Below are 110,757 nucleotides of genomic sequence, written 5' to 3' on the forward strand. Positions count from 1 at the left end.
CCCACGGCGAGGGTGGCACCCGCGGGCACCACGACCGGCTCGTGCATCGGCACCTCCTCCCCGTCGACGGTCACCGCGGCCGGCGCACCGGTGACGCAGACGACGGTCTCGTGGCTGACCACCAGCTCGGGACCGGTGGCGGTGCACTCCAGCCCGGCCGCGTTCGGCTCGTTGCCCACCGCGAGGTTGGCGAGCCGGAGCGAGCGGTCGTCCATCGCCCCGCTCGGCGGGATGCCGACCTGCCAGTAGCCCACACGCCCGTCGGTGTCCTGCACGGTGGTCATCAGGCCGGCTCGGCCGACGGTGATCCGCGGTCCGGGATCACGGACCCCGGCCAGGGTGGAGGTGGTGTGCGTGGCGGCCAGCACGTCGGGATCGCGGACCACCCCGCGCAGGAGTCCCAGGTTGACCTCCACCCCGTCGACCCGGGCCTCGTCGAGCGCCCGGGCGAGGGTGCGGAACGCGTCCTCGCGGGTCGGCCCGGTCGCCACCACCTTGGCCAGCAACGGGTCGTAGGCGGTCGACACCTCGGTGCCGGTCTCGGCCCAGCCGTCGACCCGCACCCCGTCGCCGGTCGGCAGCTCGACCCGGGTGAGGGTGCCGGCGCTGGGGCGGTAGTCGGCGGCCGGGTCCTCCGCGCAGAGCCGCGCCTCGACCGCGTGGCCGGTCACCGGGACCGCGGCGGTGCCCAGGTGCGGCGCCAGGAAGCTCGCGTCGCCGCCGGCCAGGCGGAGCATCCAGGCGACCAGGTCGACGCCGGTGACCTGCTCGGTGACCGGGTGCTCGACCTGGAGGCGGGCGTTGACCTCCAGGAACGAAGCCTCCTCACGCACCGGGTCGTAGACGAACTCCACGGTCCCCGCCGAGCGGTAGTCCAATGAGGTGACCAGCCGGCGCGCCGAGGCGTGCAGCCGCTCGCGCACGGCGGGCGGCAGGGCGGGCGCCGGCGCCTCCTCCACCACCTTCTGGTGGCGGCGCTGCAGCGAGCAGTCGCGGTCGCCGAGCGAGACCACGCTCCCGGCGCCGTCGCCGAAGACCTGGACCTCCACGTGCCGGGCGTGCTCGACGTACCGCTCGGCGAAGACACCGGAGGAGCCGAAGCTGCGCTCCGCGAGGCCGCGGACCCGGCCGTACGCCGTCCGCACCTCCTCCGCGGTCCGGCACACGCTCATCCCGATCCCCCCGCCGCCGCCGGACGCCTTGAGCATCACCGGGTAGCCGATCCGGTCCGCCTCGGCGACCGCCTCGTCGGCGTCCGCGAGCAGCCCGGTGCCGTCGAAGACCGGCACGCCGCAGGCCAGCGCCGCCGACCTCGCCGTGTGCTTGTCGCCGAAGGCGCGCAGCTGCGCCGGTGTGGGCCCGACGAACGCGATCCCCGCCCCCTCCACGGCCTCGGCGAAGTCGGCGTCCTCGGCAAGGAAGCCGTAGCCGGGGTGGACGGCGTCGGCGCCGGTCTCCTTGCAGGCGCGCAGCACCGCCTCCACGTCGAGGTAGGAGCGCTCCGGCGCGGCGGGTCCGAGCAGCACCGCCCGGTCCGCCAGCCGCACGTGGGCGGCGGCCCGGTCGGCCTCGGAGAAGACCGCGACGGTGCGCAGGCCCAGGGCCCGGGCCGAGCGGACCACCCGGCAGGCGACCTCGCCGCGGTTCGCGACCAGGACCGTGGTGAGGGGGCGCACCGTCCGTCCGCCCTGCTCAGGCACGGTCGTGCACGATCATCTCGGCCCGGCTCGGGTCGAACCCGTTGCACGGGTTGTTGACCTGCGGGCAGTTGGAGACGACGACCAGGACGTCCTTCTCGGCCCGCAGCGCCAGCCCGAGCCCCGGGGCCGAGATGCCGTCGACGATGCCCAGGGCGCCGTCGGGGTCGACCGGCACGTTCATGAACCAGTTGACGTTGGAGACCTGGTCGCGCTTGCCCAGGCCGTGCCGGGAGAGCTCGTGCAGGAAGTTGTCGGCGCAGGCGTGCTGGGCGTAGGTGTGGTGCCCGTAGCGCAGCGTGTTGGACTCCTTGGAGCAGGCACCGCCCAGGGTGTCGTGGCGACCGACCTCGTCGGCGACCACGGTGAGCAGCGGCGCGGACTCGTTGTCGCGCAGGACGCTCCCGGTCGTGAGGAAGATCGACCCCTGCTCCTGCAGGGTCGCCTGGGCGCTGTAGGCGCGCTCGGTGTCGTGGGCGTCGTAGGCGAGGAAGTCGACGGCCTGGTTGCCGTCGAGGTCGACGATCCGCAGCACCTGGCCGGCGGTGAGCACCCGGGACCAGGGCGCGCGGGGGGCGACGGTCTCGCGGGAGGCCTCCGGCCCCAGGACAAACGTCGTGCTGTCTGCTGTGGTCACGGCGCTCATCGGCTGGCCCGTCCCTTCCGGTGGTCGGCGGTGTTCTCGTAGGCGCGGCGACCCTCCGGGGTCGCGGTCCACAGCGGGTCCAGCGGCGCGGTGACCGCGTCCCGCCAGGCGAGGATCTCCAGCGGCCCGCAGGTCCACTCCGGACGCGGATCGAGGGGGTGGGCGGTGTTGGCGACCAGCAGCACGACCGGCAGCTCGGTGCGCAGGGTGAGGCTCTGCCCGGGACCGGCGCTGCCGGTCCACTCGGGCCGCCCCTCGTCGTCGACCCGCACGCCCTGGAAGAAGGAGACGCTGGGGGCGACGTCCCGGCGCGAGAGCCCGTTCTTGGCCGCGCCGAGCACGAGCAGCTCACGCCCGGCGGGGGTCGGCCCCTCGGGTGCGCCGTCGCCGTAGCGGCGCTCGTTGCGGTCCCGGGTGGAGGTGCCGAAGAGGGTGTCGTGGTGCCCCGAGGTGTCGTCGAGCACGGTCGCCAGGACCCGTCCCTGGTCGCTGAGGAGCAGGTAGCCGCCGCCCGGGTAGACCTGCCACTGGATCTTCACCGTGTCGGCCACGTTGAGCCGCTCCCACGGCATGTCCGCGTGGTGGAGCAGGACCGAGGCGCAGGCCTCGCCGCTCGGGTCGGTGAGCCGGACCCGGGTGCCGGCGGCGAGCACCCGGTGCCCGTAGCCGCCGGGAGGCAACCGGTCGGACCAGACCACGTCGTCGCCGCGCACCCCCGCAGGCAGGTCGGAGGTGGTGCCGGCAGGCACGGTCGGACCGTGGTCCACGACGGTGCCCTCCTGGGCCCGGGCGTGGGCACGGGCGCCCTGGGTGGTGCCCGTCTGGCTCGCCGAGACGCGGTCTGGCTGGCCTTCTGGCCGGCTGGTGCCCGGCTCGGCGGGGGCGGTGTTGTCGGCGGTCTGCACGGCGTCCTCCTGCTGCTTTTCTGTCGACTGACAGATATTCCAGGCGGCCCGTTCGCACTTCCCGTCTCGACGAGGTGAACGCCGTGTAAAGAACGGCCCGGCGGCGCGTGCTGGGTAGGGTCCGGGCATGGCAACCCGTGGCCGCCCTCGGAGCAACGGCCCGTCCACCTCCGGACTGAGCACCGAGGAGGAGATCCTGTCCGCGGCTGCCCGGCTCTTCTGCAGCGAGGGGTACGGCGGTACCAGCACCTACCGGATCGCCGAGGCGGCGGGCCTCTCCCAGGCCACGATGTACCACTACTTCCGGGGCAAGCACGAGATCCTCCTCGTCCTCCTGCTGCGCACGGTCCGACCCTCCCGGGAGCTCGCCGCCACGCTCGCCACCGGCGACGCGGACCCGGCCGAGCGCCTGCGCAGGCTGTGCGCGTACGACGCCGGTCTGCTGGCGACCAGCCCGGAGAACCTCGGCGTCCTCTACCTGCTTCCCGAGCTCGGGGACGAGCGGTTCGCCCCCTTCCACGCCGAGCGCCAGGCCCTCTTCGACAGCTACGTCGACCTGGTCGCCGGCTGCCGGGGAGTCGGCCGCGAGGAGGCGCTGCCCACCGCCGAGCTGGTCTTCGCCCTCGTGGAGAGCGTCGTCATGCAGCGCCGGCGGACCGACGCCGCGGGACTTCCGGGCGACCTCCCCGACCGGATCGCGGAGGCCGCCCTGATGCTGGTCGCCGCCGGCTGACCCCGCTCAGACCGCGTCGGGTTCAGGGACCCGGGTCCGGTCGAGGGTGCGCAGGTCGTGCTCCTCCGCGTGGTGACCCGTGGTGAACAGGGAGGCGACCACGAAGGCACCGATCCCGACCGCCGCCGCCAGCAGGGTCGCCCAGCCGTCGAAGGCCGCGGTGAAGGTGTCGTTGGGCAGGTGGAGGAGGTCGTTGTCGAAGCCGTAGAGGGTCGGCGTCATCACCAGGAAGAAGAGCCGGACCACCAGGCCCGCCCCGGCGCCCACGAGCGCCCCCGTGACGGTGGCGCCCCGCCAGAAGAGGCCCAGCACGAAGGGGGCGATCAGACAGGCGAGCATCAGGTCGAAGGCGAGGGTCAGCAGGATCCCGGTCTGGCTCACCCGCAGGGCCAGCAGCGCCCCGACGACCACGACCGGCACCATCGCCGCACGGGTCCAGCGCAGCAGCGGGTCGGCGTGGCCCGGCGCCACCTCCCGGCGCACCCCGAAGAGGTTGCGCACGGCGACCGCGCTGGTGGCGAGGATCGCCCCCGACGCGGTGGAGAAGGATGCCGCGACCACGCCGGAGAGCACCAGGACCGCCAGCAGGGCCGGGGCGTGGCCGTCGAGCAGCTGGTAGATCACCGGCCCCTCGTCGGCGGTGATGCCGAGCTTGTCCACCCCGCTCAGGGCGATCAACGACCACACGGTGCCGATCACCGCGGTCGTGCCGGCACCGATGAAGCAGGCCTTCTGGGCCACCTCCGGGGTGCGGGCGGCGAAGATCCGCTGCATGAAGTCGATGGCGACCAGGTCGCCGATGCCCAGCGAGACCAGGGTGGCCCAGTTGATCGCGGCGCCCTGCCCCGGGTCGGTGAGCTGACCGAGGTCGAACGGTCCCATGCCCTCGGGCACGGAGAGGCCGAACGTGGAGGTGAACCAGACCAGCAGGACCACGGTCGCGGTCAGGGTCAGCGCCGCCTGGATGACCGAGGTGTAGACGTCGGAGAAGAGCCCGCCGCCGACCGTGTAGCCGAGGATCAGGAGCACCGCCAGCACCACCCCGACGGCGTACGAGAGCCCGGTGAAGTACTCGACCAGGAACCCCATCGCCACCAGGTTGCCGGCGAGGAGGATGGTGAACGAGCCGATCATCAGCACCGAGGCGCAGACCTCGACCCGGCGGTCGTACCGGCGGGCGAAGAAGTCACCCAGGGTGAGCAGGCCCATCCGGTTCATCGGCTTGGCCAGGAAGAGCCCGGCGAGCAGCAGGCAGATCGCCAGGCCCAGGGCGAGCGAGGCGCCGGCCCAGAACCCCGCGGTGGCGGAGGTGTCGGTGTTGCCGATGGTGGCGTTGCTGTCCACCGCCGCGGTGGTCAGGGCGACCGCGACCAGCGGCAGCCCGAGCTGGCGCCCGGCCACGAGGTAGTTGGCGCTGTCGCCGTCGACCTTCCGCGCCACGGCGATGCCGACGGCGAGGACCAGGAGGACGGTCAGGCCGATTCCGGTGATGATCATGGCTGCTCCTGGGACGTCGGCTTTCTGTCGATCGACAGAAAGTGCCTCCCATTTGGCTCCCGGAGGATTTCGGCGATCGGCCCCGCGTCGAACAGCCCGGTAAATTCCTGCTCACTCCCCCGGTCCGGCGGAGAGGAAACACGGACGACACATCAGCGACCCACCACCGCGCCTATCCGCTGATAGGAATGGGACATGTACGGATACGACACCGGGTTCCACGAGGTCGCCGACCGGGTCTGGCTGGCGCGCTACGAGTGGTACGACGTCAACATCACCGTGGTCGGCGGCGACGAGGGCCTGCTGATGATCGACACGCACTCCTCCGACCGGGCCGCCCGCGGCGTGGTGCAGGACCTGCGGCGCGCCGGCCTGGGCGAGGTCGTGGCCGTGGTCAACACCCACGAGCACTTCGACCACACCTTCGGCAACACCGCGCTGCGCGACCTCTACGGCCCGGTGCCGATCTACGCGACCGCCGTGGCCGCTGCCAACACGCTCCCCTCCGCGGCCCGGTTCAAGAAGAGCCTCGAGCTCTCGCCGGTCTCGGGGGCGTCGGGGACCACCGGCGCCGACCCCAGGACCCCCGAGGTGCTGGCCACCGAGGTGACCGTCGCCGACCACGCGTTCGAGGGGCGCACCGAGGTCGACCTGGGCGGCCGCACGGTGACGCTGCGCCACCCCGGACGAGGACACACCGCGGGCGACCTGGTGGTCACCGTGCCTGACGCCGACCTGGTCCAGGTCGGCGACCTGCTCGAGCAGACCGCGCCGCCCGTCTACTCCGAGGACAGCTACCCGCTGGACTGGCCCGGGACCATCGACCGGGTGCTGGCCGGGGTCGGGCCCGGCACCTGCGTGCTCCCCGGCCACGGGCTCCCCGTCGGGCGGGAGTGGGTCCAGGCACAGCGCGACGACCTGCGGCAGGTGGCCGACACCCTCCGCGGCCTGGTCGCCGACGGGGTGCCCCAGGAGCGGGCCGCGACGGCGGGACGCTGGCCGTGGCCGGTGGACGACTGGCGGTTCGCCGGGGCGATCGCGCGCGGCTACGCCCAGGCTCGCGGCGAGCTCCCGTGACCGACCAGACCCCGGCCCGCGGCGGCCGGCAGCGGATCATCGACGTGGCGACCGAGCTCTTCGTCCTCCAGGGATACGCCCGGACGACCACGCGGGACATCGCCCGGGCCGCCGGGATCAAGCAGCCCTCCCTCTACGCCCACTTCTCGGTCAAGTCCGACATCCTGGTCGAGGTGCTCCAACAGACCCTGCGCCCGACCGTCGAGAGCGCCCGGGCGCTGCTGGACGACGACGCCCTCACCGCCCACGAGCGGCTCGCCGTCCTGGTCGACTTCGACGTCCGCGGGCTCTGCGGACCGGCGTTCAACATCGGGCTGCTCGGCTACATGCCGGACGTGCGCGACGAGGTCGGCGACACCCTGCTGGGTGCCGGCAGCGACTTCCGGCGTACCTACGGACGGCTCGTCGGGGACGCCCTGGCGGAGTCAGGGCGGTCTCGCGACGACGCCTCCGCGGTGACCGACGTCGTGCTGACCCTGATCGAGGGCGTGCTCCTGCGCCGGGTCAACGAGCCCGACCTCGACGGGGCGACGGTGGCCGCGCAGACCTGTGACGCCGTGCTGCGCATCGTCGGCTGAGCAGTCGGGACGGTCACGCGGTGACGGTGTACGCCGCCCGTGCGGCGGTCCGGCCGGCGCTCTCCCGCTCGGTCCGGGCCTGGCGGCTGAGCACCAGGGTCAGCCCGGTCAGGAAGAGCACGACCAGGCAGGAGAGCCACAGTCCTTGCGGTCCGAGCGCGGCGAGCGCGAGCCCGCCGAGCAGCGCGGCGAACGTGCGGCCGACGGTCCAGGTCATGCCGTAGAAGCCCTGGTAGGTGGCCAGCAGCCGGGCCGGCGCCAGGTCGGCCACCACGGTGGCGGCGACGGGGAAGACCCCCAGCTCGCCCAGGCTCCACAGGACGACGGCGACCGCGTAGTGCCACCACTCGGTCGCCACCACCTGGACGGCGTACCCCGCCATCGTGAGCGCGACCGCCCAGCTCAGCGCCGTCGTCTTGGTGACCCGTTCCAGCACCCGCACCAGCGGCATCTGGAAGGCGCAGAGCAGCACGCCGTTGAGGCTGAGCAGCACCCCGTACTGGGAGATCGAGTAGCCCTCCTGGCTCATCACGATCGGCAGCGTGACCGTGCCCTGGATGTAGACCACCATGTAGGCGGTCATGGTGGCGGTGAAGAGCAGGAAGACCCGGTCACGCAGGACCACCGCGTAGGCGCCGCGCAGGCTGATCCGCTGCGCTGCGGCGGGCCGGGCGTCCCCCCGGAGCGCCCACACGAGCACCCCGAGCACCACCAGCAGCAGCACCGCCTCCAGGTAGAAGACGACCACGAACGAGTACCCCGCGAGCCAGCTCGCGAGCAGCGGGCCGGCGGCGAACCCGGCGTTCATCGCCCAGACGTAGAGGCTGTAGGCGCGCTCGCGCTGGTGCGGCGCGACCCGCTCGGTGACCAGCGAGCTCAGCGCCGGGCTGCCGAGGTGCGAGGCGAACCCGTAGGCGAGCAGGACCACGGAGAGCATCCCGACGTCCAGCGCCTGCGCCAGCACGACCAGCAGCGCCGCGGAGGAGAGCTGCCCGACGGCGATGACGCCGAGCCGGCCGAAGCGGTCGGCGAGGTAGCCCCCGCCCAGGCTGGCCGCCACCCCGCCGAGCCCGTAGGTCGCGGTGACGAGCCCGATGGTCATCGCGTCGAGGTGGCGCTCGCCGCTCAGCCAGGTCGCCAGCAGCGGTGCGACGAACCGGCCCATCGAGAGGACCAGGACGCCGGACCACACCGCCCAGAAGGCCCGGGGCAGCGGCTCACGGAGCGGCCGGCCCGGGCCTTCGGCGGTCGACAGGGTCACGCGGGCACGGGCACCGAGGCGACCCACTCCATGACCTCGTCGGAGGTCACCAGCGCCTTGCGCTGGAGGTAGTCCATCATCTTGAGCGCGTCGTCGTGGGCCGGCTTGCTCGACCCGGCGACCACGTCGGTGACGACGTTGATGAAGAAGTCGCGCTGGTGGGCGTCCACGGCGGTGTAGAGCACGCAGACGTCGGTGAAGCCGCCGATCAGGATGAGGCTGTCGACCCCGTAGGACTTGAGCACGAGGTCGAGCTCGGTGGCGAAGAACGCCGAGTAGCGGCGCTTCTGGATGTGGAACTCCTCCGGCCTCGGCTCGAGCCCGTGGGCGATCACGTTGTTGGGGTCGTTCTCCAGGCAGTGCGGCCCCTCGGAGCCGTCGAGCTCGCGGCCGATGTCGGCCAGGTGCGGCTTGTGCACCTCCTGGATCCAGACCACGGGGACGTCGGCGGCGCGGCAGGCGTCGACCATCGCGATCGCCTTGTCGAGCTGCTCCTTGTCGTAGGTGCAGAAGTCGCCGCTCAGGTCACCGCCCTGGAAGTCGACGACGACGAGTGCGGTGCGGCCCTGGATGTTCATGCGATCTCCTTGGCGATCTCAGCGGTGCTGGCGGGGGTGCTGGCGGGGGTGCTGGCGGGGGTGCTGGCGGGGGTGCTGGGGGCGACGGTCTCGAGCCAGTCGTAGACGGCCTGGCTGGTGACCAGGGAGTCGCGCTGGAGGTACTTCATGGAGCGCAGCGCCGCCTCGTGCAGCTCCTCGCCGGAGCCGACGACGAGGTCGGTGATGGTGCGGAAGTGGTAGTCGTACTGGTGCGCGTCGACGGCGGTGTAGTGCACGCAGACGTCGGTCATCCCCCCGATCAGGACCACGGTCTGCGCCTGGTAGCCGCGCAGCACCAGGTCGAGCTCGCTGCCGAAGAAGGCGCTGTAGCGGCGCTTGCGGATCAGGTACTCCTCGGGCCGCGGGTCCAGGCCGGGGTGCAGCTCGGTGCGCGGGTCGCCCTCGACGCAGTGCACGCCCTCGGCGCCGTCCAGCTCGCGGCCGATGTCGACCAGGGAGGGCTTGTGCACCTCCTGGATGAAGACGACGGGCACGTCCTTGGCGCGGAACGCGTCGACCAGCTCGACGGCTCGCCGGTTGCGGTCCTCGCGGTCGGGCATGAACCCCTGTCCGGGCTCGGCGGGGACGAACGGGTTCTCCCCGCCGCCCTGGATGTCGACGACGACGAGCACCACGTTGCCGACGGGCTTGAGGTCCTCCGCCGGTGTCCAGTCGGTCACGGGTCGGATCACGGGTTGGGTCGTCATGGCAGGTCTCCTTGGTGTGCGAGGCGGAAAGGGTGAGAGGAGTGCGTGGGAGCAGGCGCGGCGGACCGGTCAGCGGAGCCGGACCCGGGGGTCGATCGCTCCCTGGGCGAGGTCGACCAGGGTGTTGATGACCACGTAGAAGGCGCCGAGCACCAGGGCGATCGTGGCGACCGAGTTGGTGTCGGAGGCGTTGATGGCGCGGACCAGGTACTGGCCCAGCCCGTTCCAGGAGAAGATCTGCTCGACCACGACCAGGCTGGAGAGCATCATCCCGATCTGCACGCCCAGCAGGCTCATGGCCGGGCTCACCGAGTTGCGAAGCGCGTGCCGACGCAGGAGCTGGCCCTCGGTCTCCCCCAGGGCGCGGGCGGTCCGGGCGTAGCCGGACCCCATCGCGGTGCCGAGGCCGTCGGCGAGCACCCTGGCCAGGGCCACGCCCGGGCCGAGCGCCGCTGCGACCGCCGGGATGAGCAGGTGGGCCACCGCGTCCAGCGCGTACGCCGGGTTCCCGGTGAGCAGCCCGTCCAGCACGTAGAGGCCGGTCAGGCCCTCGCTGGGCCCGTACGACGTCCGCCCCGAGACGGGAAGCCAGTCCAGCTGGGCGAAGAAGAGCAGCACCCCGCAGGTGGCGACCAGGAACGAGGGCGCGCTGGCCGCGCTGTAGAGGACGAACCGGAGGACGCCCGCCAGCCGGCCGCCCAGCGTGTAGACCCTGGCCAGCAGGACGCCGATGACCACCGAGAGCAGGATCGCCCACACGGCGAGCTCCAGGGTCGCCGGGACTCGGGACGCCAGCTCGTCGGCCACGCTGCGCCGGGTGCTGAGGCTGAGCCCGAAGTCGCCGGTGAGCAACCGGGTCAGGTAGTCCCAGTACTGCACCAGGATCGACCGGTCCAGCCCGAGCTCGGCGCGCATCTCGGCGACCGCGTCGGCCGACGCGTTGGCGCCCAGGTAGGCCCGCACCGGGTCGCCGCCGCCGAAGCGGCTGACCACGAAGACCAGGACGGAGAGGGAGAGCAGCACGGCGACCAGCGAGCCGAGCCGGGAGAGGGTGAACCGGAGCATGGCCTCAGGCCCCCTTCGAGCGCAGGACGCCGCGCAGGCCGTCGCCCACGTAGTTGAAGACCAGGGCCAGCACGCCGACGGCGAGGCCGGGCATGATCGGGATCCACCAGGCGTTCAGGATGTAGTCGAGACCGGCGGAGGCCATCAGCCCCAGCTCGGGCGTGGGTGCCGGCGAGCCGAGCCCGACGAAGGCCAGCGAGGCCAGGACCATGATCACCGCGCCGATGTCCAGGCTCGCGGTGATCAGGACCGTCGGCAGGACCGTGGGCACCACGTGCCGGCGCAGCAGCCGCCAGCCGGAGGTGCCGTTGATCCGGGCGGCCTCCACGTGCAGGCTGGTGGCGACCCGGCGGACCTCGCCGCGCACCACCCGGGCGTAGAGCGGCCACCAGACGAGGGTGATGCCGATCATCGAGGAGGAGAGCGAGGGTCCGAGCCCGGCCACGATCGCCATCGCCACGATGGTCGCGGGGAAGGCGAGGAAGAGGTCGGTGACCCGCATCAGCAGTCCGTCGATCCAGCCGCCGTGGTAGCCGGCGACCGTGCCGACCACCAGGCCGACGAGGGCGGCGACGGCGGTCACCACCACGGCGGCGTACAGGCTGGTCCGTGCGCCCTCGAGGACGCGGGTGAGGATGTCGAACCCGAGGTTGTCGGTGCCCAGCAGGTGACCCGAGGTCAGGGGCGCCAGGTAGGGCGCGCCCGCCGGGACGGTCGACCCGTACGGCGAGAGCCACGGCCCCAGGACCGCGGAGAGGACGACCAGGCCCAGCACCGCGAACGAGACCCGTTCGGCGGTGACCCGCCGGGTGCCTGCGGCGCGGGGTGCCCCGCCGAGCCGTCCGGGGAGGAGCAGGGCACGGCGGGGGGTCGCCGGGACCGCGTCGGGCGCGGGAAGGGTGTCAGGCGAGGACCGCATCGAGGAGCCTCCTGCCGTAGTCGCTGGTCATGGTGTCGGTGAGCTGCTCGGCGGGCACCCGCTCGACGATCCGGCCCGCCGAGATGACGTCGACGCGGTCGGCGATCACCCGGGCGGCGGCCAGGTCGTGGGTGACGAAGAGCATCGGCAGCCCGAGGTCGTGCCGGAGCAGGTTGAGCAGGTTGAGCACGCCGGCCGCGACCGAGACGTCCAGGGCGCTGGTCGGCTCGTCGCAGAGCAGCAGCGCCGGAGGGACGACCACGGCCCGCGCGATCGCGACCCGCTGCCGCTGGCCTCCGGACAGCTGGCCCGGCCGGCGGTCGAGCACCTCGGCCGGGAGCGCGACCCGCTCCAGGGCCAGGCGGACCCGGTCCTCCTTCGCCCCACGGTCGAGCCGGCTGTGCGAGGGCGAGTTGCCGAGGCGCTCCAGGAGCAGGGCCCGTACCGTCATCCAGGGCGTGAGCGACGACCCGGCGTCCTGGAAGACGACCTGGACGCCCTCGCCGCGGTTGCGGTCGACGACCACGTCGCCGTCGTCGGCCGTGTCCAGCCCCGCGGCGATCCGCAGGATGGTGGACTTGCCCGAGCCGGACTCCCCCACCAGGGCGACGCTCTCGCGGGTGCCGATGCTCAGGTCGACCCCGTGCAGCACCTCCTTGCGCCGCCGCCGGCCGACGCCGCCGGTAGCGAAGGACTTCGTCACCTGCACCATCTCCAGTGCGGGCCGGCGCGGCCGGTCGGCCGGCGCCGCGAAGTCGGCCCAGGTGAGCCGTCCAGCCTGCCAGTGCTGCTCGACCTCGGCGACCGGAAGCCGGCCGGTCTCGGCCATCGCAGCCACCACCGTCGGCTCCGGCACCCCGATGGGACGGCTCCGGTCCGTGGTCAGGGTGAGCCGGGAGGAGACCAGCCGCCGGGTGTAGTCGGCGCGCGGGGCGTCGAAGACCTGGTCGGCCGTCCCGTGCTCCACCACACGGCCGCGCCGGAGCACCGTGACCTCCTGGCACATCGCCCGGGCGACGCCGAGGTCGTGGGTGACGAAGAGGACCCCGCAGCCCAGGTCGGCCCGCTCCCGGGTGAGCAGCTTGAGGATCTCCGCCTGGACGCTCACGTCGAGGGCCGTGGTCGGCTCGTCGGCCACCAGGAGCGCCGGCCGGCGGGCCAGGGCCAGCGCGATCATCACCCGCTGCCGCATCCCCCCGGAGAGCTGGTGCGGATAGCTCCCCAGCACCGCCGCGGGGTCCCGGATCTCGACCTCCTCGAGCCACCGCAGGCTCTCCGCGCGGTCCCCGGTGACCAGTCCGAGCATCCGCCCGATGGTCATCATCGGGTCCAGCGAGGACATCGGGTCCTGGAAGACCGTGGTCACCTGCTGCCCGCGCACCGCGCCCCAGCCCGCCTCCGCGGACGGGTCCAGCGTCTGCCCGAGCACCGTGACGGTGCCGGTCGTGCTCACGCCGGGCTCGCGGGTCAGCAGTCCCTGGACCGCCGCGGCGATCGTGCTCTTGCCCGAGCCGCTCTCGCCGACCAGGCCCAGGCACTGCCCCGGCTCGATCGCGAGCGACACGTCGTCGACCGCGACGGTGGAGGTAGCGGTGCCGCGCCCCCGGTAGCGGACGGTGAGACCGTCCACCGAGAGCACGGCCGTGCCGGCCGGTAGGCCTGTCGACGTCGCCGCGGGTGCCGCGACGGGTGAGGTGGCGGGCATGGCGTCACTCCTCCGGGTGGAGCAGGTTCAGCTCGAGGACGCCGGTCACCACCGGGTGGGTGGCGTCGGCGACCCCCTGCACCTCGGGCTGGGCGACGACCGTGCCGAGCATCGTGCCGACCGAGTACCAGTAGCCCGATCGGCTGACCATCGAGGCCGCCTCGGCGTAGGCGTCCATGTCGTAGGTCTCCACCGCGCTCGCCAGCGTGTCCGCCAGGCCCGGCACGTCCGCGCCGAAGAGGTCCAGGCCGCCCGACGGGGTGTAGAAGACGAAGCCCCAGGCGTCCGGGTGGGCGGTGTCGGGGTAGCCGGTGAAGAAGGTCATGTCGGGCGCCTCGGCGCCCTTCTCCAGCACGGAGTAGTAGGTGCCGGCCGCGAAGCCGACGCTCTCCGCGCGGATCCCGGCGGTGTTGAGGACGGCGGCCAGGTTGTCGCTCAGCGCCTTCGCCGCCGGGGTCGACTCGGGGTAGGCGATCCGGATCGTCCGGCCCTCCAGGGCCCCCTCGGCCAGCCGCTCCAGGGCACCCGGGTCCTCCGGGATCTGCTGCTGGTTGAGCTCGCTGGGCACCAGGCCCTGCGGGAACACCTCGGTGGTCGGCTCGCCGGTCTCGCCGAGCGCGGCGTCGGTGACCGCCGGGAAGTCGATCCCGCCGAGGAACGCGGTCCGGGTCTTCTGGTCGCTGAGGGCGGGGCTCTTCGGGTTCACGAAGAGCGTCGGGGTCTGCATGGTGCGGTAGGTGTAGGTCTCCAGGGCGTCGTCCTCGCTCATCGCGCCGAAGGTCGGGGCGTCGGTGTAGCCGATCAGCCCGTCGAGCTCGTCGTTCTCCAGCTTGAGCTGGATGGTGGACATGCTGGAGATGACGTCGAAGCGGACCTTCTCGTAGCCGGGCTTCTCGCCCCAGTAGTCCTCGTAGGCGTCGAGCTCGTAGGAGACGCCCTGCTCGAACGTGCCGTAGGTGTAGGGGCCGGTGCCCGCCTCGTTGGTGTCGAACCAGTCCTCGCCCTTGGCGGTGACCGGGTGCTCGGCCAGCGCCTCCGGGCTGATCATCTTGGGACCGAAGGGCGAGGCGAGCAGGTCGAGGAACGAGGAGTTGGGGGCCTCCAGCGTGATCACCACCTCGTGCTCGGAGGGGGTCTCGACCTCCGTGACCCCGGCGACCATGTACGACGGTCCCTCCCCGACCTCGGTCCGTCGCTCGAACGAGGCCTGCACGGCCGAGGAGTCGAACGGGGTGCCGTCGTGGAAGGTGACTCCCTCGCGGAGCTTGAGGGTGAAGACCGTGTTCTCCTCGTTGGCCGACCACTCGGTGGCGAGCTTGCCGGCGAGCTCCGGCTCGGCCTTGCCGGGCACGTAGGCCAGCAGGCCCTCGTAGGCGTTGTTCACCAGGTTGAGCTCGGTGCCGTCGTACGCGGTGTCCGGGTCGGGCGTGGGGATGTCGCCCAGCAGGGCGAGGTTGAGCACGGTGTCGGCCGAGCCCGAGGTCGAGCCCGGGGTGGACCCGCTGCCGCAGGCGGTGAGGGAGGCAGTGGCGAGGGCGGAGACGGCGAGGAGCGAGAAGCGCGTGCTGAGAGTCATGGCGGGGACTTTCTCGACGAAGGGGTGGGGCCGGACCGACCGGTCGCGAAGAGCCGGTCGAGGGGAGGCAGAGGGCGCCCGCGTCGTTGCGGGCGCGTGCCGGGGACTGGTCAGCCGAGAGTTCCGAGCCAGTCGTGGACCGCCTGGCGAGGCACCAGGGCGTCGCGTTGCAGGTACGTGATCGCCCGCAGGGCCGCGTCGTGACGCTCCTGGGAGGAGCCGAGGACCAGGTCGGTCACGGTGCGGACGTGGTAGTCGCGCTGGTGCGCGTCGACCGCGGTGTAGTGGATGCAGACGTCGGTCATCCCGCCGACCAGGACCACGGTCTGCGCCTGGTAGCCGCGCAGCACGAGGTCGAGCTCGGTGCCGAAGAAGGCGCTGTAGCGCCGCTTGCGGATCAGGTACTCCTCCGGCCGGGGGTCCAGGCCGGGGTGCAGCTCGGTGCCGGGGGCGCCCTCGACGCAGTGCACGCCCTCCGCGCCGTCCAGCTCCCGGCCGATGTCGACCAGGGAGGGCTTGTGCACCTCCTGGATGAAGACGACGGGCACGTCCTTGGCGCGGAACGCGGCCACCAGCTCCACGATGCCGGCGTTGCGGTCCAGCCGGCCGGCCATGTAGCCCATCCCGGTGGAGAGGGCGTCGGGGTCGCCCCCACCCTGGACGTCGACCACCACGAGCACGACGCGGCCCACCGGCCGCAGCTCGGCGGCGGGGGTGATGTCGGTGACCTGGCTCGGCATGGCGACTCCTCAGAAGGGGGACAGCCAGGAACCTATCGACCGATAGTTACGCTCCCGTCGCTCCCGCGTTACGTCTGGAAGTCGCCGTGTTTCGGCGGGCTTCATCCCGCCGTCCCCCCGGCTGCAGGAACCACTGCATCTTCCGGGTCGCCCACGGCATGAAGACGTAGGTCATCAGCGGGGTCATCACGCTGATGATCACCAGCACCCGCGGCACCAGCGGCCAGTCGGGGATCAGGTGGGAGGCGGCCCAGTTGGTGCCGAGGCTGAGCGGGAAGAAGACCAGGAAGATCACGATCATCTGCTTCCACCGGGGCGGGGCCGGCGGCGGAGGCGCCTGGCCGACGACCTCGGTGGTGGTGGGCTCGTCGAACCAGCCCTCGATCCCGGTACGTCGCTCCATCCGGCTCTGCTCGACCTTGCCGGCCGCCGCGTCGAGCCACCACCGGCGCTGCGGCGACGACTCCCACGCCTCGAGCGAGGCGGCGTCGGCGAAGCGGTAGAGCATGTGCCACTCGGTGGAGTCCTCCGCGGGCCGGACCCAGCCGGTGCCGAGGAAGCCGGGGAACCGCTGCGCCAGGGTGTCGCCCGCCTGGAGCCAGGCGTGCATCTCGGCCTCGTGGTCGGGGGCGACGTGCCGGGTCACCGCGACGGTGACGGCGTCGGTGGCGCTGCGGTGGGCGGGGGCTGACATGACGCCATTGTCGACCGCGGGGACGCCCCGGAGAAAACCGGCGGCGCAGGCGGTGACGGGGCGCGTTCGGCTCAGCGGGCGCGGCCGCCGACCCCGGCCCGGTCGCGCGCCAGCCTGGCACCCAGCAGGCGGCCCAGCGTCAGGGCGGGGGTGAGCAGCATCCCGGAGCAGAAGCTGTTGCCGCAGGTGGCGCCCGCGCCGATCACCTCGCCGACGGCGTAGAGATCCCCGATCACCTCCCCGGCGTCGTCGCGCACCGCGCAGTCGGAGTCGATGTCGAGGCCCTGGAAGGTGACCAGGGTGATGGCGTGGTTGCGCAGCGCGTAGAACGGGCCGCGGGCGATCGGCGCCGGCAGGTGGGTCCGGCCGTGCTCGGGGTCGGTCCCGGCGGCCACGGCCTCGTTGTAGGCGCGCACCGTGGCGCAGAGACCCTCGGGGTCGATGCCGGCGAGCGAGGCCAGCTCGCGCAGGTCGGCGGCGGCGTGCACCCCGGGCCGGGTGTTGGCCATCGCACGCACCTCGTCCGGCTCCTTGCCCACCACGATCTGGAGCTCGCCGGTGGCGGCGTCGAGGGCCGCGTCGTCGAAGACCGTCCAGAAGGTCTGGTCGGGCACCCCGGTCAGCGCCCGCTCCTTCTCGTCGATGGACGGCTCGTCCTCGGCGACCCAGCGCCGGCCCGTGCGGTCGACGTAGATCTCCCACGGCGGCCGCTCGCTGGTCAGCCGCTGCCGGTCGTGCCAGTTGGCCCGGCCCGGGGTGACCGGGTCCGGCAGGCCGCCGAAGGTGGGCAGGTAGGTGCCCGCTCCCTGCAGCGCCGCCCCCACCGCGAGACCGAGGTGCAGCCCGTCCCCGGTCGAGGTCCGCGCCGCCGCGGAGACGAGGGGGGCGCCCTCGAGCTCGGCGAAGAGCTCCGGGTCCGCGCCGTACCCGCCGGTGGCCAGCACCACGGCCCCGGCGCGCACCTCGGTCTCCTCGCCGCCGCGCTGCACGCGCGCCCCGGTGACGGCGTCCCGCCCGTCACCGTCACCGTCACCGTCGCCGACGAGCAGCTCGGTCACCATCGCCCCGGTCCAGACCTCGAGGTCCGCGTCGGCCCGTACCCGCTCGAGCTCCTCCTGGAGGACGGTCAGGATCGAGAGGCCCTCGTCGACCCCGTAGACGGTCCGTGGGATGCGGTAGGGCTCGTGCCCGTAGACGATCCGCGGGGTCTCGGCGGCGAAGGCGAAGCCGCGCCCGGCCAGCCACTCCAGGGTCTGCGGGGCGTGCTCGGTGACGATCCCCACCAGGTCCGCCCGCGCGGTGCCGCCGCTGATCCGCATCACGTCGGCGCGGTGCGACGCCGGCGAGTCCTCGATGCCGCGCTCGGCCTGCCGGGCCGTCCCGCCGGCCGCGAGGTGACCCCCGCTGAGGTGGAGGGTGCCGCCGAGCCGGGTGTCCTTCTCCACCAGCAGCACGCGCGCACCACCGCGCGCGGCCTCGATGCCGCAGGCGAGCCCGGCGGCCCCTGCTCCGACGACGAGCACGTCAACCCTCATGGTCGTAGATGATATATGATCCTTCGCCATGGGACCCCTCGCCGGAGTGCGCGTGCTCGACGCCTCCACCATCCTCGCCGGCCCGCTGGCCTGCCAGGTCCTGGGTGACTTCGGGGCAGACGTCATCAAGATCGAGCACCCCGTCGCCGGTGACGGGATGCGCGGGCACGGGCCGGCCAAGGACGGCGTCCCGATCTGGTGGAAGGAGGTCTCGCGCAACAAGCGCACGATCGGCCTGAGCCTCAAGGAGCCGGACGGTGCCGACATCTTCCGCGCCCTGGCCGCCCAGGCCGACGTGGTCGTGGAGAACTTCCGTCCGGGCACCCTGGAACGGTGGGGACTGGGACCCGACGTCCTGCACGCGGTCAACCCCGGGCTCGTCCTCCTCCGGATCACCGGCTTCGGCCAGGTCGGCCCCTATGCCTCGCGCGCCGGCTTCGGCACCCTCGCCGAGGCGATGAGCGGCTTCGCCCACCTCACCGGCCCGGCGGACGGACCCCCGACCCTGCCGGCGTTCGGCCTCGCCGACTCGATCGCCGGCATCGCCGCCTCCTCCGCCGTCTCGATGGCGCTCTACGCCCGCGAGCGCAACGGCGGCCAGGGCCAGGTCATCGACCTCAACCTGCTCGACCCGATCATGGCGGCTGTCGGCCCGGGTCCCTCGATCTACCAGCAGACCGGCGAGGTCGGGATGCGGCACGGCAACCGCTCCACCAACAACGCCCCCCGCAACGCCTACCGCACCGGGGACGACCACTGGGTGGCGATCTCCACCAGCGCCCAGGCCATCGCCGAGCGGGTGATGCGCCTGGTCGGACACCCCGAGGTGATCGCCGAGCCGTGGTTCGCCACCGGCCACTCGCGCGCCGCGCACGCCGACGAGCTCGACGAGATGGTGGGCTCCTGGATCGCCGCCCGGAGCCGGGACGAGGTCGTCGCGGCGTTCACCGAGGCGGGTGCGGCGATCGCGCCCATCTACTCCGCCCGCGACCTCGTCGAGGACCCGCACGTCCGCGAGACCCGGATGCTCGTCGAGGTCGAGGACGACGACCTCGGGCCGGTGCTGCAGCACAACGTCATGTGGCGGATGTCCCGGACGCCGGGAGAGATCCAGTTCACCGGCCGGGCGCTCGGCCAGGACACCGATGAGGTGCTCGGTGCCCTGGGGCTCGAGGAGCAGGAGCTGAAGCACCTCCGCGACCGCCACGTGATCGCCTGACCCATCCACCCAGACGAGGACGCAGCACGATGACATCCAGGACCCCCAGGACGACCAGGACCCCCAGGACCCCCGGGACCTCGGGCCCCGGCACTCGACCCGGTCCGGCCGGCCACCCCACCACCGAGCTGCTCCTCGACGCCGTGCGCGCCGGGCTGGAGGTGCACGACCTCGGCCGCACCCTCACCGTCGGGATGCCCCAGTCCCCCAACCACCCGGCGTACTGGCACGCGATGCCGCGCCGCCACGGCGACATGGTGCGGGCCGACGGCGGGTCCGCCGCCAACGACATGATCTCCATGGGGACCCACGTGGGGACCCACGTCGACGCGCTGGCGCACGTCTCGCAGGACGGCCGGCTCTACGGGGACGTGGACGCCGCCACGGCCCAGGTGGGCGGCCGGTTCGTGGAGCACGGCGCCCACACCATCGCCCCGATGGTGCGGCGCGGCCTCCTGCTCGACGTGCCCGCCGCGCTCGGCGTCGAGCGGCTGGACCCCGGCCGGGAGATCACCGTCGAGGACCTCGAGCTGACCCTGGAGCGACAGCGCACCGAGATCCGCACGGGCGACGTCGTGCTGGTGCGCTCGGGGTGGGGCCAGCACTTCGACAGCGGCGACGGCGACGCCTACCGCGGCCTGTCGACCGGCGTCCCGGGCGTCTCGGAGGCGGGAGCCACCTTCCTGGCCGAGTTCGGCATCCACGCCACCGGCGCGGACACCATCGCCTACGAGCAGCTCGCGCCCGGCGCCGGCCACGGCCTGCTCCCCGCCCACCGGGTGCTGCTGGTGGAGAGCGGGATCTACATCATCGAGGCCCTCGACCTCGAGGGCCTCGCGGCGGCGGCCGCCCACGAGTTCCTCTTCGTGATGTCGCCGCTGAAGTTCTTCGGCGCCACCGGCTCCCCCGTCCGCCCCCTCGCCGTGGTGGGCGGATGAGCGCCTACACGCCCGTCCCCGGGGCGCGCCCGGCGGGCAACCCGACGGGCGAGGCGCAGGGGGGGCCCACGCTCGCCCAGCAGCTCGCCTCGTTCGCGGCGCACACCGCACGCCACGGCGTCCCCGAGGCGGTGGCCGCCTCGGTCGGCCAGCGCACGCTCGACGTGCTGGGGCTCTGCGTGGCAGCCCACCGGCTGCCCACGTCGGCCGCCGCCCTCGACCACGTGCTCGACCAGGGCGGCCGCCCGGTCGCCACCGTGGTGGGCGAGCCGACACGGGTCCCGGCCGCGCTGGCGGCGTTCGCCAACGGCGTGCTCGCCCACTCCCTGGACTACGACGACACCCACCTGCCCTCGGTGCTGCACCCCAGCGCCTCGGTGGTCCCCGCCGCACTCGCCGCCGCCGAGCACGCCGGCGTCCCGGGCGAGGTGGCGGTCCGCGCGATCGCGGCCGGCATCGAGGTGGCGGTCCGGCTCGGGATGGCCGGCTACGACGCCGCGCTGGGCAACTCCGTCTACTTCGAGCACGGCCAGCACGCCACCTCGATCACCGGCGCGATGGGCTCCGCGGTCGCGGCCGCGATCGCCTACGGCCTGGACGAGCGAGGGATCGCCGACGCCCTCGGGCTGACCGCCTCGATGGCGTCGGGCGTGATCGAGGCGAACCGCACCGGCGGCACCGTCAAGCGCCTCCACTGCGGGCTCGCGGCGCAGGCCGGGGTCACCGCCGCCCAGCTGGTCAGCCGGGGGTTCACCGGTCCGCCGACCGTGCTGGAGGGCCGGTTCGGCTTCTTCGAGGCCTGGCTGCACGGACAGTTCTTCCCGGAGGCGGTGACCGAGGGGCTGGGCACCGACTGGTCGGTGCCGGGCATCTTCTTCAAGCCCTACCCGGCCAACCACTTCACCCACACCACCGTCGACGCCGGCCGGGCCTTCCGCGAGCGGGGGGTCACCGCGGAGCGCGTGGCGACGGTGGTCGTCGGCGTGGCCGGGGCGACCGTGCGCACCATCGGTGAGCCGATCGAGGTCAAGCGGGCCCCCGAGACCGGCTACCAGGCGCAGTTCTCCGGCCCGTACGCCTTCGCGGCAGGGCTGCTCGGCGGCGGCGGCCTCGGCACCAGCCTCGACGACTACTCCGACGCCCTCGCCCAGGACCCGGTCCGCCGCGCCCTGATGGCGAAGGTCGACGTGGTGCCCGACGAGCGGTGCGACGCGATCTACCCGTTCCAGTTCCCCGCCGTGGTCACCCTGACCACCACCGACGGCGACGTCCTCGTCGAGGAGGTGCTCACCAACCGAGGCGGGCCCGCCCGTCCGCTCACCGACGACGAGCTCGCCACCAAGTTCCGCGACAACATCGCGGGACGCCTGTCCCCCGAGGCCGCCGACTCCGTGCGCGACGACGTCCTCTCCCTGCACACCGCGACCGACCTGGCCGCCGTGCTGAAGCCCCTGTCCACCTTCACCCCAGGAGAGTCCCCGTGACCGAGTTCGACGTCCTCCTCACCCACGTGGCCGCGGTGCTGCCCGGCCACGACGAGCCGCAGCAGGTCGACCTCGCCGTCAAGGACGGCAGGTTCGTCCGGATCGAGGCCGGGATCGACCCGTCGCTCGCCGCGACCGTGGTCGACTGCGGCGGCAAGGTCGCCTTCCCGGGCGTCGTCGACGCCCACCAGCACTGGGGCATCTACAACCCGTTGCCCGACGACGTGACCAGCGAGTCGCGCGCCTGCGCCCAGGGTGGCGTCACCACGTCGCTCTCCTACATGCGCACCGGGCAGTACTACCTCAACAAGGGCGGCTCGTACGCCGACTTCTTCCCCGAGGTGCTCGCCCTGACCGAGGGCCGGGCGCTGGTCGACTACGCCTACCACCTGGCACCGATGAGCCGGGAGCACATCGACGAGATCGGGTCGCTGGTCACCGACCACGGGGTGACGTCGTTCAAGGTCTTCATGTTCTACGGCAGCCACGGGCTGCACGGGCGCAGCACCGACCAGTCGCAGTTCCTGATGACCCCCGAGGGCGAGCGGTACGACTACGCCCACTTCGAGTTCGTGATGCGCGGGATCCAGAAGGCGCGCGAGGAGAACCCGGAGATCGCGGACCAGATCTCGCTCTCGCTGCACTGCGAGACGGCCGAGATCATGTCCGCCTACACCAAGATGGTCGAGGAGGACGGGACCCTGACCGGGCTCCCCGCCTACAGCGCCTCGCGGCCGCCGCACTCGGAGGGACTGGCGGTCACCATCGCGTCGTACCTCGCGCACGAGACCGAGCTGCCCACGATCAACCTGCTCCACCTGACCTCGCGCAAGGCCGTCGAGGCCGCCCTGACCATGGCCGCGGCGTTCCCGCACATCGACTTCCGCCGCGAAGTGACCGTCGGCCACCTCCTCGCCGACTGCGACACCGCACACGGTGTGGGCGGCAAGGTCAACCCGCCGCTGCGCCCCCGGGAGGACGTGGAGGCGCTGTGGGGCTACCTCCTCGACGGGAAGATCGACTGGGTGGTCTCCGACCACGCCTGCTGCAAGGAGGAGCTCAAGTTCGGCGAGCCCAAGGACGACGTCTTCCTGGCCAAGTCCGGCTTCGGCGGCGCCGAGTACCTGCTGGCCGGCATGGTCAGCGAGGGCGGCCGGCGCGGGCTCTCCTACGGCCGCATCGCCGAGCTCACGGCCACCAACCCGGCCCAGCGCTACGGCCTGGGCTCGCGCAAGGGCGCGATCCGGGTCGGGCTGGACGCCGACATCGCCCTGGTCGACCCCGACTCGGCCTGGACGGTGCGCGCCGAGGAGTCGCTCTCCACCCAGGAGTACACGCCGTTCGAGGGCGCCAAGCTCACCGCCCGGGTGACCGACACCTTCCTGCGCGGCACCGCGATCATGACCGACGGCACGGTCACCGACGCCGCCCCGACCGGCAGGTTCCTGTCGCGCCCGACGGCGGGGTGAGCCTCAGCCGCGCTCGACGACCAGGTGCGGCGCCGAGAAGGGCGGCGTCAGCACGCCGGCCCGGACGACGCCGAACGGGGCCAGGTCGAGGGTGACGACCTGGGCCTCGTCCCCGGCGCGGGCGAACAGCTCGTCCAGGTCGTCGGTGAGGACCACGAGGCCGAGCAGCCCGCGCCGCGGTGCCACCGAGCAGCCGAGCAGCGAGCCGCCCTGGCCGGCGTGCCCGTAGTCGACGATGTTGACGTAGGTCTGCTGCCGGCTCGGGCCCACGGTGCTGGACCTGACCCGGAGCTCGGCGTCCACCCCCACGAGCGCGGAGAAGGACGCGTCCACGAAGTCGTACTCGTAGACCACCGTCCACCCGAAGACCCGCTCGTACCAGGCCAGGGCGGGGCCGGCGTCGCTGAGCGGCAGCGAGATGCTGACCGGCTCGCTGGAGACCCGGTCGCGGACCTCGGCGAAGTCGGTGAAGAACTCCGCGGGACCGTGCAGGAACGCGGTCACCAGGTGGTCGGCGCCCAGGTGGTGCGCCTCGCGGAAGCCGCCGTCACCGGTCTCGTACGACGCCTCCTTGCCGATCATCGGGAAGCCCGCGTCCCGGGCGTGGACCAGCGCGCCCTCGAAGTCCCGGGCGTAGAAGTCGATCACCCGGAAGGCGTCGCGGTGGAGCCGGGTCCGCTCGTCGCGGATCGTCTGCGCCGCCTCCGGCAGCTCGGAGTCGAAGCGGCAGAGCACGGCGCCGGCCGCCACGCCGGGTGTGCGCAGCACCACGAGCTCGGTCGCGCACGCCGTGCCGAAGAGCGCCCTGGTGGAGTCGGCCGGGAGCTGGGCGCCCGCTTCGACACGCATCCCGAAGACGTCGGTCAGCAGCGGCACGTGGTCGTCCAGGGAGCCCGCGGAGATCAGCGGACCGTAGATCCGGGAGGAGGCCATCCGTATATTATATCTACATGACTGCACCGGCCCCGGCCACCACCCGTGTCGTCGTCGTCGCGTCGTCGCCGCGGGGGCTCCCGGTCGCCGGGGACTTCGCGGTCCGCGAGGAGCCGCTCCCCCTCCGCACCGCGGACCAGGTCCTGGTGCGGGTCGACGTGCTGTCGCTCGACCCCTACCTGCGCTCGCTGCTGGGCCAGGGACACCTGGACGACCCGGCACTCGGGCCGGGGGAGGCGATGCCCGGACGCGCCGTCGCCACCGTGGTGGAGTCCGACGACCCGGCGCTGCCGGTGGGCTCGCTCGTGCTGGGTGAGACCGGCTGGCGCGAGCACGCCGTGCTCCCGGTCGCCCTGGCCGCGCGGCTGCGCGTCCCGGAGGGCGTGCCCACCTCCGCGGCCCTCGGGATCCTCGGCATGCCGGGACTGACCGCCTATGCCGCCCACGTGCGCCACCTGGCGCCACGCCCCGGCGAGACGGTGGTCGTCTCGTCCGCCACCGGCGGCGTGGGCTCGCTGGCCGGCCAGCTGGCCGGCCGCAGCGGGGCCCGCACCGTCGGCATCGTCGGGAGCCGCGAGAAGGTCGCCCTGGCGCACGACCTGGGCTACGACGAGGTCGTGGTCCGCACCGCGGCGGACTGGACCGACCAGCTGCACGCCGCCTGTCCCGACAAGGTCGACGCCTACCTGCACATGGGTGACCAGGCCACCTTGGACGGCGTCGTGGAGCACCTCGCCCTCGGCGCCCGGGTCTCGCTGTGCGGCCTGATCGACCAGTCCAACGGAGCGCCGCCCACCCGGATCCGGGCGGGCGCACTGATGCTCGCCCGGGCGACCGTGCGCGGTCTCGTGGTCCACGACCACGCCGACCTCGCCGGGGAGCACGTCGAGCACGTGGGCGCCCTGCTCGCCGCCGGCACCCTCCGGCTGGTCGAGGAGACCTGGAACGGGCTCGAGCAGGCCGGCGCCGCGTTCGAGGCACTGATGTCCGGCCGCAACCGCGGCAAGGTCGTGGTCCAACTGCACCGGGAGGGTGAATGACGAAGAACGTCGTAGTCACAGGGAGCACCAAGGGGATCGGACGGGCGATGGCCCGGGAGCTGCACCGCCGCGGGCATCACGTGGTGGTCAGCGGACGCGACGAGGAGGCGCTGCGCTCCGTGGTCGCCGAGCTCGAGGCGGCCGAGGGGGGCACGGTCGTCGGGCAGCTCGTCGACGTCAGCGACCCGGACTCCGTCGAGCAGCTGTGGGGCTGCGCCGTCGACAAGCTCGGCAGCGTGGACCTGTGGGTCAACAACGCGGGGGTCGCCCACACCACGCAGACCATCGTGGAGACGGCCCCGGCGGCCGTGCGCAGCATGGTGGAGACCAACATGCTGGGCACCATCTTCGGCTCCCAGACCGCGGTGCGGGGCATGACCGCGCAGGGGGGCGGCCAGCTCTTCAACGTGCTGGGTGGGGGCAGCGACGGCAGGATCCGCCCCGGCATGGGTGTCTACGGTGCGACCAAGCGCGGGCTCGACATGTTCACCCGGGCCCTGGTCAAGGAGGTCGACGGGACCGGCGTGCTGGTGGGACAGGTGCGCCCGGGCATCCTGATCACGGACGGCTGGCTGCGTGAGGCGGCCGCCGCACCCGAGCAGGTGGCCCAGCAGCGGCGGATGCTCAACATCCTCGTCGACCACGTGGACGAGGTGGCCCCGGAGCTGGTCGCCCGGATGCTGGCCAGCACCCGGAACGGCGACGAGATCGCGTGGCTCACCTCCACCCGGCTGGCCAGGCGGTTCATGAGCCCGGGCTACGCCAAGAAGAACGACAAGCTCGCCCGCTACGGACTCTGAGCACCGCCCCACGAGCACCGGCACACAGCACCGGCACACAGCACTGGCCCCGACGGAGATCCGTCGGGGCCAGTGTCCTGGAGGGGTGCGGGGGTCAGATCTTGAAGGAGCCCTTGGCCTTCGAGGCCAGGTGAGCGGCGTCGCCGCCGTAGCTCACGTTGACCTTGTAGGCGCCCTTCTTGAGCTTCTTGAGGGTGACCTTGCCCTTGCCGTTCTTGATCGTCACCGTGACGGTCTTGAACTTCTTCTTGCCCAGCTTGATCACGACCTTGGCCTTGCCGGTCGCCTTCGCGTCAGCGCCCTTGACCGACACCGTGAGGACGGCCTGCTTCTTCTTCTTGTTGGCCTTGATCTTGACCGTCGTCTTGGACGACTGGGCCGCCGGGACGGTCGGGGTCGGCGTCGGCTTCGGCGTCGGGGTCGGCGTCACGGTCGGCGTCACGGTCGGCGTCGGGGTCGGCGTCGGCGTGGGGGTCGGCGTCGGCGTGGGGGTCGGCGTCGGCGTCGGCGTGGGGGTCGGCGTCGGGGTCGGCGTCGGGTCCACAGCCTTGGCGCAGTCGACCGGGTACTCCACGCCACCCGAGGTCACCACGATGCCCAGCGAGTCGACCGTCACCGTGGACGGGTCGGCGGTGCCGGTGCGGGTGCCGCTGACAGTCGGCAGGTCGAAGGCGCCGTTGCCGTCACGCACGGGGTCGTAGGCGACCTCGCCTGCCAGATCCACCTCTTCGCCACCGAGGGTCACACCCAGGTCGACGGCGATCTTCTGGACCTTCACGAAGGACGGCATCCCGGGGCTGAACTTGTCGGCCAGGGTCGCCGTCACGCCGGTGCCCGTCGAGGTCACGCTGGAGTTGACCGTGTAGACCATGCCGTAGCCCATGGCCGAGCAGTCGAACGCCTGGCTGGCGGTGAGGACGACGGGAGGCGGAGGAAGGATCGTGCAGTCCACCGTGGCGGTCTGGCCCAGCACGGTCATGTTGACCGAGAAGCCCTCCACCGAGACGGCGTCGCCGGCAGTCGCGGCGTCGAGGGTGCCCGCCACCTGCGGCAGGTCGAAGTTCGAGTTGCCGGGTACGGCCGGGTCGTAGGTCGACGCGCCGGTGAGGACCGCCTCCTGGCCGTCGACATCCAGCGTCACGGTCGGGGCGATCCTGGAGATGGTCGGGAACGCACCCGGCATGCCGGTCTTGAACGGCGCCTCGAAGTCCAGGGTGACATCCGTGCCGGTCACCTCGACGGAGACGTCGCTCGTGTAGGTCGTCGGGGCAAAGGTGCCGTACGCACAAGAGGCGGAGAACGACGTCGCGACCGGGGCTGCGGACGCGGTGGTGGACAGGGCTGGCACGCCCAACGCCCCCAGCACCAGGGCTCCGGATGCCACTCCGGCGATTCTTCGAAAACGCATGGGTTCCTCCTTGGTGGCCGCACCCTCGGGTGGTGTGGCCTGGGTCTCAATCGGATAAGATATATGATTGTGACCTCAGAGGACAGGCCTGTGCGGAGATTTGTGTGATCTGAAACACTCCCGAAACATGGGCCGCCCCGGCGGCCCCGGTCGGGTCACCGCCTCCGGGCGAGCACCAGCCGCGCCTGCCGGGCCACGGCCTCGTCGATCATCCGGCCGCGCGCGTCCAGCGCCACGCCGGAGCCGGCGGCGGCCAGTGCCGCCAGCAGCTCCTCGGCCTCCGCCACCGCCTCCGCGGTGGGGGTGAAGACCTGGTTGACCGTGGCCACCTGCGCCGGGTGGATGCAGGCCCGCCCCATGAAGCCCAGCCGCGCCAGCGCCTCGGTCGAGGCGCGGAGGGCGTCGAGGTCGCGGAAGTCGGTGGAGACGGGGGCGATCGGCGGGGCGATGCCGGCGGCCGCGGAGACGAGCACGACCTGGGAGCGCACCCAGAGCAGCTCGCGCTCGTCGGGTCCGAGCGTGACCCCGAGGTCGGCGCGCAGGTCGGCCTCCCCCACCTGGAGCCGGTGCACCCGGGGCGCGGCCGCGATCTCCGCGGCCCGCAGCACGCCTGCGGCGCTCTCCAGGAGCGGCACGATCCGGGCGGTGGAGCCGAGCTCGTCGAGCAGCGCGGCCGCCGCCACCACCTGCTCGGGCGACTCGACCTTGGCCAGGGTCACCCCGGCCAGCCCGGGGGCGGCTGCGACGGCACGGATGTCGTCGAGCGCGGCCGCGCCGGAGTTGACCCGCACCCAGACCTCGACGTCGGTGGGCGGGAGCCCGTCGAGCCAGGTGGCCACCAGGTCACGGGCCAAGGCCTTGCGGTCCGGGGCCACCGCGTCCTCCAGGTCGACGATCAGCTCGTCGGCACCGCGGCCCAGGGCGCGGCGGAGCTTCTCCGGCGCGTCCCCGGGGACGTAGAGCGCGGAGCGCGACAGCCTGGCTCCGGACACAGGAGCCGGCCCGGCAGCCTCAGCCGACACGGGTCTCCCCCTTGATCAGCGACTTCGCCACCACCGTGCGCAGGATGTCGTTGGTGCCCTCGCCGATGCTCATCAGGATCGAGTCGCGGTAGAGCCGCTCCACCTCGAACTCGGTGGAGTAGCCGTAGCCCCCGTGCACCTTCATCGAGTCGATCGCCGCCTGCAGCGCCACCTCCGAGCAGAAGATCTTCGCCATCCCGGTGGCCCCGTCCGCGCGCCCGCTGCGCACCGCGTCGGCCGCCCAGTAGGCCATCAACCGGGCCGCCTGCACCTGGGTGCCGAGCTCGCCGAGCTTGAGCTGGATCGCCTGGAACTCCGCGATCGGCTGCCCGAACGCCTTGCGCTGCTGGGCGTAGGAGAGCGCCTCGTCGTGAGCGCGCTGGGCGATGCCCACCGAGCGGGCCGCGATGTTGACCCGTCCCCACTCCAGGGCGGAGAGCACCTGCTGCATGCCGCGCCCCTCGACGCCCCCGACCAGCTGGGACGTCGGCACGCGCACGTCGTCGAGGACGACCTCGCACGACTCGGTGCCCTTGTAGCCGAGCTTGCCGATGTCCTTGGTGACCTCGAAGCCGGGGGTCCCGGCCTCGATCAGGAGCACGCTCATCCCCCGGTGCGCCGGTGAGGCGCCGGGGTCCGTCTTGACCAGGACGGGCAGCGGGTCGGCGTACCGGGCGTTGGTGATCCAGGTCTTGGAGCCGTTGACCACGTAGTGGTCGCCGTCGAGCCGCGCGGTGGTGCGGATCCCCTGGAGGTCGGTGCCCGCGTCGGGCTCGGTGAGACCGATGGCCGAGCGACGCTTGCCGGTGGCGAGGTCGGGGAGGTACTTCTCCCGCTGCTCGGGCGTCCCGTGCATGTGGATCAGCCGGCAGGCCAGCGAGTGGCTGCCCAGGATGCCGGCGATGCCCATCCAGCCGCGGGCCAGCTCCTCGAAGACCAGGGCGAAGGAGACCGGGTCCAGGTCGAGGCCGCCGTACTCCTCGGGGACGGTGATGCCGAAGAGGCCCATGTCGGCCATCCCGGCGACGATCTCCGTGGGGTAGCGACCGGCCTGCTCCCACTCCCGGGCAACCGGCACGATCTCCCGGTCCACGAAGTGCCGGAGCAACGCCTTGAACTCCGCCTGGTCCTCGTTGAGCGTGAAGTCCATCTCTGCCTCTCAGATCTCGGTGCGGGGGATGAAGTAGGGGACGGCCCGGCCGTCGTCGAGATCGGCCCAGGCCACGACGACGGGGTCGTCGATCCGCCAGCCGCCGCCTTGCGGCTCCGCGGGCTCCAGGCGGGTGAGCACGACCGGGCCCTCGGCCAGGCGGACCCGCGCCACGGTGTAGGGCACCTCGACCTCGGGCCGGGGCGCCCGGTGGACCACGGTGAAGGTGTCCACGACCCCGGTGCCGGCGACCTCGGCCTGCGCCAGGTGGTCCATCGAGCCGCAGCCGGTGCAGAGCGCCCGCGGGGGGTGCTGCACGTGCCGGCAGGCCGAGCACCGCTGCACCGTGAGCCGGTGCCGGGCGGTCGCCGCCCAGTAGCCGTCGGTGTTCTCGTCGGCGGGAGGGACGGGGCCGGGGACCCATGCCCTGGGGAGCTCGCCGGGGAGGCTCATCGGTCCACCCCCAGGACGACCGTGGCGTGCGTGGAGAGGATCCCGCCGGTGCCGTGCGCCACGGCCACCTCGGCACCCTCGACCTGACGGGCGCCGCACTCGCCGCGCAGCTGGCGCACCGCCTCGACGAGCAGCAGGACCCCGAACTGGCCCGGGTGGCAGTAGGAGAGCCCTCCCCCGGAGGTGTTGAGCGGGAGGTCACCGCCGGGGCGGATCCGGCCCCCCTGGATGAGCTCCAGCGCCTCCCCCTCGCCGCACAGGCCGAGCGCCTCGACGCTGAGCACGGTGGTGAGGGTGAACGAGTCGTAGACCTGGACGACGTCGACGTCGGCGGCGGTGACGCCGGCGCGTGCGTAGGCGTCCTGGGCAGCGCCCCGCGCGCCCGGCACCGCCAGGTCGGCGACCGCGGTGAACGAGGTGTTGGTGGTCCGCTCGCCGTAGCCGAGCACCTCGACCGGCCGGCGGGCCAGGTCGCGGGCCCGCTCGAGGGAGGTCACCACGACCGCTCCCCCGCCGTCGGTGACCAGGCAGCAGTCCGCCGCCGTCAAGGGCGAGGAGATCATCGGGGAGTCGACCACGTCGGAGACGCTCAGCGAGCCCTTCCCGTACCGGAAGGCTCGCGGGTTGAGCAGCGCCCACTCGCGGGCGGCGACCGCGACCTCGGCCAGCTGCTCACGGGTGCCGCCGTAGCGGTGCAGGTAGGCCTGCGCCGCCATGGCGTAGTACGACAACGGGAACAGCGGGTCGTAGGGCTCCTCGAAGGCCGCCTCCGGCACCCACGGCTCGTGGACGCCGCCGAGCCGGCGGGAGCGGGCCGAGCGCTGGTTGGAGGCGAAGGAGATCACCACCACGCTCGCCTGGCCGGCCTGGATCGCCTGGGTGGCGCGGGCCAGGTACATCTCGAAGGCGCTGCCGCCAGCGAAGGTCGAATCCGTCCAGGTGGGAACCACGCCGAGGTAGTCGGCGAGCTGGGTCGCGGAGAAGCGGGAGATGCCGTTGGTGGCGAGGCCGTCGACGTCGGCCAGGGTCAGCCCGGCGTCGGCCAGCGCGCGGGTGACCGCCTGGCTCTGCAAGGTCAGGATCGACTTCCCGGTGACGCCCAGGTCGCACTCGGCCGCCCCGGCGATCGCGACGCCGGTGCTCACGATGCCCCCGGTCCGTCGGGGGTGCCGAGCAGCACCACCGCGCGTGCCGGCGCCACGGCCGCCCGGCCGGCGGTGCCGTCCTCGGCCACCACGACGACCCCCAGCTCCACGGTGAGGCGGCCGTCGGCCACCTCGGTGACCGTGCCGGTGCAGCGCAGCCGCTCACCGGCGAAGACCAGGTTGCGGAAGGTGAACTCGAGCCGGTGCACGAACGACTGCGGGCCGAGCCAGTCCTGCAGCATCTCCACCAGGAGCGCACCGAAGACCTGCCCGTCCACGATCGGGCCGGGCAGGCCCTTCTCCGCGACGTACGCCGTGTCGTAGTGCAGCCGGTGCCAGTCCCAGGTGGCGCCCGCGTAGGCGACCATGTCGGTGAGCCCGATCGTGCGCTCCAGCGGCGGGACGGGGTCGCCGACGGCGATGCTCGCGTGGTCGGCGAAGCCGGCCGGAAGGGTCTGGCTCATGCCTGCTCCGTCCCGCTGCGGGCGAGCTCGACGAAGATGATGGTCTCCGCGTTCTCCGCGAGCAGCTCGTCGTCCTGGTTGGTGTAGGTCGCGGTCGAGGCGATGATCAGCATCGCGCTGCCCGAGCCGGTGACCTTCTCGCCCACCGAGGTGATCCGCCAGGTCGCGGTGACCACGTCCTCGGGGCGGATGCGGCGGTGGAAGGTGTAGGAGTTGCCACCGCGGACCTGGCGGGTGTGCGGGATGTCGAGGTCCCAGGTGTGCCCGGCGTAGCCCTCGTGGTCCATCGGGAGGCCGGCGTACTGATTGGTCTCGCAGACCAGCGTCGGGGGTGCGGTGACCCCCGCCAGGCCCTGGGCGCGGGCGTAGTCGGGGTCGGAGTACAGCGGGTTGGCGTCGCCGATCGCGAGCCCGAAGTAGCGGCCCGCGGCGGCGCCGAACGGCTCCGGCGCGGTGTAGACCTTGGTGCGGCCCTCGAGGGCCCGCACCTCGTCGGTGAGCAGGCTCATGGGCGGGCCTCCGCCGTGACGGTCCCGGGGAGGGAGGGGTAGAGCGCGGTCGGGAAGACCTCGAGCAGGAACTCGGGGCGCAGCAGGCTGTGGCACAGGGCCCCGGTCGACGCCGGCCACGGGGGCCCGAGGAGTCGCTCGCGCACCTCGGCGACCGCCTTGTAGTCGCCGACGGCCGACTCCACGCAGTACTCCGTGGTCTCGCGCAGGTCCGCGGGTCCGAGGCCCGCGTGCTCGAGCAGGTGCAGGATCGCGCCGTACGTCGCCTCCGCCTGCCGGCCCAGGTCGCCGGCGTGCAGCGCCTGCTGGGACTCCATGTCGAGGGCCGCGAAGCCGGACATGAACAGCGTGCGCCCGGCCCTCACCCCAGGGGCGTAGGTCAGCGTGTCGTAGCGGGACCACCCGGGGTTGACCAGCTCGAGCGGGTGCCGGGAGGCGGTCACGTCGATCGCCACCAGCGCGCCGGGGGCGTGCAGCCGGCTCATCAGGATGCCGCCGGCCCCCGGGTAGACCCCGCCCTCGTTGTCGCCCAGCAGCTCCTTGCGGACCCGGTGGGTGCCGCGGTAGACCGCGCGGGTCTCCGGGGTGGAGTAGTCGTAGGTGGTGACCGCGTGGCCGAGGGTGAGACCGACCGACTCGAGCAGGTCGCCCGCCCGCTCCAGCACGTAGCGGTACTGGGAGACGAAGTCACCCTCGAAGACCACGTCGCCGTGCTCGTCGATCGGGGTCACGGTCGGCAGGTAGACCACGCCGTCCTCCCCCTCGGTGATCGAGGAGGCCTGCCAGGTCCCCGCGTCGCGGGCCTCGGAGGCCACCCGGAGCTGCGCCCCACCGCCCCGCACCGCGTGCAGCTCGACCTCGAGCCAGGCGGCGCGCCGCACCAGGCGCTCGACCACCACGGTGCGCACGGTCGGGCGCTCCCCGAGCAGCTCGCGGCGCACCCCGGCCGCGTCCTCGTAGGCGGGCAGCCCGGCGACCGTGACGTTCTCGCTGACCCGGGTGACGTCCTCGGGCCCGAAGCCGGCCCCCTCGAGGATCGCCAGGCACTTGGCATAGGCGATCCGGGCCTGCTGCTCCATGGTGCCCTCGACCGTCATCCTGCCGAGGGCGGGATCGTGGCGCGCGGAGGTGTGCCCCGAGGTCCAGGCGGAGTCGCCCTCGGTGAGACCGAGGCAGAAGGTGAAGCCCTGGTAGGGGAACCAGTCGAACTCGTCGGGCTCGATGGCGGCGAGGGTCATGCGGGGACCTCCAGGGGTGCGTCGGCCGCGGCGGCGGCACGGGTGAGGAGCAGGGTCAGGTCGGGGGCGGCGGGCAGCGCGAGGACCGCGTCGGCCAGCGCGTCGGCCAGCGGCCCGGCGTTGCCGGCGAGCTTGGCGCGCAGGTCGGCGTCGGCCAGCGGGGCCGACCCGCCACCGGGGCTGCGGTCGACGTGGCCGGCGACGACGCTCCCGTCGGCCAGCGTCAGGACGACGTCGCCGGCCGCGTCGGCGGCGACCCCGTGGCCGGCGGTCTCCTCCCAGGTGATCCGCGCGGCCAGCGCGCTGATCTCCGGGCGGGCGAGCTGGGTGGGTGCGTACGTCTCCACCCCGACGTGGCCGTCGACGAGCAGCGCGGCGACGCTCCACGGCAGGCTGAACTTGGCGGCGTACGGGCTGGCGGGGTGGACCAGGTCGCGGTCGGCGACGCAGACCACCGAGGCGGAGTCCGGGTGCACCCGCGCGTGCACCGCGACGACCCTCTCCGCGTCGGCACCGGCGCTCGCCAGGCCCTGCGCGGCCGCGGCCATGGTGGCGTGCGCCAGCTGGCAGGCCGGCCACGGCTTGATCCCGATGCGGGTGGTCTCCCACACCGAGCCCAGGTCGCGCAGGATCACCGAGACGTCGACCGGTCCGGTGGCGAGGGCGTCGTAGACCCCGTGCGGGCCGTCGAAGACGGTCTCGGGACCCGTCGCCCCGGCCGCCGCGAGACGCGCCGCCAGGATGCCGGCCTGGGAGGCGAACCCGGGGTGCAGCTGCTTGGTGCTGGCGCCGGTGGCCAGGAAGGCCAGCAGTCCGCCGGCCTGGCTGCCCGCGATCCCGAGGGCGTGGGTGGTGGTGGCCGCGTCCAGCCCGAGCAGCCTGGCCGCGACCGCGGCGGAGGAGAAGACCCCGGCCACCATGGTCGCGTGCAGACCGGCGGCGTGGAAGCCGTGCGGCGCGGCGGAGGCGACCCGGCAGGCGACCTCGTAGCCCACGACCGCGGCGTCGAGGACCGCGCGACCCCCGGCTCCGACCTGCTCCCCCACCGCGAGCGCGGCGGGGAGCACCACGGCGGTGGCGTGCACCAGGCCGCCGGCGTGCGTGTCGTCGAAGTCGAGCGCGTGCACGAGCGTGCCGTTGGCCAGCGCGGCCGCGGGCGCCGAGATCCTGGTCGACGTGCCGAGGACGGTGGCCTCCGCCGGGCCGCCGAGCCCGAGGGCCACGGTGAGCGCCGGCACGGCGGCGTCGGCCCGCACGGCGGCGACCGCGGTGCCCAGGCCGTCGAGCAGGTGGCGCAGCGCGGCGGCGTCGACCGCGGCGGGGACCGCCAGGTCACCGGTGACCCAGCGAGCCAGCGCGGCGGCGGTGCTCGGGGAGTGTTCCGCGGGCATCCTCAGGCCTCCGCGGCCCCGGACGCCTGGGCCACGTCCACCTGCTCCTCGGCCTGGGGCGCGGCGCCGAAGGCGCCGGCGGCCGCGAGCTCGGCGATCCGGTCCGCGTCGTATCCGGCGACCTCGGTGAGCACCTCGAGGAAGTGCTCGTTGCGCTGCGGGGCGCGGCGGTAGTCGGGGAGCTCGGCGCCCACCCGCACCGGCGAGGCCACCTGGGTGACGGTGCCGTAGCGGGGGTGCTCGGTGGTGACTAGCATGTTGCGGGCGACCAGGTGCTCGTCCTTGAGGGCGGCCTCGACGTCGTTGATCGGGCCGCAGGGGATCGCGGCCGGGTAGCAGAGCGAGAGCCAGTGGTCCACGGTCTCGGTCGCGAAGATCGCCTCGAGGGCGGCGGTCAGCTCGGCCTGGTGCTGCTGGCGCAGCGAGAAGGTCGCGTACGGCGAACCCTCCTGCGCCCACTCCGGGTGGCCGATGACCTCGGCCAGGCGGACCCAGAACTTCTCCTTGGCGCAGCCCACCACGAACCACCCGTCGGCCGCCTCGAAGGCCTGGAAGGGGACGAGCGAGGGGTGCGCGGAGTGGCTGATCCGCCTCGGCGTGTAGCCGGCGTTCAGGTGCCAGGTGGCCGGGTAGGTGAGCATCGCCATCGCGGTGTCGTAGAGGCTGACGTCGCAGTCCATCCCGACGCCGTCGCGCTTCGCCGCGTGCAGCCCCGCCATCAGCGACAGCGCGGCGACGTAGCCGCCGGAGAAGTCGACCAGCGAGAGGCCCGACTTCGTGGGCGGGCCGTCCGGCTCCCCCGTGAGCTCCATCCAGCCGGCCAGGCCCTGCAGCACGTAGTCGTAGCCCGGCTCCTGCTGCCGCGGCCCGGTCATCCCGAAGCCGGACAGCGAGCAGCAGACGATCGCGGGGTTGAGGTGCTTGAGCTGGTCGTAGGTGATCCCGATCTTCTCCGGCACGTCGCCGCGCAGGTTGGAGTAGACCGCGTCGGCGTGCCGGACCAGGTCCTCGAAGACCGCGCGCCCCTCGGGGGTCTTGATGTCCAGCGAGATCGACCGCTTGTTGCGGTTGAAGGTCTCGAAGAAGAGCGAGTCCTCGCCCTCGAAGTACGGCGGCACGTAGCGGCCGACGTCGCCGCCCACCCGCGGGTCCTCGATCTTGATCACGTCGGCCCCCAGGTCGGCGAGGTGCACGCTGCCGAAGGGTCCCGCTCCGTACTGCTCGAGCGCGATGATCCTGACGTCCTGGAGCGGCTTCATGCGCTGGTCCGGCTGCTGGCTCATGTGCGTCATCCTTTGGTGAGGGTCTCGATGAGGCCGATGACCTCGTCCTGGCCGGCCCGGACCTGCGCCGGGCTCAGGCCGTGGGTGGGGGCGGAGAGCTTCACCGCATCGGCGAGGCCCCGGTAGCCGTCGATCTGCTCGATGACGCGGTCCCGGTCGCCGTTGAGGGTGATCGCGTCCACCATCTCGGGGGTGACCGCGGCCGACAGGTGCTCGGCGCCCCGGCCGGAGCCGAAGACCTCGATCACCTCCTGCTGGGCCTCGCCCAGGCCGTGGAACTCGAAGAAGTCCGCGTAGGAGCGGACGCTGGCGTAGAAGCCCACGTGGCCGCGCACCCGGTCGACGGCGGCGCGCGGGTCCGGGTCCACCGAGCAGCAGGCCGAGACGACCAGCTCGATGTCGGAGCGCGTGCGCCCCTCGACCGCGGCGAGGCCCGCCTCGATCTCGGGGAGCGTGCGCTCGGCGAGGTACTTCGGGGAGCAGAGCTCGTGGCTGATCCAGCCGTCGCCGATGCGCCCGGCCAGCCGGGTCATCGCCGGGCCCATCGCGGCCAGGTAGACCGGGATCCGGGTCCTGCGGACCGGGTAGGGACGCTCGTAGCCGCGGATCCGCATCGGCTCGTGCTCGCCCTCCAGCCGCATCTCCTCGCCGGCCGTCGCGTGGGAGACGAAGTGCCGGATGTTGCGGACCACCTCGTCCAGGTGACCCACCGGCTTGCCCCAGCGGGCGTTGTGCCACTCCTCGTTGAGGCGCTTCACCCCGGAGCCCAGACCCAGGATGAACCTGCCCTCGGCCAGCTCGTCCAGGTCCAGCGCCTCCAGGGCGGTCACCATGGGGCTGCGTGCGAAGGCGAGCTGGATGGCCGTGCCGACCTGGGCGGTGCTGGTGGCCTGGGCGATCGCGGCCGCGCTCACGCTGGCGCTGCGGTGCAGCTCGGGCACCCAGATCACCTGGGCGCCGGCCTCCTCCGCACGGCGCGCCGCGTCCGCCAGCTCCGCCAGGGTCTCGCCCCACGGGGCGAAGGTGATCCGCATCCCGGTCAGTCCTCGGCGAGGTCGGTGCCGGCGAGCAGGGAGCGCTTGCCCTCGGGGAAGATCCCCTCGAGCTGCTCGGCCCCCTGCTTGTAGACGTAGAACATGCGCTTGAACGAGCACACCTCGTCGCCGTGCTGGTTCAGGGTGCGGGTCTTGACCGTGACGATGCCGGCGTGCGGACGCGAGGCCGACTCGCGCTTCTCCAGGACCACCGACTCGCTGAAGAGGGTGTCCCCGGCGAAGACCGGGTGGGTCATCCGGATGTCGTCCCAGCCCAGGTTGGCGAAGGCGTTCTGGGTGAGGTCGGTGACCGACTGGCCCACCGCGATGGCCACCGTCAGCGTCGAGACGACCAGCGGCTTCCCGAACTCCGACCGCTTGGCGTACTCGCTGTTGAAGTGCATCTGGTTGGTGTTCATCGTGAGCAGCGAGAACGAGATGTTGTCGTGCTCGGTGAGGGTCCGGCCGAGCGGGTGCTGGTAGACGTCGCCCACCTCGAAGTCCTCGAAGAACCTGCCCTGCCACCCGGGCTTGAGGTTGGCGGCGGCGGATCCCTGCTCGGAGGTGGTCATCGGAGACCTTTCATGATCGGGCGCGTCGTACTGGTCGCGTCGGAGGTGTGCGCGTGCGGGTTGAACGGGCGGGGCACCTGCTCCAGGAGCAGGGCGGCGACGAGCGAGGGCGCGGTCAGGGGCGCGTCGTGCCCGGCGTCCAGGACGGTGAACTGGCGTCCCTGCGCCTCGAGCCGGGCCCGGGTGTGGGTCGAGGGGTAGCCGGAGGGGGTGCGCGCGCAGAACGCGAAGACCTCGCGGACCTCGGCCGGCACGGCGGGCACCGGGTCCAGCGCCGGACCCACCGGGCTGGCGCTGAGGCGCTCGTTGAGCCAGCGGGCCGTCTCCTCGTCGTACTCCCCGGAGTCGGGGGGGACCGGGCTCGCCTGGACGACGGTGCCCCGCTCGGGAAGCCGGGACGGCGCCGGGCCCAGATCGACGGCGCGCTCACCGGCGGCGGGCACGGCAGCGTCGAGATGGACCACGCAGGCGATCCGGTCCGGGATCCGGGACGCCACCGACGACGTGACGAGACCGCCCTGGCTGTGCCCGACGAGGATCACCTCGCGCAGGTCCTCCAGCAGGATCAGTCGACTGACCTGGTCCGACCACACCTTGAGGCCGGCGACGTCCCGGACCCGCTCGTGGTGCTCACCGGCGCCGATCAGGCTGGGGGCGTGCACGTCGTGGCCGGCGGCGACGAGGTGCGGCCGGACCTCGCGCCAGGCCCAGCCGCCACGGAACGCTCCGTGCACCAGGACGAACGTCGTCATGCCCCCACCTGCGGATCGGCCTCGTCGAGGACGACCTCGAGGTACTCGCGCGGGTAGGAGTCGTAGGGCTCGAGGTGCTCGTACATGAGCACGGTGTGCTCGACGTAGCCCTCGGCTCCGGTGCACGCCTCGTAGCTCTCGACGGAGTCGAACCAACGCAGGTGGGTGAAGTGCTGGCGGTCCTCCACGCCGCGCACCAGGCGCCTGCCGCGGAAGCCGGGCTGCCCGGCGAAGAACCGGCCGAACTCACCGCTCAGCGCGATGTAGGCGCTCGCATGCTCCTCACCCGGCTTGGTGCGGGCCTGACTCACCACCACGATCATCGCTTCCACCTCCTGACAGAATAGATCATATATCTATACTCTGTCCGCATGAGCAGCAGCGCCCAGACCAAGACCATCCACGAGTTCTTGGCGGAGAACCCCGACGTCGACAACTCCGAGCTGTGGGCGGAGTTCTGGAAGATCCTCAGCGAGGCCAAGGAACGCATCGTGGCCGAGCTCCCGGTGCAGCCGCACCCGGCGAGCGAGGGGCTGGACTACTGGGCCACCGAGGACGGCAGCTACGAGGGGGCGATGCACACCTTCTCCGGCGACCAGTCGGTCGAGGGGCCGGCCGCGGAGTGGCTGGTCCACTCCTGGATCGGCAACCGCAAGAGCTCGATCCTGGACATGAACCTCCAGGTCTGGCTCGGCCCCCAGATCGACGTGCCGCACCTGATCCTGGTCTTCGGCACCATCCCGCAGGTGTTCTTCTACTCCGAGTGCGTGGCGCGGCGAGACCTGATGGTCGACGCCGACTACCTCGCCCGCTACTACGAGCCGGAGAACGAGAAGTTCCTGGCCCTGCGCGGCGACGACCGGTTCACCTGGTCGGTCAGCCACGGCACCTACATGCGCGCCTTCCTCTCCCCGATCGCCCACTCCTACGTGGCCGACCGCACCGAGGACGTCGTGGAGACGCTGCGCCAGGTGGTCCGGGACCGCGTCGACACGTGGCTGGGCTGGGTGCGCGACGCCGTGGCGACGCCGGTGGAGGAGCGCGCCGCGCTCCGCGCCCGGGACCACCGCGTCCGCACCCTCGGATACACCCTCGACCCGATGAACGAGCTCTCCAAGAGGTTCCTGGGGGCCGAGCGGGTCGACGAGCTGGTCGCAGTGCGCGCCGGCTTCACACAGATGGAGGAGAACGCATGAAGGTCCTTGTCATCGGAGCCGGGTTCGTCGGCTCCGCGGCCGCCCGGCAGCTGGCCGGCCTCGGCCACGAGGTGACCGTCACCGCCACCAGCGAGGAGAAGGTGGCCACGCTCCGGGAGAGCTTCCACCGCGCCGTCGTGCTGCGGGGCTCCGAGGAGGCGACGGTCCGCGAGGCCGTGGCCGGCCAGGACGTGGTGGTGGTCACCGCAGGACCCTCCGCCCAGGGCTCCATGACCCCGGAGGGCCGGGCGAAGACCTACCACGACGTGCTGGTCCGCACCGCGGAGAACGTCGTGGCCGCCTCGGGGCCGCAGACCCGCCTGGTGGCGCTCTCCTCGCTCTCGGTCTACGGCGACGCCGCCGACCACCTCGAGGTGATCGACGAGGCATCGCCCGTGACCGCCTCCACCGATCCGAGCCCCAGCAACTTCCTGGCCATGGAACGGGTCTACGCCGCGACGGGCGACCGGGCGACGATCTTCCGATGCGGCGACATCTTCGGTCCCGGCGACCCGCCGATCGCCGAGAAGGTCGCGATGGCCCACCGGTTCCTCGGCGGGTCCGTGCCCTTCTCCGGCGACGCCCTGCTCTACCGCCTGCACGTCGACGACGCGGCCGAGGCGGTGGTGCACGCGGTGCACCACGACACGAGCGGCCTCTTCAACCTGACCCACGCGCAGGTGCCCCCGACCAACGCCAAGCTCTTCGACCGGCTCTCGGCCGAGCAGGGGCTGCCGGCCCTGCAGTACCGCGGCGAGATCGCGTCGCCGTCCTCCCCCATCTCGGTGGAGAAGCTCACCGCCAGCGGGTTCGAGGCCTCCCGGTCGTTCGACCCGGCCCTGGCCGAGCTGGCCTGAGGCACGCCGGCCCACGCCGGCCCACGCCGGGCCGCGCAGACGCACACACCACCGGGGTGGGCCCTAGCCCGCCCCGGTGGTGCTGTGTGTCGGTGGTGCTGTGTGCCGGTCAGGTCCCCTGGCGACGCCGCGGGAGGTGGAGGAACAACGCCACGCCCGCCAGCACGAGCGCGCTGGACCACAGCCCCAGCATCGCCAGCGGCGCACCCGACCCGGTCTGCGGCAGGGTGCTGGTGCTGGGAGTGCCGCCGGCCGGCGTGCCACCCCCCGGCGTGCCACCGACCGGCGCCGTGCCCGGGTCGGACTCCGGCATCTCGCCCACGCCGAAGGTGGCCGCGCCCAGGGCACCGCCGCCCTTCACGTCGCACTCAGCGCTGATGGTCACCCCGGACATCTCGCCGAAGGCGAACGAGAAGCCGGTCACCTCGACGTCGGCCTCCTCGGCCGAGCTGCTCATCTGGGCGGTCAGCGTCGGCACCGGCACGGTGCCGTACGACGCGGCGTTGACCGTCGACCTTCCCTTCAGCGCCACGGACTCGCCGCCCATCTTGGCGTTCATCGTCACGTCCATGGTGCCGTTCTCGATCGGCACCGGAGCCAGGCCCGGGATCTCGCTCATGCTCGCCGCGAGGGAGACCTTCTGGTCACCCGCCTTCGCGCGCGAGCCGGCCAGCCGGACGCTGGGGGTGTAGTCGAAGTCGCTCCCGAAGGGCTGCAGCACGCAGGCGTAGGTCACCTTCCCGGTGGCGGGGCTCCCCTTGCTGCTCGAGCTCTTCGGCTCCTTGCCCTTGCCGGGGGTCTTGGTGGGCTCCGGCTTCTTGCTGGGCTTCTCCGTGGGCGACGGCGACGGCGACGGGGACGGCGTCGGGGCCGCGGTCAGCGTCGGGACCGGAGTGGGTGTCGGCAGCGGGCCGGCCGCGCCGTCCACGCCGACGTCACCGATCGCCCAGCTGAGCGCGGTGCCCTCGATCGGGCAGTAGGTGGGCAGGACGTAGCCCATCGCCGCCGCGTCGATCTGGATGTTCGTGACCACCACGGAGATCGGGGTCGTCGCGCCCGGGATCGTCGCAGACACCTTCGGCACCGGCACCGGCGCGTTGGCAGCGACGTCGACGGGTCCACCCGCACCCTCCAGCGTGACCGGCGTGCCGTTGACCGTCGCGGTGATCTTGGCGACGGTCTTGGCGTCCTTGAGCGCGATCGGCACGATCCCGACCCCCCCGGGCTTCGCCAGGTCGTTGGCCTGGATCTCGAGGTGGGTGTTGGTCCCGTCGGTCTGCGCGGTCACCGTGAGGGAGGCCGCCCAGTCGAACGTCGGGAAGTAGGGCTTCTCCGGCGTCGGCGCCAAGTGCGCGGTCTGGCACGCGACCGTCTGGGAGGAGGTCACGGGTGCGGCCGAGGCAGGCGTGGCGAAGCCCAGGGTGACGGCGGCCAGCGAGGCGGCTGCTGCGCCGGCCAGCAGGCGACGCGCCCTCACGCGACACCCCCCAGGCGACGGGCGCCGAGGCCCAGCCCGGCCCCGGCCAGGAGCAGCACGACCGCACCCAGCACGGAGAGCGCCACGACCTCACCGGCGCCCGTCTGGGGCAGGGTGTCGTCGCCCCCGCCCGGGGCCGCCTCGTTCCCGCCCGCGGTCTCCTCCTCGGCCTCCTCGCCTCCCGCGTCCTCGGTGACCGGCTCGGTGGCCCCGGCACCGAAGGTGATCGGGATGACCACCTGGTTGGCCGCGACCGTCGCCGCGTCCTCGGCGGTCGGCAGCGGAGCGGCGGCGATCACGCACTGCACCTTGGTGCAGTCGTAGGAGCCGAACTTCTCCTTGACCACGATGGTGAAGGTCCCGATCGAGCCGGCGCCGTCGGCGTTGCGGAACGTGGCACCGCCCTGGAGGTTGCAGTGGCTGGGGCCGGTGTAGCCCTCGATGCACTGCCCGGCCGCGATCTGCCCCATCCCGGGCGCGAAGCCCTTGCCGGTGAGCGTCACCTGCTGGCCGTCGGTGAGACCGTCCTTCGCGCTCACCTCGAGCGAGGGGCCCGCGGCGAAGCCCGGCGGCGCTCCGACGAGCGCGACCACGAACAGCGCGATCGTGGCCGCCAGGGCCTTGGCGAGTCTGGCTGTGCTTCGCATGGTGGTTCTCCTCGGATCGACCTTGGCTCAGGGGTGGTATTGCGGGGCAGCTGCGGACAGGGGGTCGAGCGGCTTCGTGGCGACGGGAGGCAGGGCGCCTCCGGCGCGGACGGCGGAACGGGAGATCGCGCTCTCGTCGGTGCCGAGGTAGGACCTGACCACCTCGGGATGCTCACGCACCTCGTCCGGGGTGCCGACCGCGACGACCCGGCCGAGGTTCATCGCGACCATCCGGTCGCACAGGTGGGAGAGCAGCGGGAGGTCGTGCTCGATCACGATCATCGTGGTGCCGAGCTCGCGGCGGATCCCGTGCAGCAGCTCGCCGAGCGACTCGCTCTCGCTCTGCGCGATGCCGGCCGACGGCTCGTCGAGGAGCAGCACCCGGGGCTCCAGGGCGAGCAGGCTGGCCAGCTCGACCACCCTGCGCGTGCCCGTCGACAGCTCGGAGATCTGCCGGCGGGCGAAGGGGGTGAGGGCCATCCGCTCGAGCAGCTCAGCGGCCTTCTCCTCCTTGCGCCGCTCGGCCTCCCGGGCACCCATCATCGCGGTCCAGAGCCGGGACGGCTCGAGCCGCTCCTGGGCCAGCATCAGGGTCTCCTGCACGGTCAGCGTGCCGAAGAGGGCCGCGTCCTGGAACGACCTGACCAGCCCGACGCGGGCCCGCTGCTCGGGCGTGCGGCCGGTCACGTCGCGACCGCCGTAGCCGACCCGGCCCGCGTCGGGGGCGGTGAAGCCGGCGATGATCTCGAAGAGCGTCGTCTTGCCCGCGCCGTTGGGCCCGATGATGCCGACGATCTCGCCCTGGACGGCCTCCAGGCTGACGCCGTCGACCGCCACCACGCCGCCGAAGCGGCGGGAGACGCCGTCCACCGAGAGCACCGGGAGACCGTCGGGCTGGGGCTCGTGACGACCCTCGCGGCGCAGCCCCTCCAGACGGAGACTGGAGGAGAGCGGCGACGGCGGCTTGTGGTCCGCGCCGTGCCGGGCCTGCCGCACGTCGATGCCGGCCCGGCGGGCGACGCCGTCCGCCCACCAGTCGCGGGCCCGGGCGATCAGGCCGCCCAGTCCGTCGGGCAGCATCACGACCACCAGGAGCCAGCCGATCGACAGCGCGGCGCTCCCGGCCAGCCCCAGGCTGAACATGCTGGGGATGCCGACGAGGATGATCGCCCCGAGGATCGGCCCGCCGGTCAGCACCAGGCCGCCCACGACCGCGATCGCCACCACGTCGATGCTCGCCGAGGCCGGGAACGAGTTGACCGTGAGCTGCGTCTGGCCGTGCCCGATCACGGCCCCGCCCAGCCCGGCGACGGCGCCCGAGATCGCGAAGACCTGCATCTTCCGCATCCGCGCGCCGACGGTGAAGGCCCGCGCCGCGTCCTCGTTGTCACGGATCGCCTGCAGGGTGCGGCCGAAGCCGCTGTGCCGCAGGTTGCCCACCACCCACGTGGCCACGACCAGCATCAGCAGGGCGAAGAGGTAGTAGTCCACGGCCAGCGTCAGCGGGTAGCCGAAGACCGTGGGCTTGGCCGGCTGGACGCCGAAGCCCAGGAAGCTGTCGAGCCGCAGCAGCCAGCTCGTGGTGGCCAGCGCCAGGGCCAGCGTGGAGACGGCGAGCGCGAGACCCTGCAGCCGCATGGCCGGGATCCCGACCAGCGCCGAGGAGGCCGCTGCGGCCGCGATGCCGGCGGCCAGGCCCAGGACGAAGCTGCCGGTGTTGTGCACGGCGTGCACCGAGACGGCGGCGCCGATGCCGGCGTAGGCGAACTGGCCCAGCGAGAGCTGGCCGGAGACACCGGTGAGCAGCCCGACGGAGAGGCCGACGAGCGCGAAGCCGACGACGTTGGTCATCGCCGAGGCCGTGGAGTTGGAGACCACGTAGGCGAGGCCCACCGCCGCCCCGACCAGGGTGGCGCCCATGACCCGGGGGAACCAGCGGACCGCCCACAGCCTCCGGTACTCCGCCGGCAGCGGTCTCATCACGATCCGCTGCCAGCCGACCCGCTCGCGGGCGGCGCGGCCCAGGGCGGGCTGCCGGAGCAGCGCGACCACGATCACCAGACCGAGCGCCAGCGGCACGGCGTTCCGGGTGTCGGGGTTGGAGAGCAGCAGCTGCTCGAGCACGCCCACACCCAGCGAGGCGACCACCGCGATCGGGATCGAGGACATCCGCGCGATGACGGCGCCGGCCAGTCCCTTGAGCAGGATGTCCGGGCCGAGGGTGTCGATCGACTGGCCGGCGGTGGTCGGGGTGACCAGCATCGCGGAGAAGGCGGCGACGGCGCCGGCGATCGCCCAGGCCAGCGTGGCCATCCGACGAGCCGGGATGCCCTCCAGCAGCGCGCCGTCCTCGTCGTCGGCGGCCGCGCGGATGGCGACCCCGACCCGGTGCTCGCGCAGGAACCAGGCCAGCGCGACGAGCAGGACCGGACCGAGGACGACCATCGCGACGTACGGCGTGCTGATCGTGGTCGCACCGAGCTCGAACTGCGGCAGCCCCGGCGGCCGGGGGAAGGTGAAGCCGCTGACCCCGTCGGCGTTGATGATCAGGGCGGCGATCAGGATGAACTGGGAGAGCCCCAGCGTCGCGATCATCCCGATCATCGTGGGGCGCCCGGTCAGGCGCCGGACCACCAGCCACTCGATGCCGGCCGCCAGCCCCGCGGCCACCGCCATGGCCAGCACGAAGGAGAGCCAGTACGGCACCCCCCAGTCGGCGGCGAGGAGCCCCAGGACGGAGGCGCCGAAGACGCCGATCGAGCCGTGGGCGAAGTTGACGAACCGGCTCGACCGGTAGACCAGCACCAGGCCGATCGCCAGCAGGCCGTAGGTCAGCCCGGCGAAGAGGCCCAGCAGCAGCCGGTCGACGCCGAAGTCGAAGCCGGCCAGCGAGAACCGCAGGTCGGTCAGGGCCATGACGTCGGGTGCGTCCAGCACGATGCTCATACCGCCTCCGCCACGTGGCCGCCGAGCATCAGGGCCCGGATCCGGTCGGGGTCGGCCGCGAGGGCGGCCGCGGTGTCCTCCGCGATGACCTCGCCCTTCTCCATCACGTAGGCCCGGTGGACCAGGGAGAGGGCGACGTTGACCGACTGCTCGACGACGAGGACCGAGGTGCCCCGCTCGTTGAGCCGGCGGACCAGCTCGCACAGGCCGCCGACCACGACGGGTGCCAGGCCCAGCGAGAACTCGTCGATCACCAGCAGCTCGGGGTCGTTCACGATCGCCTTGGCCAGCGCGAGCATCTGCCGCTCACCGCCCGACAGGGTGGCGGCGGGCTGGTTGCGACGGGCGTCGAGCCGCGGGAAGATCACCAGCGCGGCCTCGACGGCCTCCTTGACCCACTTCTTGTCCTTGGCCGCGTAGCCGTGCATCGTCAGGTTGTCGACCACGCTGAGCGAGCCGAAGGTGGACTGCCCGATCACCTGGCTCAGCCCCGCCTGCACCCGCTTGCGCGGCGACCAGGAGGTGGCGTCGAGGCCGCCGAGGTGGACCGATCCCGAGCTGGGGGCGAGGAGCCCGCCGATCACCCGGAGGGTGGTGGACTTGCCCACCCCGTTGGGGCCGAGCAGGGCCACCATCTCGCCGCGCTCCACCCGGAGCGAGGCACCGAAGAGGACCTGCACCGGACCGTAAGACGCGTCGAGCCCCTCGCACCTCAGCGCGGGGGCCGCGTCACTTCGTGTCGAAAGGGACATCGTCGCCCTCGTAGCGGAAGCAGTCGCAGTCTTCGGAGAACCTCATCACCCGGTAGGCCCCGGCCGCGGCACGGGTGCCGTCGCCCATCGCGTTGCCGAAGCCCGAGGCGGTCTGGAAGTCGCCCCCGTCCCTGTCGACGACCTCGCCCCAGGCGGCCGCGTTGAGGGGACCGTCGACGCCGTCCGCACCCAGCTTGAGGAGCCGGGCCGCGTCGCAGTAGGGCAGTGCCACGCGCGCGGCCTCGCGGGTCTCGAAGGTCTCCCCGGCCTCGGCGTAGATGTCGAGGCACTCCTGCTCGGCGCCCTCGGCCGGGAACGGCATCACGTCGTCGGCGACGTCCTGGGGCGGGTGGAAGCCGATGCCGACCATCCCCTTCATCGTGTCGCTGGGGACGGTGCCCGGGTTGTTGACGAAGAACGAGGGGTTGTCGTAGCTGGAGATGGCGTAGGTGGCGTCGAACTCCTTCGAGCCGGCGATGGTCGCGAACATCGAAGCCAGCCGCGAGCCGCCCAGGAACATCACCCGGTCGATGCCCGCGGTGGCGAAGGTGATCGCGCCCTGCTCCAGGCCCATGTACAAGGTGCCGATGTCGGTGGTGTCGACCCACGCGACCTCGGCGTCGATCCCGAGCTTCTTCAGCTGCGGCACGCCGAGGTTCTTCACGGTCCGGTCGTTGACCGGGGAGTCGGCGGCCACGATCGCGACCTTGTCGCGGCCCTCGAAGAAGCCCTCCTTGGCGAGCGCCTCGATGTAGGAGGAGACGAAGGCGTCGTACTCGGGGAAGCTCGGCGCCCACAGGTAGGGGGACAGCTCCTCGTAGAGCACGCGGTCGTTGGCCACCAGCGAGATGTCGAGCATCAGCGTCTTCCGCTGGGCGTAGCAGGGGCGGGCGTTCGACTGGTACTGGCCGGTGAGCACCACCGCGAACGCCTTCTCGTCCTGGGTGACCTCGTTGCAGAGCTGCTCCTCGGTGGCCGGGGAGTCGGTCTCTGCGTTGTACCACCGGAAGACCGCGTCGAGCGTGCGTCCACCGAGGCCGCCGTTGTCGTTGACCCAGTCCTCCAGGGCCTGCACCTGCTTCTCGGGGTCACCGATGGAGGCGGTCGTGAAGCCGGTCGTCTCCTTGACCTTGTCGAGGTCGACCGCGACGAAGACGACCTTGACCGACTCGTCGGTGGTGCCGGGTCCTGCCGTGGCGGTGTCCACCTCGTCCCCACCGCCGGGCAGCAGGGCGCCGCAGCCCACCAGGGCCAGGCAGAGGGCGGCGCAGGTCAGCCCGGAGCGCATCAGCAGCGAGCGGTCTGTGCGGCGTGAACGGCGTTCCCTTGCGTGAGCCATGGCTCCCTCTCGATCGGGCGTGGCCGGAACTATATACGATATCTGTTTCCGCGCCAGGTCAGTCGTCAGGGTTTGTCGGCGGGCGTGAGCTCCCGGGTCGCCATCCAGCGGTCCAGGGCGACGAGATCGATCACCGCGTCGTCCGCGACCGGGGCCTGGTCCGCGGCGGCGCCGACACCCCCGCCGGCGGCCCGCGCCGCCTGCAGCTCCCACCAGCGCGCGAGGGTGGCCAGGTCGATGACCGCCTCCCCGTCCCGGGCGGGCGGCGCCCCGGCCGCGACAGGGGCCGCGAGGGCCGTGACCAGGTCGGGTCGGGTGCGTCGACTGCGCCGACGCACCGCCCACGCGATCAGCACCACCCCGAGCAGGTTGGCTGCGAGCAGCCCCCAGGGGTAGGTCTGCCAGCTCAGGGCGAAGCCGCCGATCTCGCCGTCGCCGACCCGCCCCGAGACCAGGTAGGTCCCGATGGCGCCCGTGGGCAGCGAGATCGGGACCTCGATGACCCGGGTCTCCCCCGGCGCCAGGGTGCCGAGGCCGTCGCTGACGTAGACCGGGTCGGCCTTCTCGTCCTTGCCCACGGCGATGGTCAGGCCCGGGGCCCGCGCCTCGTCCGGGCCGACGTTCTCCAGCGACAGCCTGAGCACCCGCGAGGGCGCTCCCCCGAAGAGGTCGCCCAGGTCTGCCGAGCCCACGAGCACCGCCTCGGTGACCGCGACCTCCCCGCTGCGGGCCACCGGCTCGGGGGCGCCCCCGGCCTCCTCGTCGACCTCCTCGTCGACCTCTCCGTCGACCACGTCGACGTCGAGGTCGAGCGGCGCGGGGATCTCGACCGGCGTCACGACCGACGGGGTCACGGAGCGCGGCACCGTGCTGGGGGGCGTGGCCTGCTGCTCGGGCGGCCCTCCGCCCCCACCCTTGCGGGGTCCGGTCTCGCGCCCGGGCCCGGAGGCGGTCAGCCCCGCCTCCGAGAGGTCCAGGGTGGCCGAGAGGGCGCCGCCCGCGCGCTGCACGGCCCGGACCTCGACGACCTCGCGACGCGACGGCACCGGGAACCTGGCGCGGATCCGTCCGCGCGGGCCGGCCTTGACGACCACCCGGGGACCCACCTGCTTGCCGTCCGCGTCACGCAGGCTCAGCCGGACCGGCTTGCCCGGGTCCCACTGGTCCCCCACCAGCCGCCACTTCCGGGGGCCGGCCTTCTCGTGCGCCGAGACGGTCGGCTCACCGAGGAGCTGGACGGCGGTCTCGACCACCAGCGGCACGTCCCCGAGGACCGTGGCGCGCACGAGGCCGTCGCCGGGGACGACGTCCTCGGGCACGGGGATCCAGGCGACGGACGAGCCGTCGGCCGCCGTGGGGACGGTGACCGGGAGACCGCAGGTGGCGGGCACCTCCGGCTCCTCGGCCCCACCACAGAGGGTGAGGTCGACGGGACGCTCGGAGGGGAAGCCGCTGAGGGTCACCTCGACCGTATCGCCCGCCCGGGCCGCGCCGGTGAGCCGCTGGCCGGCGACCTGGGAGACCAGCAGGGCGGTGCCGGGCGAGACGACGTAGGGGGTGGCCACCGCGGGGTCCAGCGGCGCGGTGGCCGGGTTGACGCCGCCGGGCACCCCCTCGGCCTGCCCGTTGCAGACGATCCGCTGCCCGAGTGCGGGCAGGTCGTAGACCACTCCGCGCAGGACCAGGGAGTAGGAGCCCGCCAGGGTCAGGGGCAGGGCCCCGGTGGCACTGGTCGCCGGGATCGCCGTCGCCCCCGGGGCGAGGGTGAAGGCGACGGCCGCCGACGGCAGGCTGGTGCGGACCCCTGCGGAGTCCAGCGTGTCGAGGAGGTACGTCGCCGTCCCCGTCGTCTCCACGGGCTGCGCGGCGACGGCCGGACCACCCGAGGCGCCCACCGTCAGGCCACGGGCACCGCCCACCGCGGTCGCTCCGCTGGTGGCGAGTCGGAGCTCCGGAGGCACGGGCGCGACCGTCCAGGGCTCCAGCGCCGTGCTCACGTCGACGTGACCCTCGAGGTCCTCGACCGCGGCCAGCGGGGCCGGGACGTAGGTCCAGCATCCGCCCGAGGGCACGATCGCGGGCACCTCGGCCGCCGCGCTGCCGGAGGCGAGCCCGGGCAGCACCGAGCCGACGACGACCGCGAGCGCGAGGAAGCCGCGGAGACGTCTGTTCGGCATGCACACTCCTGAGCGACTGGACAGCGCGCGAGGGGACTGGATCACCTGGGACAGCAGACTCTAGATGATATATTGATGCGGTGTCGAGCAGGTGGAGGACCGCAAGCGCCACGACCGTCCGCCTCCTCGCCGAGCTGATGCTGACCGCCGGGGCGCTCCTCGCGGCCCTCGCGTTCTACCTCCTGGTCTGGACCAACGTGCAGACCAGCTACGCCCAGGCCGACCACCTGGAGGAGTTCCGCGCCGAGCAGCGCGCGCACCCCCAGGGGCGCACGGTGGAGCCCCGCACCGGCGACGGCCTCAACGTGCTGCACATCCCCCGACTCGGCTCCGACTGGGAGTGGGTGGTGGTCGAGGGCGTCGACCTCGAGACGCTCAACGACGGCCCCGGCCACTTCCCCGGCACCGCGCTGCCCGGCAAGGTCGGCAACTACGCCGTCGCCGGTCACCGCGCCACCCACGGCGAGCCGTTCGCCGCCCTCGACCAGCTGGTCGAGGGCGACAAGGTCCACGTGGAGGCGGCGGACGGCTGGTACACCTACCAGGTGACCTGGTCCCGGATCATCGCCCCCACGCAGGTCGACGTCGTCGCCCCGGTGCCGGGCCAGCCCGGCCGCAAGCCCACCGCCCGGACCATGACGCTGGTGACCTGCCACCCGCGGTGGGGCTCGACGGAGCGCCTGGTGGTCGGCGCCCAGCTGGTCGAGCGGAGATCCCCCGCGGCCGGCCCCCCGGACGAGCTGGAGGCCTGAGATGTACGCGTGGATCTGGCGGATGCTGCCGGGCCCGATCCCGGCCAAGGTCGTCCAGTGCCTGCTGCTGGTGGTGCTCGTGCTGGTGGTCCTCTTCTCGTGGGCCTTCCCCGCCCTGGAGCCGCACCTGCCGATCGACCAGGTCGTCGTGGGCTGATCGCCGGGTCGAGCGGGCGGGGGTCAGAAGTCCCGCAGCAGCGCCCCGTAGCCGTGCAGACGGTCCTTGATGCCGTTCTCACGCAGCGCCATCCACCAGGTGGCGGCGTTGATCGCGATCACCGGCTTGCCCAGCCAGCGCTCCGCCTCGTCGGCGAGCTCGGTCATGCAGAGGTTGGTGCCGCACTGGACGATCGCGTCCACGTCGTCGTCGTCGACCGCCCACAACGCTTGGCGCAGGGTCCGCTCGCTCACCTGGGCGATCGACACCGCGCTGCGACAGCTCAGCCCCTTGATGCGGCCCACCTCGAAGCCGAGCTCGGTGAAGAAGCGGCGCACGTTCGCGTCCCCGAGCGGGGTGTAGGGGGTGACGACGGCGATCTTCCGCGCACCGAACAGGCGCAGGGCGCGCTCGCACGCCTCCGCGCCGGTGGCCACGCCCAGACCGCCCGAGAGCTCCTGGATCTGCTGGACGAACTGACGGTTGCCCTCCACGCCGTCCCAGAAGGTCTCGGCGCTCATGCCCATCACCAGGTAGTCGGGCTCCATGGTCATGATGCCCTCGACGCAGTCGGCCATCGAGGCCCGGATCTGCTCGAGCAGGGCCTCCATCCCCTCGTCGTCGCCGATCCGTCCGTCCCGGATCAGGATCCGCCCGTAGTGGGAGGTCACGCCCGGCACCCGCATCATGTCGAACTCCGGCTGGACGATGGTGTTGGTGCTCGGCGCGATGACGCCGAACTTGCGGCGCCAGCCCAACCGGTCGATCCCGCTCATGCCGTGATCTCCTGCTGCTCGTCGGTGGCCGCCCGTTCGGGACGCGCGGTCAGCTGCTGGTGCAGCCACAGCGCACCCAGCAGGAAGCAGAGCTGCACCGCCGAGTTGGTCAGCTGCTCGGCCCACTGCAGCTCGGCGGACTGGTTCGGTTGCGCGGCCAGGGGCGGGAGCACGTTGGTGCCCAGCACGTAGACGACGAAGAGCACACCCACCGACCTCTTGCCCTGCCGGAACGCGTGGACCGCCGCCGTCAGCCCCAGGAAGGTGGCGCCCACCGCCGCCGCGATCAGCAGCGGCCAGGTGTCCCCCATCCAGAGGGCGCCCACGGCCGCGGCGACGGGGAAGGCGGCGAACGGCCACGGCGTCACCGTGCTGCCGCGGACCGCGCTGAGCAGTGCCCAGGACAGGGCCGCGAACCCGAAGGAGAGGCAGGGGAAGAGGAGGTTCTCCAGGATCGGGTACTCCCAGCACCCGGCGGCCACCAGGAGCTTCCAGACGGCCTTGCCCAGCCCGCCCAGGGTGACCACCAGGGCGCCGGCGAGGGCGACCGGGAAGGCGCTGGGCACCCGCCCGCGCACCGCCCGGGCCACGAAGACCAGGGCCGCGCCGGCCAGCACGACCGGGACGAAGTCCTCGAGGGCGAGCGCGAGGCCGTACTCGGCGCAGACGTCCACCCCGCCGGCGGCCGCCATCAGCGGGCCTCGGCGAAGATGTCGCGCTTGGTGAAGGAGGCCGTCATGAAGCGGCGCGCCGCCTTGCCCCGCGTCAGCCAGGCGACCCGGGCGCCGTGCGTGCTGGCAGCCAGGACCCGGTCGGCCAACCAGGGGGTCACCGTCTCCACCCGGTCGCCCAGGATGTTGAAGACCTTCTTGACCTTCTCGAACCCGGCGGGGTCGTCGGCGTAGTCGCCCACCAGCAGGTCGGTGGCCACGATGCCGGGCGAGAGGAACCCGACCTTGACCGGCGTGCCCTTGGTCTGACGCACCAGCGCCTCGGTGAGGTACTGCACGGCGCGCTTGGAAGCGCCGTAGACGGCCATGCCGTCCTGGTGCTCGCCACGGGAGCCGAATCCCTCCATGTTCCAGATCCAGCCGCCCCCGGGCTGCGCGGCCATCCCCTCGGACGCCACGGCACAGCCGTTGAGCACCCCCACGACGTTGACCGCCAGGACGGCCTCGACCTCGACCGGGTCGCTGCTGTGCAGCGCGCCCCGGCCGGTGGAGAGCCCGGCGTTGTTGATCCACACGTCGACCCGGCCGAAGGTCGCCGTGGCGTGGCCCCACAGCAGCTGCACGGCCTCCCGGTCGGAGACGTCGGCGGCCAGGCCGGTGGCCCGCTCCCCCGCGCCGAGCTCGGCCAGCGCCTTGGCGACCGCCTCGGGGGTCCGGCCGCAGATGACCACCCGGCACCCGCGGGCCAGCAGCTCACGGGCCAGGCCGAGGCCGATGCCCCGGGTGCCGCCGGTGACGACGACCACCCGCTCCCCGACGCTCATCGCGGCTCCCAGGCGAGCGACCCGTGCACGAAGTGCGTGCTGGTGTCCCCCCGGAGCAGCTGCCAGACGACGGCCAGCTCCCGGGTGTCGGGGTCGATGAGGAACTCACGCCCCTTGACCTTCTCCACCCCCGCAGCATCCGGGCCGACCAGGTGCTGGCTGGTGAAGAGCGCCCGGCCGTAGGCGGTCGCGTTGCCGTAGACCTCGGGGCCCTCGAACATCGTGCGCGCCCCGTCGCGGTAGCGGTCGAAGGTGTACTGCCGGTCCAGGTCACCGACCCAGGTGACCCGCTGGCGCGCGGAGCGCAACGACGTCGGGTCGTGCTCGATCGTCACCTCGACCTTGCCCTCGCTCACCTGGTCGGCGCCGTTGACGAAGAGCGTCCCGACCCAGGCGCCTGCCTGCTTGGTGGGCAGCACCTGGGGCCGGGAGCCGCGCTGCTGCTCCAGCTCACGCCACTGGTCGACGAACCGCTGCGTCGCGGGGTTGGTCTCCCGGTCCAGGGTCCGCTTGTAGACGCCGTTGAAGACCGCGCACACCGACCAGCCGTCGTGCAGGACCGAGGAGTAGACCTGGGTCTCCCCGTCGGCCAGCACCTGGTTCCAGGTGCGCAGGTCGGCCTGCCATCCCGGGGAGTAGTAGTGCGCGTCGACGAAGAGGCCGTAGGGCTGCCCGGTCCCGTAGAAGTCGGGTCCGGTGTAGACCCGGTTCTCGTCGGAGTCCACCACGCCGAAGTCGAACTGGGCGCCCAGCTCGAAGCGGCTGCGCAGCGGGCCGGAGCCCGACAGCTTGGAGTCCATCCAGTAGCGGGTCCCCTGCTCGGTCACCTCGCTGGCACGGGCGATGGACTCGAAGCCGACGTGGTTGCCCTGCGCGTCGAAGAGGCCGGGGATCCCGTGCCACTCCCCCTCGATCCGCTTCTGCCACTCACTGGCCTCGGCCTTGGTCATGCCGGCAGCTCGTTGCTCACCAGCTGGGCCCGGATGCCCTCCGCCACCGGCTCGGTGATGAGACGGGAGATCTGCGCCCACACCTTGTCCACCTCGGGGCTGAAGAGCAGGCCCCGGTTGCGGGCGTCGCGCGCGGCCAGGTCGGTGTCGGCCAGGTCGGCCAGCACCTCGGCCGGCACGTCGCCCTCGACCAGGGAGAACCAGTGCTCCAGGTAGGCGGCGACCGGCTTGTCGAGCTGGCCGAAGGCCTCCGGGGTGGCGCGGCTCGCCAGCATCCAGGCGGACATCACGGTGAGCTGACGGTTGTCCAGCTCCGCGCGGGAGAGGCCCTCCAGGGCGACGACCTCCTTGTAGCTGTCGGTCAGCGGGGTGTGGGCCCAGTCGTTGTAGACCATGTGGGTCCCCGCGTCGGCGCGCTGGATCAGGTCGAGGTGGAAGGCCAGGTGGCCCCCGGCCGCCACCGAGTCCAGGGTGAAGTGCGGGACCGGGCTGTCCTCGGGCATGAAGGCGAAGACCATGTGGCTGTCGAGCCCGATCTGCGGCACCACGATCCCCACGTAGACCGCCTTGGCGATCCGCTCGCCGGAGAAGATGCGCACCGACCCGACCGGGTCGGGGCCCATCGCGGAGTGCAGGACCTGGTAGGCCCCGCCGTCCGCCCCGGTGATCTCGGTGAGCCCGCCTCGGGCGACCAGGTTCTCGAGGGTGCTGGTGCAGAGGTCTGCGGGGAGGCTCATGCCTTCACTTCCTTGTCCTGGGTGGGGTCCTGGGTGAGGTCCTGGGTGAGGTCCTGGGTGGGCTCCTGGGTGAGCTCCTGGGTGGCGGGTGCCGCCGGCTCGGGGTCGTCCATCACGAGCCGGCGCTCCTTGCGCACCGGCACCTCGGACTCGCCCCGGCCCATCCGAAGCTCGCGGCTGCGGACCTCCTTGTAGTTCCAGGCGCTGGCGAGCTCGGGGACCTCCTTGCGCACCGGGGACGGGATGACCCGCGCCTCGACCCGGGCCGGGCCCTCACCCACGATGGTGTTGTCCTCCACCCCCCAGCCGGCCTCGATCAGCTCCTGGCGACGACGGCGGTACTTGATCGCGTTGTAGTCGCTCTTGACGTGCAGCTCGGCCGAGAGGTCGAAGGGCAGCAGCTCGGGCCGGACGGCGTCGACGATCGCCTGGTCCTCGTAGAGGACCTTGAAGATGCGACGACGGGCGTCACGGTCGGCCCAGGCCCCCTTGAAGAAGGACCGGAGCGCGACGAACTTGACGAGCGTGGTCTCCTCGTCGATCGGGATGTTGACGTCGAAGATCTTCAGCGCCCCCATGGGGGTGCCGATCTCCAGCAGGATCATGTTGGGCAGCCACCAGGTGGTGGAGACCGGCACGGGGGGCCGGTCGGCCAGGGCCTGCCGGTTCGGGTTGATCATCCCCCACAGGCCCTTGGAGCGCGGCGGGTTGAGCTCGATCGAGACCTTGCAGTGCCACTCGGACTCCTCGATCTGGAACTCGGGGACCTCGGGCTTCTCCTTGTTGCCGAAGACGCCGCCGTGCACGAACGGCGTGTGCGCGACGTCGACGCCGTTCTCGAGGATCCGCTCGTAGTTCGAGTTCCACAGGAACTGCCCGGTCACGGCGCGGTAGTTGACGTCGTCGTCGATGACCGACCAGTCGGGGAGCGGCGGCCGCTCCTCCTCGGGCAGGTCGCCCATGTAGACCCAGACGAACTTGTACTTCTCCTGCGTCGGGTAGGAGTCGACCCGCGCCTTGCGCGGGATCCCCTTCTCGGGGTGTGCCGGGATCCGCTCCACGACGCCCGCCGGGTTGTACTCCCAGCCGTGGTAGGGGCAGACGACGCAGTCGCCCTTGAGCTCACCGTCGGAGAGCGCTGCGCCACGGTGCACGCACAGGTCCGAGAGCGCCACGACGGAGTTGTCGCTGTGCTTGCGGTACAGCACCAGCTGCTGACCCAGGAGCTTGACCTTCATCGGCTTCCCGGGCTTCACGTCGGAGCTGAACTCCACCGCGTACCAGAAGTTCTTGAACATTGCGGTTCCTCCTAGCGACGACTCACGTCGGCGATCTCGGGTCTGCGATGGTCGTCCCATCGATCCAGCGCGGCCTTGGACTCGGTGTCACCGATGAGCCCGGCCGCGAAGAAGGTGGTCACGAGGTCGGCGAGCACGCCGCGCAGGTGATCCTGGTCGGCGCCGCTCGGCTCCTCCAGGAAGCCGCGCGCGGACGTCGCGTCCTCGGGTGCCGCCGGCAGCATGTGGCCGGCTCCGGCGAGCCTCACCAGCCACGCCTCGGCGGCCAGGGGCAGCGCCTCGCGCCAGGTCCGCTCCACCGGGTCGTGTCCCGGCGCGCCGGCCTTCTCGCCGTAGCGGACGGCACTGGCGGCGACCACGCCGTCGGCCGTGCCGGCGACCAGCATCACGGCCGCCTCGGCGGGGGAGGTCAGCAGCGTGCCCGCCTCGAAGCCGAGCTGTTGGGAGGCCATGGTGTGGGCACCGTAGGTGGCCACGGCACGGACCTGGGGGAACCAGGCCGCACGAGCCGACTGGAGCGCCACCGTGCCGCCCGCGGAGTGCCCGAAGACACCGACCCGGTCCAGGTCCAGGAGGCCGGCCAGGGGACCCGCCCCCTGCGCCTCGGACAACGCGGCGAGCAGGGCACCGAGCGCGGGCGTGGTCGGGCGCGACCCGTAGCTCTGCGGCGAGACCGCGTCGAGGTCGACGCCGGGGGTGAGCCCGTGCTGGCCGGGGAAGAGCTCGCCGACCCAGTCGAAGGTCACGCAGACCATGCCGGCCCGGGCCAGCGAGACGGCCAGCCCCAGGTAGCCGGCGGAGGCCACGTTGATCCCGGGCAGCACGACCACCACCGGGTAGGGGGCGCCGGCCGGATCGGCAGGCAGCACGCCGCTCATCCGCTCCAGCTCGGTGCGCGCCGCGAGCGCCGGGTAGCGCACCGTGACGTGCATCGTGTCGAAGGGCGCCACCGCGCCCGGTACGCGCACGGCTGTGCGGTGGCTGCGCACCGGTCCGGGGTCGGCGATCTCCATGGGGAACCCCTCAGCGCTGGTGCGGCCGGGGAAGCTGACGGTCTCCACCCCAGAGGGCGCGCACCAGCTGCTGGGTCATCTCGGGCCCGAAGAACCGGTCCCCCATCTCGTTGGCGGGGTCGCGCTCCGCGATGTTGCGGCGCACCAGCTCGTCCTGGGCGGCGAGGGCGGCCTGCTCCTCGACCGGGACCGGCTGCGCCTCGTCCACCCAGCCCAGCCAGCGGTCGAGGTGGCGCTCGGCCAGGTCGGTGACGAGGTCGGTGGTCCGGCTGTCGCCCGGGCCCATCATGCAGTAGGCCGTGGGCGAGAGGCTGGCGCGCACGAAGGCGCTGCGGCTCACGAAGGGCTCCAGCCAGTCGTTCTCCGCCTGGACCCGCTCCCACTCGGCGTTGAGGGGTGCGTAGTAGGCGTCGAACGACTCGGTGTCGGTCAGCAGGTTGGAGCGCGGCACGGAGTCGAGGAAGAGCCAGCCCTGCGGGAAGGCACCGAGGGCCATGCCGAAGTGCGGCACCCGCACCTGCGGGCCGAGCCAGATGGTCAGGTGCACGTTGACGAAGCCGGCGGCGGCGTTCTCCATGTGCGAGTGGACCATCCAGTCGATCTCGGGTCCGGCGTAGCCGCGCACGCTGCCCGAGGGCCCGTTCTCGCTGGTGAACGCCTCCAGCTCCAGGGTCGAGGGGTCGCGCTCGAGGGCGAACCGCTCCTGCACCTTGGCGCTGAGCCGGTCGACGAGCGCCTTCCAGTCGGCGAAGAGCGCCGTCACGTCGGTGGGGCCTGCGTCGTCGAAGTACTCCTGCACCGACTTGAGGTTCTGAGTCATGCGTCTCCCTCTCGTGAACGGCCTGCTCAAAATAATATATTCTATCATCGTTGCCCGTCAGGCAACGGCCCAGAAGAAGTGGTCCTCAATCTCCCGGGCTCGGGTACGCCGAGGCGGAGAGTCCCGCAGCACCTGCCCGGAAGGCGCCTGGCAGGTGGGTCACGCACGGCTGGACGTACTCCAGCAGCCCGTCGTCGCCGTACTCCCGGCCCCAGCCCGAGCGCTTGACCCCGCCGAACGGCGCGTGCAGCGCCATCCCGGTGCGGTTGTGGGTGTTGACGAAGGTGAACCCCGCCTCCAGCCGCTCGGCCACCTCGAAGGCCCGCTCCTCGTCGGCCGACCAGACCGACGCCCCCAGGCCGAGCTCCCCGGAGTTGGCGCGGGCCACGGCCTCCTCGACCGAGTCGTAGCCCAGCACCGGCAGGGTCGGACCGAACTGCTCAGCGGCCACCACGGGGCTGTCGTCGCTGGCTCCGAGGACCAGCGTGGGCCGCACGTAGTGACCACGCGACAGGTCGCCGACCACGGTGCCGATCTCGACCACCTCGGCACCCTCCCCCGCGGCCCGGGCGACCAGCTCGCGCACCCGTGCCGCCGAGCCGGCGCTGACCACGGGGCCCATGGTCACCCCGGCGGTCAGCGGATCGCCGACGTGCAGCACCCGGCCGGCCGCCCGCACCAGTCCGGCGACGACCTCCTCGAGCCGCTCCGCCGGGACGTAGAGGCGCTTCAGCGCCATGCAGACCTGTCCACTGGTGGCGAACGCCGCCATCACCAGGCGCTCGTACGCCGCGTCGTCCAGGTCGGCGTCCGGCAGCAGCAGCGCGGGGTCGTTGCCGCCGAGCTCGAGCACGCTCGGGGTCAGGCTGCGCCCGGCCAGCGACGCGATCGCCCGCCCCGCGACGTCGCCCCCGGTGAAGGCGACCCGGGAGACCAGCTCGTGCCCGACCAGCGCCGTGGCCGTCTCGACCTCACCGTGCACCACGCTCAGCAGGTGCTCGGGCACCGCCGCGGCCACCGTCTCCAGGAACCGGCCGGCGGCGAACGGTGCCAGCGGCGACGGCTTCACCACGACGGCGTTGCCGGCCGCCAGGGCGGGTGCCACCTTGAGCGCGGCGAGCACCAGGGGCGCGTTCCACGGGGTGATCGCCGCGACCACCCCGAACGGACGGTGCCTGGTCCGCAGCCGGCCGCGTCCGTCGTCCTGGTGCCGGTCGGCCAGCACCTCGACCGCCCGGCCGGCGTACCAGCGCAGCACCGCCGCCGCGAACCCCGCCTCGCCGCGGGCGTCGGCCAGCACCTTGCCGGTCTCCCGGGCCGCCAGCTCGGCGAGCTCGTCCAGCAGGGGGTCGAGCGCGTCCGCGGCCCGCAGCAGCAGGGCCGCGCGCTCGGCCACCGGGGTCCGGGCCCACGCCACCTGCGCGAGGGCGGCCGCCCGGACCTGGGCGTCCACCTGCGCAGGGGTGGTGGTCCCGACCGTCCCGACCACCTCGTCGGGACGGGCCGGGTTGTGGCGGGTGATCACTGCGGCGTCCCGCCGACCATCGCCACCGGACGCCCGCCCCGCAGCGAGTTGATCATCGAGGTGTTGAGCAGGTGCGCGCGCATCCGCACCGGGTCGGCGGCCAGCGCGCGCAGCTCGTCGTGGTAGGCCCGCTGCGCCTCCGGGTCCGTCTGGCGCAGCCGCTCCCAGTTGTCGTGCGTGATGGTCTTGACGTAGGAGAGCGCCACCTGTCGCCGTGCCTCGCACGCCTCATCCAGCTCGGCCAGCGTGCCGGTGCCGGTCAGCAGCCGCACCAGGGCGGTGGCCTCGAGGACCGCGTCGTGCAGCCCGCTGTTCATGCCCATGCCGCCGAGGGGGTTGTTGATGTGCGCCGCGTCGCCGACCAGGACCAGGCGTCCCTTGCGGAAGGTGTCGGCCACCCGCTGGTGCACCCGGTAGAGCGTCGTGTGCAGGACGTCCCAGTCGCGGCCGAGGTCGGCGACGCCGGTCAGGCGCGCCTGGATCCGCGCGGGGTCGATCTCCACCTCGTCGGCCGTCTCGGGGTCCGTCGGGAAGAGGATCCGCCAGTGCTCGGGGGTGCGGAGCAGCACCAGCCACTCGTCCGGGTCGAAGACGTAGTTGACCGCTGCGACGCCCGGCAGGATCGAGGCCAGGTCCTCGGTGGTCGAGGCCACCAGGAAGCGCTCGGGGTAGGTCATCCCCTCGAACTCGAAGCCGGCGCTCTGCCGCACCTGGGAGCTGGCGCCGTCCGCGCCCACCACCCAGTCGGCGGTGAGCACGTCACCGGCCGCCGTGGTGACCCGCGCGCGCTCCCCGACGGTCTCGGCCCGCACCACCCGCTGGGAGAACTCCACCTGCACGTGGTCCAGCTCGCCCAGGGCCGCCAGGAGGATCGGGGTCAGCTTGCTCTGCTCGCACTGGACCCGGAACGGGAACCGGGTGTCCTCGGCCAGGACCCCCAGGTCGAGGTCGGCGATCGGCCCGGTGCGGCGGTCGCGGTACTGGAAGCCGGTGGAGACGAGCCCGCGCTCCATCAGCGGCTCGAGCACCCCGAGCTCGTCCAGCATCTCCAGGCTCGGCGGGTGGTAGGTCGAGGCGCGCGACTCGGCCGCCAGGCCCTCGCCCGCCTCCAGGACCCGCACGCCGATCCCGGCCCGTGCCAGGACGAGCGCGGCGGTCAGGCCGACCGGTCCCGCGCCGACCACGATCACCGTCTGCTGGTCGTCACTCATCTGCTTGGCTCCTCACCCCTGCCGCCACGGGGGCGGCGTAGCGCTGTTCGTCGTCGAGCAGCCCGGGCAGTCCGACGAGGTCGTTCAGCTCGGGCCAGGTCAGGCGGTCCACGCGCCCGGAGTGGCCGGTGGTCACGATCTGCTCCATCGTGCGGCGGACGGCGTGCGCCGCGGCCAGCAGCGCGGAGACCGGGTGGATCACCAGCCGCACCCCGACCTGGTAGAGCTCGTCGTCGCCGGGACCGGCGTCGATCGCGCCCCCCGCCTCGGACCGGTTGTAGACCTGCGGGGTCCGGTGACCGCGGGCGGCCAGGGCGGCGGCGACCTCACCCAGCTCGGCGAGCCCCGCGCCCTCCACGAAGACCGCATCGGCGCCGGCGTCGGCGAAGGCCAGGCAGCGCTCCACCACCGAGTCCAGCCCTCGCACCGACAGCGCGTCGGTGCGGGCCACGACCACCAGGCCGGTGCCCGCCTCGACCGCGGCCCGGACCCGGCCGGCGGCCTCGGCCACGTCGACCACCGACTTGCCCGCCAGGTGCCCGCACCGCTTGGGCGACACCTGGTCCTCCAGGTGGAGCCCGGCGATCCCGGCGGCGGCGTAGGCCCTGGTGGTCTGCCGGGCCTGGAGGGCATGGCCGTAGCCGGTGTCGGCGTCCGCGAGCAGCGGCACCCCGCCCAGGGACGGCATCAGCGAGGCGGCCCGGCGGGCAAGGTCGGTGCCGTGCACGAAGCCGAGGTCGGGCACGCCCAGGTCGACCGCGGAGACCGTGGCCCCCGAGAGGCACACCGCGGAGGCACCGGCCTGCGCGGCGAGGGCCGCGGTGACGGCGTCGAAGACGCCGGGCAGCCGGACCACCTCCGGACCGTCGAGCAGGTCCCTCAGCCGCCGGCTGGAGGGAGTCGCGCTCGTCATCTTCCGTGCAGCGCGAAGCCGCCCTCGACGCCGACCACCCGGGCACAGGTGAAGACCCGGATCGTCTCGGTGGTGCCCTCCTCGCCCATGCCCGAGAGCCCCCAGGCCGGGCGAGGCGTCATCAGGTGGAGACTCATGATCGTCGAGCCGTTCACCTTGACCTCTCCCGCGTGCACCTGGCGGGCCACCGCGAGCGCCGCCTCGGTGTCGGCGCCGACGACGTAGCCCTCGAGACCGAACGGCGTGCCGTTGGCCAGGGCCACCGCCTCGGCCAGGTCGGCATAGGGGTGGACCGTGGCGACGGGTCCGAACATCTCGTCCTCGGCCGCCTCGGACGGCACGCCGGTGAGCAGCGTGGGAGCCAGGAAGCTGCCCCCCGAGTCGGGGAGCGGCGTGAAGGAGTGCTCGGTGCCGCCCGCGGCGACCCGGGTCCCGATCTCGGCACGCAGGCGGGCGAGGTGGCTCGGGTGCACGATCGGCCCCAGCTCGGTGGCCGGATCCAGTGGGTCGCCGACCCGCAGGTCCGCCAGCCGGTCGCCGATCCGCTTGACCAGGTCGTCGGCCATCTCCTCCGGCACCACCAGGCGGCCCAGCGCCCGGCACCACTGGCCGTTGAGGGTGGTCAGCAGGTCGGCCGCGGCACGGGCCGCGTCCTCGACGTCGGCGTCCGGCATGACCACGAGCGGGTTGTTGCCGCCGAGCTCGAGCTGGAGGGCGGTGAAGTTCTCCGCACAGGCGGCGGCGATCGCGCGGCCCGCGGCCAGGCCGCCGGTGAAGGAGACCGCGCGCACCCGCCGGTCGCTGACCAGCCGGCCGCCGACCGACGCGCCACCCTGCAGCAGCTGGAACGTCCCGGGGTCCACCTCGTGCTCGGTCAGCACCCGGTCGACCACGCGGGCCAGCTCGGTGGTCCCCCACGGCGCGTACTCGCTGGGCTTGAGCAGCGTCGGCGCGCCGGCCGCGAGCGCGGAGGCGATCTTGTGGGCCGCCATCGGGGCGGGGGCGTTCCACGGCACCAAGCAGAGCGCGGGGCCCAGCGGCAGCCGGTGCACCTCGACCTGGTGACCGGAGTCGCCGACCCGGGTCTCGAGCAGCACCCCCGCGCGCAGCATCTCGGCGGCGAGGTGGAAGGCGCCGGGGACGATGACGCCGACGATGCTGGTCTGGGCGACCGGTACGCCGGTGGCGAGCGACTCGAGGGCGGAGAGCCGCGGGAGCTCGGCCGCGAGGGCCTCGCCGACGGCATCGAGGAGGTGGGCCCGCCGTTCGACCGGGACGCCGCTCCACGCCGAGGTGACGTGCGCCCGGTGCGCGGCCGCCAGCGCGGCGTCGACGTCGTCCGTGCCGCTGGCCACGGCGTCGCCCAGAGCCTCGCCGGTGAACGGGTCGACCAGGGCGAGTCCCAGGAGGTCGCCCGGTGCCGACCAGACGCCGTCGACGAGCTGCTCCACGGCCGGGATCACCAGGTCGGCGCGGCGCACCGCCTCCACCGGGACCTCGCTCATGCGCGCTCCCCGACCGGCTTCTGGAAGCTGTCGGTCGTGGTGAGGCCCTCCCAGCCCTCGTGCTCCACGATCATCTTGGCCAGGTCCAGCTTGCCGCGCTCCGCAGGGAACGCCTGCACCAGCCCCATGGCGGTGTCGCGGACGGCCCGGCCGGTGACGTTGCCCATCAGGGCGCCGGAGGTGCCGCACATCTTCAGGGCCGCGAGGGCGACCTCGTGGGCGTGCTCGCAGATGGCGCCCTTCGCGAGCTTCCAGGACTGCACGACCTCGTTCTTGGGCAGGAGCGGCGGGTCGCTGGCCTCGAGGTCGACCTGACGACGCAGCCACAGGTGGGCCTCGGCGAGGTGCCGCTCGCCGTCCCCGATGATCACCTGGTGCATCGGGCTGGAGGCGATCGGCTTGCCCGTGTCGGCGAAGGTGGCACGCATGGTGCGGTCGAGCGCGAAGCTCCACGCGCCCTGCGCGATCCCGGCATAGATGGAGGCGATGGCGATCTGGTTGCCGACCCACGAGCCCCGTGACATCTGGGTGGCCCGGGTGAAGGCACCCGGCACGGCGAGCGCCAGCTCGTCGGGGACGAAGCAGTCCTCGAGGACCAGGCCGTTGTTGTCCGAGGCGCGCATCCCCAGCCCGGTCCACGGCGCCCGCGGGCGGGCGCCCGCGGTGGCCCGCGGCACCAGGAACAGCGTCAGGGCGTCCAGCCCCTCGACGTCGTCGCGGCGAGCCGTCACCAGGTAGTAGTCGGCGGACCCGGAGAGGCAGCCGAAGGACTTCTCGCCGTTGAGCAGCCACCCGCCGTCGGTGCGGGTCGCGGTGGTGCGGATCAGCACGTTGGCGTTCGAGGCCTTGACCGCCTCGCTGGCGAAGTTTCCGATGGCCTTCTTCTCCGTCCCCATCAGGTGCAGCACCTTGTGCGCGAAGGCCCGGACCTCCGGCGCCTCCTCGTCGCTGTAGAGGCCGGCGTCCAGCGCCGCCAGGGGAAGCATGCCCCGTGAGGAGGACGAGCAGTGGAAGAAGAAGGCAAGTGCCGTGGAGCCGCACACCGTGCCGAGCGCGTAGGTGGTGGCGGCGAGGTCACGCAGCCCGCCCCCCAGACCGCCGAACTCCTCGGGCACCACCAGGCCCAGCAGCCCGGCGTCGCCGAGCAGCTTGAGGTGCCCCTCGGGCAGTGCACCCACCTCGTCGGCGGCCTCGGCGGCCGCGGCGATCGTCGGCAGCACGGACTCGACGCGCCGGGCGCGCTCCCGCTCCGCCTCGGTGAGGTCGGGGAACACGAGCTCTGCGGTGGTCTTCGGGGTCATCCTGCTGCTCCTACGATCTGGGGTCCGCTGGGCTCGGCCAGCGACGAGGTGGTCTGGGGGGTGGGGGCGCCGGCACGGAGGTCCCGGGCCAGGACCGCCAGGGCGGCGGAGTCGACGGGGGTGTGCACGTCGACCTCCTCGAGAAGTCGGATCAGGTCCTCGGTCGCCACCGCCCCGTCGATGCCGGCGAGGGTGGTGTCGAAGTGGCGCACCCCGCTCTTGAGGGCGATGATCGCCTTGACCAGGCCGAGACGGTCGCGGTCGTGGAGGCCCATCCGCAGCGGCACCGGACGCGCCAGCGCCACCGCCTCCTGGAGGAAGGCGCGCACCCGCAGCGGGGTCGCGGAGCCCGCCGTGTCGGGGACGCCGATCTCGAGCACGCGGAGCGCCGCGAGCCGCTCGACGGCGTCGAGGACGGCGTCGAGGCGCTCGGGGGCGAACGGGTCCTGGATCCGCACGGCGGTGCGGGGGGCGATGCCGTCCAGGGTCGCGAGGAGCTCCTCGGTCCGGCCTGGCTCCGTGGGGTCCAAGGAGATCTCCACGGTGCTGACACCCGCGGCGAGGACGAGGTCGGCCTGGGCCCGATCGGCGACCAGCACGCTGGCGGTCTCCAGCGGCAGGGTGCGGGGCACCATGGCGGCGGCCTCCTCGAGGCTCACGGCGCTCGTCAGGTCGGCCACCCGCACCCGGGCACCGGCGGCTGCCACGCCGGCGGCGACGTGGGCGACCTCCTGGTCCCGCGCGGCGGCTGCCAACCCTGCGACCACGCCGGGGTCGGAGAGCGCGGCCACGTCGGGCAGCACGTCGGCGAACTGGCCCCAGCCGCGGGCGTGGAAGAGCAACGGGGCCGAACGACGGGCCGCGCGGGCCCCCACGACCTCGCCGACGAAGATCGTGTGGTCCCCGCCGGGGTAGGCGTGCACCACCCGGCAGTCGAACCAGCCCAGCGCCGAGTCGAGCAGCGGCACCCCGGTCTGGTCGGTCGACCAGCTCTCGCCGGCGAACCGGTCGACACTGTCGTCCATCCCCGCGAACCGCCGGCCGACGTCGGTCTGGTCCTTCGCGAGGACGTTGACCCCGAAGATCCCGCTCGCCGCGATCAGCTGGTGGGAGTAGAGCGTCTTGGTGAGGCAGATCGAGACCAGCGGCGGCTCCAGGCTCACGCTGGAGAACGAGCTGGCCGTCATCCCGTGCCACGCACCGTCGCCCGACAGCGTCGTCACCACGGTGACCCCGCTGGGCCACTGGCTCATGACGTCTCGGAACGTCGTCGTGTCGACCATCTCGGCACCTCCTTCCAACAGAATATACGATATCTGTTTTGGGAGCGAGGGGCTGGCGGGGGATGATGAGGGGAGATCCGGGGCCGCGGAATATATGATCGTCGTCGGTGGCTGCAGGAGCACCACACCTACGTCCTTGGGAGCACCAGATGAGTCGTCGCGCCAGCGCTGCCAAGGGAGTTCGGCCGATCGAGCACCACTCGCTGGTCGACCGCGTCACCGACGAGCTGCACCGCGCGATCCTCAACGGCGACCTCGCCCCCGGCTCCACCGTGTCGATCGTCGACCTCTGCCAGCGCTTCGACATCAGCCACATCCCGGTGCGCGAGGCCCTGCGCCGACTGGAGAGCGAGGGCGTGATCAGCCTGCGCCCCGGGCGCTCGGCCCTGGTGGCGACGCTGACCAGCGAGGAGCTGGCCAACATCTACGCGCTGCGCAAGCTGATCGAGGGCGACCTGATCTCCCGCGCCGGCAAGGAGTTCTCCGACGAGCGCCTGGCCGAGGCCGAGGAGGCGCTGGACGAGTACATCGGCATCGAGCGCGAGCCCGCCGCCCTGGCCGCGAAGCACCACGCCTTCCACGAGGCCGTGCTGCACGACGCGATCGGTCCTGCCGACGCCAACGTGCTGAGCCTGCTCTGGAAGGCCTCCGACCGCTACCTGCACCTGCTGATGCAGGACCTCGACCATCACCCCGAGACCCAGCAGCGGCGCATCGACGAGCACCGCCAGCTGCTCGACCTCGCCCGGGCGGGCAAGGCCGAGCAGCTGCGGGAGGCCTGGATCGCCCACCTCGAGAGCACCGAGACCGCGCTGCTCGAGGCCCTGGCCGTCCGCGAGGCCGCGTCCGCCGCCGGCTGAGCCGCGAGCGCCGGCCGGCCGCTACCGGACCAGCGCGTCGAGCAGCCGCCAGGGGCGGCCGTCGACCACGTCGGTGCCCCTGCTGACGAACCGGTTCGTCGCACAGGCGGGACGCAGTGCGCCGGCGAGCAGCGGGCCCTCCGTGGTCACCAGCTCGGGACGGCTGATCACCCCGGCGAACGGGTTGCGCCAGGCGCCCCACAGGGTGAAGTCGGCCGAGAGCGGGATCAGGGCTGCTCCGCCCCACTGCGCGGCACGCGCGGAGACGGCGAGGTTCAGCCGGTTCTCCGCGGCCCGCTCCAGCAGCAGCAGGTCGAGGTCGTGCGGCTCCGCCACGGTGAACGGGACGGCGACCACATCGGCGTCGGCCAGCGCGGCGAGCCGGAAGGTCTCGGGGTAGAGCGCGTCGTCCCCGACCACCACGGCGAGCCGGCCCCAGGGGGCCTGGTGCACCACGACCGCCGGGTCGGGGAGCGCCGGCGCCGGCAGCTCACCGTGGCGGCGGCTGCGGTGCAGCACCGGCTGCACCAGCTCGACGCCGGCCGCCGAGACCACCACCCCCACATGGGCGCCGCCGGCGTCCAGCACGCTGGTGACGACCAGGGTGCCGGTGCCCGCCAGGGCCTGGCACAGGGCCTCGGGCAGGAGGGCCGGGTCGGCGGGAGCCCCGGCGAGGCCGTCGGCGTGCGCGGCCAGCTCGGGCAGCACCACCAGGTCGGCACCGTCGGCGATCGCGGCGGCGACCAGCGCCGGGACGTCGTCGTGCGGGGACGGCGAGAGGGCGCACGCCCGGATCTCGTCGGCTCCCGCGGGCGCACGCCGTCCGTGCGGCTCCGCGGCCAGGGGCGCGTACGCCGCCGGGCGCCGTTCCGCCATCACGTCCGTGCCGTCCGGGCGGGTCTTGTCGTCGGCCAGGGACAGGTCGATCTCCGCCAGGATGACCGCCTCCCCGGTGCGCGGCCCGATCGCCACCACGGTGCCGTCCGGGGCCACCACCTGGCTCTCCCCCGCGCCGTGCAGCCGGTCGACCGGCACGCCGACCTGGGCCGCCACCTTCTCGATGCTGTGCTCGGGGACCAGCGGCCCGACCTTGTTGGCTGCGACCACCCACACCTTGTTCTCCGCGGCGCGCACCGGCACGTGCAGGGACGCCTCGTCGAGCGCGAAGGAGTTGAGGCTGTTGAGCAGCAGCTGCGCGCCCTCGACGGCCAACGTCCGCGGCGTCTCGAAGATCACGCCGTCCATGCAGGAGTAGAGCCCGATCCGGCCGATCGAGGTCTCGACCACGCCGGCCCGGTCGACCGCGCCGTCGAGGTGGTCGCGCTCGGAGCCCATCAGCACCTGCTTGTCGCTCACCGCCAGGACCGTGCCGTCGGGTCCGAGCAGGATGTTGCTGCCGGCGACGCGCCCGTCCTCACGGGCCAGGGTCACGTTGGCCATCAGGTGGATCGCGTGCTTCTCCGCGCGGCCGGCCAGGGCGGCGACGAACTCGCCGTCGAGGCTCTGGGCGTGCCGACGGGCGTGCTCACGATCGGCGTACCAGGAGACGTGGTTGCCGAACTCCGGCAGCACCACCAGCTCGGCGCCCTGGGCGACCGCACTGTCGATCATCCGCAGGGCGGTCTCGAGGTTGGCCCCGGCGTCCTCCCCCACGGCGTACTGCACGGCGGCCACACGCACCATCCTCGAGCACCTCATTCCATATATCTTGTACGATTCGCTCATCCTAGCGCCGCACGAGGCGCTGAGCAGAGGAGATCGCCGTGACGGACATCCAGCCAGACGAGCCCCTGCTCCACGAGGGAGGATCGGTACGGCTCCAGGTGCACGCCCGCGGGGACGAGCAGGTGGTCGACCTCGACCGGGACGCGCCGTTCGGCTGGTGGCCGGCGATCGCCATCGCCCTGGTCGCCTTCATCGACCGGGTCGAGATCAACCTGATCGCCGGCGCCCTGCCCGTCATCCAGGACCACTTCGGGTTCAGCGACACGGTGGGCGGCCTGATCCCGACCGCGGCCAGCATCGCCGCCGCCGTGCTCCTCCTCCCCGCCGGCCGCCTCGCCGACCGCGCACCCCGGGTGGGGACGATCGTGATCGTCGTCCTGGTCTGGTCGCTCTGCTCGGTGCTCAGCGGCCTGGCGACCACGTTCCTGATGTTCTTCATGGTCCGCATCGCGATCGGCGCCGCGGGCCAGCTCTACAACCCGCCGGCCTCCAGCCTGCTGGCCGACTACTACCCCAACCGCAGCCGGGGGAAGGCGTACGGCTTCGAGCGGGCCGGCTACTACATGGGGCTCCCGGCGGGCGTGATCATCGGCGGCGCCGTGGCGGAGGCCCTGGACTGGCGTGCGGTCTTCTTCATCGCCGCCGTCCCCGGCCTGTTCATCGCCGCCCTGATGCTGACGGTGAAGGAGCCCGTCCGCGGGCTCGGCGACACCATCGACCGGCTGCGCGCCCAGCGCACCGGCGTCGCCCCACCGGAGTCCGAGGCACACGTGGACCTCTCGGTCTCCAGCGCCAGCCTCTTCGCGGACGCCAAGGAGCTGCTCCGGATCCGCACCCTGCGCGGCGTGATCCTGGCCCAGGCGATGCTCGCCCTGGGCGTGGCCGGGCTCTTCTACTGGCTACCGACCTTCCTCGAGCGCCTCGAGGACCTCGACACCGACACCGCCTCCGGCCTGGCGGGCGGGGTGGGTGGCACCGGCATCGTGATCGGCATCATCATCGGTTCCCGGCTCGGGGACCGGCACGACTCCGACGGGTGGCGCATCAAGCTCTCCACCGTCTGCCTGCTGGTGGGCGCGATCGGGCTCAGCCTGGCGGTGCTGCTCCCCGGGGTCGGGCTGCGGATGACGATGGTCGCCCTCGCCTGCGCCGGGTTCGCCGGGGCCATGCCCAACCTCACCGCGGCCGCCGCCAACGTCGTCCCGGCAGCCAGCCGCGGCATGGGGTTCGCCCTGCTCCAGTTCCTGACCACCCTGGGCGGCGCCTTCGGCCCGCTGCTGGTCGGTGCGATGTCGGACGTCACGGGCTGGATCGGCTACGGGATGCTCTTCCTGATCCCGCCGCTCTTCCTCTCCGTGATCTTCCTCTGGCGGGTGCGCGGCTCCTACGACGCCGACGCGGCCCGCGCCTCGGCGTCGATCACCGGGTGAGTCGCACCCGCTGAGCAGCCCTGCCGGGCCGTGGCGCGCGGGCGGTCAGCGGGTGTGCACGACCGCCGGCCCCGCGACGTCGGGCACCGGGGTGCCGGCGGGGACGTCCGCCCAGCGCCCGGCCTGCGGCCACAGCACGTCCACGTCGGTGTCGAAGACCAGGCCGGCGGCCGAGGCGAGCCCGCGCAGGGTGCCGACCAGGCCGTCGCGCGGCCCGCGGTCCAGGGTCTCGTCGGCCGCGAGCACCTCGGCGGTGCCCGCCTGCTCGGCCTCACCGTCGGCCCAGCCGCCACCGGCGCCGGAGAACCAGACCACGGCGCGCGTGCCGTCGACGGTGGAGGTGGCCGACCGGGTGGCGTGCGGCTCGACCACGAGCGCCTGACCGACGCCGCACGTCAGCCCGCTGATCGTCAGCGCGCCGGAGAGCACCACCATCTCCTCGCCGGCCGGCTGGTGGCCGGTGACGTCGCGGCTCCAGCCGTCGGGGAACTCCACCAGGACGGTGCGGGTCCCCGCCTCGGGGTCGGCGCCGAGCATCACGATGCCGGCCGGCTGGGCCGCGCCCGCGATCGCGTGCTGACCGCGCACCAGCTCCTCGGAGTCGAGGTCGACGACGGTGACGGGCTGGCTCATGCGGGCTCCTGGAAGGTCGAGAGGTAGTCGAGGACGTCGGACTCGGAGACCACGTCGGCGTACTTGGCGTCGAGGTCGAAGAGGTTCTGCTCGTGCGCCGCCGCGTCGCGGTCGCCGCAGGCCTCACGGACCACCAGCGGGCGGAAGCCGTGCTGCAGCGCATCCAGGGCCGTGGCGCGCACGCAGCCGCTGGCGGAGAAGCCGAGCACGATCGCGGTGTCGACGCCCAGGGCCCGCAGGGTGCTGCCCAGGCTGGTGCCGAAGAACGCGGAGGCGTACTGCTTGGTCACCATCACCTCGCCGGGCAGCGGTGCCGGGTCGGCCGGAGGCGCGATCCACTCCGACCCCTCCTCGAAGGCGGCCAGGCCCGGGACCTTGACCGCGAACCAGCCGGCGTCGCGCATGCCGGGCGCGAGCACCACCCGGGTGAAGACGACCGGTCGCCCGGCGGAGCGGGCCGCCGCGACGACGCGGGCGGCGCTGGCCCGGGCCGCCTCGAAGCGCCCCGCACCGTCGCTGAACGGCCCGCCGGACAGGTAGGCGCGGCAGACGTCGACGACCAGCACCGCGGGGGCCGACCCCGGTCCGATCCTGCTCGCGAAGCCGACCGAGGCGTAGTCCTCGGCGCGGCCGACACCTGCACCTGCACCGGTCCGGTCCATCGCGCTCAGATCACTCCGCGCTCGGCGAGACCGGCCCGCTGCTCGGCGCTGAGGCCGAGCAGGCCGCCGTAGACCTCGTCGTTGTGGGCCCCGAGCGCCGGCCCGGTCCAGCGGATCGAGCCCGGGGTCGCCGACATCTTGGGCACCACGTTCTGCATCCGCAGCTGCCCGAAGGTCTCGTCGGGGACCTGGACGATGGCCTCCCGCGCCTGGAAGTGCGGGTCGCTGATCATGTCCTCGGCCTTGTAGATCCGCCCGGCGGGCACCCCGCCCTCGTGCAGCAGCTTGAGCAGCGTGTCGGCGTCGTACCTGCCGGTCCACCGCGAGATGTGGTCGTCCAGCTCCTGCTGGCGGTCCCCCCGCCCGACGTGGTCGGCGTAGACGCTGCCGGGGGCCGAGAGCTCGGGCTCGCCCATGAGCGCGGCGAGCCGGCTGAAGACGGAGTCCTGGTTGGCCGCGATCAGGATCAGCTGTCCGTCGGAGGTCGGGTAGACGTTGGACGGCGCGACGTTGGGCAGGATCGCGCCGGTGCGCTCGCGCTGGTACTTCTGCACGTCCCACTCGGTGATGGTCGACTCCATCATCGCCAGCACCGCCTCGTAGATGGCGCTGTCGACCACCTGGCCCTCGCCGGTGACGTCGCGGTGCCGCAGCGCCGCGAGGGCCCCGATGCAGGCGTGCATGGCCGCGAGCGAGTCGCCGATGGAGATGCCGGTGCGGGAGGGCTGCCGGTCGGGCTCGCCGGTGATGTAGCGCAGGCCGCCCATGGCCTCGCCGATCGAGCCGTAGCCGGCCCGCCGCGAGTAGGGACCGGTCTGGCCGTAGCCCGAGACGCGGACCAGGATGATGCGCGGGTTGACCTCACGCAGCCGCTCGTAGTCCAGGTTCCACTTCTCCATGGTGCCCGCGCGGAAGTTCTCCACGACGATGTCGGCCGTCGCGACCAGCTGGAGGAAGAGCTCCTGCCCCTCCTGCTCGCGCAGGTTGAGGGTGACCGAGCGCTTGTTGCGTCCGACCACCGGCCACCAGAGGTAGGCCCCGTCCACGCTCTCCCGGCCCCACTTCCGCATCGGGTCGCCCGTGCCGGGCGACTCGACCTTGATCACGTCGGCTCCCTGGTCGCCCATGAGCGTGGCGGCGAACGGCCCCGCCAGCAGCTGACCTGCCTCGATCACCCGAACGCCGGACAGGGACCCCGTTGCTTGCACCGCACTCTCCATGGGTGGATCATATATCCGATATCTTGTCAGTCGACAGCAGTCTCTTCGAGGAGTGGGCAACGTGCCGGCAGAGCAGAGCGAGGCACCGCAGAACCAGGCACCTCAGGTGGAGGTCGTCGAGGTGTCGCCGCGCGACGGCCTGCAGAACGAACGGCGGGTGCTGCCGACGAGCACCAAGGCCGAGCTCGTCCGGCGCAGCATCGCCGCGGGGCTGCGGCGGATCGAGGTCACCGCCTTCGCCCGGCCCGACCGGGTCCCCCAGATGGCGGACGCCGAGGCGCTGCTGGCCGAGCTGCGCGACGAGCCGGAGCTCAGCCGGATCGGCCTGGTGCTGAACCGCCGCGGCCTCGACCGGGCGGTCGCGGCGGGCTGTGACGAGATCACCGCCGTGGTGGTCGCCTCCGACGGGCTCGCGCTGCGCAACCAGGGCGTCGACACCGCGGCCCAGGTGGACGCCTGGCGGACGGTCGCGGCCGACGCGCGGTCGGCCGGCCTGCGCACCAGCGTCATCATCGCCGCCGCGTTCGGCTGCCCCTTCGACGGGGAGGTCGCCACCGAGCGCGTCCTGGAGGTGGCGCGCGGCTGCCTGGAGGCCGGTCCGGACGAGCTCGCGATCGCGGACACCATCGGCGTCGGGGTCCCGGCGCAGGTGACCGAGATCGTCACCGGGCTGCGCGCCCTGGACGCCGAGGTGCCGCTGCGCGCGCACTTCCACAACACCCGCAACACCGGCTACGCCAACGCCATCGCCGCGGTCGCCGCCGGCGTCACGGTGCTCGACGCCTCGACGGGAGGGATCGGCGGCTGCCCCTTCGCCCCGGGCGCCACCGGCAACATCGCCACCGAGGACCTGCTCTACCTGCTGGCCCGCAGCGGCATCGGCGTCCGCTCCGAGCGTCCCGGCGGCCCCGACCCGGCGCAGGTCGCCGCGACCGGCACCTGGATCGCCGAGGAGCTCGGCCTCCCGCAGGCGCCGGCGATGCTCGGCCGCGCCGGCTGGTTCCCCTCCGCCTGACCCCCACGAACCCCAGGAGCTGCAGATGGTCATCAAGTCCGGCGGATCCCCCTTGTCGATCGTGAGCGGCCTGCGCGAGTACGCCGCGGCCACCCCGCGCGCCACCGCCGTGATCGACGGCGACCGGCGGCTGACGTACGCCGAGGTGCACGAGCGCTCCAGCAGGCTGGCCCAGCACCTGCTCTCACTGGGCCTCACCACCGGCGACCGGGTGGCGGTCCTGCTCGGCAACCGGCTGGAGTATCCCGAGGTCGCCGCGGGGATCGCCAAGGCCGGACTGGTGGCGGTGCCCCTCAACCCCCGGCTCACCCCGGCCGAGGCGAGCTACATCCTCGAGCACAGCGACAGCCGGACGGTGGTGCTCGACGCCGCCCTCGGCCCGATCGTCGCCCAGCACGCCGACCGGCACGGACTCACCCTCCTGACCCTGGCCGCTCCGGGCGAGGCCGCGGCCGGCACGCCCTACGAGTCCGCCCTGGCGGCAGCCTCGCCGACCGACCCCGCCGTCGAGGTCGGCGAGGGCGACCCGTTCTGCGTCACCTACACCTCCGGCACCACCGGCCGGCCCAAGGGCGTGCTGATCTCCCACCGCAGCCGCGCCCTGACCTTCCTGATGAGCGCCCTCGAGTGGGGGCTGGCCAACGGCCGCGTCTCCGCGGCCGTCGCCCCGATGTACCACGGCGCCGGCTTCGCGTTCGGCTACGCGCCGGTGCACACCGGCGGCACGGTGAGCATGCTGAGCCGCTGGGACCCCGAGGCCTTCCTCGACCTCGTCGAGCGGGACCGGGTGCAGTCGGCGTTCCTCGTCCCGACCCACGCCCAGGGCCTGCGCGCACTCGGCGAGGAGGCGTTCGCCGGCCGCGACCTCTCCAGCCTGGACACGCTCTACTTCAACGCGGCGGCACTCCCGTGGGAGCTCAAGCGGTGGGTGATGGAGCGGTTCCCCGCGTGCGGGGTGCACGAGCTCTACGGCTCGACCGAGTCGGGGATCATCACCAACCTGCGCCCGGTCCACATGCGCGAGCGCCCCGGATCGGTCGGCCACCCGTGGTACCTCACCCAGGTGCGGATCGTCGACGACGCCGGGCAGGAGGTCGGCCCCGGGGAGCCCGGCGAGCTGTTCAGCCGGTCGCCGTTCCTGATGAACGGCTACCTCGGCGACGACGAGGCCACGGCCGCCTGCACCACCGACGACGGCTTCGTGACCTGCGGCGACATCGCGGTGCGGGACGAGGACGGCTTCATCTCGATCGTCGACCGCAAGAAGGACCTGATCATCTCCGGCGGCACCAACGTCTACCCGCGCGAGGTCGAGGAGGTGCTCGCCTCCCACCCCAGCGTGCTGGAGAGCGCGGTCGTCGGGGAGGCGGACGAGCAGTGGGGCGAGACGGTGGTGGCCCACGTCGTGCTGCGGCCGGGTGCCGCGCTCGACGCGGCGGCACTCGAGCGGCACTGCCGCGAGCAGCTCGCGGGCTACAAGATCCCGCGCCGCTGGTACCCGATCGACGTCCTGCCCCGCAACGCCGGCGGCAAGGTGCTCAAGCGGGAGCTCGCCGCACCGGTCCTGACCTGATCCCCCGCCGGGCGGTTCCCGCGGCCCGGTGCCCCATGGTTAGATATCATATATTCTCACTCTCGAGCGACGGAGGCGTACGTGCGACCCCACGTGGAACTGATCCAGGAAGACGACTACGTCTGGCATGCCGCTGAGCTGCCCGGCGGCGAGGGGCGCGCCAGCGAGCGCCGCCTCTCCGTCGACGAGGAGGACGGCTCCTCCTCGTTGCGCGTCGACTTCCACACCGACTGGGGCCGAGGCCCGGGCATCCACCACGCCAACACCGAGTACTACGTGCTCGAGGGCGAGATCGACTACGGCGGCCGCAAGATCGGCAAGGGCGGCTACGTCTACGCCCCGAAGGGCGTGCCCAACGACTACCTGCGGATCGCCGAGGGCACCAAGCTCCTGCACTACCGCGAGTACGGCGACGCCGGCTTCGACGCGGTCGACTCGCTCGCCGGCGCCACCCCCTGGGCGGATGCGCGGGAGGAGGTCATCGTCATCGACTCCGAGGCGATGAATTGGGACGCCGTGCCCAACCCCGGACCGATGCCGGGGCTCTTCATCAAGTACCTCCACGTCGACCCCACCACCGGCTTCTACACCCGGCTGGTGCACGCGCAGGAGGGCTGGGCCGACCACCGCCTGGCCCACCACCCCTGCTACGAGGAGGCCTACACGACCCAGGGCCACATGGAGTACAACTTCGGCACCCTCGACCTGGGCACCTACTTCTTCCGCCCCGCGCGGGTCAAGCACGGCCACTTCACCACGATGGAGGGCGGCGCCACCTGGCTGCTGCGCTCGGACGGCGAGCTGGCCAACTGGTACACCCAGAACGAGTGGGTGCGCTGGGGCGGCGAGGGCGTCAACTACGGCCCGAACGGCCTGGACGACAGCCCGCACCCCGCCCTCCCGTGGTCGAGCTCCACCCACGACCTGGCGCAGCCCTGGCGCACCGACGAGGACATGCGCCAGCTGACCGCCTCGTGGCAGTTCCAGAAGGACCAGGGCCGCTACGACACCCCCGTCAGGCACCACGGCTCCGGCGCCGACCGCTCCGCGATCGCGATCGCCAAGGCGCTCGACGCCTTCAACCTCCAGGGCGGGCACGGCGGGCACGAGGGTCACTCGCACGACCACGACCACGACCACGACCACGACCACTCGCACGACCATGACCACGCGCACGACCACGCGGACGAGGGGCACACCCACGAGCCGCAGGCGCGCGAGGTGATCGACCTCGGCTGGGGCTGGAGCGGCCGGGAGACCGAGCACGCCGACGAGCGCACCGACGCCGGCGCCCACAACTGGGGCCAGGGCCGGCCCTGGAAGAAGGGCGACCCGATCCCCGCGCCCATCATCTCCAGCCTCCCGGTGCGCAGCCGTTCCCGCGGGCGCTGGGACGGCGACGGGATGTGAGGTGGAGGTAGCCCACGGCCTCAACGGACACACCCTGGCGATCCTGCTGCACATCCTGCTCTTCGTGTACTGGCTCGGGGGCGACCTCGGCGTCTACTACGCGAGCCGGTTCATCATCAAGCCGGAGCTGCAGCCGGAGAGCCGGGCGATCGCCGCGAAGATCATGGTCGGCTGCGACATGGCGCCACGCGTGTCGCTGATCCTGTTCGGCGCCAGCGGCCTGACCCTGATGTTCTACGGGCCGCTCGGCGACGAGTTCTTCCTGACCGGCTGGATGCTGGCCCTGGCGTGGGTCGGCACGCTCATCTGGCTGACCGTCTCGCTGCTCGAGGCCCGCGGCGGTGAGAGCCGGCGCGGGCACGTCTACCACCAGGCGGACCTCTACGTGCGCTGGGCACTCTCCTTCGCGCTGGTCGCCGCGGGCGGCTACGCCATGGTCGTGGCGGAGCCGTTCGGGGTCGACACCAACCCGAAGTGGCTGGCCGCGAAGGTGCTGGCCTACGGCCTGTGCATCCTGTGCGGCGTGATGATCCGTCGGGCGCTCCGCCCGTTCGGCCCCGCGTTCGGGGCGCTGATGACGACCGGCTCGACTCCCGAGGTCGAGCAGGGCATCGTCGGCTCCATCCGCCGCAGCGAGCCCTGGGTGTACGGCATCTGGGCCATGGTGGTGCTGGCGGCGGTGCTCGGCGTGATCAAGCCGGGCTCCACCGCCTTCTGAAGCGGCGCCTCCTGAGCGCACCGCCTGCTGGCAGGCGGTGCGCTCAGTGGCGTCCGGGGCGCGTGGCGACCCAGTCAGACGTCGGTGGGCATCAGGTTGGTGCCGCTCTTCATCCGCTCGCGGAAGCTGCCGGTGGGGAACTCCCGGTCCTTGAGCTTCTCCATGAACCCGCGCAGCGTCCGCTCGCCGTACGCCGGGGCGACGTGGTCGACCACCGACCAGTACTTGGCCGCCTCGAGGTAGTAGGCCACCGGCTCCAGCTTCTTGACCACCTTGCCCATCCGGGTGAGCCGAGCGATCTTCTTGTCCCAGGTGGCCATCGGGACGACGTCCCAGGCGGGCTCGCGGCCGGTCACGTCGAACATCATCTGGCCCGCTGCCTTGAGGGTGACCACGTTGTCCGGCTCCCAGGGGCCGCCGACGGGGAGCACCCGGCCCAGCGCGTCGGGGTCGAGAACCTGGTTGACGATGAACTCGGCCAGGTCCTCGCGGGCGATCGGGTTGACCACGTTGTACTCGCCGTGGTCGAAGATCCGGTACTTCTCGCCGTTCTTGACGTCGCCGAACGTCATCGAGAGGTACGGGTAGTAGGCGGTCGGCCGGATGATCGTCCAGGGCAGCGGGCCGTGGTGCTGGCCGATCAGCTCGCCCTCGACCTGCAGCTTGTAGACCTGCGGGATGAGCTCGGGCCGGTAGGCGCCGAAGTCGCTGATGTGGATGAACTGCTCGACCCGGTGCTCGACCGCGGCCTTGATCCCGTTGACCACGGCCTCGTGGTCGACCAGGCGGCACTCCTCGGCGTCGTTGGGGCGACGGCCGCTGAGCAGCGAGATGACCACCGACGTCGGGGCGGAGGCCACCGCGTCCAGCACGTCCTGCGCGCGGGTGGGGTCACCCACCACGACCTCGACGTCGGCGAACTCGGGCTCCTCCTTCACGCTGCCGGAGCGGGCCAGCACGGCCGGCGCGTAGCCCCGGCGAGCGAGCTCCGGCAGCAGCGCGCGGCCGATGTAGCCGGTGCCGCCGAGGACGAGGACCCGCTGCCCCGTCCCGGAGCCGCGCGGCCCCGTCGCGTAGGTCTGGGAGTCGGTGGTGAGCAGGCGGTCGATCAGGGCGCGACTGCGCTCCTGGGCGGATGCCACGTCAAGGTCGGTGATCGTTGAGAAGGCCATCCATAGATCATATATTGTCGTGCTCCCGGCGCCAGGGCCTCAGCTCACCGAGGTCGTCCGCACCGCGGAGTCGTCGTACTGCACGAAGGCCTTGGCGGCCAGCACGGGGGCGATGTGCTCCTTGACCACCGCGACGTGCTCCGGGTGGGTCCGGTAGCCCTCCCAGTCGGAGCGGCTGTCGAACCGCAGGTGGAACCGCAGGTGGGCGTTGCCCTCGATGAGCCCGGCGTCGCGGACGGCCTCGGCGCCCACCAGCCCCGGGATCCGGCCGGGCAGGGCGAGCAGCCCGGCGACGATCCCGTCGACCTGGTCGTCGGTGACGTCGGCGGCGAGGGTCAGGTGACCTACGTGGTTGAACATGGCGCGTCCTCTTCTGTGGGTGGAGCGGGTCAGTGCAGCTCGAGCAGCGAGCCGTGGCCGTGGATCCTGTCCTCGATCCCGTTGACCCGGAACGCGTGCCAGGCGGTGGCGACGTTGATCGCGATCACCGGCTTGCCGAGCTCGCGCTCGAGCTCGGCGGCCACCGCGACGCACTCCAGGTTGGTGCCGCACTGGATCAGCGCGTCGACGTCCGGGCCGTCCACCGCGAGGAAGGCCTCGCGCAGCGTCTCCGGGGTCTCGTCGGCGATCGAGGTGGCCGACTCCGAGCAGAGGCCGGTGATCGCGGCGACGTCGTAGCCGAGCTCGGTGAAGTAGGCGACGACCTGCTCGTCCCCCACGGGCTGGTAGGGCGTCACCACCCCGATCCGCCGGGCGCCGAAGGCCTTGAGCGCCTCCCCGGCGGCCGTGGCGCCCGTCGTCACCTCGAGGCCGGTCATCTCCCGGACGCCCTGCTCGAACGCCGCGTTGCCGGCCACCCCGCCCCAGAAGGTCTCCGCCGACATCCCCATCACCACGTAGTCGGGCTTGCAGGTCATCACCACCGACAGCGCGTCGGGCAGCGCCTCGTTGAGGCACTCGCGGAAGGCGCCGAACGCGTCGGCGGAGTCGAGCGCCGGCGCCTTGATCATGATCCGGCCGGTGTGCCAGGAGCAGTCCTGCGGGCGCAGGTGGTGGAGCTCGCGCTCCACCGAGGTGTTGGTCGAGGGCAGGACCAGCGCGAACCGGGTCCCCTTGGTCTCGGGGGTACGCAGCACGGCGCCCTGGGCTTCAGCGACGGTCATCACGAGCTCCTCACCTCGAGCAGCCCGAGGGATCGGCGCCGCAGGTGAATAGATCATATATGCATCACCGCGCGGACGCCGGCGACAGCATGGCGCCGGGCACGTCCCGATGCCGCAGAGCGCGGTGGGCTCAGGCGTCGCGGCTGCGGCGACCGGCGGCCCACGCAGCCGCGGCGACGGCCAGCAGGCCCGGGCCCGACCAGAAGGGGAGCAAGTCCCCGAAGCCGAACTCCCCGAAGCCCAGCGACTCCAGGTAGTCGGCGCTAGCCGCGCCCCACAGGAGGAGCAGCCCCGTCACCAGCACCACGACGGCGGCCGCCGGCCGGGCCGCCCTCGCGGAGAGACCCCCGGGCACCAGGAGGGTGAGAGGCACACCGAGGACCAGGCCCAGCACGGCCCCGATGAGCCCGCCGACAACTCCGAAGACCACCATCCCGGCGAGGGTGGAGGCACGCTGTGGGTCCACCACCAGCAGGGGCACCAGCCCGACGATCGGATACAGGGCGCCAAGGACGAACCCGAGGGACAGACCGGTCGGGAGCCACCACGTGTCGGGTCGCCAGGTTGAGGTCATCGCGGGCACGACGTCCACTCTTGAGCATCTGCTCAAATTCGTCAACCACCGGGGCGTACGCCGCGGCCTCGGGGTGCCGCTGCGCCAGCGCGAGCCTCCGCCGACTCCTGGGTCAGGCGTCCTCGGCCGGGCCCTGGTCGCGGCCCTGCTCGAGCTCCTTGGCGGCGCGCTTCCTCGCCTTGCGCTCCAGGCGACGCACCTCCTCGGCCACCAGGTCCTGGCGGTCGAAGACCGTGCGCCCGTAGTTCAGCCCGGTGCCCAGCAGCACGAACAACGGCCACGGGAAGGCCGGGTCGAAGCTCCAGCCGGACTCGATGCCCGCGACCGCCCAGATCACCGTGCAGATCAGGGTGGCGGAGAGCATCGACCACAAGGCGTTGCGCCGCTCGTGCTCGTAGGTCTCCACTGCCTTGGCGCGGATCGTCTCGGGCGAGCCCGCGCCGGCCCGCGCGAGCCCGGTGCCGGCGCGAGGAGGCGGGGGGACCAGGTCGGCGACCAGGCCCGGCAGCTCACCCAGGGTGCGGGCGCCGGCGAGCGCCTCCGACCGCTGGTCCAGCTCGTCGCGGTCCATCCGGCCCTCGGCGTAGGCCTGGGCCAGCACCTGCGCGACGGCGTCGCGGTCACGGTCGCCGGCGCGGAGGTGGGCGTGCGCGGGCACGGTCGGGTCCAGGGGCAGCTCCGCCCACGGATCAAGACTCATCGCGGCGCCCCATGCGCCCCATCCTAGGTGGCGCCGATCACGTGCCGGGGTCGCGCTAGAGAATCGCGCCGGGGGCGTACGCCGCGGCCTCCGGGTGCCGCTGCGCCAGCTCGGCGACCCGCCGGCAGACCTCCTGGGTCTGCGCGACGGCGGCGCCGGTGAACTCGATCGGGTCGGCGACCAGACCGTCGATCTGCTCGCGCGTCAGGCCCAGGCGGGTGTCGGCGGCGAGCCGGTCGAAGACGTCGTTCTCGACCTGGCCCTTGCGCATGTCGAGGGCGACGCCGACGGCGGCCTCCTTGATCGCCTCGTGGGCGACCTCGCGGCCGACGCCGTTGCGGACCGCGGCCATCAGGACCTTGGTGGTGGCGAGGAAGGGCAGGTAGCGGTCCAGCTCGCGCTGGATCACCGCGGGGAACGCACCGAACTCGTCGAGCACGGTGAGGAAGGTCTGGAAGAGCCCGTCGGCGGCGAAGAAGGCGTCGGGCAGCGCGACCCGGCGGACCACGGAGTCGGAGACGTCGCCCTCGTTCCACTGGTCGCCGGCGAGCTCGCCGATCATCGACAGGTAGCCGCGGGTGACCACGGCCAGGCCGTTGACCCGCTCGCAGGAGCGGGTGTTCATCTTGTGCGGCATCGCCGAGGAGCCGACCTGGCCCTCCTTGAACCCCTCGGTGACCAGCTCGATGCCGGCCATCAGCCGGATCGTGGTGGCCAGGTTGGAGGGTCCGGCGACCAGCTGCACGACGGCGGAGAGGACGTCGAAGTCCAGGGAGCGCGGGTAGACCTGGCCGACGCTGGTGAGCACCTGGTCGAAGCCGAGGTGCTCCGCCACCCGGCCCTCGAGGTCGGCCAGCTTGGCGGCGTCACCGTCGAGCAGGTCGAGCATGTCCTGGGCGGTGCCCATCGGGCCCTTGATCCCGCGCAGCGGGTAGCGGGCGAGCAGCTCCTCGACCCGCTGGACGCCGATGAGCATCTCGTCGGCCACGGTGGCGAACCGCTTGCCCAGGGTGGTGGCCTGCGCGGCCACGTTGTGCGAGCGGCCGGCCATCACGGTGGCCTCGTGCTCCGCGGCCAGCCGGGCGAGGCGAGCGAGCGCGGCCACCGCGCGGTCGCGGAGCACGGCCAGGCTCTGCTTGACCTGGAGCTGCTCGACGTTCTCGGTGAGGTCGCGCGAGGTCATCCCCTTGTGGATGTGCTCGTGGCCGGCGAGCGCGCAGAACTCCTCGATCCGGGCCTTCACGTCGTGCCGGGTCACCCGCTCGCGCGCGGCGATGGAGCCGAGGTCGACCTGGTCGACGACGGCCTCGTAGGCCTCGATGACGCCCTCGGGCACCTCGATGCCGAGGTCGCGCTGGGCGCGGAGCACGGCGATCCAGAGCCGGCGCTCCAGCACGATCTTGTGCTCGGGCGACCAGATGGCGGCCAGGTCGGCCCCGGCGTAGCGGGTGGCCAGGACGTTGGGGACGGTCATCGGTTCTCCTGATCGGTGGGGGCGAGGGCGGCGGCGCCCTCGACGACGCCGAGCGGCTCGGCGGCGATGTCGCGGCGCCACTGGGCACCCGGGAACGAGACGGTGGCGATGCCCTCGAAGGCCTTGGCCCGGGCGTCGGCGACGTCGGTGCCGACGGCGCGCACGGCCAGCACCCGGCCGCCGGCGGTGACCAGCTCGGCGGCTCCGCCGGCGGAGGGGCGCAGCGCGGTGCCGGCGTGGATCACGTCGACCGCGGGGTCGGCGTCGAGGGTCTCGGTGCCGACGATGACGTCACCGGCCGACGAGGACTCCGGGTAGCCGGCCGAGGCCATCACCACGCTGACCGCGGCGCCGTCGCGGAAGCGGGGCGGCGCGACCTGGGAGAGCTCGCCGCGCGCGGCCGCCAGCAGCAGCTCGCCGAGCCCGGAGTCGAGGAGGGCGAGCACCGGCTGGACGTCGGGGTCGCCGAAGCGGCAGTTGAACTCGATCACCCGCGGTCCGGCGGCGGTCAGCGCGAGACCGACGTAGAGGCAGCCGCGGAACGGCGTCCCGCGCCGGGCCATCTCGCCCAGCGTCGGGCGGACGACGGTCTCCATCACGGTCTCGGCCAGGTCGGCGGGCGCCCACGGGAGCGGCGAGTAGGCGCCCATCCCGCCGGTGTTGGGCCCCAGGCCGCCGTCGAAGATCCGCTTGAAGTCCTGCGCGGGCTGGAGCGGGTGGGCGGTGGTGCCGTCGCAGACCGCGAAGAGCGAGACCTCCGGACCGTCGAGGAACTCCTCGACCACCACCCGGCCGCAGGCCGCGGCGTGGGCCAGCGCCTCGACCCGGTCGCTGGTGACCACGACGCCCTTGCCGGCCGCGAGCGCGTCGTCCTTGACGACGTACGGCGCCCCGAAGGCGTCCAGGGCGGCGGCGGCCTCCTCGGGGGTCTCGCAGACCCGGGAGCCCGCGGTCGGCACCCCGGCGGCGGCCATCACCTCCTTGGAGAACGCCTTGGACCCCTCCAGCCGGGCGGCCTCGCGGCTCGGCCCGAAGCAGGCGATCCCCCGCGCGGTGACCGCGTCGGCGACCCCCGCGACCAGCGGCGCCTCGGGTCCGACCACGACCAGGTCGACGCCCAGCCGCTCGGCGAGGTCGGCGACCGCGGCGCCGTTCATCGCGTCGACGGCGTGCAGGGTCGCCACCGCGCCGATCCCCGGGTTGCCCGGCGCGGCGTGCACCTCGGTCACGGCCGGATCCCGGGAGAGGGCGAGTGCCAGGGCGTGCTCGCGGCCGCCGGTGCCGATGACGAGGGTCTTCACGTGGCGCAAGACTACGTGTCCGAGGACCGGCCTGCGCGCGCTGCTCGCGTCGGCGGGCACCGACGGCCGCTACCCTCCCCGACGAGGGGAGAGACGATGAGGCACAGACGGAGGACGGTCGGCGCCGTTCTGGTGGTCGTCGCGGCGCTGCTGGGCGGATGCCGCTCCACGGGGGGCGCCGAGGAGGCCCTCGCCGGGGTCGCCGGCGTGGCCGAGGTCGACGAGACCTGCCTCAAGGGCCACTGCCTGGTCACCGTCGCCCTCGAGGCCACGGCCGACGCCGACGAGGTCGTCTCGGTGCTGCGCGCCGCTCGCGACCTCGACGCCGACCAGGTCGACGTGACGGCCCAGGCCGTCGGCGGCAGGCCCGCGCAGGCGAGCCTCGTCGAGGGGTCGGCCGACACCTGGGACGCGGCGGTCGCCGAGCTGCTGCTCACCTACCGGCGGGCCTCGACGCTGGAGCGCGCCGAGCTCCTGGTCAGCGGCACCGGGGTGGAGGTGGACCTGCGCACCGACGCTGGCGCCGAGGCCTGGGAGGTGGCCGAGGACCTGTGGCCCGCCGCCGACCTCGGGGCGGGGACGGTGCGCTTCTTCGGGTCCTTCACGCGGGTCGACCGGTCGGTCGCGGCGGGCGGGGAGTTCCCGGCCGAGCAGGTCGCGCTCGCCCGGGGCCTGGAGCGGGAGCTGGGCGAGGCGCTGACGGGCGTCGCGGTCCGCCCCGGGACGACGTACGTCGGGGTGCTCGACGCCCGGCTGCCCGGCCGGGTCCGGGAGCTGGCCACGCGCGCCCCGGGGGCCGAGGACGCCGGCCCGCCGGAGGTCTTCGTCACCGACTCCATCCTCGACTTCGCCGAGCTGGCCGACGACCCGGACGGTGGCCTGCCGGCCAGCGACCACACCGCGGTCCTGGCCGAGCTGCAGACCCGCCCGGAGGTGGCGCTCGCCCTCCAGGGCCCCTACTCGGTCTACGTGCGGCTGGCCGAGGCGTCGCTGGCCGGCGCCGCGGCCCTCGTCGGCACGATCCCCGAGCGGGCCGACGGCCAGCAGGACACCGTGGTGCTCTCGGCCGCGGGGCGGGTGCGGGTGGAGGTGACGCTGACCGCGGGCGGCGGGCCCGCGCTGCTGGAGCTGGCCCAGCGGGTGCTGCGCTCCGGTGCCCGGGTCGAGGAGCTGGAGCTCAGCGCCCAGCGGGGTGAGGAGCCGTTCCTCGGCGTGACCGTCCGGGCGCCGGCGCTCGCCCCCGAGCTGGTCCGGTACGCCCGGATCGTCGGGGCGTGGCACGCGGACGCCGGTGGGGTCGTCCCGGAGCTGACCACGAGCGTGAGCGCGGTCGACCGCACGCGCCTGGCCCGCACGACCGCGTGGAGCATCGACCTGTCGGCCTCTCCGCCGGCCCTCCTGCTGGGGCCGGGCTCCGAGGAGGCGGCGGACGAGGAGCTGCGCCGGGCGTGGCAGGAAGGGGTCGGTGCCGCTCAGCCCTGACGGGCCTCCGCCTCGTAGGCCGCCCGGACGCCCGCGTCGGCATGGGTGAGGACCTCGTCGGCCCCCATCAGCCGGCGGGCCACGTTCTGGAAGCGCCGGGGCAGCGCCTGGGAGACCTTGGTGACCGGCTGGCCCCACCGCGGCGCCCAGGCCTCGGGGACGGGGCGGCGGATCACGTCGACGACGACGTCGGCGACCTGCTCGGGGTCGAGCGTCGGCACGCCCCGGGTGCGCGCCACCCCGGCGCCCAGGGCGGTGTTGACGATCACCGGCAGGACCATCGAGACCTCCACCCCCGCGGGGCCGAGCTCGGCGCGCATCGCCTCGGTGAAGCCGACGACGGCGTGCTTGGAGGCGGAGTACGACGCCCCGTTGGGCAGGGCCACCCGCCCGACGGCCGAGGCGATGTTGACGACGTGGCCGCGTCCCCGCGCGACCATCCCCGGGGCCACCGCCCGGGTCCCGTGGATCACCCCGAAGGTGTTGACCGCGAAGATCTGCCGGGTGACCGCCGGGTCCTCGCGCAGGAACTCCCCGACCGGCATGATCCCGGCGTTGTTGACCAGCACGTCGATCGGCCCGGCCGCCTCGACGAACCGCTCCCACTCCTCGGGGGAGGTGACGTCGAGGGGGTGCCAGCGCACCCCGAGCTCCTGGGCCGCCTGCTGGAGGTGGGCGACGTCGCGGTCGCCGATGACCACCTCCGCGCCCGCGTCGCGGGCCAGCCGGGCGGTGGCGGCGCCGATCCCGCGGGCCCCTCCCGTGATCGCGACGACGCGTCCCTCCAGGAAGCGGGCCCCGCGGCGGGGGGTGCTCGACGAACGGCTCATGCGGGTCTCCTCGGTAATCTGACAGACAGCCCTGTCAGTTTTCCGGTGACCCAGGTCACTGTCAACGGGTGTCCACCGGTCGGCGGCCGAGTCGGGCAGGATGGGCACGTGGTCGCATCCCAGCGCAGCTATCGAGGCAGGTCGGCGAGCGAGCGCGTGGCGACCCGGCGCGCCCAGCTGGTCGAGGCGACCATCGAGGTGCTCGCCCGGGAGGGCGAGTCGGGCACCACGATGACGGCCATCTGCGTGGCGGCCGGCCTCACCGAGCGCTACTTCTACGAGTCGTTCAGCAACCGCGACGACGCGATGGTCACCGCGCTCGAGACCGTGGCCGCCGAGATCGCCGAGACCGGCCTGGCCGCCATGGCCGCGCACACCCCGGAGCCGACGGCGCAGGTCCGTGCCGCGATCTCGGCGGTGGTCGACCTCCTCGCCGCCTCCCCGGCGAAGGGTCGCGTGGCGGTGGTGGAGTCGACCGGGAACGCCGCGCTGCGGGCCCGCCGGCACCGGGTGCTGGCCGGCTTCGCCGACCTGATCGGCGAGCAGGGCCAGCGGATCTTCGGCGACTCCGCCTGGCCGCCGGAGCGCGCCCGGCTCCACGGGCTCCTCTTCGCCGCCGGCTTCGCCGAGGTGCTCGCCTGCTGGCTCACCGACGAGCTGACCTTGAGCCGCGACGAGCTCGTCGAGCTGGGCAGCGACCTGATCCACGCGGTGCAGCGCCGGTAGCGGCTCGACGCCCCGGTCGACATACTTCGCCGCATGGCCCTTCTCGGACGCCTCTTCGGCGCGAAGCCCCAGCCCGCCCCCGCCGAGCCGACGCCGGAGGCGCCGGCTCTGGACGAGGAGGAGAAGGACGGCCTGCTGGAGCACCTGCGCGAGCTCGCGGCCGTCGAGTTCCTGACCACGACCGAGCCACTCGAGGAGCACCTCGACGAGCTGACCTACGACGCGGTGGCCGAGGGCGTGCCGCGCCCCGAGGCCGAGGCCGCGGTCCGCGAGGAGTGGGACCGCCGGGTCGCGCTGGCCGCCGAGCGCGGTGACCAGGACATGTCGGCGGCCCTGCTGCGGGCCTTCGCCGCACTGGAGCGCGACGGCGTCCTCGCCCGGGCCCCCCTGGGCTGGGACAACTCCGAGGGACACCAGCTCGGCGCCGAAGCCGCCCAGGAGGCGGGAGCACAGGGCTATGTCTTCTTCCACCACCAGGACGCCACCCGACTCCTCGAGGGCCCCTTCACGCTCTTCCTGCGCTACGGCGCCGCCGGCTACTCCTCTGCCGACCCCGCGGCCCGGCTCGAGGAGGACGCGGCGGTGGGCCGCCTGGTCGCCGCAGCCCTGGCGGCCGAGGGACTGCCGGTCGACTGGGACAGGCGCGCCGAGGGAGCCATCGAGATCCCCGAGATGGCCTGGTACGCCGCCCCCGGCCCCAGGTGACCGGCCTGACCGGGCGCCCGTTCGCGGCCCTCCTGCTCACCGCCGCACTGCTGGGGGGCTGCGGGATCGACGCCGACGACGCCGACGACGCGTTCGCCGACAACGACGGCGTGGCCGGCTCGCGCGTGAGCTGCGAGCTGAGCAGCTGCTTCCTCTCGGTCGACCTCGCGCCCGACGCGACGAGCCAGGAGGTCGCCCGCGCGCTCGGGGCCGCGCGGGAGCTCGACCCCCGGGAGATGACGCTGACCTTCGCCGACCCGGACGGCGCCGACGAGGAGGACGAGCGCTGGGTGCGGGCCGAGCTGACGCCCCGGAGCCCCGGGACGGACGCGGCACTGGCCCGGGCCCTCGTCTGGGGCCGGGACCAGCCCACGCTGGACAGTTTCGTCGTCAGGATGCGCGACGGCGGTGCAACGGTGGAGGCGACGGTGGGGGCGACGCCGACGCGCGACGCCGACGTGTGGACGCTGGCCGAGAGCGCCTGGGAGGCCCTCGAGGGCCTGCCCTCCCCGACCTTCCACGCCAGCCAGCTCGGCGCGACGCGCCGGAGCACCCACGACCGGTCGATCAGGATCTCCGGCGAGCTGCCCACCGCGGGCCTCGCGCTCGCGCGCGACCTCGAGCGCGCGCACCCTGCGGAGTTCCCGCAGGAGCTGTCCGGCCTCGTGGTCTCGGCAGAGGTGGTCATGGTCGGGGTCACCGGGCAGGAGGCGGCCGACGCGGTCCGCAGGACGCTCCGGGCGCGCCCGGAGCAGGCGGGTCAGCCGCCGGTCGAGGTCGCGGTGACCGAGCACGTCCTGGCGCTCTCCCAGCGGTCCCCCGAGGAGCGCGACGCCACGGCACGGCTCGTCGAGCTGCTCTCCAGCGACCCGCGCGTGGTCCTCGCCCAGGCCGACGAGCGCGGTGTCGAGGCGCGGCTGGCGGGGCCGCTGGACCTGGCGGTGCCGCTGCTCACCCGGGTGCGTCGCGACGCCGACGACGAGGTCGCGGCCACCCGGCTCACCTTCCGGGCCGCGGACGGCTCCTGGGCCGAGGCCGTCCATGACGGCAGCGACGACCTCCTGCTGCTCGCGGCGGAGGCCGTGGCGGACGCGCGCCCCGGGAGCCGGGTGGAGCTCAGCCAGGAGTCCGCCCGACCTCCGCACCTGCGCCTCCTGGTGCCGGCGCCGGGCCGCGGGGGGCTCGACCTGGCGCCGCACGTCTCCCGGCTGGCCTCGGCGACCGGCAGCCGCGCCGTGCCCGTGCCCCTGCTCAGGATGACCGTCGAGGTCGAGGACCAGGACGGCCGCAGTGCCAGCACCGGGTGGGACGTGGCACCGGGACCCGACGGCGCGGTGGTCGTCGAGGTGCGCGGCACCGACGAGGCACAGGCCGCGGTACGGGACGCCTGGACGGACGGTCTCGGGCGGCGCTGAGGTCGCCCAGTCCGGGCCAGTCCGGGCTCAGTCCGGGTGGATGACCACGGTCTCCTCGCGGCCCGGGCCCACGCCGACGGCCCAGATCCGGGTGCCGCTCATCTCCTCCAGCGCGGTCACGTAGCGCTGGGCGTTGACCGGCAGGTCGGCCAGGGTGCGGCAGCCGGAGATGTCCTCGCTCCACCCGTCGAGGTACTCGTAGACCGGCTTGGCGTGGTGGAACTCGGTCTGGGTCATCGGCATCTCGTCGTGCCGGACGCCGTCGATCTCGTAGGCCACGCAGACCGGCACCTTCTCCCAGCCCGAGAGCACGTCGAGCTTGGTGAGGAAGAGGTCGGTGAGGCCGTTGACCCGGGTGGCGTAGCGGGCGATCACCGCGTCGTACCAGCCGCAGCGGCGGTCGCGCCCGGTGGAGACCCCGACCTCGCCGCCGACCCGCCACAGCTTCTCGCCGTCCTCGTCGAAGAGCTCGGTCGGGAACGGGCCGGAGCCGACCCGGGTGGTGTAGGCCTTGATGACGCCGATGATCCGGTCGATCCGGGTGGGTCCGACCCCGGCTCCCACGCAGACGCCGCCGGCGACCGGGTTGGAGGAGGTCACGAAGGGATAGGTGCCGTGGTCGACGTCGAGCATCGTCGCCTGCGCACCCTCGAAGAGGACGGTCTTGTCGTCGTCGAGCGCCCGGTTGATGAGCAGGGAGGTGTCGGCCACCATCGGCCGCAGCCGCTCGGCGTACGACGTCAGCTCCTCCACCACCGCCTCGACCTCGATCGCCCGGCGGTTGTAGACCTTGGTCAGCAGCTGGTTGCGCACGTCGAGGGCGCCCTCGACCTTCTCGGTGAGGATCTTCTCATCGAAGAGGTCGGCGATCCGGATGCCGAGGCGGTTGACCTTGTCGGCGTACGCCGGGCCGATGCCGCGGCCGGTGGTGCCGATCTTGTTCTTGCCCAGGAACCGCTCGGTCACCTTGTCGATGGTCGAGTGGTAGGAGGCGATCACGTGGGCGTTGGCGCTGATCACCAGCCGCGCCGGCTCGACGCCGCGCGCGAGCAGCGCGTCGAGCTCCCGGAAGAGCGCCTCCGGCGAGACGACCACGCCGTTGCCGATCACGCAGGTGGCACCCGGGGTGAGGATGCCGCTGGGCAGCAGGTGCGTGGCGAACTTCTCGCCGTTGACCACGATGGTGTGGCCGGCGTTGTGGCCGCCGCTGGTGCGGACCACGTAGTCGATGTTGTCGGTGGTGGCAGCGAGCAGGTCCGTCGCCTTGCCCTTGCCCTCGTCGCCCCACTGGGCGCCCAGGATGATGATCGCGGGCATCGCAGCCCCCCTGACTCGGAGTGCGGGACGGTCACCGCCCAGCACAAAAGAAACAGCTCCGGCGCAAGTGCACCGGAGCTCTTGCGGCAGGACTCTACCAAACTGGGTCGCTCCGCTACTGTCCGGCGCATGGACTCGTTCCTCGTGATCACCAACTCCGGCGCCGGCACGGCCGATCAGGAGGCGCTCGACGCCGCCCTCACCGTGCTCCGGGGCAAGGCGTCGGTGGAGGTGACGGCGACCAGCAACCCGGGCGAGCTGGACGGGGTCCTCCACCGGGCGGGCTCCCGGCACATCGTGGTGGCCGGGGGCGACGGCAGCCTGCATGCGGTGGTCTCGGTGCTGCACCGGCGCAACGAGCTCAAGGACAAGGTGCTGGGGCTGCTCCCGCTGGGCACCGGCAACGACTTCGCCCGCGCCATGGAGATCCCCCTGGACCCGACCGAGGCGGCCGAGGTGCTGGTCACGGGGCGCCCCCGCCCGGTGGACCTGATCGTCGACGAGGTGGGGGGCGTGGTCGTCAACCAGGTGCACGTCGGGGCCGGCGCCCAGGCCAGCCGCCGCGGCGCCCGGTGGAAGGAGCGGCTCGGCTCGATCGGGGCCGGCAAGGTCAACCTGGGCAAGCTCGGCTACCCGGTCGGCGCCCTCCAGGCGGCGTTCCTGCCCCCGTCGCTGCGGATGCGGGTGGAGGTGGACGGCCGGGTGGTCAACGACTTCGACCGGCCGGTGCTGATGGTGGCCGTCGGCAACGGCACCTCGGTGGGCGGCGGGACCGAGCTCACCCCCGACGCCGACGCCGAGGACGGGCTCATCGACGTGATGATCTCCGGCGCCGTCGGGCCGGCCGAGAAGATCAGCTACGTCGCCCAGCTGCTCCGCGGCCGCCACCGGCAGCACGACGAGGTCACCTACGTGCGTGGACGCGCCGTGACCATCTCGGGTGAGGAGTTCTACGCCTCGGCCGACGGCGAGATCTACGGGCCCGAGCGGAGCCGCACCTGGCGCCTCGAGCAGGCGGCGTACTCGATGATCCTGCCCTGACGACTCAGAGCCAGCCGCGGCGGGCGGCCTCCACCCCCGCCTGGAACCGGGTGTCGACGCCCAGCTCGATCATCACCTCGGCGATCCGGCGGCGCACCGTCCGCAGGCTGATGCCGAGGGTCCGGGCGATCTGCTCGTCCCGCGCGCCGGAGGCCAGCTCGATGAGCAGCAGCCTGCGCCCCGGGCGCCTGGCGTCGCCGTGGGTGAGAGCGGGAAGCGGCACCGCCTGGTCCCAGAGCCGGTCGAAGTAGGCGACCAGCAGCTCGACCACCGCCGGGTGGCGCATCACGATGCGCTTGTCGTTGGAGACCCCGGGCGGGTCGGGGAAGAGCGCCCGGTCCTGGCCGACGATCGCCAGGCGGGTCGGCACGTCGGGGAGGATCCGGACCTGCTCGCCCGCCGCCACCCGTGCGAGCAGCACCTGGGGGACCTCCTTCACGGCGCGGACCGGGTAGATCGTCCGCACCGCCCGGCCCTGGTGGAGCGCCTTGGCCACCGCGGCGAACATCACGGGCTCGCTCGGCAGCTGCCACTGGTCGGGGCGCAGGATCAGCACGTCGCCGGTGCCCTGCTCGATCCAGGGCACCAGGATCGACGACGCCGAGGCGCCCACGAGGACCTCGCCGTCCACCCACTCGTGCCCGGCGCGCACCACGCGGCGCGACCGCTCGGTCAGGGTGGTCGGGATCGCCTGGACCAGCTGCTCGAGCCGGGCGGCCGCCTCCGAGAGCGTGCGGCTCTCGTCGAGCAGCAGGCCGGCCAGGGCCTCGCCCGGCGGGGCGATCCGCAGCACCCCCTCGTCGACGTGGACCATGCCCTGGTCGACGAGGGGCTGGATCTCTGCCAGCAGCCCCTCCGGCTCGCGCAGCAGGCTGCGCGCCGCCTCCTCGACGGGGGCGCCGTCGGCCGCCCGCAGGCGCTGGTAGAGGCGCAGCGAGGTGGGGGTCAGCTGGAGCGCGCCTGCCAGCACCTTCTCTCTCATGAATGGCACTTTAGTGTCAGTGGCAACAAGTGCCCCGAGGTGGCGCGCGGCCATCCCCAACAATGGGACGCACGCGGCTCATGGGGAGCAGTTCCGCGTAGGTCCGGCATCCGGGGGGAGCCGGACCGTCATACGTCTCGGGAACACGCAAGAGTGCCGGAATCGAGCAGGGGACGATTCCGGCCTCGTGCTGCGTGGCGGGTAGCGTGAGCGACCCAGCCGCCCACAGCAGGAGTAGGTCGCGTGTCTCGTCGCACCCCACAGGCAGAGCCCAGGCCCGGGCAGAGCACCGGCCCGGTCGACTGGGTGACCCGCGCCGCCGACGAGGCCGTCCGCCACGCGGGTCCGGAGACGATCAGCGAGGACAACCCGGTGACCTGCGCCTCGGGCGCCTCGCCGTCGGGCCCGGTGCACCTGGGCAACCTGCGCGAGTTCCTCACCGTCCACTTCGTCGCCGACGAGCTGCGCCGCCGCGGCGTCCCGGTGCGCCACCTCCACTCCTGGGACGACTACGACCGTCTCCGCAAGGTGCCGGCCGGCGTCCCGGCCTCGTGGGCCGAGCACATCGGCCGTCCCCTCTCCGCCGTCCCGGACCCGTGGGAGTGCCACGACTCCTGGGCCGAGCACTTCAAGGCGCCCCTGCGCGACGCCCTCGCCGAGATGGGCGTCGAGATGGAGGAGGTCTCCCAGACGCAGATGTACAAGTCGGGGGCCTACCGCGAGCAGATCCTCATCGCCGTCCGCCACCGCGACCGCATCGACGAGGTCCTCGCCCGCTACCGGACGAAGGCCAAGGCCCCGGAGCCCGCCTCCGACCAGGAGGCCGCGGCGCTGGAGGAGTCGGTGGCCGAGGCCGACGAGGCGGCCGCCGAGGAGGCCGCCACCCCGGGCAGCGGTCCCGACCTCGCCCGGTTCCCCTTCAAGCCCTACTGCCGCGAGTGCGGCCGGGACACCACCACCGCCACGTCGTACGACGACGACAGCACCGACCTCGCCTACACCTGCTCGTCCTGCGGCTTCACCGGCGTCACCAACCTGGCCACCCAGGACGAGGGCAAGCTCGTCTGGAAGGTCGACTGGCCGATGCGCTGGACCTTCGAGGGCGTCAACTTCGAGCCCGGCGGAGCCGACCACGCCACCCCCGGCTCTTCCTACACCGTCGGCAAGGACGTGGTGAAGGTCTTCGGGGGCCGGGCGCCGTCGTTCGTCGCCTACGGGTTCGTCGGCTTCGCCGGCATGCAGAAGATGTCCTCCTCGGCCGGCGGGGTGCCGACCGCCACCGACGCCCTGCGCGTGCTGGAGGCGCCGATCCTGCGCTGGCTCTACGTCCGCCGCGCCCCCAAGCAGACCTTCAACATCGACTTCGGCCCCGAGGTGGTCCGGCTCTACGACGAGTGGGACGCCCTCGGGCGCAAGGCGGCCGACCCTGCCAAGCGCGACGCCGCGGTGCTCGCCCACGAGCGGGCCGTCGGCCCGGCGAGCGGCCCGCTGCCCACCTCCGCGGTCAACGTGCCCTTCCGCACCCTCTCCTCCGTCGCGGACGTGACCGCCGGGTCGGCCGACCTGATCAGCGCGGTGATCGGGCGCGTCGGGTTCGCCCACGACTCGGTCGCCGACCTCGAGCCGCGGCTCACCAAGGCCATGCAGTGGACGAGCGAGTTCGTCCCGGCCGAGGACCGCACCATCGTCCGGGAGACCCCCGACACCGAGCGGCTCGCCGCCCTCGAGCCGCGGGAGCGGCAGTGGCTCGACCTGCTGCTCGAGCACCTGCCCGCCCAGCTCGAGCTGGAGCCGGTCACCACCGTGGTCTACGGCGTGCCCAAGCTGGCCCACGGGCTGGCGGTCGACGCCGCCCCGACCGACGAGGTCAAGGCCGACCAGAAGGAGTTCTTCCGGCTCCTCTACAACCTGCTGGTCGGCAAGGACCGCGGACCGCGGCTGCCCACGCTGATCGTCGCGCTGGGTGCGGAGAAGGTGCGCGCGCTGCTCTCCATGCCATCCTGAGGGCCGAGCCAGGCCGAGCCAGGCCGAGCGAGGCAAGGAGCACAGCATGGGCGGGGACCCCCTTCACCCCCTCGACATCCCCGAGGAGACCAGCAACGCCGGCGTCTTCGGCTGGATGGCGGAGTCGCTCGGGCGCTCCTACGCCCTCCGGCTGGCCGCACCCAGCTCGGCAGCTGGCGGCGCAGCTACCAGTGGTTCCTGATCCTGGCCGTCCTGCTGACGACCGGGGCGCTCTTCGCCTCCGTCGTCCGCCTGGGCTGAGCGACGGTCCTCGCTCCTTCCGCCGCCGTCGCCCGGTCGGAGGAGCGGTTCCGCGACGAGGTCGCGGAGGCCCTGGTCCGCTCCGAGCCACCGCCGTGGATCGCCGACCCCCGCCCGGCGACGTGGCCACCCGACACCGGTCGACCCGGGGATCGGTGAGGCGTCGGCGACGGGTGACATGCTGGGGGCATGAATCACCTCGACCTGATGGCAGGTCCCCCGCCCACCCTCCTCCCCGAGGACCCCGCCGCCGCCGAGCTCGCGGCCGGCGGCTCCCCCACCGAGGCGGTGCGGAGCCACCCGGCGTCCCCCTTCGCCTGGGCCGCGATGGCCGAGCAGGCCCGTGACACCGGCGCCGACGACGTCACCGTCTACGCCTTCTCCCGCGTCGGCTACCACCGCTCCCTCGACATGCTCCGCCGCAACGGGTGGAAGGGTCACGGCCCGGTGCCGTGGGACCACGCACCCAACCGCGGCTTCCTGCGCTCCCTGGCCCTGCTCGCCCTCTCGGCCCGCGCGATCGGCGAGACCGAGGAGTGGGAGCGCTGCTCGGAGTTCCTCCGCGACTCCAGTCCCGCGGCGTACGACGCGCTGCTGGGCTGAGGAACCTGGAGCGGGGGCGGGGGACGGACGTGGTCACGATCACGCGCAGGAATCGCGCCGGACTCGTCGTCGGTCTCGTGACCCTGCTGCTGGGCGCATCGACCGCGCTGCCGGCGGCCGCGACCCGGGCCGAGCCCGGCGACCCGACGTGGCGGAGCACCCCCCGGATCCAGGGCCAGTTCACGCCCGCGCCCCTGTTCGAGGGCTCCTCCGCCCCCGCCCTCGACCCACGCTCCGGGGACCTGTTCGTCCCCACCGTCGAGGGCTCCGGACGTGGCCGACCGACGATCTCTCGGATCGACGGACGCACCGGTCGGGTGGAGTGGACTCGCCGCCACGGCCCCGACGGAGCTCACATCCACCACTTCGTGCTCGACCCCACGCAGCAGCGGCTGGTGGCCGGCGGCACCGAGCCCGACGCAGAGGGCTATGCCCACGGCGCGGTGACGGTGCGCGACCTCGAGGGCCGGCGGCTGTGGCGGGCCGTCGACCCCACGGGCCTCCGCCCGGTCGAGACCCACCAGGTGGCAACCGACCCGGTCAACGGCCAGGTCTGCATGCTCTCCCGGGACTTCTCCCTGATCGCTGACTCGGACCCCACCTGGAGCCTGGCGTGCTTCACCGGCACCGGGTCCCTGGTCTTCGCCCGCACGGGGTTCTCCCCCGACCCCCCGGACCACCTGGTGATCGACCCCGTGACCCACCGGGTCGTGGTCGTGGGAGGCCCGCGGGGACACCGCCCCGGCGTCATGGTCCTCAGCGCGGACGGCGAGCTGCTGTGGGAGCACGAGCTCGAGCGAGGTTTCTTCGTCCGGGACGTCCGGCTCGACCCCGAGCGCGGCCTGCTGCACGTCGCGGGGTCCCGCGGGCGCGTCGCCCGACTCGTGACGAGCGACCTGGACGGCACGGCCGTCCGCCGCGTGGGGCTGCGAGCGGCGGCCTCGCTCGACTCGAGCGTGATCACCGCGTCGGTGCGACCCCGTGACGGTCGCGTCGTCGTGGCCGGCGCCGCCGCGGGGTCGCTGCACCTGCTGACCGTCCGCCCCGGCGGGGGCGTGCGGCGGACTTCGACGCCCGGCTTCACCTGGCAAGCGCGGGTCAATGCCGACCCGGTCAGCGGACGGCTCTACGCAGTCGACCGACGGCGCCGCGAGCTCGTCGTCACCGCGCTCAGCCGCTCCGGGCGACGCCTCTGGGAGCACCGGATGCCCGAGGGCAAGAGCTACGGCGGAGCCTCCGGAGGGGTCCTGGACCTGCGACGCGACCGCTTCACCTTCGCCCGCTACCGGACCTACGTCACCGAGCTCGTCCAGCTGCGGAGCTGACCTTCGGGCCCCTCCTCACCGGGGACGAGGCATGATCTGTCGGTGACCCAGACCGTTCGCCCGGCTGCAGCGCCGTCGCTCCCCGAGAACCCCTGGCCCGCCCTGTGGGCGCTCTGCCTCGGCTTCTTCATGATCCTGGTCGACACCACGATCGTCACGGTCGCGACCCCGTCGATCATGGAGGACCTGGACGCCGACGTGAACTCGGTGGTGTGGGTGAGCAGCGCCTACCTGCTCGCGTACGCCGTCCCGGTGCTGATCACCGGACGGCTGGGCGACCGCTACGGCCCCAAGCGGCTCTACCTGGTGGGACTCGTCGTCTTCACCCTCGCCTCGCTGTGGTGCGGGCTGACCGGCAGCATCACCGGCCTGGTGCTGGCCCGGGTCGCGCAGGGGCTCGGCGCGTCGATGATGACGCCGCAGACGATGGCGGTCATTACCCGGATCTTCCCGGCGAGCCGCCGCGGCAACGCCATGGCACTGTGGGGCGCGACCGCCGGGGTGGCCACCCTGGTCGGGCCCATCCTGGGCGGCGTCCTGGTCGACGGGCTGGGCTGGGAGTGGATCTTCTTCGTCAACATCCCGGTCGGGATCGTCGCCTTCGTGCTGGCCTGGCGGCTGGTCCCGCAGCTCGACACCCACCCGCACCGGTTCGACTGGCTCGGCGTCGCGCTCAGCGGCGCGGGGATGTTCCTGCTGGTCTTCGGCCTCCAGGAGGGCCAGACCTACGACTGGGGCGCGATCACCGGGCCGATCACGGTGTGGCGGCTGATCATCACCGGGCTGGTGGTGCTGGGCCTCTTCGTCTGGTGGCAGGCCCGCAACCGGCGCGAGCCGCTGGTGCCGCTCGCGCTCTTCAAGGACCGCAACTTCTCGCTCGCCAACATCGCGATCACCACGGTCAGCTTCGGCTTCACCGCCATGGGCTTCCCGCTGATGCTCTACGCCCAGCTGGTGCGCGGCTGGTCACCCACCCAGTCCGGGCTGCTGCTGGTGCCGCTGGCGGTCAGCGCGATCCTGCTGGCGCGCACGGTGGGCAAGCTCGCCGACCGGGTGCACCCGCGGCTGCTGACGTCGTTCGGCTTCGTGGCGATGGGCGGCGCGCTCACCTGGCTGGCGCTCGCCCTCGGGCCGAGGACGCCGGTCTGGCAGCTCCTGCTGCCGCTGGCGCTGCTGGGGGTGGGCAGCGCCTTCCTCTGGTCGGTGCTCAGCACCACCGCCAATCGCAACCTCCCGATCCAGCAGGCCGGCGCCGGGGCGGGCATCTACAACGCCACCCGCCAGGTCGGCGCCGTGCTGGGCTCCGCGGGGATCGCCGTCCTGATGCAGTCCCGACTCTCGGCCAACGGGCTCGGTGCACACGGCGGCGGGTCTGCCGAGACCGCCACCGCCTCCGGCGGACTGCCCGAGCAGGCGTGGCCGGCCTTCAGCCAGGCGATGGGCGAGTCCCTGCTGCTGATCCCGGCGGTGCTGCTGCTGGGGCTGCTCGCCGTCCTGGCCTTCGAGGGGATGAAGCACGAGCACTGAGACAGGCACCGGGACGGGTTTCGACGACCCCGTCCCGGGGACAACCCCTGAGACCACGCGCGAGTCCCCCGGTGCTCGCACCGATCTCGGAGGTTCCGATGAGACCCACCACCGCCCGCACGCTGGTCGCGGCAGCCCTGCTTCCCGGCCTCCTCGGCCTGGGCCTCTCCGGGCTCGCCGCACCAGCGGCCGCGCAGGAGGGCGAGGACCGCGCGCCGCTGTGGCGCACCGATCTTCCCGGCGTCCTGCACTCCTACGACCTGGGGTTCGAGGACGGGGCGGTGCTCGACCCCGCGACCGGCGACGTCCTCGCGCACTTCCACGACACCTCCCAGCCGACCGCGCGCACCCGAGTCCGGCGTACCGACGGGGAGACCGGCGAGACGGTCTGGGAGCTCGGACTCGGAGGCGTCGGGTCCTCCAGCACCGAGATGACGATCGACCCCGACGGGGGCCAGGTCGTGGTCTCGACGGGCTCGAGGGTCTACGGGATCGGGCTGGACGGCGAGGTGCGCTGGACCGTCCGGTCGCGCCTGATGGGATTCGGGGCCGACCTCGTGACCAACCCGGCGACCGGCACCAGCTGCCTGACCGGCCACTACGACAACGCCGAGGTCGGCAGGAGGGCCCGCGCCACCTGGTACCTGGCCTGCTACGACCGGGACGGCAACCCCGTGGTCACCCGCCGCTTCGAGCACCGTGGGCTCACCTCCGGGCCCACCGCACTGGGGGTGGACCCCGAGCGAGGCACCTGGTACGTCGCGGGCACCCACCACGTGGTGGGAGGCGGCTCCCGGACGGTGCTGCTCGCCTATCGCGAGGGCGGCAAGCGCCTGTGGAGGGCGACCCGGGACCACCGCGACCGGCGCGCGCGGGTGACCGCCCTCGAGGTCGGCGCCAGCGGCGTGGTCCACGTGGGCGGCGGTCGCCGCGCCGGCGCCACCCTGGTCAGCTGGACCGCCGACGGGCGACCGTGGGGCGACCGGAGCTGGAAGTCGGGCCGCATCGTGGAGGACCTGGCCGCCGACGCCCCTGGCCGGCGCGTCGTCGCCGCGCTGGACACCCGCAGGGGGACGCAGGTGCGGGTGCTGCGCCCGCGCGGCCGGACCCTGAGCACGTTCGAGCAGGTGGACCGCTGGGGCGAGGACGCGGTCCTGGCCCTCGACCCGGGCAGCGGCCGGATCTTCGTCTCCGACGGCCACGTGGCCGCCTACACCTGGGAGGGCGGCCTCCTGTGGCAGGGCACGGAGCGGAAGCTCCGCACCCAGGAGGTGCTGGTCGACCCGGCGCGGGACCGGCTGATCGTGCTGGCGAGCTCCTTCGCCGGCGGTGCCGCCCAGCTCGGGCTCAGCGCCTACGCCCGATGAGGACCTGACCCGCGCGGGGCGAGGAGCGTCAGCGACCGATCTTCGCCTTGACCGTGACCGGGACGAAGCCGGACCGGGTGATCTTGGCCTTCACCTGGCGCGCCTTGCCGCCCGGGACCTTCAGCGTGCAGACGCCCTTGGCGTTGGTGCGGCACGTCTTCTTCCCGACCTTGACCCGGGCGCCGCGCACCCGATCGGCGCCGTCGCGGACCGTGACCTTGATCCTCTGGGCCCGCCCGGCCTTCCAGCGGGCCGGCTTGGCCTCGGCGCCGAGGCCGGGCCGGAGCTGGGTGTGGTGGACGCCGGCGGCACCGCCGGCCACAGTCAGGTCGGCGCCGCCGGCCGAGGCGGAGAGCTGGATCTTGTAGACCGAGCTCACGCCCGCCGGGGCCTTGATCCGGCGCGGGGCGGAGAACCCGGTGCCCGTCGGTCCGGTGTGCGCCACGAAGAGCCCGTCCGACCCGTACCAGGCGGCCCACAGTCGCCCGTCGGGGGCGGCGTCAAGGTCGTACTGGGCACTGCGGGTCTTCTTCGCGACCTTGACCGGCTTGGCCGTGCCGAGTCGCCACGCGGCGAGGTCGGCGTCGGCCTTCGTGTTGTAGGCGAGCCAGCTGGAGCCGTCGGCGCGGGTGACGAACGGGACGCGCTCCTCCGCCCAGCCCTGTGTCGAGTCCGGGGCGGTGACGGGCTCGCCGACGGCCGGCCAGATCTGTCGGACCCGGATGGCGGTGTCGGCCGTCGAGGTGCCGTTGTGGGACTGCCACGCGGCCAGGACGGTGTCGCCCACCCGGTTGAGCGCCACCCGGTAGCCGCCGGGCTGAGCGACCTGGTCCGCAGGCGCGTCGGTGGCGCGGCCGGTGACGGTGCCGACGCGCCACTTGATGCCGCTCAGCCCCGCCCAGGCCTGGATCGTGGTGCCGTCGGGCAGGTACGTCGCGTCCAGGCCGGAGTCACCCCAGGTGGTGTTGTCGCGACTCAGGGCCTCGCCGTGCACCGTCCAGGTGGCGCCCGAGTCCGTCGACGTGGCCTGGGCGAGGCGCCCCCAGCGCAGGTCGGAGGTACCGTCCAGCGAGGTGAAGACGACCCGCAGCTCTCCCGACGGGGTCGCCTGCAGGGTGGGCTGGTCACCGAGGCCGCTGACGTCCATCGGGAGCGGCGTCTGGCGCACAAGGGCGCCGCTCGGGGAGAGGAGCGAGTGCACGTAGCCGACGTTGCCGGAGGGGAGCTTCTCCACGTGCAGGGTGTGCAGGTTGCCGTCGGGCGTGCGGTGCATCGCCACCGACCCGCTGGTCCGGGTCTCCGCGGTGGAGAGCTGGGACCAGCTCCCGGACGCCGCCTCGGCGCCGGAGAGGGTCGCGGGCAGGACGACCGAGGTCGCGGCGAGGGCAAGGGCGGTGGCGGTGGCGCGAAGACGCACGTCTCTCCTTCGGTGGGTGCGCGAAGACGCACCGCCCGAGGCCGGGCGGTGCGCCTTCAGTGCTCTGTGCTGGGTGCTGCTGGGTGCTGCTCGGTGCTGCTGGGTCAGGCGCCCAGCGTGGTGCCGGCGGAACGGAGGTTCTCGCACGCCTCCACGATCCGCGCGGCCATGCCCGCCTCGGCGGCCTTGCCCCAGGCGCGGGGGTCGTACTGCTTCTTGTTGCCCACCTCGCCGTCGATCTTGAGCACGCCGTCGTAGTTCTGGAACATGTGGGCGGCGACCGGGCGGGTGAACGCGTACTGGGTGTCGGTGTCGACGTTCATCTTCACCACGCCGTAGTCGACCGCCGCGCCGATCTCCTCGGCGGTCGAGCCGGAGCCGCCGTGGAAGACCAGGTCGAACGGCTTGGCGCCGGTCTCGAGGCCGAGCTCGGAGACGACGGCCTCCTGGGCGGCCTTGAGGATCTCGGGGCGGAGCTTGACGTTGCCCGGCTTGTAGACGCCGTGCACGTTGCCGAAGGTCAGGGCGGTCATGTAGCGGCCCTTCTCGCCGGTGCCGAGCGCCCGCACGGTGGCCAGGGCGTCCTCCGGGGTGGTGTAGAGCTGCTCGTTGATCTCGTTGGCGACCCCGTCCTCCTCGCCGCCCACGACGCCGATCTCGACCTCGAGGATGATGTGGGCCGCGGCGCACTTGGCCAGCAGCTCCTCGGCGATCTTGAGGTTCTCGTCCAGCGGCACCGCGGAGCCGTCCCACATGTGCGACTGGAAGAGGGGCGCCTCGCCGCGGGCCACGCGCTCGGCGGAGATGTCGACCAGCGGCCGCACGAAGCCGTCCAGCTTGTCCTTGGGGCAGTGGTCGGTGTGCAGGGCGATGTTGACCGGGTAGTTCTTGGCGACCTCGGCGGCGTACGCGGCGAAGGCGACGGAGCCGGTGACCATGTTCTTGACCGAGGGGCCCGACAGGTAGTCGGCGCCGCCGGTGGAGATCTGGATGATGCCGTCGGAGCCTGCGTCCGCGAAGCCCTTGAGGGCGGCGTTCAGCGTCTGCGACGACGACACGTTGATGGCGGGGAAGGCGAAGCCCTTGGACTTCGCGGCGTCGAGCATCTCGGCATAGCGCTCGGGGGTGGCGATGGGCATCTGCTGGCTCCTCGGGATCTGCGCGGCGGTCTTCGCGGACGACGTTGCTCAGCCTAGTCGTCCGGCTCCTCGACGCTCAGCCCGGTCGAACCTCGGGGGTCGCTACGCTGCCGGAACCTGGCCCGGAACCTGCGTGCTCGGCACGCTCGCCGACCAGCTGTGACAACCGGCCGGGACGCCGCACCGTAGGAGGGGCATGGACCCGCGCCTCGGACTCGACCGACTCGACCGGCACCTCACAGGTGGGCCGCCGATGCCTCCGCTCGGTCCGACCCTGGCCGCGGGACGCCGCGCACTACGTCGGGGCCGAGCTGGTGGTGCGCCCGGGCATCGAGGTGCACCAGCGGATCGAGGACCCCGTGGGGGTGGAGCCCGACGGTCGGTCGGTCGGGCTCGACGTCCCTGGGACGGCTTCGAGGACCGGCTGGCCGACCAGGTGGCCGCCCCCCAGCGAGGACCCCACGACCCGGTCCCGGGGTCCGTGGACCCAGACCATGGACTCGCCTTCGAGCAGGACCGGCTGGTCGGGACACCGGGGCGGATCGAGGTGGTCGAGCAGGTGGACGCGCTCGACGGAGGCCCGGTGGCCGGGCGCACCCTCGCCCAGTTCCTCGAGGAGTCCCAGGCTGCCTACCAGGGCGGCGAGGGGCTGCGGTGACCGCTGCGTCGCCTGGCCGCGACCCTGTCGCCCCGCTGAGTCCCCCAGCGGGGCGAGGCTCAGCCCGCGGCCCCCTCGCCCAGCCCGAGCTCGCCGCGCAGCTTGCGCGCCCACGCCGGCTCGTCGCCGTACCGCTGGAAGCCGACCAGGACGCCCCGGGAGCAGCAGTCGACCAGCTCGGCCATCCGCTTGGCCCGGGTCGCGTCCTTCTTGGCCGAGACGACCCAGTGCACGACCGCGCGCCGGTACGACGGCGTCGCCCCCGCCCAGAACGCCGCCGCGGCCGGCGCCACCTCGAGCTCCGCCTGGAGCTCGGTCGGCAGCTCGTCGTCGCGGCCACCCTCGAAGGAGTAGACGCCGGTGCGGTCCTCGCGCCTGGCCTCGAAGGCGGCCAGCCCGGCGGGGTGCATCCGGCCCTCGGCGACCAGCCGCTCGACGTGCTCCACGTTGACCTTGCTCCAGTTGCTGCCCGGACGGCGCGGAGTCCAGCGCTGGCGCCGTGCGTCGTCGTCGACGGGCTGGGAGACCGAGTCGATCCAGCCGAAGCAGAGCGCCTCGGGCACAGCGGCCGCCCACGTCAGCCCGCGGTCCGGGACGTGCTTCTTCCGCAGCCCCATCCACAGCTCGTCCGCGGTGTCGTGGTGGGCCTCGAGCCAGGCGCGGAACTCCTCCGGCCCGGAGAAGAAGAGGGCCGGCTTCTCAGGCGTACCGCCCGGTGTCCCGATCATGGGCCCACGCTAGGGCCCGGGACCGACAGCCGTCACCCGTCACCCGCGCCAGGCACCCTCGTCGGACAGGTCGGCGTACTGCCGGATCCAGCTGTGCATCGCGATGGCGGCGGCCGCGCTGGCGTTGATCGACCGGGTGGAGCCGAACTGGGCGATGGAGAAGGTGCCGTCGCAGGCCGCCCGCGCGCCGTCGGAGAGCCCCGGGCCCTCCTGGCCGAAGAGGAAGCAGACCCGCCGCGGCAGCTCCATCGTCTCCAGGTGCGCCGAGCCGGGCAGGTTGTCGATCCCCATCAGCCGCACCGGCTCGTCGAGCCCGTGCAGGTACGCCGCCAGGGCGTCGGCGTCCTCGTGGTGGCGCACGTGCTGGTAGCGGTCGGTGACCATGGCGCCGCGCCGGTTCCACCGCCTGCGCCCCACGATGTGCACCTCGGCGGCCAGGAAGGCGTTGGCGCTCCGCACGATGGTGCCGATGTTGAAGTCGTGCTGCCAGTTCTCGATCGCCACGTGGAAGTCGTGGCGACGGGTGTCGAGGTCGGCGACGATCGCCTCCACGGTCCAGTAGCGGTAGCGGTCCACCACGTTGCGCCGGTCCCCGGCGGCCAGGAGCTCGGGGTCGTACTGCGCACCCGTGGGCCACTCCCCCTCCCAGGGGCCGACGCCGACCTCGGCACGGCCGTGCGGCATCGGGTCGTAGGGCGCGCGTGAGTCGGCCTCCTGGGGCTCCGTCTGCTCCTCGTCGCGCATGCGGGAAGAGTAGGTGGGCCCCGTTAGGGTGGCGCGCGTGACCTTGCTCCTGGACCTGCAGCTGCTCCTCCAGCCCCTCCTCCTGGGCATGGACTGGATGGATCCCGACTGGCTGCTGGACCGCTTCGGCGAGGAGCTCTTCTGGCTCAGCCTCGCGATCATCTTCATCGAGTGCGGGCTCTTCTTCCCGTTCCTGCCCGGTGACAGCCTGCTCTTCGCGATGGGGCTCTTCATCGCCGGCGAGAAGATCGACATCTTCCCCGGCGGCTCCTTCGTCGAGCTGCTGGTGGCACTGGGCCTCTTCACCGCCGCGGCCTTCCTGGGCAACGTCGCCGGCTACGAGATCGGGCGGGCGATCGGGACACCCCTCTACAACCGGCCGGACGGCAAGATCCTCAAGCGCAAGTACTTCGACCAGACCCAGGTCTTCTTCGACAAGCACGGCAACAAGGCGCTGGTGATCGGCCGGTTCGTGCCGTTCGTGCGCACCTACATCACCGTGGTCGCCGGCGTCACCAAGATGAGCCGCCGGCGCTTCTTCACCTGGAGCGCCATCGGCGCGGTCCTCTGGGTCCTCAGCATCACCCTGCTGGGCTACTTCCTCGGCACCGCCTTCCCGGCCCTCGGAGACAACATCGACAAGGCGATCATCGCGATCATCGCCTTCTCGGTGATCCCGATCGCCTGGGAGTGGTGGCGCCACAAGCGGACCAACGCCCCCGGCGCCGAGATCGGCCCGCAGGACGGCGGCCCGGACCGCGACATCATCGGCCAGGACGTCGACTGACCGTCGCCCGCTCCGGGCTCACCCCCCGGTCAGCACGTCCATCAGCACGAAGGCCCAGGCGGCCACGAAGCTGACCAGCTGCGGCAGCACCGCGCCGATCCGGGCGAGCCGCCGGGCGCGCCCGTCGACGGGTCCGCCCAGCGGGTCCACGACGGGGTCGTCCAGGTGGTCGCGCTCGGCCCAGGCATGGACCAACGACGCCACCAGGACCAGCAGCCCCACCGCGGCGATCGGCCGGGCCGGCAGGGAGAGCAGCACGACGTCCGCGAGGGCCATCAGCAGGGCGACCTGCAGACCGAACAGCGCGCACGCGCCTGCGACGATCTTCCACGGCGCGGCCCGCAGCACCGGGGAGATGAGCCGTGGGGTCAGCAGCACCAGGACCAGCACGAGGCCGACGAGCACCGTCGTTCCCGTGTCGAGGTCGAACCGCTCCCCGCGCCAGGCCTCGCCACCGGTGAAGGCGAAGGCCAGGAAGCCCAGCAGGTCGAGGGCGGCGTACCGCACGGTGCGGCGCATGCCCTCCTGCTGCGCCGCCGTGGCGCTCAGCCCGAGCGCCACGGCGTACTCACGCGGGGCCCCGAACGCCTCCGCCGCCGGCACCTGCGCGTCGGCGAGGAACTCCCGGGCGCTCGCCACGGCGTCGCCGATCCGGTGGCCGTCGACGCCGAGGAGCCTCAGCTCGAGGACGAGCTCGTCGAGCCAGCGCTGGTTCTCCTGCTGCAGCTCGGTGGTCATCTGGTCCCTCCCGGTCGGCGCAGGTGGTCGCCCACCATGCGGGTGAAGTCGGCCCACTCCTGGCTCTGGCGGTCGAGCTCGGCGGCGCCGGCGGCGGTCAGGGCGAAGTACTTCCGCCCCGGGCCACCCTCGCCTGCGCGCCACTCGACACTGACCCAGCCGGCGGTCTCGAGGCGGCCGAGGAGCGGGTAGAGCGTCCCTCCCTTGACCGCGCCGAAGCCCGCCTCCTCCAGCGCCCCGGCGACGGCGTACCCGTAGGTCGGGCCGTCGGCGAGCACCCGCAGCACGCAGAGCGCGAGGGTGGCTCGCACCCAGTCACTGGGCCAGGCGTGAACAGGCATGACTAGATAGTGTCACTAGTTAGTGAGACTGTCTAGCCGCTCCGCGGGAGCGGTCAGCGCGTGACCGCGTCGAGCTGCGCCTTGGTGAGCACCGGCCGCACCTCGAGGCCGACGTCGGCCAGCGGGTTCTCCCCCGCGGGGCTCCGGTCGATGGCGCAGACCACGACCTCCACCACCGCCCCGGCGGCGCGCAGCTCACGCGTCGCGTCGCGGACCGCGCCCCCGGTGGTGATGACGTCCTCGATCAGGGTGACCCGCCGCCCCGCCACCTCCGGGCCCTCGGCGAGCTTGCAGGTGCCGTACTCCTTCGCCTTCTTGCGCACGAAGAGCGCCGGCAGCCCGGTCCGGGCGCTGAGCATCGTGGCGATGGGCACGCCGCCGAGCTCGAGACCCCCGAGCAGCTCGGTCCCCTCCGGCAGCAGGCCCACCATCTGCTCGACCACCCGGGCCAGCAGCTCGGGACGGGCCTCGAAGAGGTACTTGTCGAAGTACTCGGTCGCCTGCTGACCGGACCGCAGGGTGAACTCGCCGGTGAGGCGGCAGGTGGCGTCGATGTCGGCAGCCAGGCCGGGATCGTGGATCGCGTCGCTCATGGCGAGATCCTCGCACTGCCCGCCGGGCTACGCTCGCGGGCATGCGTCCGCACGCCAAGCGACTCGACGGGATCCCCCCGACCATCTTCACCCGGATGTCGGCCCTGGCGACCCGCACCGGAGCACTCAACCTGGGGCAGGGGTTCCCCGACGAGGACGGCCCCGCCTCGGTGGTGGAGGCCGCCCGCCGGGCGCTCGCCGAGGGCCGCAACCAGTACGCGCCCGGGCCGGGCGTCCCCGAGCTGCGGGCCGCGATCGCCCGGCACCAGGAGCGGCACTACGGGCTGAGCCCCGACCCCGAGGGCGAGGTGGCGGTCACCACCGGCGCGACCGAGGGGATCGCCGCGGCGCTGCTCGGGCTGGTCGACCCCGGCGACGAGGTGGCGGTCCTGGAGCCGTACTACGACTCCTACCTGGCGATGATCCAGATGGCCGGCGGGGTGCGCCGGCCGGTCACCCTGCGCGCCCCCGACTTCCGGCTCGACGCCGAGGCGCTGCGGGCGGCGGTCACGCCGCGCACCCGGGTGCTGCTGCTCAACACCCCGCACAACCCGACCGGCACCGTGCTCACCCGCGCGGAGCTGGAGGAGGTGGCCAGGGTCGCGGTCGAGCACGACCTCGTGGTGGTCACCGACGAGGTCTACGAGCACCTGGTCTTCACCGGCCACGAGCACGTCCCGCTGGCCACGCTGCCCGGGATGTGGGAGCGGACGCTGACGCTCTCCAGCGTAGGGAAGAGCTGGTCGTTCACCGGCTGGAAGGTGGGCTGGGCGACCGGCCCCGCCGACCTGGTCGGCGCCCTGGTGGGGGCGAAGCAGTGGCTCACCTTCACCTCCGGCGCCCCGCTGCAACCGGCGGTCGCCCACGCGCTGGACACCGAGTCGGGCTGGCCCGCCGAGCTGGCGAGGTCGCTGGAGCGGCGCCGTGACCTGCTGGTCGAGGGGCTCGCGGCGGCCGGGCTGGCGCCGTTCACCCCCGAGGGCACCTACTTCGCCCTCACCGACATCCGCGCGCTCGGCTGGCCTGACTCGATGAGCTTCTGCGAGGCGCTCCCCGAGGTGGCGGGCGTGGTCGCGATCCCCCTCCAGCCCTTCTACGACGACGTCGAGGCGGGGCGCCACCTGGTGCGCTGGGCCTTCTGCAAGCAGCCCGAGGTCATCAGCGAGGGGGTACGCCGCCTGGCCGCGGCCGACCTGCACGTCCGCGACCGGCAGCAGACCGGACCGTCGGCGTCCCGGGGTCAGCGGTAGAGCTGGGCGAAGACCTTGTCCCCCGGGCTCGAGGTCAGGGCGTGGACGAGCACGCTCTGGTCGTGCAGGTAGACGTGGGCGGCGTCCAGGTCGTAGCGGGCCGCCCCCGTGGTGGGCAGGTCCCAGCTCCGCAGCTCCTCCCCCGTCGCCGCGTCGAGCTCCCAGAGGCGCTTGTCGTAGTCCACCTCGCTGACCACGTACACCCGGTCGGCGTCGGGCGTGGTCGCGGCGACCCGCACGACGCCCTTGAGCGCCTTCGCGCTCCCGGGGACCGACCAGGTCCACTCCCGCTCACCCGTGGCGAGGTCGAAGGACCCCACGGACGGCTCGGTCGCGTCGCTCCAGAGGGGACTGACGACCCGGGAGTCGCCCAGGTGCAGGCTCTCCACGCCGGCGGCGAAGCCGGGTCGCTCCGCCTGCGAGGCGGCCGCCACCAGCCCGGGACCGGTGAGGTCGCCGGTCTCCGGGTCCAGGAGGCGGAAGCGGACGGTCTTCTCCTTGCGGCCCTTGAGCTGGTCCACGAGGAGCCTGCGGTCCTCCGGCAGGGTCAGCAGCTCGCCGCCCCGGCCGGCCCCGGCCTCGTCGCCGGCGGTGAGCTCGAGGACCGGACGCCGCCACAGCACCTCGACCTCGTCACCCTCCACCCGGAACCCCACGAACTGCTGGAGCTCCCGGCGCTCCCGGTCGCTGAGGCCGTAGTCGCCGGCGGCGAAGAGCGCCACCAGGACGTCCGAGCCGGCCGGCGCGAAGAAGCCCCGGAGGCTGGGCTTGGGGATCTCGACGAGCTCGGTGGCCTGCGCCAACAGCGTGGAGCCGCCGTCGGGGTCGATCCGGTGCAGCGCCGTCGTCTCGTCGAACCAGTGGGCGACCCCGTCGACCCGGACGAGCTCGGAGTTGTCCTCCAGCCCGAACGTGCTCGGCGACACGTACTCCTCGACGACGGAGCCGTCCGAGAGCGCGTGCACCGTGAAGTACCCGCACCCGACCGTCGGCCCGTGGTTGACCACCACCACCTCGGCGTCGGGAGCGGGGTGGACGACGTCGCAGACCAGGTGCCCGGTCCCGTCGTCGGCCCGGTAGCGCTTGGCCTTCCACACGACGCTCGCGTCGGTGAGGTCGACCGCCGTCACGGCCTGCGCCGGGTCCGGCAGCACGACCAGGTCACCGGCGAACGCCAGCTTCGGCTTGTCGCCGAACTCGGGGTTGCGGGGCACCCGGAGCGCGCCGACCGGCTGGAGCCGCTCGGCCTCCAGGGGTTCGGCGACCATCCCGGTGTGGTCCGCCACGGCGGTCGGCGACGCGGTCGCGGCGTCGGACCCCTCCCGGCCGCCGGTGTCGCCACCGGTGTCGCCGCCGGTGTCGTCGGCGGTGCAGGCGGCGGTGCCGGCCGCGAGCAGCAGCGCAGCGGCAGCGACCCGCCGTCGTGCGGGCCGGCGCAACGTCGGTCCCCCCATGGTGTTCCCCCTCGATGAGACAGCAGGGAGGAGGCTACTGCGGGGGCCGCGGACCTGCGAGCCAGGTCCGGACGTCGGTGCGCCGCAGCAGCACGATGACCAGCACGGCCGCACACGCGGGCAGCGCCATCACCGGGCTGGAGACCGCGGCGACGAAGCAGCCGAGCGCGGCACCGACCGAGAGCACCAGCAGGAGCGTGCCGGACCAGGGCACCCCCCGCACCAGCAGGACCGCGGCGACCACGGCCGCCAGCGACCAGAGCACCACGAGACCGCCGAGGGTGTAGGTGCTGGCGAGCAGCACCGACTCGGTGACCCCCTGCTCGGCGAGCTCGGGCTGCTGCCGCTCCACCTCCTCCATCAGCTGCTCGGGGGAGGCGGCCAGCACCAGCACGCCCAGCGTCGTGACCAGCAGCGTGAGCCCGGCGAAGATCCAGGTGAGCAGGGCGGCGGCCAGCACCACGTCGGGGCGCTTGCCGCGGGCCGCGGGCCGGCCGGGATCGCCCGGCGCCTGCTCGGGCAGCCAGCCGGGACGGTCCCCGAAGCCCTGCACCGGACGCCCCTCGGTCTCCCCGACCTCGCCGGCCGGGACCTGAGCACCCGCCGGCGGGCTCGGCAGACTGGGCGGGGCGTACGGCGGCGGGGCCGAGGGGTCGAGGCCGGCCGGGCCCGTCTTCTCCCGGACCGACTCCCGGTCACGGCCGGGCGGGGTCCACTCCTTGCCGTTGAACCAGTCCCGGGCCGGCTGCAGCCAGAGCATCAGCGACGCGGCCGCCACCAGGGAGGACATGAAGCCGCCCGTCACCACCCCGGCCACGAAGAGCGGGCCCGCCAGCACGGTGAGACCGACCCGGGCTCCCCGGTGGCGGCGCAGCGCGTGCCAGCCGAGCACGGCGGCGGCGGTCGCACAGCCGGCCGTCACCATGGCGGCGATGCGGAGGAACTCCATCACCGTCTCCGGCGTCCAGCCCAGGGTGTCGCCGGGAGGATCGGCCAGGAAGGAGTCGATCGCCTCCCGGGTCTCCAGCGAGCGCAGCCCCCCGATGACCTCGAAGACGCTCCCCACCACCAGCACGGAGCCGACGATGATCATCCAGCCGGCGAGGGTGACCTGGGGCGGGCGCGGGTGGGTTGGGGAGCTCACGCGGCCCATTGCACCATGTCGCACCCAACCCGATCCCCGGCGGTCGCCGCCCGCCCCCGGCCGGTCCCGCTCAGCGGTGCAGCACCAGCCCGTCGGCGCCGACGTCCACCTTGACGACGTCCCCGTCGGTGACCTGGCCGGCGATCAGCATCCGGGCCAGCGGGTCGCCGATCGAGGTCTGGATCAGCCGGCGCAGCGGCCGGGCGCCGTACGCCGGGTCGAAGCCGACCTCCGCCAGCCACTCGCGGGCGGCCTCGCTCACCTCGATGGTGATGCGCCGGGCGGCCAGCCGCTGCTCGAGCAGCGTCAGCTGCAGGTCGACGATGTGCGCGAGCTCCTCGCGGGTCAGCGCCTCGAAGATCACGATCTCGTCGAGCCGGTTGAGGAACTCGGGCTTGAACGAGGAGCGCACGACCGCCAGCACCGAGTCCCGCTTGGCGTCGCGGTCCATCGTCGGGTCGACCAGGAAGTTGGAGCCCAGGTTGGAGGTCAGGATCAGCAGGGTGTTGCGGAAGTCCACGGTGCGCCCCTGGCCGTCGGTGAGCCGACCGTCGTCGAGCACCTGGAGCAGGATGTCGAAGACCTCCGGGTGCGCCTTCTCCACCTCGTCGAGCAGCACCACGCTGTAGGGGCGCCGGCGCACGGCCTCGGTGAGCTGGCCGCCCTCGTCGTAGCCGACGTAGCCGGGAGGGGCGCCCACCAGACGCGAGACCGAGTGCTTCTCGGAGTACTCGCTCATGTCGATGCGGACGATGGCCCGCTCGTCGTCGAAGAGGAAGTCGGCCAGGCTCTTGGCCAGCTCGGTCTTGCCGGTGCCGGTCGGGCCGAGGAAGAGGAACGAGCCGGTCGGCCGGTTGGGGTCGGCGATCCCGGCCCGCGAGCGGCGCACGGCGTCGCTCACCGCGCGCACGGCCTCGCGCTGTCCGACGAGCCGCTTGCCGATCTCGGCCTCCATCTCCAGCAGCTTGGCGGTCTCGCCCTGGAGCATCCGGCCGGTCGGGATGCCGGTCCAGGCCTCCACCACCTCGGCCACCTGCTCGGCGCCGACCTGGTCGCCGACCAGCGGCTCGAGGGTGGAGCCCTCGGCGTCGGCGGAGGCGGCCAGGGCCTGCTCGAGCTGGGGGATCTGGACGTAGAGGATCTCCGAGGCCTTGCGCAGGTTCTCCTCGCCGCCCTCGCGCTGC

At 73.0% G+C, this 110,757-nt stretch carries 106 protein-coding genes (2 of these 106 cut by a window edge); 33 read left to right on the forward strand and 73 right to left on the reverse strand.

Annotated elements, in window-relative coordinates; all coding sequences use genetic code 11:
* The 3 genes in view from uca to AC3X7R_RS03245 are tightly spaced (each overlapping or abutting the next) and all read right to left on the reverse strand, a layout consistent with a single transcriptional unit that may run on beyond the window.
* Nucleotides 1-1,700, reverse strand: partial view of an urea carboxylase gene (gene uca, locus AC3X7R_RS03235; RefSeq protein ID WP_489964118.1) — the start only. The gene continues 1,921 nt to the left of window position 1, outside the view; the window shows 1,700 of its 3,621 coding nt (coding positions 1-1,700); its start codon is at nt 1,698-1,700; its stop codon lies beyond the left edge, outside the window.
* Nucleotides 1,693-2,343 carry an urea amidolyase associated protein UAAP2 gene (locus AC3X7R_RS03240; RefSeq protein WP_489964119.1) on the reverse strand — a complete coding sequence of 217 codons (651 nt, stop codon included), beginning with the start codon at nt 2,341-2,343 and terminating at the stop codon, nt 1,693-1,695. The genes uca and AC3X7R_RS03240 overlap by 8 nt, the downstream gene beginning before the upstream one ends.
* Nucleotides 2,340-3,248, reverse strand: coding sequence for an urea amidolyase associated protein UAAP1 (locus AC3X7R_RS03245; RefSeq protein WP_489964120.1), 909 nt, complete (start codon nt 3,246-3,248; stop codon nt 2,340-2,342). Before AC3X7R_RS03245 ends, AC3X7R_RS03240 begins: the two co-directional genes overlap by 4 nt.
* 127 nt (nt 3,249-3,375) lie before the next feature.
* On the opposite strand from AC3X7R_RS03245, the gene AC3X7R_RS03250 reads away from it, so the two are divergent.
* Entirely contained in the window at nt 3,376-3,981 is a 606-nt protein-coding gene (locus tag AC3X7R_RS03250) for a TetR/AcrR family transcriptional regulator (RefSeq protein WP_489964121.1), read from the forward strand.
* Between the two features lie 6 nt (nt 3,982-3,987).
* On the opposite strand, the gene AC3X7R_RS03255 is transcribed toward AC3X7R_RS03250, so the two are convergent.
* A complete protein-coding gene (locus AC3X7R_RS03255; RefSeq protein WP_489964122.1) occupies nt 3,988-5,478 on the reverse strand; it encodes a high affinity choline transporter 1 in 1,491 nt (496 codons plus the stop codon).
* Between the two features lie 195 nt (nt 5,479-5,673).
* Here AC3X7R_RS03255 and AC3X7R_RS03260 point away from each other — a divergent pair, with 195 nt between their 5' ends.
* A complete protein-coding gene (locus AC3X7R_RS03260; protein WP_489964123.1) occupies nt 5,674-6,555 on the forward strand; it encodes an MBL fold metallo-hydrolase in 882 nt (293 codons plus the stop codon).
* A complete protein-coding gene (locus AC3X7R_RS03265) occupies nt 6,552-7,133 on the forward strand; it encodes a TetR/AcrR family transcriptional regulator (RefSeq protein WP_489964124.1) in 582 nt (193 codons plus the stop codon). The genes AC3X7R_RS03260 and AC3X7R_RS03265 overlap by 4 nt, the downstream gene beginning before the upstream one ends.
* A 13-nt stretch (nt 7,134-7,146) precedes the next feature.
* On the opposite strand, the gene AC3X7R_RS03270 is transcribed toward AC3X7R_RS03265, so the two are convergent.
* From AC3X7R_RS03270 to AC3X7R_RS03315, 10 genes are all read right to left on the reverse strand, one after another.
* Nucleotides 7,147-8,394: an MDR family MFS transporter gene (locus AC3X7R_RS03270; RefSeq protein WP_489964125.1), complete on the reverse strand. Its 1,248-nt coding sequence runs from the start codon at nt 8,392-8,394 to the stop codon at nt 7,147-7,149.
* Nucleotides 8,391-8,972 (reverse strand): cysteine hydrolase family protein, encoded by a 582-nt coding sequence (locus tag AC3X7R_RS03275; protein WP_489964126.1) that lies wholly within the window; start codon nt 8,970-8,972, stop codon nt 8,391-8,393. The genes AC3X7R_RS03270 and AC3X7R_RS03275 overlap by 4 nt, the downstream gene beginning before the upstream one ends.
* Nucleotides 8,969-9,700: a cysteine hydrolase family protein gene (locus AC3X7R_RS03280; RefSeq protein ID WP_489964127.1), complete on the reverse strand. Its 732-nt coding sequence runs from the start codon at nt 9,698-9,700 to the stop codon at nt 8,969-8,971. Before AC3X7R_RS03280 ends, AC3X7R_RS03275 begins: the two co-directional genes overlap by 4 nt.
* Nucleotides 9,701-9,769: 69 nt before the next feature.
* Nucleotides 9,770-10,765, reverse strand: coding sequence for an ABC transporter permease (locus tag AC3X7R_RS03285; RefSeq protein WP_489964128.1), 996 nt, complete (start codon nt 10,763-10,765; stop codon nt 9,770-9,772).
* 4 nt (nt 10,766-10,769) lie between these two features.
* Entirely contained in the window at nt 10,770-11,684 is a 915-nt protein-coding gene (locus AC3X7R_RS03290) for an ABC transporter permease (protein WP_489964129.1), read from the reverse strand.
* Nucleotides 11,668-13,389, reverse strand: coding sequence for an ATP-binding cassette domain-containing protein (locus tag AC3X7R_RS03295; RefSeq protein ID WP_489964130.1), 1,722 nt, complete (start codon nt 13,387-13,389; stop codon nt 11,668-11,670). The genes AC3X7R_RS03290 and AC3X7R_RS03295 overlap by 17 nt, the downstream gene beginning before the upstream one ends.
* Before the next feature lie 4 nt (nt 13,390-13,393).
* Complete coding sequence (locus tag AC3X7R_RS03300; RefSeq protein ID WP_489964131.1) at nt 13,394-14,965, reverse strand: ABC transporter substrate-binding protein; 1,572 nt, start codon at nt 14,963-14,965, stop codon at nt 13,394-13,396.
* A gap of 110 nt (nt 14,966-15,075) precedes the next feature.
* Nucleotides 15,076-15,705, reverse strand: coding sequence for a cysteine hydrolase family protein (locus AC3X7R_RS03305; RefSeq protein WP_489964132.1), 630 nt, complete (start codon nt 15,703-15,705; stop codon nt 15,076-15,078).
* Nucleotides 15,706-15,751: 46 nt separating this feature from the next.
* A complete protein-coding gene (locus tag AC3X7R_RS03310) occupies nt 15,752-16,399 on the reverse strand; it encodes an antibiotic biosynthesis monooxygenase (RefSeq protein ID WP_489964133.1) in 648 nt (215 codons plus the stop codon).
* 71 nt (nt 16,400-16,470) lie between these two features.
* Entirely contained in the window at nt 16,471-17,934 is a 1,464-nt protein-coding gene (locus tag AC3X7R_RS03315; protein ID WP_489964134.1) for an FAD-dependent oxidoreductase, read from the reverse strand.
* Between the two features lie 28 nt (nt 17,935-17,962).
* On the opposite strand from AC3X7R_RS03315, the gene AC3X7R_RS03320 reads away from it, so the two are divergent.
* From AC3X7R_RS03320 to AC3X7R_RS03335, 4 genes are read left to right on the forward strand one after another with little or no spacing between them, the layout of a single operon-like run.
* A complete protein-coding gene (locus AC3X7R_RS03320) occupies nt 17,963-19,153 on the forward strand; it encodes a CaiB/BaiF CoA transferase family protein (protein ID WP_489964135.1) in 1,191 nt (396 codons plus the stop codon).
* Between the two features lie 29 nt (nt 19,154-19,182).
* Nucleotides 19,183-20,091, forward strand: coding sequence for a cyclase family protein (locus AC3X7R_RS03325; RefSeq protein ID WP_489964136.1), 909 nt, complete (start codon nt 19,183-19,185; stop codon nt 20,089-20,091).
* Nucleotides 20,088-21,575: an MmgE/PrpD family protein gene (locus AC3X7R_RS03330; RefSeq protein WP_489964137.1), complete on the forward strand. Its 1,488-nt coding sequence runs from the start codon at nt 20,088-20,090 to the stop codon at nt 21,573-21,575. The genes AC3X7R_RS03325 and AC3X7R_RS03330 overlap by 4 nt, the downstream gene beginning before the upstream one ends.
* Nucleotides 21,572-23,044 carry a dihydroorotase gene (locus AC3X7R_RS03335; protein ID WP_489964138.1) on the forward strand — a complete coding sequence of 491 codons (1,473 nt, stop codon included), beginning with the start codon at nt 21,572-21,574 and terminating at the stop codon, nt 23,042-23,044. The genes AC3X7R_RS03330 and AC3X7R_RS03335 overlap by 4 nt, the downstream gene beginning before the upstream one ends.
* Before the next feature lie 3 nt (nt 23,045-23,047).
* Here AC3X7R_RS03335 and AC3X7R_RS03340 read toward each other — a convergent pair whose 3' ends face one another.
* Complete coding sequence (locus AC3X7R_RS03340) at nt 23,048-23,977, reverse strand: VOC family protein (protein ID WP_489964139.1); 930 nt, start codon at nt 23,975-23,977, stop codon at nt 23,048-23,050.
* A gap of 17 nt (nt 23,978-23,994) precedes the next feature.
* Between AC3X7R_RS03340 and AC3X7R_RS03345 the strand changes: the two genes are divergently transcribed.
* The gene (locus AC3X7R_RS03345) at nt 23,995-25,017 is read left to right on the forward strand and encodes an MDR family NADP-dependent oxidoreductase (protein ID WP_489964140.1); all 1,023 of its coding nucleotides are present in this window, start codon (nt 23,995-23,997) and stop codon (nt 25,015-25,017) included.
* Nucleotides 25,014-25,817 carry an SDR family NAD(P)-dependent oxidoreductase gene (locus AC3X7R_RS03350; protein WP_489964141.1) on the forward strand — a complete coding sequence of 268 codons (804 nt, stop codon included), beginning with the start codon at nt 25,014-25,016 and terminating at the stop codon, nt 25,815-25,817. Before AC3X7R_RS03345 ends, AC3X7R_RS03350 begins: the two co-directional genes overlap by 4 nt.
* Before the next feature lie 94 nt (nt 25,818-25,911).
* Here AC3X7R_RS03350 and AC3X7R_RS03355 read toward each other — a convergent pair whose 3' ends face one another.
* From AC3X7R_RS03355 to AC3X7R_RS03420, 14 genes are all read right to left on the reverse strand, one after another.
* Nucleotides 25,912-27,201: a hypothetical protein gene (locus AC3X7R_RS03355; RefSeq protein ID WP_489964142.1), complete on the reverse strand. Its 1,290-nt coding sequence runs from the start codon at nt 27,199-27,201 to the stop codon at nt 25,912-25,914.
* Nucleotides 27,202-27,380: 179 nt separating this feature from the next.
* Nucleotides 27,381-28,247 (reverse strand): HpcH/HpaI aldolase/citrate lyase family protein, encoded by an 867-nt coding sequence (locus AC3X7R_RS03360; protein WP_489964143.1) that lies wholly within the window; start codon nt 28,245-28,247, stop codon nt 27,381-27,383.
* Nucleotides 28,237-29,397, reverse strand: a complete 1,161-nt coding sequence (locus AC3X7R_RS03365) for an acyl-CoA dehydrogenase family protein (RefSeq protein ID WP_489964144.1) — start codon at nt 29,395-29,397, stop codon at nt 28,237-28,239. The genes AC3X7R_RS03360 and AC3X7R_RS03365 overlap by 11 nt, the downstream gene beginning before the upstream one ends.
* Before the next feature lie 9 nt (nt 29,398-29,406).
* Entirely contained in the window at nt 29,407-29,850 is a 444-nt protein-coding gene (locus AC3X7R_RS03370) for a Zn-ribbon domain-containing OB-fold protein (RefSeq protein WP_489964145.1), read from the reverse strand.
* A complete protein-coding gene (locus AC3X7R_RS03375) occupies nt 29,847-30,995 on the reverse strand; it encodes an acetyl-CoA acetyltransferase (RefSeq protein WP_489964146.1) in 1,149 nt (382 codons plus the stop codon). The genes AC3X7R_RS03370 and AC3X7R_RS03375 overlap by 4 nt, the downstream gene beginning before the upstream one ends.
* Nucleotides 30,992-31,459, reverse strand: a complete 468-nt coding sequence (locus AC3X7R_RS03380) for a MaoC family dehydratase (protein ID WP_489964147.1) — start codon at nt 31,457-31,459, stop codon at nt 30,992-30,994. Before AC3X7R_RS03380 ends, AC3X7R_RS03375 begins: the two co-directional genes overlap by 4 nt.
* Nucleotides 31,456-31,968 carry an FAS1-like dehydratase domain-containing protein gene (locus AC3X7R_RS03385; protein WP_489964148.1) on the reverse strand — a complete coding sequence of 171 codons (513 nt, stop codon included), beginning with the start codon at nt 31,966-31,968 and terminating at the stop codon, nt 31,456-31,458. The genes AC3X7R_RS03380 and AC3X7R_RS03385 overlap by 4 nt, the downstream gene beginning before the upstream one ends.
* Nucleotides 31,965-33,206, reverse strand: a complete 1,242-nt coding sequence (locus AC3X7R_RS03390; RefSeq protein WP_489964149.1) for a Rid family hydrolase — start codon at nt 33,204-33,206, stop codon at nt 31,965-31,967. The genes AC3X7R_RS03385 and AC3X7R_RS03390 overlap by 4 nt, the downstream gene beginning before the upstream one ends.
* Complete coding sequence (locus AC3X7R_RS03395) at nt 33,203-34,597, reverse strand: MmgE/PrpD family protein (RefSeq protein ID WP_489964150.1); 1,395 nt, start codon at nt 34,595-34,597, stop codon at nt 33,203-33,205. The genes AC3X7R_RS03390 and AC3X7R_RS03395 overlap by 4 nt, the downstream gene beginning before the upstream one ends.
* A 2-nt stretch (nt 34,598-34,599) precedes the next feature.
* The gene (locus tag AC3X7R_RS03400) at nt 34,600-35,880 is read right to left on the reverse strand and encodes a CaiB/BaiF CoA transferase family protein (RefSeq protein ID WP_489964151.1); all 1,281 of its coding nucleotides are present in this window, start codon (nt 35,878-35,880) and stop codon (nt 34,600-34,602) included.
* A 5-nt stretch (nt 35,881-35,885) separates the two neighbouring features.
* Nucleotides 35,886-36,914: an LLM class flavin-dependent oxidoreductase gene (locus tag AC3X7R_RS03405; RefSeq protein WP_489964152.1), complete on the reverse strand. Its 1,029-nt coding sequence runs from the start codon at nt 36,912-36,914 to the stop codon at nt 35,886-35,888.
* A 5-nt stretch (nt 36,915-36,919) separates the two neighbouring features.
* A complete protein-coding gene (locus AC3X7R_RS03410) occupies nt 36,920-37,486 on the reverse strand; it encodes a MaoC family dehydratase (RefSeq protein WP_489964153.1) in 567 nt (188 codons plus the stop codon).
* Nucleotides 37,483-38,238 carry an alpha/beta fold hydrolase gene (locus tag AC3X7R_RS03415; RefSeq protein ID WP_489964154.1) on the reverse strand — a complete coding sequence of 252 codons (756 nt, stop codon included), beginning with the start codon at nt 38,236-38,238 and terminating at the stop codon, nt 37,483-37,485. Before AC3X7R_RS03415 ends, AC3X7R_RS03410 begins: the two co-directional genes overlap by 4 nt.
* A complete protein-coding gene (locus AC3X7R_RS03420) occupies nt 38,235-38,561 on the reverse strand; it encodes an antibiotic biosynthesis monooxygenase family protein (protein ID WP_489964305.1) in 327 nt (108 codons plus the stop codon). Before AC3X7R_RS03420 ends, AC3X7R_RS03415 begins: the two co-directional genes overlap by 4 nt.
* Before the next feature lie 48 nt (nt 38,562-38,609).
* On the opposite strand from AC3X7R_RS03420, the gene AC3X7R_RS03425 reads away from it, so the two are divergent.
* On the forward strand, nt 38,610-39,434 hold the full coding sequence (locus tag AC3X7R_RS03425; RefSeq protein WP_489964155.1) for a hypothetical protein: 825 nt from the start codon (nt 38,610-38,612) through the stop codon (nt 39,432-39,434).
* A complete protein-coding gene (locus tag AC3X7R_RS03430) occupies nt 39,431-40,291 on the forward strand; it encodes an NAD-dependent epimerase/dehydratase family protein (protein WP_489964156.1) in 861 nt (286 codons plus the stop codon). The genes AC3X7R_RS03425 and AC3X7R_RS03430 overlap by 4 nt, the downstream gene beginning before the upstream one ends.
* 109 nt (nt 40,292-40,400) lie before the next feature.
* Here AC3X7R_RS03430 and AC3X7R_RS03435 read toward each other — a convergent pair whose 3' ends face one another.
* From AC3X7R_RS03435 to AC3X7R_RS03460, 6 genes are all read right to left on the reverse strand, one after another.
* Entirely contained in the window at nt 40,401-41,768 is a 1,368-nt protein-coding gene (locus AC3X7R_RS03435; RefSeq protein ID WP_489964157.1) for a hypothetical protein, read from the reverse strand.
* Entirely contained in the window at nt 41,765-42,415 is a 651-nt protein-coding gene (locus AC3X7R_RS03440; protein WP_489964158.1) for a neocarzinostatin apoprotein domain-containing protein, read from the reverse strand. The genes AC3X7R_RS03435 and AC3X7R_RS03440 overlap by 4 nt, the downstream gene beginning before the upstream one ends.
* A gap of 27 nt (nt 42,416-42,442) precedes the next feature.
* Nucleotides 42,443-45,361: an ABC transporter permease subunit gene (locus AC3X7R_RS03445; protein ID WP_489964159.1), complete on the reverse strand. Its 2,919-nt coding sequence runs from the start codon at nt 45,359-45,361 to the stop codon at nt 42,443-42,445.
* Nucleotides 45,358-46,041 carry an ABC transporter ATP-binding protein gene (locus AC3X7R_RS03450; RefSeq protein ID WP_489964160.1) on the reverse strand — a complete coding sequence of 228 codons (684 nt, stop codon included), beginning with the start codon at nt 46,039-46,041 and terminating at the stop codon, nt 45,358-45,360. The genes AC3X7R_RS03445 and AC3X7R_RS03450 overlap by 4 nt, the downstream gene beginning before the upstream one ends.
* Nucleotides 46,042-46,090: 49 nt before the next feature.
* Nucleotides 46,091-47,452, reverse strand: a complete 1,362-nt coding sequence (locus AC3X7R_RS03455; protein ID WP_489964161.1) for a type 1 periplasmic-binding domain-containing protein — start codon at nt 47,450-47,452, stop codon at nt 46,091-46,093.
* A gap of 65 nt (nt 47,453-47,517) precedes the next feature.
* Nucleotides 47,518-49,629, reverse strand: coding sequence for a hypothetical protein (locus tag AC3X7R_RS03460; protein WP_489964162.1), 2,112 nt, complete (start codon nt 49,627-49,629; stop codon nt 47,518-47,520).
* A gap of 80 nt (nt 49,630-49,709) precedes the next feature.
* Here AC3X7R_RS03460 and AC3X7R_RS03465 point away from each other — a divergent pair, with 80 nt between their 5' ends.
* Entirely contained in the window at nt 49,710-50,381 is a 672-nt protein-coding gene (locus tag AC3X7R_RS03465) for a class E sortase (RefSeq protein WP_489964163.1), read from the forward strand.
* A 1-nt stretch (nt 50,382) separates the two neighbouring features.
* A complete protein-coding gene (locus tag AC3X7R_RS03470) occupies nt 50,383-50,538 on the forward strand; it encodes a hypothetical protein (protein ID WP_489964164.1) in 156 nt (51 codons plus the stop codon).
* Between the two features lie 23 nt (nt 50,539-50,561).
* Here the strand turns inward: AC3X7R_RS03470 and AC3X7R_RS03475 are convergent, their stop codons facing one another.
* The 14 genes from AC3X7R_RS03475 to AC3X7R_RS03540 form a co-directional block, all read right to left on the reverse strand.
* Nucleotides 50,562-51,314 carry a maleate cis-trans isomerase family protein gene (locus AC3X7R_RS03475; protein ID WP_489964165.1) on the reverse strand — a complete coding sequence of 251 codons (753 nt, stop codon included), beginning with the start codon at nt 51,312-51,314 and terminating at the stop codon, nt 50,562-50,564.
* Nucleotides 51,311-52,006 carry a hypothetical protein gene (locus tag AC3X7R_RS03480; RefSeq protein ID WP_489964166.1) on the reverse strand — a complete coding sequence of 232 codons (696 nt, stop codon included), beginning with the start codon at nt 52,004-52,006 and terminating at the stop codon, nt 51,311-51,313. Before AC3X7R_RS03480 ends, AC3X7R_RS03475 begins: the two co-directional genes overlap by 4 nt.
* Nucleotides 52,006-52,809, reverse strand: coding sequence for an SDR family NAD(P)-dependent oxidoreductase (locus AC3X7R_RS03485; protein WP_489964167.1), 804 nt, complete (start codon nt 52,807-52,809; stop codon nt 52,006-52,008). The genes AC3X7R_RS03480 and AC3X7R_RS03485 overlap by 1 nt, the downstream gene beginning before the upstream one ends.
* Nucleotides 52,806-53,759: a hypothetical protein gene (locus tag AC3X7R_RS03490; protein WP_489964168.1), complete on the reverse strand. Its 954-nt coding sequence runs from the start codon at nt 53,757-53,759 to the stop codon at nt 52,806-52,808. The genes AC3X7R_RS03485 and AC3X7R_RS03490 overlap by 4 nt, the downstream gene beginning before the upstream one ends.
* Nucleotides 53,756-54,496 carry a hypothetical protein gene (locus AC3X7R_RS03495; protein WP_489964169.1) on the reverse strand — a complete coding sequence of 247 codons (741 nt, stop codon included), beginning with the start codon at nt 54,494-54,496 and terminating at the stop codon, nt 53,756-53,758. The genes AC3X7R_RS03490 and AC3X7R_RS03495 overlap by 4 nt, the downstream gene beginning before the upstream one ends.
* On the reverse strand, nt 54,493-55,794 hold the full coding sequence (locus tag AC3X7R_RS03500; RefSeq protein WP_489964170.1) for an aromatic ring-hydroxylating dioxygenase subunit alpha: 1,302 nt from the start codon (nt 55,792-55,794) through the stop codon (nt 54,493-54,495). The genes AC3X7R_RS03495 and AC3X7R_RS03500 overlap by 4 nt, the downstream gene beginning before the upstream one ends.
* 11 nt (nt 55,795-55,805) lie before the next feature.
* A complete protein-coding gene (locus AC3X7R_RS03505; RefSeq protein WP_489964171.1) occupies nt 55,806-56,807 on the reverse strand; it encodes an alpha/beta hydrolase family protein in 1,002 nt (333 codons plus the stop codon).
* A 10-nt stretch (nt 56,808-56,817) separates the two neighbouring features.
* Nucleotides 56,818-57,627, reverse strand: coding sequence for a hypothetical protein (locus tag AC3X7R_RS03510; protein WP_489964172.1), 810 nt, complete (start codon nt 57,625-57,627; stop codon nt 56,818-56,820).
* An 85-nt stretch (nt 57,628-57,712) separates the two neighbouring features.
* A complete protein-coding gene (locus AC3X7R_RS03515) occupies nt 57,713-59,152 on the reverse strand; it encodes an aldehyde dehydrogenase family protein (RefSeq protein ID WP_489964173.1) in 1,440 nt (479 codons plus the stop codon).
* On the reverse strand, nt 59,149-60,363 hold the full coding sequence (locus AC3X7R_RS03520) for an FAD-dependent oxidoreductase (RefSeq protein ID WP_489964174.1): 1,215 nt from the start codon (nt 60,361-60,363) through the stop codon (nt 59,149-59,151). Before AC3X7R_RS03520 ends, AC3X7R_RS03515 begins: the two co-directional genes overlap by 4 nt.
* Entirely contained in the window at nt 60,356-61,276 is a 921-nt protein-coding gene (locus tag AC3X7R_RS03525; RefSeq protein ID WP_489964175.1) for an isocitrate lyase/PEP mutase family protein, read from the reverse strand. The genes AC3X7R_RS03520 and AC3X7R_RS03525 overlap by 8 nt, the downstream gene beginning before the upstream one ends.
* Complete coding sequence (locus AC3X7R_RS03530; protein WP_489964176.1) at nt 61,273-62,781, reverse strand: aldehyde dehydrogenase family protein; 1,509 nt, start codon at nt 62,779-62,781, stop codon at nt 61,273-61,275. Before AC3X7R_RS03530 ends, AC3X7R_RS03525 begins: the two co-directional genes overlap by 4 nt.
* A complete protein-coding gene (locus tag AC3X7R_RS03535; protein ID WP_489964177.1) occupies nt 62,778-64,082 on the reverse strand; it encodes an acyl-CoA dehydrogenase family protein in 1,305 nt (434 codons plus the stop codon). The genes AC3X7R_RS03530 and AC3X7R_RS03535 overlap by 4 nt, the downstream gene beginning before the upstream one ends.
* Nucleotides 64,079-65,365, reverse strand: coding sequence for a flavin reductase (locus AC3X7R_RS03540; protein ID WP_489964178.1), 1,287 nt, complete (start codon nt 65,363-65,365; stop codon nt 64,079-64,081). The genes AC3X7R_RS03535 and AC3X7R_RS03540 overlap by 4 nt, the downstream gene beginning before the upstream one ends.
* A 149-nt stretch (nt 65,366-65,514) precedes the next feature.
* On the opposite strand from AC3X7R_RS03540, the gene AC3X7R_RS03545 reads away from it, so the two are divergent.
* Nucleotides 65,515-66,225 (forward strand): GntR family transcriptional regulator, encoded by a 711-nt coding sequence (locus AC3X7R_RS03545; protein ID WP_489964179.1) that lies wholly within the window; start codon nt 65,515-65,517, stop codon nt 66,223-66,225.
* Between the two features lie 21 nt (nt 66,226-66,246).
* On the opposite strand, the gene AC3X7R_RS03550 is transcribed toward AC3X7R_RS03545, so the two are convergent.
* Nucleotides 66,247-67,899 carry a nitrilase-related carbon-nitrogen hydrolase gene (locus AC3X7R_RS03550; RefSeq protein ID WP_489964180.1) on the reverse strand — a complete coding sequence of 551 codons (1,653 nt, stop codon included), beginning with the start codon at nt 67,897-67,899 and terminating at the stop codon, nt 66,247-66,249.
* 89 nt (nt 67,900-67,988) lie between these two features.
* On the opposite strand from AC3X7R_RS03550, the gene AC3X7R_RS03555 reads away from it, so the two are divergent.
* Nucleotides 67,989-69,380: an MFS transporter gene (locus AC3X7R_RS03555; RefSeq protein WP_489964181.1), complete on the forward strand. Its 1,392-nt coding sequence runs from the start codon at nt 67,989-67,991 to the stop codon at nt 69,378-69,380.
* 45 nt (nt 69,381-69,425) lie between these two features.
* On the opposite strand, the gene AC3X7R_RS03560 is transcribed toward AC3X7R_RS03555, so the two are convergent.
* From AC3X7R_RS03560 to AC3X7R_RS03570, 3 genes are read right to left on the reverse strand one after another with little or no spacing between them, the layout of a single operon-like run.
* Nucleotides 69,426-70,013, reverse strand: coding sequence for a hypothetical protein (locus AC3X7R_RS03560; RefSeq protein ID WP_489964182.1), 588 nt, complete (start codon nt 70,011-70,013; stop codon nt 69,426-69,428).
* Nucleotides 70,010-70,675 (reverse strand): isochorismatase family protein, encoded by a 666-nt coding sequence (locus AC3X7R_RS03565; protein WP_489964183.1) that lies wholly within the window; start codon nt 70,673-70,675, stop codon nt 70,010-70,012. Before AC3X7R_RS03565 ends, AC3X7R_RS03560 begins: the two co-directional genes overlap by 4 nt.
* Nucleotides 70,676-70,680: 5 nt before the next feature.
* Entirely contained in the window at nt 70,681-71,895 is a 1,215-nt protein-coding gene (locus AC3X7R_RS03570) for a CaiB/BaiF CoA transferase family protein (protein ID WP_489964184.1), read from the reverse strand.
* A 61-nt stretch (nt 71,896-71,956) separates the two neighbouring features.
* Here AC3X7R_RS03570 and AC3X7R_RS03575 point away from each other — a divergent pair, with 61 nt between their 5' ends.
* From AC3X7R_RS03575 to AC3X7R_RS03590, 4 genes are all read left to right on the forward strand, one after another.
* Nucleotides 71,957-72,910: a hydroxymethylglutaryl-CoA lyase gene (locus tag AC3X7R_RS03575; RefSeq protein WP_489964185.1), complete on the forward strand. Its 954-nt coding sequence runs from the start codon at nt 71,957-71,959 to the stop codon at nt 72,908-72,910.
* 25 nt (nt 72,911-72,935) lie between these two features.
* Nucleotides 72,936-74,483 (forward strand): class I adenylate-forming enzyme family protein, encoded by a 1,548-nt coding sequence (locus tag AC3X7R_RS03580; protein ID WP_489964186.1) that lies wholly within the window; start codon nt 72,936-72,938, stop codon nt 74,481-74,483.
* 81 nt (nt 74,484-74,564) lie between these two features.
* Nucleotides 74,565-75,893, forward strand: coding sequence for a DUF4437 domain-containing protein (locus tag AC3X7R_RS03585; protein WP_489964187.1), 1,329 nt, complete (start codon nt 74,565-74,567; stop codon nt 75,891-75,893).
* Between the two features lies 1 nt (nt 75,894).
* On the forward strand, nt 75,895-76,611 hold the full coding sequence (locus AC3X7R_RS03590) for a hypothetical protein (protein ID WP_489964188.1): 717 nt from the start codon (nt 75,895-75,897) through the stop codon (nt 76,609-76,611).
* Between the two features lie 74 nt (nt 76,612-76,685).
* Here AC3X7R_RS03590 and AC3X7R_RS03595 read toward each other — a convergent pair whose 3' ends face one another.
* From AC3X7R_RS03595 to purD, 7 genes are all read right to left on the reverse strand, one after another.
* Complete coding sequence (locus AC3X7R_RS03595; RefSeq protein WP_489964189.1) at nt 76,686-77,783, reverse strand: NAD(P)H-binding protein; 1,098 nt, start codon at nt 77,781-77,783, stop codon at nt 76,686-76,688.
* Between the two features lie 39 nt (nt 77,784-77,822).
* Complete coding sequence (locus AC3X7R_RS03600) at nt 77,823-78,143, reverse strand: Dabb family protein (RefSeq protein WP_489964190.1); 321 nt, start codon at nt 78,141-78,143, stop codon at nt 77,823-77,825.
* Between the two features lie 29 nt (nt 78,144-78,172).
* Complete coding sequence (locus tag AC3X7R_RS03605) at nt 78,173-78,946, reverse strand: maleate cis-trans isomerase family protein (RefSeq protein ID WP_489964191.1); 774 nt, start codon at nt 78,944-78,946, stop codon at nt 78,173-78,175.
* A 130-nt stretch (nt 78,947-79,076) separates the two neighbouring features.
* The gene (locus AC3X7R_RS03610) at nt 79,077-79,529 is read right to left on the reverse strand and encodes a hypothetical protein (protein ID WP_489964192.1); all 453 of its coding nucleotides are present in this window, start codon (nt 79,527-79,529) and stop codon (nt 79,077-79,079) included.
* Between the two features lie 103 nt (nt 79,530-79,632).
* Nucleotides 79,633-80,220, reverse strand: coding sequence for a DUF1707 SHOCT-like domain-containing protein (locus AC3X7R_RS03615; protein ID WP_489964193.1), 588 nt, complete (start codon nt 80,218-80,220; stop codon nt 79,633-79,635).
* A gap of 55 nt (nt 80,221-80,275) precedes the next feature.
* Nucleotides 80,276-81,694 carry an adenylosuccinate lyase gene (purB, locus tag AC3X7R_RS03620; RefSeq protein WP_489964194.1) on the reverse strand — a complete coding sequence of 473 codons (1,419 nt, stop codon included), beginning with the start codon at nt 81,692-81,694 and terminating at the stop codon, nt 80,276-80,278.
* Complete coding sequence (gene purD, locus AC3X7R_RS03625) at nt 81,691-82,995, reverse strand: phosphoribosylamine--glycine ligase (RefSeq protein ID WP_489964195.1); 1,305 nt, start codon at nt 82,993-82,995, stop codon at nt 81,691-81,693. The genes purB and purD overlap by 4 nt, the downstream gene beginning before the upstream one ends.
* A gap of 96 nt (nt 82,996-83,091) precedes the next feature.
* On the opposite strand from purD, the gene AC3X7R_RS03630 reads away from it, so the two are divergent.
* On the forward strand, nt 83,092-84,477 hold the full coding sequence (locus AC3X7R_RS03630) for a hypothetical protein (protein ID WP_489964196.1): 1,386 nt from the start codon (nt 83,092-83,094) through the stop codon (nt 84,475-84,477).
* Here the strand turns inward: AC3X7R_RS03630 and AC3X7R_RS03635 are convergent.
* A complete protein-coding gene (locus tag AC3X7R_RS03635) occupies nt 84,468-85,307 on the reverse strand; it encodes an SDR family oxidoreductase (RefSeq protein ID WP_489964197.1) in 840 nt (279 codons plus the stop codon). The genes AC3X7R_RS03630 and AC3X7R_RS03635 overlap by 10 nt on opposite strands.
* Nucleotides 85,308-85,415: 108 nt before the next feature.
* Between AC3X7R_RS03635 and AC3X7R_RS03640 the strand changes: the two genes are divergently transcribed.
* The 3 genes from AC3X7R_RS03640 to AC3X7R_RS03650 are packed head-to-tail and all read left to right on the forward strand — an operon-like array spanning nt 85,416 to nt 88,153.
* Nucleotides 85,416-86,033, forward strand: coding sequence for a TetR/AcrR family transcriptional regulator (locus AC3X7R_RS03640; protein ID WP_489964198.1), 618 nt, complete (start codon nt 85,416-85,418; stop codon nt 86,031-86,033).
* A gap of 33 nt (nt 86,034-86,066) precedes the next feature.
* Nucleotides 86,067-86,738 carry a DUF6891 domain-containing protein gene (locus AC3X7R_RS03645; RefSeq protein ID WP_489964199.1) on the forward strand — a complete coding sequence of 224 codons (672 nt, stop codon included), beginning with the start codon at nt 86,067-86,069 and terminating at the stop codon, nt 86,736-86,738.
* Nucleotides 86,735-88,153, forward strand: a complete 1,419-nt coding sequence (locus tag AC3X7R_RS03650) for a hypothetical protein (RefSeq protein ID WP_489964200.1) — start codon at nt 86,735-86,737, stop codon at nt 88,151-88,153. Before AC3X7R_RS03645 ends, AC3X7R_RS03650 begins: the two co-directional genes overlap by 4 nt.
* A 27-nt stretch (nt 88,154-88,180) precedes the next feature.
* Here AC3X7R_RS03650 and AC3X7R_RS03655 read toward each other — a convergent pair whose 3' ends face one another.
* Nucleotides 88,181-89,470 carry an adenylosuccinate synthase gene (locus AC3X7R_RS03655; protein ID WP_489964201.1) on the reverse strand — a complete coding sequence of 430 codons (1,290 nt, stop codon included), beginning with the start codon at nt 89,468-89,470 and terminating at the stop codon, nt 88,181-88,183.
* Between the two features lie 129 nt (nt 89,471-89,599).
* On the opposite strand from AC3X7R_RS03655, the gene AC3X7R_RS03660 reads away from it, so the two are divergent.
* On the forward strand, nt 89,600-90,511 hold the full coding sequence (locus tag AC3X7R_RS03660) for a diacylglycerol/lipid kinase family protein (RefSeq protein WP_489964202.1): 912 nt from the start codon (nt 89,600-89,602) through the stop codon (nt 90,509-90,511).
* A gap of 4 nt (nt 90,512-90,515) precedes the next feature.
* Here the strand turns inward: AC3X7R_RS03660 and AC3X7R_RS03665 are convergent, their stop codons facing one another.
* Nucleotides 90,516-91,493 carry a DNA-binding response regulator gene (locus AC3X7R_RS03665; RefSeq protein WP_489964203.1) on the reverse strand — a complete coding sequence of 326 codons (978 nt, stop codon included), beginning with the start codon at nt 91,491-91,493 and terminating at the stop codon, nt 90,516-90,518.
* Nucleotides 91,494-91,736: 243 nt separating this feature from the next.
* On the opposite strand from AC3X7R_RS03665, the gene lysS reads away from it, so the two are divergent.
* The 6 genes from lysS (at nt 91,737) to AC3X7R_RS03695 (ending at nt 98,580) form a co-directional block, all read left to right on the forward strand.
* Nucleotides 91,737-93,497, forward strand: a complete 1,761-nt coding sequence (gene lysS / locus AC3X7R_RS03670) for a lysine--tRNA ligase (protein WP_489964204.1) — start codon at nt 91,737-91,739, stop codon at nt 93,495-93,497.
* A gap of 46 nt (nt 93,498-93,543) precedes the next feature.
* Complete coding sequence (locus tag AC3X7R_RS03675) at nt 93,544-93,699, forward strand: hypothetical protein (protein ID WP_489964205.1); 156 nt, start codon at nt 93,544-93,546, stop codon at nt 93,697-93,699.
* A 248-nt stretch (nt 93,700-93,947) separates the two neighbouring features.
* The gene (locus tag AC3X7R_RS03680; RefSeq protein ID WP_489964206.1) at nt 93,948-94,361 is read left to right on the forward strand and encodes a DUF3151 domain-containing protein; all 414 of its coding nucleotides are present in this window, start codon (nt 93,948-93,950) and stop codon (nt 94,359-94,361) included.
* Between the two features lie 29 nt (nt 94,362-94,390).
* On the forward strand, nt 94,391-95,686 hold the full coding sequence (locus tag AC3X7R_RS03685; RefSeq protein WP_489964207.1) for a hypothetical protein: 1,296 nt from the start codon (nt 94,391-94,393) through the stop codon (nt 95,684-95,686).
* A 42-nt stretch (nt 95,687-95,728) separates the two neighbouring features.
* The gene (locus tag AC3X7R_RS03690) at nt 95,729-97,213 is read left to right on the forward strand and encodes a DHA2 family efflux MFS transporter permease subunit (RefSeq protein ID WP_489964208.1); all 1,485 of its coding nucleotides are present in this window, start codon (nt 95,729-95,731) and stop codon (nt 97,211-97,213) included.
* Between the two features lie 98 nt (nt 97,214-97,311).
* Complete coding sequence (locus AC3X7R_RS03695) at nt 97,312-98,580, forward strand: hypothetical protein (protein ID WP_489964209.1); 1,269 nt, start codon at nt 97,312-97,314, stop codon at nt 98,578-98,580.
* Nucleotides 98,581-98,608: 28 nt separating this feature from the next.
* Here the strand turns inward: AC3X7R_RS03695 and AC3X7R_RS03700 are convergent, their stop codons facing one another.
* On the reverse strand, nt 98,609-99,997 hold the full coding sequence (locus AC3X7R_RS03700; protein WP_489964210.1) for a hypothetical protein: 1,389 nt from the start codon (nt 99,995-99,997) through the stop codon (nt 98,609-98,611).
* Between the two features lie 104 nt (nt 99,998-100,101).
* Complete coding sequence (gene fbaA, locus AC3X7R_RS03705) at nt 100,102-101,136, reverse strand: class II fructose-bisphosphate aldolase (protein WP_489964211.1); 1,035 nt, start codon at nt 101,134-101,136, stop codon at nt 100,102-100,104.
* A 481-nt stretch (nt 101,137-101,617) separates the two neighbouring features.
* Here fbaA and AC3X7R_RS03710 point away from each other — a divergent pair, with 481 nt between their 5' ends.
* Nucleotides 101,618-101,794 carry a hypothetical protein gene (locus tag AC3X7R_RS03710; RefSeq protein ID WP_489964212.1) on the forward strand — a complete coding sequence of 59 codons (177 nt, stop codon included), beginning with the start codon at nt 101,618-101,620 and terminating at the stop codon, nt 101,792-101,794.
* 59 nt (nt 101,795-101,853) lie between these two features.
* Here AC3X7R_RS03710 and AC3X7R_RS03715 read toward each other — a convergent pair whose 3' ends face one another.
* Nucleotides 101,854-102,522: a YdeI/OmpD-associated family protein gene (locus AC3X7R_RS03715; RefSeq protein ID WP_489964213.1), complete on the reverse strand. Its 669-nt coding sequence runs from the start codon at nt 102,520-102,522 to the stop codon at nt 101,854-101,856.
* Between the two features lie 39 nt (nt 102,523-102,561).
* Nucleotides 102,562-103,206, reverse strand: coding sequence for a TrmH family RNA methyltransferase (locus tag AC3X7R_RS03720; RefSeq protein WP_489964306.1), 645 nt, complete (start codon nt 103,204-103,206; stop codon nt 102,562-102,564).
* A gap of 97 nt (nt 103,207-103,303) precedes the next feature.
* Between AC3X7R_RS03720 and AC3X7R_RS03725 the strand changes: the two genes are divergently transcribed.
* The gene (locus tag AC3X7R_RS03725) at nt 103,304-104,053 is read left to right on the forward strand and encodes a DedA family protein (protein ID WP_489964214.1); all 750 of its coding nucleotides are present in this window, start codon (nt 103,304-103,306) and stop codon (nt 104,051-104,053) included.
* Between the two features lie 18 nt (nt 104,054-104,071).
* On the opposite strand, the gene AC3X7R_RS03730 is transcribed toward AC3X7R_RS03725, so the two are convergent.
* The 3 genes from AC3X7R_RS03730 to pyrE are packed head-to-tail and all read right to left on the reverse strand — an operon-like array spanning nt 104,072 to nt 105,725.
* Nucleotides 104,072-104,791, reverse strand: coding sequence for a hypothetical protein (locus AC3X7R_RS03730; RefSeq protein WP_489964215.1), 720 nt, complete (start codon nt 104,789-104,791; stop codon nt 104,072-104,074).
* A complete protein-coding gene (locus AC3X7R_RS03735) occupies nt 104,788-105,132 on the reverse strand; it encodes a PadR family transcriptional regulator (protein WP_489964216.1) in 345 nt (114 codons plus the stop codon). Before AC3X7R_RS03735 ends, AC3X7R_RS03730 begins: the two co-directional genes overlap by 4 nt.
* Nucleotides 105,133-105,185: 53 nt before the next feature.
* A complete protein-coding gene (gene pyrE / locus AC3X7R_RS03740) occupies nt 105,186-105,725 on the reverse strand; it encodes an orotate phosphoribosyltransferase (RefSeq protein WP_489964217.1) in 540 nt (179 codons plus the stop codon).
* A gap of 41 nt (nt 105,726-105,766) precedes the next feature.
* Here pyrE and AC3X7R_RS03745 point away from each other — a divergent pair, with 41 nt between their 5' ends.
* Nucleotides 105,767-106,975, forward strand: a complete 1,209-nt coding sequence (locus AC3X7R_RS03745) for a pyridoxal phosphate-dependent aminotransferase (RefSeq protein WP_489964218.1) — start codon at nt 105,767-105,769, stop codon at nt 106,973-106,975.
* Here the strand turns inward: AC3X7R_RS03745 and AC3X7R_RS03750 are convergent.
* From AC3X7R_RS03750 to clpB, 3 genes are all read right to left on the reverse strand, one after another.
* Nucleotides 106,966-108,429, reverse strand: a complete 1,464-nt coding sequence (locus tag AC3X7R_RS03750; protein WP_489964219.1) for an outer membrane protein assembly factor BamB family protein — start codon at nt 108,427-108,429, stop codon at nt 106,966-106,968. The two genes, AC3X7R_RS03745 and AC3X7R_RS03750, sit on opposite strands and share 10 nt — an antisense overlap.
* 34 nt (nt 108,430-108,463) lie before the next feature.
* Nucleotides 108,464-109,573: a hypothetical protein gene (locus AC3X7R_RS03755; protein WP_489964220.1), complete on the reverse strand. Its 1,110-nt coding sequence runs from the start codon at nt 109,571-109,573 to the stop codon at nt 108,464-108,466.
* A gap of 70 nt (nt 109,574-109,643) precedes the next feature.
* On the reverse strand, nt 109,644-110,757 hold the 3' portion of the coding sequence (gene clpB / locus AC3X7R_RS03760) for an ATP-dependent chaperone ClpB (protein WP_489964221.1). It continues 1,481 nt past the right edge of the window; the window shows 1,114 of its 2,595 coding nt (coding positions 1,482-2,595); its start codon lies beyond the right edge, outside the window; its stop codon occupies nt 109,644-109,646.

The sequence above is a fragment of the Nocardioides sp. Z22_16 genome (genome assembly GCF_058134365.1).

Excerpts from the sequence above, each read along its gene's own strand:
- AC3X7R_RS03240 (WP_489964119.1), bottom strand. The coding sequence starts at position 2,343 with ATGAGCGCCGTGACCACAGCAGACAGCACGACGTTTGTCCTGGGGCCG.
- AC3X7R_RS03250 (WP_489964121.1), top strand. The coding sequence starts at position 3,376 with ATGGCAACCCGTGGCCGCCCTCGGAGCAACGGCCCGTCCACCTCCGGA.
- AC3X7R_RS03255 (WP_489964122.1), bottom strand. The coding sequence starts at position 5,478 with ATGATCATCACCGGAATCGGCCTGACCGTCCTCCTGGTCCTCGCCGTC.
- AC3X7R_RS03260 (WP_489964123.1), top strand. The coding sequence starts at position 5,674 with ATGTACGGATACGACACCGGGTTCCACGAGGTCGCCGACCGGGTCTGG.
- AC3X7R_RS03275 (WP_489964126.1), bottom strand. The coding sequence starts at position 8,972 with ATGAACATCCAGGGCCGCACCGCACTCGTCGTCGTCGACTTCCAGGGC.
- AC3X7R_RS03280 (WP_489964127.1), bottom strand. The coding sequence starts at position 9,700 with ATGACGACCCAACCCGTGATCCGACCCGTGACCGACTGGACACCGGCG.
- AC3X7R_RS03285 (WP_489964128.1), bottom strand. The coding sequence starts at position 10,765 with ATGCTCCGGTTCACCCTCTCCCGGCTCGGCTCGCTGGTCGCCGTGCTG.
- AC3X7R_RS03290 (WP_489964129.1), bottom strand. The coding sequence starts at position 11,684 with ATGCGGTCCTCGCCTGACACCCTTCCCGCGCCCGACGCGGTCCCGGCG.
- AC3X7R_RS03295 (WP_489964130.1), bottom strand. The coding sequence starts at position 13,389 with ATGCCCGCCACCTCACCCGTCGCGGCACCCGCGGCGACGTCGACAGGC.
- AC3X7R_RS03300 (WP_489964131.1), bottom strand. The coding sequence starts at position 14,965 with ATGACTCTCAGCACGCGCTTCTCGCTCCTCGCCGTCTCCGCCCTCGCC.
- AC3X7R_RS03305 (WP_489964132.1), bottom strand. The coding sequence starts at position 15,705 with ATGCCGAGCCAGGTCACCGACATCACCCCCGCCGCCGAGCTGCGGCCG.
- AC3X7R_RS03310 (WP_489964133.1), bottom strand. The coding sequence starts at position 16,399 with ATGTCAGCCCCCGCCCACCGCAGCGCCACCGACGCCGTCACCGTCGCG.
- AC3X7R_RS03315 (WP_489964134.1), bottom strand. The coding sequence starts at position 17,934 with ATGAGGGTTGACGTGCTCGTCGTCGGAGCAGGGGCCGCCGGGCTCGCC.
- AC3X7R_RS03320 (WP_489964135.1), top strand. The coding sequence starts at position 17,963 with ATGGGACCCCTCGCCGGAGTGCGCGTGCTCGACGCCTCCACCATCCTC.
- AC3X7R_RS03325 (WP_489964136.1), top strand. The coding sequence starts at position 19,183 with ATGACATCCAGGACCCCCAGGACGACCAGGACCCCCAGGACCCCCGGG.
- AC3X7R_RS03330 (WP_489964137.1), top strand. The coding sequence starts at position 20,088 with ATGAGCGCCTACACGCCCGTCCCCGGGGCGCGCCCGGCGGGCAACCCG.
- AC3X7R_RS03340 (WP_489964139.1), bottom strand. The coding sequence starts at position 23,977 with ATGGCCTCCTCCCGGATCTACGGTCCGCTGATCTCCGCGGGCTCCCTG.
- AC3X7R_RS03345 (WP_489964140.1), top strand. The coding sequence starts at position 23,995 with ATGACTGCACCGGCCCCGGCCACCACCCGTGTCGTCGTCGTCGCGTCG.
- AC3X7R_RS03350 (WP_489964141.1), top strand. The coding sequence starts at position 25,014 with ATGACGAAGAACGTCGTAGTCACAGGGAGCACCAAGGGGATCGGACGG.
- AC3X7R_RS03365 (WP_489964144.1), bottom strand. The coding sequence starts at position 29,397 with ATGGACTTCACGCTCAACGAGGACCAGGCGGAGTTCAAGGCGTTGCTC.
- AC3X7R_RS03370 (WP_489964145.1), bottom strand. The coding sequence starts at position 29,850 with ATGAGCCTCCCCGGCGAGCTCCCCAGGGCATGGGTCCCCGGCCCCGTC.
- AC3X7R_RS03380 (WP_489964147.1), bottom strand. The coding sequence starts at position 31,459 with ATGAGCCAGACCCTTCCGGCCGGCTTCGCCGACCACGCGAGCATCGCC.
- AC3X7R_RS03385 (WP_489964148.1), bottom strand. The coding sequence starts at position 31,968 with ATGAGCCTGCTCACCGACGAGGTGCGGGCCCTCGAGGGCCGCACCAAG.
- AC3X7R_RS03390 (WP_489964149.1), bottom strand. The coding sequence starts at position 33,206 with ATGACCCTCGCCGCCATCGAGCCCGACGAGTTCGACTGGTTCCCCTAC.
- AC3X7R_RS03395 (WP_489964150.1), bottom strand. The coding sequence starts at position 34,597 with ATGCCCGCGGAACACTCCCCGAGCACCGCCGCCGCGCTGGCTCGCTGG.
- AC3X7R_RS03400 (WP_489964151.1), bottom strand. The coding sequence starts at position 35,880 with ATGAGCCAGCAGCCGGACCAGCGCATGAAGCCGCTCCAGGACGTCAGG.
- AC3X7R_RS03405 (WP_489964152.1), bottom strand. The coding sequence starts at position 36,914 with ATGCGGATCACCTTCGCCCCGTGGGGCGAGACCCTGGCGGAGCTGGCG.
- AC3X7R_RS03410 (WP_489964153.1), bottom strand. The coding sequence starts at position 37,486 with ATGACCACCTCCGAGCAGGGATCCGCCGCCGCCAACCTCAAGCCCGGG.
- AC3X7R_RS03415 (WP_489964154.1), bottom strand. The coding sequence starts at position 38,238 with ATGACGACGTTCGTCCTGGTGCACGGAGCGTTCCGTGGCGGCTGGGCC.
- AC3X7R_RS03420 (WP_489964305.1), bottom strand. The coding sequence starts at position 38,561 with ATGATCGTGGTGGTGAGTCAGGCCCGCACCAAGCCGGGTGAGGAGCAT.
- AC3X7R_RS03425 (WP_489964155.1), top strand. The coding sequence starts at position 38,610 with ATGAGCAGCAGCGCCCAGACCAAGACCATCCACGAGTTCTTGGCGGAG.
- AC3X7R_RS03430 (WP_489964156.1), top strand. The coding sequence starts at position 39,431 with ATGAAGGTCCTTGTCATCGGAGCCGGGTTCGTCGGCTCCGCGGCCGCC.
- AC3X7R_RS03440 (WP_489964158.1), bottom strand. The coding sequence starts at position 42,415 with ATGCGAAGCACAGCCAGACTCGCCAAGGCCCTGGCGGCCACGATCGCG.
- AC3X7R_RS03445 (WP_489964159.1), bottom strand. The coding sequence starts at position 45,361 with ATGAGCATCGTGCTGGACGCACCCGACGTCATGGCCCTGACCGACCTG.
- AC3X7R_RS03455 (WP_489964161.1), bottom strand. The coding sequence starts at position 47,452 with ATGGCTCACGCAAGGGAACGCCGTTCACGCCGCACAGACCGCTCGCTG.
- AC3X7R_RS03460 (WP_489964162.1), bottom strand. The coding sequence starts at position 49,629 with ATGCCGAACAGACGTCTCCGCGGCTTCCTCGCGCTCGCGGTCGTCGTC.
- AC3X7R_RS03470 (WP_489964164.1), top strand. The coding sequence starts at position 50,383 with ATGTACGCGTGGATCTGGCGGATGCTGCCGGGCCCGATCCCGGCCAAG.
- AC3X7R_RS03475 (WP_489964165.1), bottom strand. The coding sequence starts at position 51,314 with ATGAGCGGGATCGACCGGTTGGGCTGGCGCCGCAAGTTCGGCGTCATC.
- AC3X7R_RS03480 (WP_489964166.1), bottom strand. The coding sequence starts at position 52,006 with ATGGCGGCCGCCGGCGGGGTGGACGTCTGCGCCGAGTACGGCCTCGCG.
- AC3X7R_RS03485 (WP_489964167.1), bottom strand. The coding sequence starts at position 52,809 with ATGAGCGTCGGGGAGCGGGTGGTCGTCGTCACCGGCGGCACCCGGGGC.
- AC3X7R_RS03490 (WP_489964168.1), bottom strand. The coding sequence starts at position 53,759 with ATGACCAAGGCCGAGGCCAGTGAGTGGCAGAAGCGGATCGAGGGGGAG.
- AC3X7R_RS03495 (WP_489964169.1), bottom strand. The coding sequence starts at position 54,496 with ATGAGCCTCCCCGCAGACCTCTGCACCAGCACCCTCGAGAACCTGGTC.
- AC3X7R_RS03500 (WP_489964170.1), bottom strand. The coding sequence starts at position 55,794 with ATGTTCAAGAACTTCTGGTACGCGGTGGAGTTCAGCTCCGACGTGAAG.
- AC3X7R_RS03505 (WP_489964171.1), bottom strand. The coding sequence starts at position 56,807 with ATGGAGATCGCCGACCCCGGACCGGTGCGCAGCCACCGCACAGCCGTG.
- AC3X7R_RS03510 (WP_489964172.1), bottom strand. The coding sequence starts at position 57,627 with ATGACTCAGAACCTCAAGTCGGTGCAGGAGTACTTCGACGACGCAGGC.
- AC3X7R_RS03520 (WP_489964174.1), bottom strand. The coding sequence starts at position 60,363 with ATGAGTGACGACCAGCAGACGGTGATCGTGGTCGGCGCGGGACCGGTC.
- AC3X7R_RS03525 (WP_489964175.1), bottom strand. The coding sequence starts at position 61,276 with ATGACGAGCGCGACTCCCTCCAGCCGGCGGCTGAGGGACCTGCTCGAC.
- AC3X7R_RS03530 (WP_489964176.1), bottom strand. The coding sequence starts at position 62,781 with ATGAGCGAGGTCCCGGTGGAGGCGGTGCGCCGCGCCGACCTGGTGATC.
- AC3X7R_RS03535 (WP_489964177.1), bottom strand. The coding sequence starts at position 64,082 with ATGACCCCGAAGACCACCGCAGAGCTCGTGTTCCCCGACCTCACCGAG.
- AC3X7R_RS03540 (WP_489964178.1), bottom strand. The coding sequence starts at position 65,365 with ATGGTCGACACGACGACGTTCCGAGACGTCATGAGCCAGTGGCCCAGC.
- AC3X7R_RS03545 (WP_489964179.1), top strand. The coding sequence starts at position 65,515 with ATGAGTCGTCGCGCCAGCGCTGCCAAGGGAGTTCGGCCGATCGAGCAC.
- AC3X7R_RS03560 (WP_489964182.1), bottom strand. The coding sequence starts at position 70,013 with ATGAGCCAGCCCGTCACCGTCGTCGACCTCGACTCCGAGGAGCTGGTG.
- AC3X7R_RS03565 (WP_489964183.1), bottom strand. The coding sequence starts at position 70,675 with ATGGACCGGACCGGTGCAGGTGCAGGTGTCGGCCGCGCCGAGGACTAC.
- AC3X7R_RS03570 (WP_489964184.1), bottom strand. The coding sequence starts at position 71,895 with ATGGAGAGTGCGGTGCAAGCAACGGGGTCCCTGTCCGGCGTTCGGGTG.
- AC3X7R_RS03580 (WP_489964186.1), top strand. The coding sequence starts at position 72,936 with ATGGTCATCAAGTCCGGCGGATCCCCCTTGTCGATCGTGAGCGGCCTG.
- AC3X7R_RS03595 (WP_489964189.1), bottom strand. The coding sequence starts at position 77,783 with ATGGCCTTCTCAACGATCACCGACCTTGACGTGGCATCCGCCCAGGAG.
- AC3X7R_RS03600 (WP_489964190.1), bottom strand. The coding sequence starts at position 78,143 with ATGTTCAACCACGTAGGTCACCTGACCCTCGCCGCCGACGTCACCGAC.
- AC3X7R_RS03605 (WP_489964191.1), bottom strand. The coding sequence starts at position 78,946 with ATGACCGTCGCTGAAGCCCAGGGCGCCGTGCTGCGTACCCCCGAGACC.
- AC3X7R_RS03615 (WP_489964193.1), bottom strand. The coding sequence starts at position 80,220 with ATGAGTCTTGATCCGTGGGCGGAGCTGCCCCTGGACCCGACCGTGCCC.
- purB (WP_489964194.1), bottom strand. The coding sequence starts at position 81,694 with ATGACCGTCCCCAACGTCCTGGCCACCCGCTACGCCGGGGCCGACCTG.
- AC3X7R_RS03630 (WP_489964196.1), top strand. The coding sequence starts at position 83,092 with ATGAGGCACAGACGGAGGACGGTCGGCGCCGTTCTGGTGGTCGTCGCG.
- AC3X7R_RS03635 (WP_489964197.1), bottom strand. The coding sequence starts at position 85,307 with ATGAGCCGTTCGTCGAGCACCCCCCGCCGCGGGGCCCGCTTCCTGGAG.
- AC3X7R_RS03645 (WP_489964199.1), top strand. The coding sequence starts at position 86,067 with ATGGCCCTTCTCGGACGCCTCTTCGGCGCGAAGCCCCAGCCCGCCCCC.
- AC3X7R_RS03655 (WP_489964201.1), bottom strand. The coding sequence starts at position 89,470 with ATGCCCGCGATCATCATCCTGGGCGCCCAGTGGGGCGACGAGGGCAAG.
- AC3X7R_RS03660 (WP_489964202.1), top strand. The coding sequence starts at position 89,600 with ATGGACTCGTTCCTCGTGATCACCAACTCCGGCGCCGGCACGGCCGAT.
- AC3X7R_RS03665 (WP_489964203.1), bottom strand. The coding sequence starts at position 91,493 with ATGAGAGAGAAGGTGCTGGCAGGCGCGCTCCAGCTGACCCCCACCTCG.
- AC3X7R_RS03675 (WP_489964205.1), top strand. The coding sequence starts at position 93,544 with ATGGGCGGGGACCCCCTTCACCCCCTCGACATCCCCGAGGAGACCAGC.
- AC3X7R_RS03680 (WP_489964206.1), top strand. The coding sequence starts at position 93,948 with ATGAATCACCTCGACCTGATGGCAGGTCCCCCGCCCACCCTCCTCCCC.
- AC3X7R_RS03695 (WP_489964209.1), top strand. The coding sequence starts at position 97,312 with ATGAGACCCACCACCGCCCGCACGCTGGTCGCGGCAGCCCTGCTTCCC.
- fbaA (WP_489964211.1), bottom strand. The coding sequence starts at position 101,136 with ATGCCCATCGCCACCCCCGAGCGCTATGCCGAGATGCTCGACGCCGCG.
- AC3X7R_RS03715 (WP_489964213.1), bottom strand. The coding sequence starts at position 102,522 with ATGATCGGGACACCGGGCGGTACGCCTGAGAAGCCGGCCCTCTTCTTC.
- AC3X7R_RS03720 (WP_489964306.1), bottom strand. The coding sequence starts at position 103,206 with ATGCCGCACGGCCGTGCCGAGGTCGGCGTCGGCCCCTGGGAGGGGGAG.
- AC3X7R_RS03730 (WP_489964215.1), bottom strand. The coding sequence starts at position 104,791 with ATGACCACCGAGCTGCAGCAGGAGAACCAGCGCTGGCTCGACGAGCTC.
- AC3X7R_RS03735 (WP_489964216.1), bottom strand. The coding sequence starts at position 105,132 with ATGCCTGTTCACGCCTGGCCCAGTGACTGGGTGCGAGCCACCCTCGCG.
- pyrE (WP_489964217.1), bottom strand. The coding sequence starts at position 105,725 with ATGAGCGACGCGATCCACGATCCCGGCCTGGCTGCCGACATCGACGCC.
- AC3X7R_RS03745 (WP_489964218.1), top strand. The coding sequence starts at position 105,767 with ATGCGTCCGCACGCCAAGCGACTCGACGGGATCCCCCCGACCATCTTC.
- AC3X7R_RS03750 (WP_489964219.1), bottom strand. The coding sequence starts at position 108,429 with ATGGGGGGACCGACGTTGCGCCGGCCCGCACGACGGCGGGTCGCTGCC.